Here is a 109947-nt window from a genome sequence, read left to right on the forward strand (position 1 = left end):
TACTGGACGCCGATGAACCAGGGATGGTCAGGATATTCGACCGTTTCCGGCAGCACGCCGTCGGGCGACATGCCGGCAAACACCAGGCCGCAATCCTCGAGCCGCTCCTTGTAGTCGACATTGACCTCGTAGCGGTGGCGGTGGCGCTCGGAAATCTGCGTATCGCCATAGATGGTGGCGATTTTCGAGCCCTTGGCCAGGTCAGCCTGATAGGCGCCGAGCCGCATCGTGCCGCCGAGATCGCCGGTTTCCCGGCGCTTCTCCAGCATGTTGCCCTTCAGCCATTCGGTCATCAGGCCAACGACCGGTTCCTTGGTCGGGCCAAACTCGGTCGACGAGGCATGTTCGACACCGGCCAGCGAACGCGCCGCCTCGATGCAGGCCATCTGCATGCCGAAGCAGATGCCGAAATACGGCACTTTTCGCTCACGGGCGAACTTGGCCGCCAGGATCTTGCCTTCCGAGCCACGCTCGCCAAAGCCGCCGGGGACCAGGATGCCATGGACCTTTTCCAGCCACGGCGTCGGATCTTCCTTTTCGAAAATCTCGCTCTCGATCCAGTCGAGCTTGACCTTGACGCGATTGGCCATGCCGCCATGCGACAGCGCCTCGATCAGCGATTTGTAGGCATCCTTGAGGCCGGTGTATTTGCCGACGACGGCAATCGTCACCTCGCCTTCCGGATTGTGGATGCGGTTGGACACCTTCTGCCAGGGCTCCATGCGCGGCTTCGGCGCCGGGTCGATGCCGAAGGCGGCCAGCACTTCCGAATCCAGCCCCTCATTGTGATAGGCCATTGGCACGTCATATATGTGCGGCACGTCGAGCGCCTGGATGACAGCACTTTCCCTGACGTTGCAGAACAACGACAGTTTTCTTCGCTCTTCCTTGGGGATGGCACGGTCGGCGCGGACCAGCAGTATGTCAGGCGCGATGCCGATGCCGCGCAGTTCCTTGACCGAATGCTGGGTCGGCTTGGTCTTCAATTCGCCAGCGGTCGGGATATAGGGCATCAGCGTCAGATGCACGTAGACAGCGTTGTTGCGCGGCAGGTCGTTGYYGAKCTGGCGGATCGCCTCSARGAAMGGCATCSCYTCGATRTCGCCGACCGTGCCGCCGATYTCGMMCAGCACGAAATCATAGTCGTCATTGCCGTTGAGGACGAAATTCTTGATCTCGTCGGTGACGTGCGGAATGACCTGCACGGTGGCGCCGAGATAGTCGCCGCGGCGCTCGCGCTCGATGATGTTCTTGTAGATGCGGCCGGTGGTGATGTTGTCCTGCTGGTTGGCAGAGCGGCCGGTGAAGCGTTCGTAGTGGCCGAGGTCGAGATCGGTCTCGGCTCCGTCATCGGTGACGAAGACTTCGCCATGCTGGTATGGCGACATCGTGCCAGGGTCGACATTGAGATAGGGATCGAGCTTTTTGATGCGTGCGCGATAACCTCGCGCCTGCAAGAGAGCCCCAAGGGCCGCTGCAGCGATGCCTTTTCCAAGTGAGGAAACCACGCCGCCTGTGATGAATACATATCGCGCCATGGGAGTCATCGCTTAACGCGGCCGAATTGATTCCGCCAGAGAAAAAACCGCCGCGAAGGCTTTTTCCAGAGAAGGCGCTCTGATCGTGTGCGAGGCAAAACAAAAGGGCCGGCTAGGCCGGCCCTTTCGGCAGAATGGATCAAGGCGTCAGATGATGACTACCTTGGTGCCCACTTTCACCCGGCTGTAGAGGTCCATGACGTGCTCGTTGATCATGCGGAAGCAGCCATTGGAGGCGCTGGTTCCGATCGACTGCGGCGCGATGGTGCCGTGGATGCGCAGATGGGTGTCTTTCTTGCCGTCGTAAAGGTAGATGGCGCGGGCGCCGAGCGGATTTTGACCGCCGCCGGGCATGCCGTCCTTGTACTGGCCATAGTGCTTCGGCTCGCGCTTCTGCATGTCGAGCGTCGGGATCCAGCGCGGCCATTCCTGCTTGTCGCCGACGGCGACCGTGCCCTTGAACTGCAGGCCTTCGCGGCCGACCGCGATGGCGTAGCGGCGTGCCGTGAAGGCCGATTCGACGAGGTAGAGGCGGCGGGCGCTGGTGTCGATGACGATGGTGCCGGCGCTATAGCCGGTGAATTCGACTTCCTGCGGCACGAACTCGGGCTTCACCTTAAACTGCTTCTTGGCTTGCCGCTTGGCGAGCGCCTGGTCGAGGGCACGCGTCTCAGGCAGCAAGGACATCGAGGAAGAAGACGTACCACCGAACAGGCCGGCGAAAAGCCCGCCGGTCTGCGGCTTTTGCCCAATCGGCTCGCTGCGCAATTCGCCATTGTTGCCGGTCAGCGCGACATTCATCGCCTCGGCCGGGATCGGCTCGGCCGACTGGATTGGCTCGATCGGTTCAACCGGCTCGATGATCTTGGTCTTCTTCGTGGCTGCCTTGGCGTCAGCCACCTGCGTTGCCGCGGACTGACCCTTCTTGGCAAGGAAGGCCTCGCGTACGGCGTCGGCCTTGGCTTTCGCCGCGTCGCGCATCGCCAGCTTGCGGGCCTCGAGCGCCTTGGCGCGGACGGCTTCCTTGTCGGCGACGATCTTGGCTTCGAGCTTGCTGATCTGGGCAAGGTCGTCCGACGTCGGATTTTTCTTCTTCTTGAGAAGCTTCAGCTGTGCCGCGTCGCTCTTGGCGGCGACGTTGACGATGTCGGTTGTTACTGCGGCCTTGTGAGCCGAATTGCCCGTTGGCATGGCCGCATAAGCGGGCGCACTCAGGCCGAGCACGGCACAAAGGCCGGCGAAAATGAAGCTGCGAAGCTGCATGGCGAAGATCCGATCGTTCAATGCTTGTTGCCCACGGCGTCGCCCGGCGTCCCCCAAGGACGCCGAAAGTGCCGCGCGCAATCTATAATCGAACTGAAGGAGCGGCCTCAAGCGTGGCGCATGGTCGAATCTTCGTGATCGTGTGGCATTTGCCGCGACTGTGTTGAAACAACAACAGATCGCGGCATCAGACCCGCCGATTACTGGTTCGGGACCTGCGGCGTGACCGGCAAGGTGACGCCATTGGCCGTCGGCGGTGTCGCCGAATCGGTAGCAGGCGGCGTGGCGGGAGCCGCTGCAGGAGCCGTTGCCGGAGGCGTCGCGGCGGCATCATTGCCCGACGGCGGCGTCGGCGCGGTGTTGCCGGACGGTGGCGCTGGTGGCGTGGTGCCGGGCAGCTGGTTGAGCACGCCACCCGAGGTGCCGGGGACGCGATCGAGGATGTCGATCGGCTTTTCGCCATAGCGGGCGACGATGGACAAGGTCAGCGACGTGACGAAGAAAGCCGCCGCCAGGATCGCCGTTGCTCGTGTCAGAGCGTTGGCCGCGCCGCGAGCGGTCATGAAACCGGAGCCGCCGCCAATGCCGAGGCCGCCGCCTTCGGAGCGCTGCAGCAGCACCACGCCGACAAGCGCGAGGACGACCATGAGGTGAACGACGATCAGTACGGTTTCCATAGATTATCCTGGCAAGGCCTTGCGCGGCCGCGATTGCGGCCGGTGATTTGGAGGCGGCTCAATACAATGCTTTGATGGCATTTCCAAGCCCGTGGCCGGAATATGGGAAGCAATGCGCCCTTTGCAACGATTTCGGCCCCGGCGCAGGCCTGCCCAACCGCCCTGACAGGCTGCGCCTACGCAATATTTAGATACGCTTCGGCGATGCCAAGAAAGTCCGCCGCCTTCAGGCTGGCGCCGCCAACCAGCGCGCCGTCGACATTCTTCACGCCAAGCAGTTCGACCGCATTGGACGGTTTGACCGAGCCGCCATAGAGGATGCGCATTTTGGCCGCCGCGGCCGTGCCGAGCAATTCCGCCAGTTTTTCGCGAATATGCGCGTGCGCCTCGGCGACGTCGTCGGCGGTCGGCGTCAACCCGGTGCCGATCGCCCAAACCGGCTCATAGGCAATGACGGTGTTGGCTGTCGTGGCGGTCGGCGGCACCGAGCCGGCGACCTGGCGCGAAAGCACGTCGAGCGTGGCGCCCACTTCACGCTCCTGCTTGGTCTCGCCAATACAGACGATGGCGATGAGGCCGGCTCGCCATGCAGCGGACGCCTTGGCCTGAACCGTCGCATCGTCTTCGTTGCTTTGCTCACGGCGCTCGGAATGGCCGACAATGACGTGGCTGGCGCCGGCGTCCTTCAGCATCTCGGCCGAGATACAGCCGGTGTAGGCGCCGCTTTCCTTGGCGTGGCAATCCTCGCCGCCGGCCCTGACCGGGGTGCGCGAGAGAATTTCCGCGGCGTGCGCCAGCAAGGTCGCGGGCACGCAGACCAGCGCTTCGGTCTCGGCGTCGAGCCCGCTCATGAAGCCGTTGCCGATCATCCTGAGCTCATTGAGCGAGGCGCTGGTGCCGTTCATTTTCCAGTTGCCGGCAACGAGCGGGCGAATTCCAGGCGTCATGGGGTTGTTTCTCCGGGCGACATTGGGCTCTATTAAGCTCTCGCCCTCACTACCAAAATCAAGCCACAAAGCAATCGACACTGGGCCGGAAGGGCGCTATTGCGCTTGTTTCAGACTCGGCGCACGCGAAAATGCGCAAAAATCGGAAGTAACCATGCTTGGTATTTTGAGAAACGCGGCGGGCACCTGGGTCGCGAAAGCACTGCTGTCCCTGCTGGTGTTGAGCTTTCTGGCCTGGGGCGCCACCACCAAGATGGTGGGCGGGGTGCTGGCCGGTCATCATTCGGTCATCACCGCTGGCGGCACGACCGTTTCGATCACTGAATATCGGCTGGCCTATGATCGCCAGATCAGCGTGATGTCGCAGCAGTTCGGCCAGCGCATTTCGCGCGAGCAGGCAACCGCGCTCGGCATCGACAACCAGGTGCTGGCGCAGCTCGTGTCGGGCGCCGTTCTCGACGAGCAGGCGCGCACGCTCGGGCTCGGCCTGTCCAAGGACCGGCTGGCCGAACTCACGCGCGAAGATCCGGCCTTCAGGGGTCCCAGTGGTCAGTTCGACCGCAAGACATTCGAATACATGCTGCAACAGGTTGGCATGCGGCCGGAAGACTATTTGAAGAATCGCGCCCAGGTGGCGGTGCGCCAGCAGATCGTCGAGGCGGTCTCGGACGGCCTCAAGGCTCCGGACACTTTCTTCAAGGCTGTCGCGCTCTACCGCGGCGAGGACCGCACCGTCGACTACCTGACCTTGCCGAAAAAACTGGTCGAGCCGATCGAGGCGCCCGCCGACAGCGCGCTCCAGACCTATTTCGATGCCAACAAGAAAACCTATGCGGCGCCCGAATACCGCAAATTCTCCTATGTCAGGCTCGAGCCGCAAGACATCATGGATGTCAGCGCGGTGACCGACCAACAGGTCAGCGACGACTACAACAAGAACAAGGGCCGCTACACGACGCCAGAGCTGCGCACCATCGAACAGCTGGTGTTCAAGACGCCCGATGCGGCGAAGGCAGCGCTTGATTCGCTGAAGACCGGCGCCACCTTTGACAAGATCGTCACCGCCGAGGGCAAGACGCCAGCCGACACGCTGCTTGGCACGCTGGCCATGGACAAGATCGCCGACAAGGCGGTGGCCGATGCGGCCTTCGCGCTCAATGTCAACGAAGTCAGCCCGGTCGTGCAGGGCGCCTTTGGTCCAGTGCTGCTGCGCGTCACCGAGATCAAGCCGCAAGTGGTGAAGCCGCTGGCCGAGGTGTCCGACGAGATCCGCAAGGACCTGGCATTGGGCGAGGCAAGCCGCATCCTGCTGGATGTGCACGACAATTACGAAGACACCCGGGCCTCGGGCAGCACGCTGGCCGAAACGGCCGCCAAGCTGAAGCTGAAGGACGTCACCATCGAGGCGATCGATCGCACCGGCCAGGCGCCGGACGGGACGATCATCAAGGATTTGCCGGTGTCGCCGGACCTGATCAAGGCGGTGTTCGCCGCCGAACCCAAGACCGAGAATGAGGCCCTGACCACGACCGACAACGGCTTCGTGTTCTACGAGGTCGAGGCGATCACGCCGGCGCGCGACCGCAAGCTGGATGAAGTTCGCCAGAAGGTGGTGGCCGACTGGACGGCAGCGGAAACGGCCAAGCGGCTGATCGCAAAGGCCGACGAGCTGGAAAAGCGTCTCAAGGCCGGTACCACGCTCGATGTGATCGCCGGCGAACTCAAGCTTGAGAAACAGACCAAGCGCGGCGTCAAGCGCGAAGCCGACGACGTCGATTTCGGTAAGGAAGGGGCGGCCGCGATGTTCGGTGTCGGCGAAGGCGGGACCGGACTGATCCCCTCGCCCACCGGCGACGGACAGATCCTGTTCAAGGTCGCGGAAGTGTTCGAGCCTGCCGGGGCCGATGCCAACTCGGTGCCGGCCGATGCGCAGAAATCCTTCACCTCCGGCATGTCCGACGATCTGCTCGACCAGTTGGTGGCGCAGTTGCAGACGCAGTACGACGTTCGCATCGACCAGGCCGCCGTTTCCCAAGCCCTGAACAGATGAGCGCGCTGAAGACCCATATCGCCAAGGTCGCCACCGGGGCCGCTCTCTCCTTCGAGGAAGCGCGTGAAGCTTTTGACATCATCATGTCGGGCGACGCGACACCCGGCCAGATCGGCGGCTTCCTGATGGCGCTGCGCGTGCGCGGCGAGACGGTGAGCGAGATTTCCGGCGCCGTCGCCACCATGCGCGCCAAGATGCTGCGCGTCGTCGCACCCGAAGGCGCCATCGACATTGTCGGCACCGGCGGCGACAATTCGCACTCGGTCAACATCTCGACGGCATCCGCCTTCGTCATCGCCGGCAGCGGCGTGCCTGTCGCCAAGCACGGCAATCGCGGGCTGTCGTCGCTGACCGGGGCGGCCGACGTGCTGACGGCGCTCGGCGTCAAGATCGACATTCCGCCGGAAACCATCGGCCGCTGCATCCATGAGGCCGGCGTCGGCTTCATGTTCGCGCCGGCGCATCATCCGGCGATGAAACATGTCGGCCCGACCCGCGTCGAGCTCGGCACCCGCACCATCTTCAACCTGCTCGGTCCGCTCTCCAATCCGGCGAGTGTCAGCCGGCAGATGGTCGGCGTGTTCCTCCCGGAATGGATCATGCCGGTGGCCGAGACATTGAAGGCACTGGGCACTGACCACGCCTGGGTCGTGCATGGCGACGGCTATGACGAGATCACCACCACCGGCGAGACCCAGGTGGCGGAGCTCGCCGGTGGCGAAATCCGCAGCTTTACACTGACCCCGGAAGCGGTCGGGCTGAAGCGCCACACCAAGGATGAGTTGCGCGGCGGCGACGCCGCCTACAACGCCAAGGCGATGCGCGACATGCTGGGCGGTGCCGCCGGCGCCTATCGCGACACGGTGCTGATGAATGCCGGCGCCGGACTGGTGGTGGCTGGCAAGGCGACGACGCTGTCCGACGGCATGGAAGCAGCCGCGCAAGCCATCGACAGCGGCCGGGCGCTGCAAGTGCTCGACAGGCTGGTCGAGATTTCGAACGGATAGTGCGATGGCCGACATCCTGCGCAAGATCGAAGCCTACAAGCGCGACGAGATCGCGGCGGCCAAGCAGCGCGTGCCACTGGCCGAAATCAAGGCGCGAGCCAGGGACGCCGACGCACCGCGCGGCTTTCTCGCGGCGCTTGAAGCGGAGCACAGATCGGGCAGCTTCGCCCTGATCGCGGAAATCAAGAAGGCGAGCCCGTCCAAGGGCCTGATCCGCGCCGATTTCGACCCGCCGGCACTGGCGCGAGCCTATGAGAAAGGCGGCGCCGCCTGTCTTTCGGTGCTGACAGATGCCCCGTCCTTCCAGGGCGCGCCGGAATTTCTCACCAACGCGCGCAAGGCCGTGTCCTTGCCTGCTCTGCGCAAGGATTTCCTGTTCGATCCTTACCAGGTCTACGAAGCACGAGCCTGGGGCGCCGATGCCATCCTGATCATCATGGCCAGCGTCGATGATGCCCTGGCGAGCGAATTGGAAGCGACGGCATTCGAACTCGGCATGGATGCGCTGGTGGAAGTCCATGACGAAGCCGAGACGGAGCGCGCGCTGAAGCTGTCGTCGCGGCTGATCGGCATCAACAACCGCAATTTGCGTACATTCGAAACCAGTCTCGAAACGTCCGAGCGGCTGGCGGCGATGGTGCCGGCCGACCGGCTTCTGGTCAGCGAGAGCGGTATCTTCACCCATGACGATTGCCTCCGGATGCAAAAGACCGGCATCGCCACCTTCCTCGTCGGCGAAAGCCTGATGCGGCAGCAGGACGTGGCGGCTGCAACGCGCCTGTTGTTGACGGGCAAGGCGCCCGCCGAGGCCATCTGACGATGACAGCCGCCCTCACCCATCTTGGCGCGCAAGGCGAGGCCAATATGGTCGATGTTGGCGACAAGGAAGAGACGACGCGCACGGCGATCGCCGAAGGCTTTGTTTCGATGCAGCCTGAGACGCTGAAGATGATCCTGGCGGGCAATGCCAAGAAGGGCGATGTGCTCGGCACCGCGCGCATCGCCGGCATCATGGCGGCCAAGAAGACGCATGATCTGATCCCGCTCTGTCATCCGCTGCTGCTGACCAAGGTCTCCGTAGACATCGAGCCCGACGCAGCGCTGCCAGGCCTCAGGGTGACGGCGCTCGCGCGCGTCACCGGCAAGACCGGCGTCGAGATGGAAGCGCTGACCGCTGCCTCGGTCGCTTGCCTGACCATATACGACATGGCCAAGGCGGTCGACCGCGCCATGGTAATCTCAGGCATCAGGCTCGTTGAAAAGACCGGCGGCAAGTCGGGCGATTACAAGGCAGGTCAATAATGGCACTGGTGCCGGTTGCAGAGGCGCTGGAGCGCCTGCTGGAGGGCGCGCAGCCGACGGGCAGCGAAAGCGTCGCGCTGCTGGACGCGGCCGACCGGGTGCTGGCGGAGCCGGTCGTTGCACTGCGCACACAGCCGCCCTTCAACGCTTCCGCGATGGACGGCTATGCCGCGCGGGCGGTGGATGTCGGTTCGGTTCCGGCGCGGCTTTCGGTGATCGGCGTTGCGCCCGCCGGGCGCGGCTTTGACGGCATTGTCGGCCCGAAGCAAGCGGTTCGTGTCTTCACCGGCGCGCCTTTGCCTGAAGGCGCCGACACCATCGTCATCCAGGAAAATGTCCGGGTTCTCGGTGACGGCAGCATCGAGGTGACCGAACCGACGGCGGCGGAACGCAACATTCGCCGGCTAGGCCTCGATTTTTCCAAGGGCGACATTTTGCTGGAAAAAGGCCGCCTGCTCGATCCGGCGGCGTTGTCGCTGGCAGCATCGGCCAACCATCCAACGGTCAGCGTGGTCAAACGGCCGCTGGTCGCCATCATCGCCACCGGCGACGAGTTGCTGCCGCCGGGCAGCGCGCTCGGCCCCGACCAGATCATTTCGTCCAATGCGTATGGCGTTGCCGCCGCCGCCCAGTCGGTCGGCGCCCGCGCGCTCGACCTCGGCATTGCGGCCGACCGCAAGGACGCCATCGCGGCGCTGGTGAAAAAGGCTGTCGCGGCGGGCGCAGACGTCATAGTTACGCTGGGTGGCGCCTCGGTCGGCGACCATGACCTCGTCCATGACGTGCTGACCGGCGAAGGCATGACGCTGGATTTCTGGAAGATCGCCATGCGCCCCGGCAAGCCGCTGATGTTCGGTCGGCTCGGCGATATCAGGTGCATCGGCCTGCCCGGTAATCCGGTGGCGAGCCTGGTCTGCTCGCAGCTGTTCCTGAAGCCGCTGCTGGCGCGGCTCGGCGGCCGCAGCCATCGCCAGGATATACGCGACGCAAAACTTGGCGCCGCGATGCCGGCCAACGATCTCAGGCAGGACTATGTGCGGGCCGTCGTCAGGGAAGACGCAGGTGCGCTGGTGGCGACGCCGTTCGGCATCCAGGATTCCTCGATGCTGCGAATGCTGGCCGACGCCAACGGGCTGATCGTGCGCGAACCGTTTGCACCTGCCGCCGCTGTGGGCGCCACCTGCAGCGTGCTGATGCTGCGCTGAGCTTCTCTACTCCGCGATCAAGGTCCGGGTCAGTGGATGGTCTGGATCGGCCAAACCGTCGATGATGTTGAAATGATGCCGGTCAGGCTCGACCACCGAGCTGGTCGCGGCACCTAGGCCGGTCCAGATATTGGCCAGTAGCGCACTCTGGCGCAGGAACTCGGCGCGCTCGCCACCGCCGACCCAACAGGTCAGGCGGGCCTTGTCCATCGGCCGCAGCAGCGCCGGGCTTTCCGTCAGCGCCTCGGCCTCTTCGATCGCCAGCGTCTGGTTCATGCCGGTGCGCATGATCGGGCGCAGATCGTGCACACCCGAGATCGACACGACATGGCGAATGCGCTTGGCCACTTCGGGCGCCAGGGGTGTGGTTGCCGTCACCATCCGGCTGACGAGATGGCCACCGGCCGAATGCCCCGTCAGCATCAGCGGCCCGTCGATCATCGCCGCTGCCTTGCCGATCGCCGCGCCGATTTCCCTGACGATGCCGGCGATGCGTATGTCCGGACAAAGCGTGTAGGACGGCATCGCCACGACATAACCGTGAGTGATCGGCCCGGCGGCAAGATGCGACCAGAAACTCTTGTCGAACGCCTTCCAGTAGCCACCATGGACGAACACCACGAGCCCCTTTGGCTGAGTGTCCGGGAGGAAAAGATCGAGCCGGTTGCGTGGCTTGTCGCCGTAGACAATATCGAGCTGCGCCCTGCCCTCGGCTAAAAGCGCGTCGCGAAAGGYTTGCGCCGGCTCATCCCATGCCGCCGGCCAGCGATCGCTGCCGGCGATGTTGGCGCCGTTCGCATAGGCGTTGTCCCAATCGGCGATGTGATGTTCGAGCACCCGGCGCCCTCCCCCTGGCGATATGGCTTTGCAGCGTAGCAATGAGCATGGCCGGCGGTGCCGTCAATGCTTCGAGACAAAAACCTTTAGGCTTGAAACAATTTTCGGCAAGTGCGATGCTGGGCCTGTCCAGGCTACGGATGCCATGGTCGTAAAGCAGGTGGGGACACAGCCGCGAAATGCTTGGACCGACAGCCCATACCGACACGTTTACCCGCGACAATCTTCCGCCGCAGGACCAATGGCCAGACTTCCTGCTCGATGGCTTTGCCTATCCCGATTTTCTCAATGCCGGGGTCGAATTGACCGACAGGCTGGTCGAAAAAGGCCTGGGCGACCATACAGCGCTGATCGGCAATGGCCGCCGCCGCACCTACAAGGAACTGTCCGACTGGACGAACCGGCTGGCGCATGCGCTGGTCGAGAATTTTGGCGTCAGGCCGGGCAACCGGGTGCTAATCCGCTCGGCCAACAATCCGGCCATGGTCGCCTGCTGGCTGGCCGCCACCAAGGCAGGTGCGGTCGTCGTCAACACCATGCCGATGCTGCGCGCCGGCGAACTGGCCAAGATCGTCGACAAGGCGGAGATCACCCTGGCGCTGTGCGATGTCAGGCTTATGGGCGAGATGGCGGCTTGCGCCAGGGACAGTCAATTCCTAACGCAGGTTGTGGGTTTCGACGGCACCGCCAACCATGATGCCGAACTCGATCGCGCGGCGCTCGACAAGCCGGTCATTTTTGCGGCGGTGAAGACCGGTCGCGACGATGTGGCCCTGCTCGGCTTCACCTCCGGCACCACCGGCGTGCCCAAGGCGACGATGCATTTCCACCGCGACCTGCTGATCATCGCCGACGCCTATGCGCGCGAGATTCTCCAGGTGACGCCCGACGACATCTTTGTCGGCTCGCCGCCGCTGGCCTTTACCTTCGGCCTTGGCGGGCTCGCCATCTTCCCGCTGCGCTTCGGCGCCGCCGCGACCTTGCTGGAGCAGGCGACGCCGCCCAACATGGTCAACATCATCGAGACCTACAAGGCGACCATTTCGTTTACCGCGCCGACCGCCTATCGGGCCATGCTGAAAGCGATGGACGAAGGCGCCGACCTGTCGTCGCTGCGTGTGGCCGTTTCGGCCGGCGAGACATTGCCGGCGCCGGTTTTCGAGGAGTGGATGCAAAAGACCGGCAAGCCGATCCTCGATGGCATCGGCGCCACCGAAATGCTGCATATTTTTATCTCGAACCGTTTTGACGACATGAAGCCGGCTTCAACCGGCAAGCCGGTGGGTGGCTACGAGGCGCGCATCGTCGACGACGAAATGCGCGAAGTGCCGCGCGGCACGGCAGGCAGGCTGGCGGTGCGCGGTCCCACAGGCTGCCGCTACATGGCCGATGCCAGGCAGAAGGAGTATGTCCGCGACGGCTGGAACCTCACCGGCGACACCTTTCTGCAGGACGAAGACGGCTTCTTCCACTTCGCCGCCCGCTCCGACGACATGATCGTCAGCGCCGGCTACAACATTGCCGGGCCGGAGGTCGAGGCGGCGCTGCTTTCGCACCAGGACGTGGCGGAATGCGCGGTGATCGGCGCCGAGGACATCGAGCGCGGCCAGATCGTCGAAGCCCATGTCGTGCTGGTGCAAGGCGTCGCGGAAAACCAGGAAACCGTCAAACGCCTGCAGGACCACGTCAAGGCGACGATCGCGCCCTACAAATACCCGCGGTCGGTAAAATTCGTTGACGCGCTGCCCAAGACGCAGACCGGCAAGATACAGCGTTTCCGGCTACGCGCGCCGAAGACCGTTTGATGAGGCCGGCGCTTCCGATCAAGTGACAGCCGTCTTGACGGCAAAGCGCGCGTCCTTCCAGGCGCCGCTGCGCAGGATGTCTTCGAGCACCTCGACCGCCTGCCAGACATCGGCATAACCGACATAGAGCGGGGTGAAGCCGAAGCGCATGGTCGAGGGCGCGCGGAAATCGCCGATCACGCCACGCTCGATCAGCGCCCGCATGATCTGGTAGCCATGCTCGTGCGCGAACGAAATCTGGCTGCCGCGTTTATTGCCGTCGCGGGTGCTTTCCAGCGTCAGCCCGTAAGCGCCGCACTTGGCCTCGACGAGTTCGATGAACAGGTCGGCCAGCGCAATGCTCTTGCTTCGCACCGCCGTCATGTCGACATCGCTCCAGACGTCGAGCGCGCCCTTCAGCGTGCGCATCGACAGCACCGGTTGCGTGCCGCACAGAAAGCGGCGGATGCCAATGCCGGCGGCATAGCCCGGCTCGAAGGCGAAGGGCCTTGCATGGCCCCACCAGCCGGTGAGCGGCTGCTGGATGTCGGCCAGATGGCGCTCGGCCGCATAGATGAAGGCAGGGGCGCCCGGGCCGCCATTCAGGTATTTGTAGGTGCAGCCGACAGCGAAGTCGGCGTTTGCCTTGTCCAGTTCGACTGGCATCGCACCGGCGGTGTGGCAGAGATCCCAGACGATCAGCGCACCGGCATCCTGAGCCTTGCGCGTCAGCGCCGGCATGTCGCGCAGCTCGCCCGACTTGTAGTTGACGTGGTTGACCAGCACCACGGAGGTGCGTTCGTCGATCAGCTCTTCGATATCAGGCGCGTCGAAACCCGAAAGGCGCAGCTGAGTGTTCTTTCGCGTCGAGACCACGCCTTCGGCCATGTAGAGGTCGGTCGGAAAACTGTCACCCTCGGCGACGATGACCGGCCGCTCCGGCCGCATGGCCATCGCGGCGTGCAGCAGCTTGTAAATGTTGACCGAGGTCGTGTCACAGACCACCGTCTGGCCGGCGGCGGCGCCGATCAGGCGCCCAAGCTGGTCACCGAGCTCGAGCGGCATGTCGAACCAGCCGGCCGTGTTCCAGGCGCGGATCAGGTCATGCGCCCATTCCTCGGTCGCCGCCTTGCGCAACTCGTCGCAAGCGGCATGCGAGGCAGCCCCCAGCGAATTGCCGTCGAGATAGATCACTCCTTGCGGCAGCACAAAGCGGTCGCGCATGGCGCGCAGCGGATCCGCGGCATCCATCGCCTCGATGGCCGCCAGATCGGGAATTCCTGTCATGGTTTGTCTACTCCCCCAACATTCGACGCAACGCCGGAACGACGGCATCCATCGGTCACCAGCGCTTTTCCACCACCTGGCATCGCGCGGCAAGGTTCCACCGATGACAAGCTGTCCGACCAGGTGCTGAAAATCAGGAGCCAAACCTGCCCAAGGTTGGCGTTTTGACTTCGTTTCGTTCACGGTGCATTAACCAAATCGCCCCGTCGATATGGCTGCAATTGCGCGCCATCTTTGCCGACTGACGGCCGATTCCAATGCCGCCTTTTGGGAACCCAGAGGCGGCAAACGGAAGCAGAATCAAGGCGATGAGGCGCGAACCGGTGAAAGCGCGGCGGTGCCGTTGGCGCGGCGGTATCGTTTCCAGAGCCCTAACATATTCATTAAACTTTAAACGGTTGCGGAACACAACTGGAACAGATAGTGTTTGTTCTGGGTTTGTTTTTCTGATTCTGGTTCGAAATCTCTGGTTCGAAACCCTTGGGGGCCGCCATGCTGACGCGCAAGCAACATGAACTTCTGATGTTCATCCATGAGCGACTGAAGGAGAGCGGCATTCCGCCGTCGTTCGACGAGATGAAGGAAGCGCTGGACCTTGCCTCCAAGTCAGGCATTCACCGGCTGATCACGGCGCTGGAAGAACGCGGCTTCATTCGCCGGCTACCCAACCGTGCCCGCGCCCTGGAAGTGCTGCGGCTGCCGGACTCGATCGCGCCCGGCCTCAACGCAGCGCGCAAATTCTCGCCGAGCGTTATCCAGGGCAGTCTTGGACAAGGCGGCCTCGGGCGGCAAATCAAGCCGGCGCCTTCGCGCATGCCTTCGGCCGGCAATGACGACGATGTGGTCGCCGCCGTGTCGATCCCGGTGATGGGACGCATTGCCGCCGGTGTGCCGATCGACGCCATCCAGCACCAGACGCATTCGATCTCGGTGCCACCGGACATGATCATGGGCGGCGAACACTATGCACTGGAGGTGAAGGGCGATTCGATGATCGAGGCCGGCATTTTCGACGGCGACACGGTCATCATCCGCAACGCCGATACCGCCAGCCCGGGCGAGATCATCGTGGCGCTGGTCGATGACGAGGAAGCGACGCTGAAGCGGTTCCGCCGCAAGGGCGCCTCGATCGCGCTTGAGGCCGCCAATCCGGCCTATGAGACCCGCATTTTCGGCCCGGACCGGGTCAAGGTGCAAGGCAAGTTGGTCGGGCTGATCCGCCGTTACTGAGCCGGCTTGACGGCTGATTTTTCGGGCTTCTTGTAGGGCGGTAGCCCCCTCGCTTCGCGAGAGAATTTTCGTTGGACGTGCCAGGGGCGGTATGGCTTGTCGACGGCAAAGTCGATCTCTGCCGGCCTGGTCGCCGATTGCGGATCGAAGAAGATGGCTGCGCTGCCCGAACGGGCAAGTTGTCGTTTGTTGACGACAAGGACCAGCGGATCGCGGCAAGGGTCATAGGCGGTGGCGTCGTCGATGACAATCAGGGTCGCGAAAGAGCAGGCTTTCCACGCGTTCTTGCGGTCTTCGACATAGGCGACGATCGCGCCGGAGGGATGCCGTGCAAGGCACAGCCCGGCTTTGCAATAGAAGGGCGAGCCTGGCGGCAATTCGGTCGGGTCGGCAATATCGAATTGTTCGCTGCTGTTGTCGAACGTCTCGGGCTCGACGATGGTTTCGGACTTTAGGGCGCGCTTCCAGTTGTCGGTCGTGAATTCGTTCGAACGCGCCCGGTTGAGGGCCAGCTCACCGCCGCCAATCGGCAGCGCAACCAGATGGGCGTCCTCGGAAATCAGCACGTCGGGCGTGCGTGTGTCGGAAATCGTCAGCAGGCCTGCGAGTGCAAATGGCAGTGCTGCCAGCCGAAGCCATGTCGTCGCCATGGTGGCGATGATCAGCGCGATGGTCGTCAGAAACACCGATTTGAGCGAGATCAACCCGACCGCATCGATCGGCGAGCGCTCCGAAATCCATGCCGACAGGGCGATCATCGCCGTCAGCCCCTTGCCCATCAAATACAGTGGTATTCCATCGGCGCCAAACGGCATCGCAAGGGCGCTGATCACGGCCAAAAGCATGACGACGGAGACGATCGGCATGATGGCCAGATTGGCGAACAGGCTGAGCGGCGACACACGCTGGAAATGCCATATGGCGAACAGCGCGGTGGCGCTGCCGGCGATGATCGAGGTCATGGCCAGACCGCCTGTCGCCAGCAGGAATTTTCGACTGAGGAAGGCTGGCAGTGAGCGCCGAGGCGGTGGTGACGTTGCCTTGCCCTCGCGGTAGTCGGACCAACCGGCATAGGCGCCGACCAGCGCCGCGGTGGCGGCGAAGGACATCTGGAAACTCGGGCCGACGACTTCGTGTGGCGACACCAGGATGACGGCGATGGCTGAGATCGCCAGATTGCGCATGGTGAGTGCTGCCCGATCGAACAGCACGGCGATCAGCATCACCGCCAGCATGATGAAGCTGCGTTCGGCTGCAACCACGACGCCTGAAATGACGAGATAGGCAGCGATGGAAATGAGCGCCGCAGCCGCGGCATGTTTCTTGACCGGTCGGTGTGAGGAGAAATCCGGGAACAGGGCAAAGGCGCCGCGCAGCAGCGCCATGATGGTGCCGGCGACCAGCGCCATGTGCAGGCCGGAAATGGAGATGATGTGATAGATGCCGGTGCGCCGCATCGCCTCGTTGATCTCTTCCGGAATGCCGGCGCGCACGCCGACGATGAGTGCCGCTGCGATTTCGCCTTCGGCGCCGCCGACTTGGCCCCTGATACGGTCTGCAATGTTCTCGCGCGCGTTTTCGATCGCGGAAGAAAGCCGTGCGGCAAGCCGCGGGGGGTCCACCGAGGCAATGGTTTTTGGGTTGCCGAGAAAGAAGCCGCTGGCGCCGATGCCGGAGTAATAGCTGTCGAAGGAGAAGTCATAGCTGTCCGGCCGCACCGGGCCGGTTGGCGCCATCAGCCTGGCATAACCGGTGATCAGGGAACCGGCGGTCATATCGGCGGGAACCGTGCGCGCCGAGAGCCTGACACGCTCCGGCGCGTAGCGCAGCTTGGGATAAGCGGTCGAGACCACGTCTAGCGTCAGCCTGACGCGGCCGCTTTCCATCTCCTCAAGGCTGACGACGCGCGCGGTCAGCCGTGTTTGAATCTCGGAACCGAGCATTTGCGTTCCGGCGCGCCAGGTCTCCAGCTTGGCGGCGACCACGCCGAGCGCGAACAGCATCGCAGCCATGCAGCACAGATGCGTCCTCGGCCACGACCGCGAGACAATGGAACAGGATGCCATCAGCATCACGAAGGCGATGGGTTGCAGAAAGCCCGGCTCGTTGGCCAGCGAGAAGTAGATGATCACGCCGGCGGCGAGGAAAACCGGCACCAGCAGGAAGGCGACGCCGCGGTCGAGTTCCGTGCCGGCGGCCACCGCGATGCCGCGGCGGATTGCGGGCAATGACGAACGGCGAAGCCTGCCGTGGAAGCGCAACACCGGACCGGTCGCGGGAGCTGGTACCGGCGTGGGACCATCGAGCGAAGAAGGGGGGATGCCCAGGTCTGGCACCGGCAGCAAAACCGGCGTTTGCTCGACAAGCGGAACGTCGGCAAACAGCGACCGTTCGCTGACGCTTGTGGTCGCGCCATCGCTGTCGTCCACGCTGCGGCCTCGTCCAGCCATCGGGTCTGCCCCTTGCGCCCTAGACCTCCTATGCTACATGAACGCGCAACGCGCGAAAGTCCGCGAAACCACACCCGCTTCCTACGTTCCCCGAGAGTTCCATGTCCGACAAGGTCGTCACCCGTTTTGCCCCCTCGCCCACCGGCTACCTGCACATCGGTGGCGCGCGCACGGCGCTGTTCAACTGGCTCTATGCCAAGCACACCGACGGCACTATGGTGCTGCGCATCGAGGACACGGATCGCGAGCGCTTCAACGAGGCGGCTACCCAGGCCATTCTGGATGGGCTGACCTGGCTTGGGCTTTCCTGGGACGGCGAGGCCATATCGCAGTTCGAGCGTGCACCGCGCCACCGCGAGGTGGCCGAGGAGCTGGTGCGCCTGGGCAAGGCCTATTACAGCTATGAAACGCCAGCCGAGCTCGAGGCGATGCGCGAGGCGGCACGCGCCAAGGGCCTGCCGCCGCGCTACAATGGCCAGTGGCGCGACCGCGACCCCTCAGAGGCGCCTGCAGGCGTCAAGGGCGCCATCCGCATCAAGGCGCCGACCGAGGGCGAGACCGTCGTGCACGACCGCGTGCAGGGCGAGGTGCGCTTTCCCAACAAGGATCTCGACGATTTCATCATCCTGCGCTCGGACGGCAATCCGACCTATATGCATGCCGTCGTCGTCGACGATCACGACATGGGCGTCACCCACATCATTCGCGGTGACGATCATCTGACCAACGCCGCGCGCCAGACCGTCATCTACAACGCCATGGGCTGGGACGTGCCGTCAATGTCGCACATCCCGCTGATCCACGGCGCCGACGGCGCAAAACTGTCGAAGCGGCACGGTGCGCTCGGCGTCGAGGCCTATCGTGCCATGGGCTACCTGCCCGAGGCATTGCTCAACTATCTGGCCCGGCTCGGCTGGAGCCATGGCGACGACGAGATCATGTCGATCAAGGACATGGTTGCCTGGTTCGACATCGGCGACGTCAACAAGGGTGCAGCGCGTTTTGACTTCGCCAAGCTGGAGTCGATCAACGGCGCGCATATGCGCAAGATGGACGACAAGGCGCTGTTCGATATCTTCGTCGCCACTCTGCCCTATCTCGAAGGCGGGCCGGCGCTTGCCGCACGTCTCGACGACAAGCGCAAGGCGCAATTGATTGCCGCCCTGCCCGGCCTGAAAGAGCGTGCCAAGACGCTCGTGGAGCTGGTCGACGGCGCCGCTTTCCTGTTCGTCGAGCGGCCGTTGCCGATCGACGAGAAGGCAGCGCTGGTGCTGAATGCCGATGCACGCACGGTTCTGCGCGGCGCCCGCGCGGCGCTCCAGACTGTTTCGGGCGACTGGACGGCCGCCAATGCGGAAGCCGCGATCCGCGACTACGCGCTGGCCGGTGGCCACAAGCTCGGCGCCGTGGCCCAGCCGCTGCGGGCAGCCCTGACCGGCAAGACCACGTCGCCCGGCGTTTTCGACGTGCTTGCCGTGCTTGGCCGCGAGGAAAGCCTGGCCCGCATCGCCGATCAAATCGATTAGGAGAGATCTGGCCCAAGAAGATTGGCATTGAAAGGTACGTTTCGCAGTGCAACATTAGGTCTTGGTCCAATCTGGCACGGAAATCCCCTGCGGGCGCCAGCGCGCAGTCCGATGCCTTCGACGTGTTGCGTTGCAGATATTTGCCTTTGCCGGCATGACGAAACAAAAGGAGCTTGCAATGACCGAAGCTGCGACAAAACTGGAATTTGGCGGCAAACCGCACACGTCGACGGCAACGCTGGAACTCGGCGGCCAAACGCACGAGTTCAAGGTGCGAAGCGGCTCGGTCGGGCCTGACGTCATCGATATCGGCTCGCTGTACAGCACCACCGGTGCCTTCACCTATGATCCCGGCTTCACCTCGACCGCGAGCTGCGAGTCCGAAATCACCTTCATCGACGGCGATGCCGGCATCCTGTTGCATCGCGGCTATCCGATCGACCAGTTGGCCGAGCATGGCGACTTCCTCGAAGTCTGCTACCTCCTGCTTTACGGCGAACTGCCGACCAAGGCGCAGAAGGACGATTTCGATTACCGCGTGACGCGCCACACCATGGTGCATGAGCAGATGTCGCGCTTCTTCACCGGTTTCCGCCGCGACGCGCACCCGATGGCGGTGATGTGCGGCGTGGTCGGCGCGCTGTCGGCCTTCTATCACGACTCCACCGACATCTCCGACCCCTACCAGCGCATGGTCGCCTCGATGCGGCTGATCGCCAAAATGCCGACGATCGCGGCGATGGCCTACAAGTACCACATCGGCCAGCCCTTCATTTACCCGAAGAACGAGCTGAACTTCGCCGCCAACTTCCTGCATATGTGCTTTGCGGTGCCGTGCGAGGAATACAAGATCAACCCGGTGCTGGCGCGTGCGATGGAGCGTATCTTCATCCTGCATGCCGATCACGAGCAGAACGCCTCGACCTCGACCGTTCGTCTTGCCGGCTCGTCGGGCGCCAACCCGTTCGCCTGCATTGCCGCCGGCATCGCCTGCCTGTGGGGTCCCGCCCATGGCGGCGCCAACGAGGCAGCGCTGAACATGCTGGGCGAAATCGGTCATGTCGACCACATCCCGGAATTCATCGCCCGCGCCAAGGACAAGAACGATCCATTCCGGCTGATGGGCTTTGGCCACCGCGTCTACAAGAACTACGATCCGCGCGCCAAGATCATGCAGAAGACCGCGCATGAGGTCTTGGGCGAGCTCGGCATCAAGGACGATCCGCTGCTCGACATCGCCATGGAGCTGGAAAAGATCGCGCTGACCGATTCCTATTTCATCGAGAAGAAGCTCTATCCGAACGTCGACTTCTACTCGGGCATCACCTTGAAGGCACTGGGTTTCCCTACCACCATGTTCACCGTGCTGTTCGCGGTCGCCCGCACCGTCGGCTGGATCGCGCAGTGGAAGGAGATGATCGAGGATCCGCACCAGAAGATCGGCCGCCCGCGCCAGCTCTATACGGGCGCGCCGGAACGCGACTACGTGCCGATCGCGAAGCGCTGAGCAGGCCAAGACCGAACCGTCAAAAGCGCCCGCAAGGGCGCTTTCTATTTGTGGTGACCAGGTTTGATGTGGCGAAGCACGACATCGGCGGCGATGTCCCCGGACGGCCTGTCGGTCGTCATGCGCCGTGCGATCTCGGCGAAACCGTCCTTTTGCCAGGCACGCATGCCGGTCTCGGCAAACAGGGCCTCCAGCTGATGGGCCAAATTGTCCGGCCTGACATACTGGTCGTAGAATTCCGCGATCAGCGCGCGGTCGGCGATCAAATTGGGCAACAGCGCCGACCAGACGTTGATCACATGCTGCGCGATCAGGCGCGCAATGGGGTCGAGCTTGTAGCAGGACACCATCGGAACACCGGACAGTGCCAGCTCCAGGGACACCGTTCCCGAGGCGATCAGCGCCGCATCGGCCTTGCCGAAAGCCTGCCATTTGCGTTCTGGGTCGAGGATGATCTCCGGCGTCTCGTCCCAGCGAGCCACCGAGGCCCTGACCAGGTCAGCGACATGCGGCACGGTTGGCAACAGCAGGCGCAAGCGGTGCCCCCGCGCGCGCAGTGCCGACACTGTCTTGCCAAAGGGCTCGATCAACCGGCGCACTTCGCCGCGGCGCGAACCGGGCAGCACGAGCAGCGTCTTCACACGGTCATTGGACAGGTCGCGTGGCAGGCCTTGTGCCCTGGCAGCACCTGCCAGGCCCGCGTCATGGGTGAGGCGATGCCCGACATAGGTGCCGGGCGGGCCGCCAAGGCGGGAGAGAGCCTTCACCTCGAATGGCAGAATGCACAGGATGTGGTCAACATAGGGCTTCATCGCTACCGCCCTGCCCGGCCGCCACGCCCAGACGCTCGGGCAGACATAGTGGATGATCGGGATTGCCGGATCCGCGGCACGCACCTTTTTTGCCACCCGCAGCGAGAAATCCGGGCTGTCGATGGTGATGAGACAGTCGGGTTTTTCAGTCGCGATCGCCTTTGCCGTCTGGCCGATCCGCCGGATCAGCCGCGGCAGGTCGCGCAGGATGGCGCTAAATCCCATCAGCGCGATTTCACTGCCGTCGAACAGGGAGTTAAGCCCGTGCGCCTGCAAATGGCGGCCGCCGATGCCGACCAGCTGGATGTCGCGGCCGGTCGCGCGCCTGAGCCCCTGGACGATGTCGGCTCCAAGCAGGTCGCCGGATTCTTCGCCGGCAACGATGGCGATCTTCAGCGGCTTGTCAGTGGCCATGCGCCAGCTCCGCCGCAGGCAGACCGACGATGAACAGGCCGAGCGCATCGGCATTGGCGATTGTGGCTGGGCCTTCAAGGACAAGCGAACGCCCGGCCTCGATGGCGATGCCGGCAAGCCCGGCGGCATGCGCTGCGGCGACGGTCTGCGGGCCGATGGATGGCAAGTCGGCACGCAGTTCCTGACCGGGCTTGGCGCATTTGACCAGGACACCGCGCGTCTTGCCGGCGAGCCTGCCATGACCACGCAATTGCGCCGTCCGCTCAAGCAGCCCGTTGGTGCCCTCGATGCCTTCCAGGGCAATCACCCGGCCACCGATCGCGACCGCGGCCTGGCCAATGTCCAGCGCGCCGATGGCTTTTGCCGCCGCGCGGGCAGCCTCGATGTCGCGCCAGTCGGATTTTCGCGGCTCGGCCCTGGTCAGCGAGCCCTCGGCCGCGGCCAATTCAGGAACGACCTCGTGAGCGCCGACAAGCTTGATGCCTCGCGCTTGCAGACCTCGCGCCACAACCTTCAACAGGCCGTCGTCACCGCGGGCCAGTGCCCTGATTACCATGGGAATCACGGCGATCAGGCTGAGACTTAGGCGCAGATTGGTCAGCCTTGGCCGGCGCCTGATCTCTCCTGCCAGCACCAGATGTGTAATTCGGCGTCGCTTCAGCAACGGCACAAGGGAGCCGATGTCTTCCAGAGCAAGGGTTTCCTGCTCGTACCCGGCAAGGTCCGGCATACGGTCGACTTCGCCTTCCATCAGGATGACAACAGGCGGATACCCCCGCTCCGCCAGTCCGACTGCCACTTCGACCGGCAGGCTGCCGCCGCCGGCGATGATGCCGACCCTGGAGCCTGGCGCGAGATCTAGCGTCGTTCCGCTGACCTCAGTCTTCGTCATCGGTATCGCCGTCACCACCCTTGAGCGACGGGACGGCGTAGTGCCGCTTGCCGCGACTGGCGATGAAATCGATGATTTTCATTGCGGTCGGCGACGCGGCGAATTCCGCCTTGGCGAATTCGATGTTCTCGCCGACGGTGCGGGAGCGATCGAAGATCGTCCGGTAAGCCTTGCGCAGCACATGGATTTCCGAGCGCGGCAGGCCGGAGCGCTTCAGGCCGATGATGTTGAGGCCGCGCAGGCTGGCGCGATTACCGACGGCAATGGCAAAGGGGATGACGTCACCCACGACAGCCGAGCAGCCGCCGAGAAAGGCGTTGTCACCGATGCGGACAAACTGGTGCACGGCGGTAAGGCCGCCGATATAGACATTGTCGCCGACCTCGCAATGGCCGCCCAACGTCGCGCCATTGGCGAAGGTGGCGTTCTTGCCGACGACGCAATCATGCGCAATGTGGGCGTAGGCAAGGAAATTGCCGTTGTTGCCGACCGTCGTCTCGCCGCGACTGGAATCGGTGCCGAGATGCATGGTGACGCCTTCGCGGATCGTGCAGTTCTCGCCGATAATCAGGGTGGTTCGGCCGCCCTTGTGCTTGGTGTTCTGCGGCGGCCCGCCCAGTGTCGCCATCGGATAGACCTTGGTCGAGGCGCCGATGGTGGTTGCGCCCAGCACCGAGACGTGGCTGACCAGCTCAACGCGATCGCCAATCACGGCGTCGGCACTGATGTGACAGAAAGGCCCGATACGGGCGCCTTCGCCGATTTGAGCGCCTTCCTCGATGACCGACGAAGGATGGATTGATGTCTGGATTTTCATGAGCATTCGATCGTCAGCCGCTGGTGACCATCATCGCCGAAATCTCGGCTTCAGCGGCCTTGGCGCCGTCGACCAGAGCTTCACAGGCGAATTTGAGCAGATTGCCACGTTTCTTGATTTTTTTGACATAGATTTTCAACTGGTCGCCAGGGACGACCGGCTTTCTGAATTTGGCGTTGTCGATGGTCAGGAAATAGACCAGGGATGGTTTTTCGGCGGCAAGGCTGCGGATGCAGATGGCGCCGGCGGTTTGCGCCATTGCCTCGACGATCAGCACACCCGGCATCACCGGCTGGTCCGGGAAATGACCTTGGAAATGCGGCTCGTTTATGGTGACGTTCTTGATGCCGACGGCGGAGTCATCGCCATCGATGTCGATGATGCGATCGATCATCAGGAACGGATAGCGATGCGGCAGGAGCTTCATCAGCCCCAGTATGTCAACCGCCTCCAGCGTCGTCGCCGCCGTCATATCAGCTATTCCCCCCGTCGCCCTGCTTGCGCGTCCTGGCCAGCTTGCGCAGCATGGCAATCTCGCGCATGGCTTCCGCCATCGGCTGGGCCGGATAGCCCCCCCAGATCTCGCCGGCAGGCACGTTGCTCATAAATCCACTTCTCGCAGCAAGCTTGGCCCCTGCCCCTATGGTCAAATGATCCGCAAGACCGACACCGCCGCCCATGGTGACGTTGTCGCCTACAGTTACGGAACCGGAAATACCCGAAAGCCCGGCTATAATGCAATTGCGGCCGATGCGAACGTTATGGGCGATCTGCACCAGATTGTCGATCTTGGTGCCCTGGCCGATGATGGTATCGGACATGGCGCCGCGATCGACCGTTGTGTTCGAGCCGATCTCGACATCGTCCTGGATGATGACACGGCCGATCTGCGGGACGCGCTCCGGCCCCTTGGCGCCGCCCACGAAACCAAAGCCATCCTGTCCGACGCGGGCGCCGCCATGGATGATGACGCGGTTGCCGATCAGCGCATACTGGATGCTGGTGCCCGGGCCGATGTAGCCGTCGCGGCCGATCTGGCAGGAAGGACCGATCACCGCATTGGGAGCAACGACGGTTCCGCAGCCGATGGACGCGCGAGGTCCGATGACAGCACCGGCCTCGATGATCGCACCGGCCTCGACATGCGCCGTCGGGTCAACATGGGCATGCGGCGAGACGCCAGTTTCGCTGGTCATCGGCCCCGGAGTGGCAGCTGCCGGGAAAAGCAGGCGTCCGACCATCGCGAAAGCCTGTTGCGGACGCGGATGGACCAGAACTGCAATGCCCGCCGGTGCCTTGGCGGCAAATTCGGCGGGACAGAGAACGGCCGCAGCCCTCAGGGACTGCATCAGCGCAAAGTTGCGCTTGCCGTCGACGAAGACGAGCGCACCCTCGCCGCCCTCGTTCGCCGGCGCCAGGGCCGCGATCGATATTTGAGATTGGCCGGAATCGACAAGCTGCGCGCCGGTCAGATTCGCGACTTCGCCAGCCGTATACCGGCGTGAGGGCGCGAAGAACACCGGATCGGTCATTCCAAAAGCTATATCCAGCTAGATCGGATCACTCTCTTCCGGGCCCCAACGGCCCGGAAGCATCGTTACCCGCTGATCAGAAACGGCTCGACATGCCGAAGTTGAATTCCTGCACGTCGTCGGAAGCCTGCTTCTTGACCGGGATCGCATAGTCGATGCGGATCGGGCCAAAAGGCGATGCCCACATCAAGCCCACGCCAACCGAGGCCCGCAACTCCATGCCCGTTGACGTCGGATCGACACCGGTCACCTTGTTGCCATAGAGCGTCGCCGCGTCGGCAAAGACCGCGCCGCGCAGGCCGAAGCTTTCCGGGATGACCGGCAGCGGGAACTGGGCTTCAGCCGAAGCATTGAAATAGGTGGTGCCGCCGAGATGGTCACCGCTGGTGCCCAAGGCCACCGGCCCGATACCGCCATAGGCAAAGCCACGGATCATGCGGTCACTGCTCTGGAAATGGTCGAAGACGCGCAAGTTGTCATCGCCGTAGCCATAGATATAGCCAGCGCCACCCGAGACAAGCCCGACAAGATCCAGCTGTTCCGACAGGGTCTGGTAGACACTTGTGCGGCCGGTGACCTTGACGAATTTCGCGTCGCCACCAAGGCCGGCTACTTCAGTGGTGATGTTGGCGAAGATACCCTCATGCGGGCTCTTCATGTCGTCGATGGTGTTGTAGGACAGACCAAGGCTGACCGACGACTTTATCCATGGGCTTTGGGCCACACCATCCAGGATCGCCGTGGAGATGGTGCATTTGCTTGGATCGTAGATACCACTGGTCAAGCAAGTGTCTGCGATCGAGTATTTTTCCTGCGCGATATTGTACGCCAGTTGGGTCGAGATGTTGTCGGTGATCGGCAGGCCAAAGCGAACCGTCGCCCCCAACGTCTCGCTATCGTAGTGGGCGTAATTCCGGGTCTGCTGGAAGATGTCGAAACCGGCGGCAATGCGCCGCCCAAGGAAATAGGGCTCGGTGAAGGACAGGCTGTAGTCGCGCGAATTCTTGCCGCCACCCGCCGAGAGCTTGATGAACTGGCCGCGGCCGAGGAAGTTGCGCTCGGTGATCGAGCCTTCGACGGACGGACCTGCCGTGTCGCCACCGGTCGAATAGCCGGCGCCGACCGAGAACTCGCCGGTCGACTTCTCGACCACGTCAACCACCAGCACTACTTGGTCGGGCTCGGATCCGGGCACGGTCGAGATGTCGACTTTCTCAAAGTAATTGAGCGCTTCCAGCCGCTTCTTCGCGCGCTGGATGAGAACCTGGTTGAAGGCGTCGCCTTCACTGACATCGAATTCGCGACGAATGACATAGTCACGCGTCCGGTCGTTGCCGCGGATCTCGATGCGCTCGATATAGGCCTTGGTGCCCTGGTCGACGGTGTAGACGACCGAAATGGTGTGGTTCTCGAAGTTGCGATCGCCACGCGGCGTCACCTGGGCAAAGGCATAGCCGGAACCCGCGACCTTCTCGGTCAGCGCGATGATGCTATCCTCGACATCCTTAGCGTTGTAGACGTCGCCCTTGTGAGTTTCGACCACCGACTCCAGTGATTTCGAGTCGACTTCGGGGATCGTGCTCTCGACGCTGACGTCACCGAAAGTGTAGCGGTCGCCTTCCTGCACGGTGATGGTGACCGTGTACTTGTTTGTCGTGTCGTCGAGTTCGCCGACCGCGGAAACAACCTGGAAATCGGCATAGCCGTGATTGTAGTAGAAGCGACGCAGCAATTCCTGGTCGGCGCGCAGCTTGTCCTCGTCATAGACGTCGTCACGCAGCACGAAGGACAGGAAAGTCGAGCGCTTGGTGGCGATGACATCGGACAAACGGCGGCTCGAATAGGCGCTGTTGCCGACGAAATTGATCGAAGCGATCTGAGTGCGACCGCCTTCATTGATGTTGAAGACCACGTTCACGCGATTGTCGCCGAGATCCATGATCTGAGTGGTGACAGCGGCGTCATCACGGCCGATTCGCTTGTAGGCGGCCTTGACCGCCTCGACGTCGGCATCGAGCGCCGCCTGCGAGAACGTGCCGCGCGGCTTCAGCTGGACCGCAGCCGCAAGGGCGGCATCCTTGAGCTTCTTGTTGCCCTGGAACAGGACCTGGTTGACGACCTGGTATTCCGAAACCTTGATGACCAGCGTTGAACCGACCTGGTTGATCTGGACGTCCGAGAACAGTCCGGTGCCGAACAGAGCCTTGACCGCATCATCGATATCGGAGCTGGAAAAGGCCTTGCCGGGCTTGATGGTGACATAGTTGCGGATGGTGTCGGCGTCGACACGCTGATTGCCGCTGACTTCCACTCTGCTGACAACAGCGGCCTCTGCCGCGGATGTGGCAACGAACTGCACTGCGAGCGCGCCTGGCACAACCAGAGCGGCGGACAAGGCCACCGCGGACGCGGCGCTCAGAAACTTGGATGCTGCCTTCATCGGGCTTTTGTACCTTTTCTCGAAGTCCCCACGGCGAGAAAACCGGACGTGCGGTAATTTCTCCTACCGTATTAACCGGATTTTCCCTACACGCAAGGCTTCTGGTTAATTTGTAATTACTTAACCCTGGTGCGTGGCTTTCGCGTCACTCATACCCCCCTGCATGGTAAACGGCGTCTCAACGTTGGTCGTGCCGAAGTCAAATTCCTTCATGATTTCAGCACCCAAACAGATCGTTCCAGAAAACGAACACCATGAAGCCGAGCACCAGAAGCAGGCCGCCCCTGTAGACCATTTCCATCATCCGTTCCGACACTGGCCGCCGGATGACAGCCTCCACGCCGTAGAACAGGAGATGGCCGCCGTCGAGGGGGGGAATCGGCAGAAGGTTGAGAAACCCTATCCCGACCGACAGCCCGGCAACGAGTTGCACCAGCCACAGGAAGCCCAGTTTTGCCGCCTGCCCCGACATCTTCGCGATCTTGATCGGGCCGCCCAGCTGGCATTTGTCTTCGCGGCCGACGACGAATCGCTGTAGGAACTGGCCGGTGCGCTGAATGAGGTGCCCCGTCTCCTCGACGGCCGCCCCTACCGCTCCGACGGGGCTGTAGGTGATCAGCCTGGGTTGGCCGACTTCATTGTTGTTGACGACGCCGATTACCGCCACCTTGCCCTTGTTGCCCAGCGCATCCGTCTGCTCCATCGGTTCCGGCGTCGCCGTTACGGTGACCTCCTTGCCGTCGCGCAGCATGATGAACGTGATGGCATCGCCGCCGCGGCCCGAAACCAGGCGCTGGACGTCGGCGAAGGTCTCGACCTTGCTGCCGTCGACAGCAACGAATCGGTCGCCGGGCAGAATGCCGGCCCTTTCCGCCGGACTGCCGGCAGTAACTTGAGCCACCATCGGCTCCATCACGGGGCGACCATAGGCGGAAAACAGCACGGCGAAGACGGCGATCGTCAGCAGGAAATTGAACAGCGGCCCGGCCACCACCGTGGCCGCGCGCTTCCAGATCGGCTGCGTGTGGAAGGCAATCTTGCGCTCCGCATCGGTCAGCGTTTCCAGATCTTCCGCGCTGGGCTGGCTCGACGTGGCGTTCATGTCGCCGACGAATTTGACATAGCCGCCAAGCGGTATGGCGCAGAGCTTCCAGCGCGTGCCATGACTGTCGTTGAAGCCGAAAAGTTCGGGGCCGAAGCCGATCGAAAAGGCTTTCACGCCGATGCCGCACCAGCGACCGACGAGGTAGTGACCCATTTCGTGGACGAACACGACCACGGTCAGCACGAACAGGAAAGGCACCAGCGTGCCGAGGACGAAGCCTTGCGTGCTGAAAACCGCGTGAAGAATCTCGTTCAATTCATGCCCTCAAATTCATCCGCAGCGCAGCTCGCGCCGCGACTGTGACATCAATCCGGGCGAATCCGTGGCGCACGCCATTCTTCGCCCTGAAAATGCTGCTCAAGCCGGAAACAACCCCTGCGCCGGATGATCGGCGGTCGCCGAAATCCAACCGATGACGTACAGGGCGAAGGCCGCCGCGACAAGCCCGTCGACCCTGTCCATGACACCGCCATGGCCCGGTATCAGCGCGCTGGAATCCTTGCGGCCGTGGCGGCGCTTGACCCATGATTCGAAAAGGTCGCCGGCCTGGGCGACGATCGACAGCACCAGCGCAACCAGGCCAAGGACACCAAGATTGCCGGCTCCTGCCGCAGCGGCCAATAGCACCCCCGCGACTACGCCGCCGACGGCGCCGCCGAGCGCACCGCTCTGCGTCTTGCCGGGTGAAATCGACGGCGCCAGCTTCGGGCCGCCGACAGCGCGGCCGACGAAATAGGCAAAAATGTCGGTCGCCCATACCACCGCGAACAGAAACAGGATCGCAATCAGGCCGGAATGGTCGCCGTCGCGCAACAGCGCCAGCGAAAGACCGGAAACAGCGGCATAGGCAAGGCCAGGAGCATCCCACCGGGTTGTTCCGCCAATCCGTGCGGCGACAGAAGTGACGACAACAAGGGCCACGACAAGAGGCAGCAACCAGGACGCCGGCAGGCCGGCGATCAAGGCACCAATGAAAACAAGAAGCAGCACTTCCGGCAGAAAGCCGAGGCCCGCAATGGCGGCCGGGCGCGACATGCGCGTCCATTCATAGAAGATCACCGCCGCCATGGCAGCGCAAAGCAAACGGAACGACAACCCGCCGAGCCAGGTCAAGCCAAGGGCAATCGCGGCCAGAACGACTGCCGAGACGACACGAAGCTGGAGATTGCTCATGCCGGCGCCGGTCACGATGCGACGTCTTGGGCGGCAAGTCCGCCAAAACGGCGCTCGCGGCCGGCGAAATCGCGCAATGCGTCAGCCAGATGCTCACGACTGAAGTCGGGCCAGTAGCAAGGCAGGAAGACAAGTTCGCTGTAGGCTGCCTGCCACAAAAGGAAGTTCGACAGCCGAAGCTCGCCGCTGGTGCGTATGACCAATTCCGGATCGGGAATGCCTTGCGTGTCGAGGGAGCCGGCAAAGGATTCGACTGATATCGCCTCGCTGGCGAGTTCGCCGCGCGCCACGGCCTCAGCGAGCTTGCGCGCCGCGCGCACGATCTCGTCGCGACCGCCATAATTGAACGCGATGACCAGGGTCAGCGACTCGTTGCCAGCGGTCAGCGATTCGGCCTCTTCGAGCAGGCCCCTGATGTCGGGCTGCAGCCCTGCCCTGTCACCGATGATCCGCACCCGCACGCCGCTCTGGTGCAGCTCGGCAAGGTCGCGGCGGATGAACAGCTTCAACAGACCCATCAGGTCGCTGACTTCGGCTTTCGGCCGCGACCAGTTTTCCGACGAGAAGGCATAGACGGTCAGGAAGGAGATGCCGAGACCGGGGGCTGCGCGCACCGTCTTGCGTAGCGCCTCGACGCCGGCGCGATGGCCGGCGAGCCGCGGCATGCCGCGCGCCTTGGCCCAGCGTCCGTTTCCGTCCATGATGATCGCGACATGCGCGGGCGTTGTCATGTTCTCGCTTTCGGGCCAGCCGAGGCCAGACCCTAAACCTGCATGATTTCAGCTTCCTTATCGGAAAGCAGGTGGTCGATGGTGCTGATCGTCTCGTCGGTCAGCTTCTGGACCTGATCGGAGCGCTTGCGCTGATCGTCCTCGCTGATATCGCCGTCCTTTTCCGCCTTCTTCAGGAAATCCATACCGTCGCGGCGGACATGGCGCACGGCGACGCGGGCATTCTCGGCATAGCCATGCGAAATCTTGACCAGCTCCTTGCGGCGCTGCTCGTTGAGCTCCGGCAGCGGAATTCTGAGATTGGTACCGTCGACGATCGGGTTGAAGCCGAGATTGGATTCGCGGATGGCACGGTCGACAGCGCCGACCATCGACTTGTCCCAGACCGAAACCGAGATCATGCGCGGCTCCGGCACCGACACATTCGCCACCTGGTTGATCGGCATGGTGGTGCCGTATGCCTGGACCTGGATGGCGTCGAGCAGGTTGCCGGAGGCGCGGCCGGTGCGCAGCGAAGCCAGGTCGTGCCTGAATGCGGCGATTGCGCCATCCATGCGCCGCTTGAGGTCGTCGAACTCACCACTCATCATTGTCTCCTCGACCCGTTTGCCCGGGTTCACTGCTTGTGTTCGAGCCTCGCTCCGAAAACCCCGGTTTTCGGGATCATGCTCCGGATCAATCGTCGGCAACGACCGTACAACGGCCGCCGCCCCTCAGAATGTCGCCAAAACCACCCTTTTCGTGGATCGAATAGACGATTATCGGAATGTTGTTTTCGCGCGCAAGTGCAATCGCGGCGGTATCCATGATCGAAAGGCCTTTGTTGATCACTTCGGCATGGCTGATGCGCTCGAAGCGCGTCGCGTGCGGATCCTTCTTGGGATCGGCCGAATAGACACCGTCGACCTGGGTGCCCTTGAACAGCGCGTCGGCGCCGATCTCAGCGGCGCGAAGCGCTGCGGCCGAATCGGTGGTGAAGAACGGATTGCCGGTGCCGCCGGCGAAAATGACGACCTTGCCCTGGTTCATGTAGGCGGTCGCCTGGCGTTGCGAAAAGCTCTCGCAAAGCTCCGGCATGGCGATTGCCGACAGCACCACGGCGTCGACGCCGATCTTGTTCAGCGACGTGCGCAGCGCCAGCGAGTTGATGACGGTGGCGAGCATGCCCATGTGGTCGCCGGTGACGCGGTCGCCGCCCTTGGAGGCTACGGCCACGCCGCGGAAGATGTTGCCGCCGCCGATGACGACGCCGACCTCGATGCCCAAAGCGCGGGCCTCGGCGATGTCGGCGGCGATGCGATCGACCACCGACACGTCGATGCCGAAATGCTGCTCACCCATCAACGCTTCGCCTGACGCTTTCAGCAAGACACGTCGAAAGAGAGGCTTGGCCGTCATCTGGTTCCTCGAAAATCTCGGCGCGGGAATTCGGGAGGCAAAACCGACCCCGCTTCGCCCGGCGGTGCTGTCACGATGCGTTGACCCGATACACGAAGGGCGCGGCGATGTCACGCCGCGCCCTGTCGCAAATTCCCAGCCGTTTCGCGTGCAGCCGATCAGTTGCTGCTGATGCTGACCGCTTCCCCTTCGACAACCACCGGCGGTGCATAGCCGGAAGGCTTATCGCCGGTCGCAGTGCCGCCGGTAACCCTGGCCTGTATCTCGGAACCGAAATACGAATGGGGAAACGGTGCCGGAACGCGGCTGACTGCATCCAGCCGATCGCGAAGGTCGGGAGGAAGCGAGAAGTCCAGCGCCGCGAGATTGTCCTGCAACTGAGCAAGCTTCGTGGCTCCGAGGATGACGGAGGCGATGCCCGGCTGCGTCGCCACCCAGTTGAGTGCGACCTGGGGCATGCTGCGGCCGAGTTCAGCGGCGATTTTTTCGAGTTCGGCCACGATCGCCCAGTTGCGCTGCGTGAATTTCCGGAACCCCGGATGGGTGGTGTTGCGGAAACCATCGAGACGGCCAACGTTTCCGCTCTGGGTCGGCCGGTATTTGCCGCTGAGCAGGCCGCTGGCCAGCGGGCTCCACACCATGATGCCGGCGCCATGGCGCGTGCCGAAGGGCACGAATTCATGCTCGATGGTGCGTTCGGCGAGCGAATATTCGAGCTGCAAAGCCGAGACCGGCTCATAGCCGCGCAGTTCGGCGATCGCCTGCGCCCGACCGGCATACCAGGCCGGCACGTCGGACAGGCCGATATGGCGCACCTTGCCCATGCGGACGAGGTCGTCCAGCGTGCGCATGACCTCTTCGGCCGGCGTCAACCTGTCCCAGACATGCAGGAGATAGAGGTCGATATAGTCGGTGCCCAGCCGCTTCAGTGAGGCGTCCACGGCGCGCAAGATGTTCTTGCGGCCGTTGCCGCCGCCATTCGGATTGCCAGGCTCCGCATTGAAGGTGAACTTGGTGGCGATTACCGCGTTGTCGCGCAGTCCGCGTTCGGCGATGAACTCACCCAGCCAGATCTCGCTGGTGCCGCCGGTGTAGAGATCAGCAGTGTCGAAGAAATTGCCGCCGGCCTCGACATAGGCGTCGAACATGGCGCGAGCGGTTTCTCTATCCGCGCCCCAGCCCCATTCCGTGCCGAAGGTCATCGTGCCCAGCGCCAGCTGGCTGACCCTGAGACCGCTGTTGCCAAGGGTGTAGTAGGTCATGCTCATGATGTCGTTCCGATCCTGATCCGATGTTCAGCGCCGATCCTGCCCGGGGTTGTCTTGACCCAGGGGTTGCCACGCTCATGCGTCATGCGGAAGGTGAAGCCATCCACCTTCCAGCCTGCGCCGGAACGGGTCAGATGGTGTTCGTATGTGCCCCAGACTTCCCACAGCGGGTCGCCATTGCCTTCCATCCTGTTCCAGGCATAGGCGTTGGAAAAGACGGTCGCAGCCTCGGCGGCGAAGACGACCTGATGGTTGGTGCGTAGGTGCAGGCTGGTCTTGCTGCCCCTGAGATTCGCTGCCCAGGCTGCGATCAGGTCGTCCGAGGCGATGGTGGCCGCAGGCTGCCCGCTCAGGCTGCTGAAGTCGACGGCGACGCGGTCGGCGAAAAAGCTGCGGGCGAGCCGCCAATCCTGGGCATCGACGGCGCGATCGATCGCATCGGCGATGCGGATGACGGCACGCTCGTCGGCGAGCGATTCCCGAGGCGGTTCGGCCCCGCCGGCATCGAACGGCGCCAGCGCAAGGTTCGCCGCGAAGGTAATTTGCTTCAACGCATTCATCTCTTTTCTCCTTTGCGCATCGGCCCGCTGCCGATGTGTTGGCGGCAATGTGGAGCAGTTCGCTGGCATCTATAAGATTGCATTGTTCGCAAGCACTATGCGATATCGTTCATGAATGGATCGGGACCTGCTCAGCCATCTGCCCGTCATCGTCGCCGTTGCCCGGCGCGGCGGCTTCGCGCTTGCCGCGGCCGAACTCGGCATGAGCCCGTCTGCGGTCAGCCATGCGGTGCGCCTTGTCGAGGAGCGGATCGGCCAGCCATTGTTCGCGCGCACGACGCGCAACGTCTCATTGACCGAAGCCGGCAAGGCACTGGTGGAGACGGCGGCCCCTGCCCTTCAGGACATTACCGAGCGAATGGACCGGATCCGTGCCATCAAGGGCCGCCCCTCGGGCCTGCTCAGGCTCAACGTTCCCAACATCGCTGTTCCGCTGGCGGTGACGCCGGTGATCGCGGCGATGGCGGAGCGCTATCCGGATGTGACAGTTGAATTGCTCACCGACCAGGGGCTGGTCGACATTGTCGGCGAGGGTTTCGACGCCGGCATCCGGCTGGGCGAAATGATCGCGCAGGACATGGTCACGGTCCGGCTTACGCCGCCGTTTCACGCTGTCATCGTTGCCTCTCCCGCCTATATCGGACGGCATGGCCGTCCACGCAGCGTGGCCGATCTCGCCAACCACAATTGCATCGGCTACCGGCTTGTCCGCTCCGGTGCGCTCTACCGCTGGGACCTGACCGAGGACGGCAAGGATGTCGTTGTGGAGGCGAAAGGTACGGTCATCGTCACGGATTCGCTGGCCGCGATCGATCTGGCGCTTGCCGGAGTCGGTCTAGCCTATGCCTTCGAACCTTTGGCGCGCGCGGATCTTGCCGCAGGCCGGCTGGTGCAGATTCTGCCGCAGACGGCGATCGAGGAGCCCGGCTTGTTTCTCTACTTCCCGCGCCGGGCGGCGATGGCGCCGAAGCTGCGGGCTTTCATCGATACCGCACAAGAGATCGGCCGGACATCCTTGCGGACACCCGGCCGAGTTGCCTGAGCTGAGAAGCCCCTCTTCAGGGCTGTTTCCAAAGGATTATTTCTTCACCGCAGCCGCGACTTCCGCCGCGAAATCGGTCTCTTCCTTCTCGATGCCCTCGCCCAGCGCAAAGCGCAGATAGGCGGTGATCTTGGCCGGAGCGCCGATCTCCTTCTCGGCATCCTTCAGCGCCTTCTCGACGGTGATGTCGGGATTGAGCACGAAAGCCTGCTTCAACAGCACAACCTCTTCGTAGAACTTGCGCATACGGCCCTCGACCATCTTTTCGATGATCGCTTCCGGCTTGCCGGACTGGCGCGCCTGGTCGGAGAAGATCGCCTTCTCGCGCTCGACCGCTGCCGGATCGATCTGCTCTGCGGTCAGCGCCAGCGGGTTGGTGGCGGCGACGTGCATGGCGACCTGGCGCCCAAAGGCGTTGGCGGCATGCTCATTACCCGTGGTCTCGATCGCGACCAGAACGCCGAGCTTGCCAAGACCGTCAGCAACCGCGTTGTGGACGTAGGTGGCAACTGCGCCGTGCGGAACGGTCAGCTTGGCCGAGCGGCGGAAGCCCATGTTTTCGCCAATGGTACCGACGGCGTCCTTGATGGTGTCGGCAACCGACTTGTCCGAACCCGGATACTTTGCGGCAGCCACGGCCTCGGTCGTGCCATAGGCCAGCGCCACCTTGGCAACATTGGCGACGATTTCCTGGAAAGCGGCGTTGCGGGCGACGAAGTCGGTCTCGGAATTGACCTCGACGACAGCAGCCTCGCGGACACCATTGTCGACGCCGATCAGGCCCTCAGCCGCGGTGCGGCCAGCCTTCTTGTCCGCCTTGGAAATGCCCTTCTTGCGCAGCCAGTCGACCGCCTCTTCCATATTGCCGTTGGTCTCGGTCAACGCCGCCTTGCAGTCCATCATGCCCGCGCCGGTCAAGTCGCGGAGTTCTTTGACCTGTGCAGCCGAAATGCTCATTGTCGCCTCTTTGGTTTAAAATGCGCCGACGCACCACCGACTCTCGATGATGCGTCCAACGCCAGCGCTTAGCGCGCCAAAATATGAGAAATATGAAGGCCGGAACCGGCCTTCGATTATCAGGCTTCCGGGGTCTCGGCGGCCGGGGCCGGATCGAGCGCAGGCTCGACCGGAGCTTCGACCGAAGCGCCGATGTCGACGCCGAGCGCGCCCTGCTGGCGGGCGATGCCGTCAAGCGCTGCCTTGGCGATCAGGTCGCAATAGAGCTGGATGGCGCGAGCCGCGTCGTCATTGCCCGGGATCGGGAAGTCGATCTTGTCCGGATCGCAGTTGGAATCGATGATGGCGACAACCGGGATGCCGAGACGCTTGGCCTCGAGGATGGCAATCGCTTCCTTGTTGGTGTCGATGACGAACATCAGATCGGGCGTCGAGCCCATGTCCTTGATGCCGCCGAGCGCCTTGTTGAGCTTCTCGCGCTCGCGATCGAGGTTGAGGCGCTCCTTCTTGGTCAGGCCCTGGGCCTCGCCGGCCAGCATCTCGTCGAGCTTGCGCAAGCGCTGGATCGAGTTCGAGATCGTCTTCCAGTTGGTCAGCATGCCGCCGAGCCAACGCGAGTTGACATAATACTGGGCCGAACGCTGTGCGGCGTCGGCGACGATGTCGGACGCCTGGCGCTTGGTGCCGACGAACAGCACGCGGCCGCCCTTGGCGACGGTGTCGGAAACCTGCTTCAGCGCCTGGTGCAGCAAAGGCACCGTCTGCGAGAGGTCGATGATGTGGATGTTGTTGCGGGCGCCGTAGATGTAAGGCGCCATCTTCGGGTTCCAGCGGTGGGTCTGGTGGCCGAAGTGAATGCCAGCTTCCAAAAGCTGGCGCATGCTGAAATCAGGCAGTGCCATTCATAGTTCCTTTCCGGTTAGCCTCCACGGACACAGGCATTTTTGGACTTTGTCCTCGAACGCCACCGGAGGTTTCAGCCGGATTTCTCCCGGGCAGACACCAAAGTCCGTGTGTGGAATGAGCGCGCATATAGAGGGGATGCGCGACAAAGGCAAGCGCTGTGGCGCCTCGCGGTTCAGCGTGCGGCGATCAGCGCACCGGTGCCGATCATGGCGCCGCCGGCAAACCTGTTCATCAGCCGCATGCGCCGCGGCGTCCTGAACCAGCCCGAGGCCCGGCCTGCAAGTGCCGCATAGGCGCCCATGGTGACAATGTTGACGCTGATCACCACCGCAATCACCAGCAGCCCGTCAGCGAAGGTCATGGTGTCGAGATCGAGGATCAGCGGCATGATGGAGGCGTGGAACAGGATGGCCTTGGGATTGCCAAGCGCGATCGAGGCGCCGAGGAAAAACGATCGCGACAGCCTTGCCTGTTCTGCCTGCAACCCATCCGATTGCGCGGCGGCCGACCGCCACATCCTGATACCGAGAAAAACCAGATAGGCGGCGCCGGCATATTTCAGGGCGAGAAACACCCATTCGAAGGTCTGGGCCAGCGCCACCAGGCCCAGCAGGGCCAAAGTGACCAGCACCGCGTCTCCGGCGGCGACGCCGAGGCCGGCCATGAAAGCCCTGACAAAGCCGCGCGACACGCCGTTGGTGATGACGGCAAACATCGCCGGGCCTGGTGTGGCGGCGGCGAGCGTGATGGCGACGCAATAGGCCACAAAAGCCGTCAATGTCATGACCTTATCTTCCCTTTCGGTACCCGCACGCGCCGGAAGATCGCGACGATCTCCTCGCGGCTGCATTCAATCGCGCCGAGCCGTACCGCGCGGTCGCGTTCAAAGCCGGTTATGTCATAGTGCGGCGCCGATGTCTTCGGCGGCCCCTGGTAGGACGAGCGCTTGATGCCAAGCTCAGCCGCGAAACGATGCAGTTCGTCGGTGTCGTCGGCCATCAGATGGCACCAGCGATGACCTACCCATTTCCAAATCGCCGCGTCGACATAGACCGCCATGACGGCTTGGCGGCGCTATTTCGCCGGACAGGGCTTCGACTGATCGAACAGCGACAGATTGACCAGCTTGCCGGTCATCGAGAAGTCGCCATAGTCCATGACGAGGTCGCGTGTGATGCCGTTCTCGTGCAGCTTGAAGCTGATCCGGTATTCCGGCACCTCTTCGCCTGACTTGTCGGTTGCGTCGAAATAGGCGATGTCGACCGGCCAGTATTTGTCGGTAGCGAGCTTGGCCAGCGCCGGCGCTTCCGGATCGGCCTTGTCGGCATCCGTCTTCTTGCCGACGACGACAGTGGTGGTCATCACCTTGTTGGCGTCTTCGGAACCGTCGAACAGGTTGGTTTCGTAGAAGCTTTCGCCCTTTTCGGCCTTGCCGATCAATTCGACCAGATGCTGAGTCGGAAACTGGGTGGCCGCCAATTCGAGGCTGCTCTTCTCGGGCTTGTCGATATCGACCTTGAGCCCCTTGGTCTCTTTCGTGGCGATGCCCTTGACCTCCTTGTCGAGGTTCTGGTCGACGAAGGATTTTGTCACGAACGAGAAGGTCTTGCCTTCGGCATCCTCGAAGGTGGTCGTCTGCTGGTCGGTCAGCCTCGTGTTGTCGCTGGTCGCGATCTGGGTGACGAAGCGGAATTTCACCGTATAGCCTTCACAAGGCGAACCGTTGAACTCATAGACCATGCGGCCGGAAATGCCTGTAATGCCGGAGCGATCGGACGCCTTGTCGAGGGTGAGATCGTAGACGGCGCGATGCGCCTGCAGCGCCGGCACGGCGAAGGCGGGAGCCATCGAGAAAACCGCCGGCAGCAGAACGGCGTGAAATGCGAGGCGCGTTGCGCGCATTGAGGTGCTCCGATCGTCGCGGCTGATGGCAGGCCGCAGGGAAAGATGGTCCAGCTTAAAAAAAGTCGTGGCGGAAGCGAGGCAAAAATAGCAATTTCGGCCCCGCCTGAGCGGCGTCATCAAGCAATAGGGAAATACCATGAGTGAAACAATCGAAAAGCGGCTAAGCGATCTCGGCGTGACGCTTCCGGTCGCCGCCGCGCCCGCCGCCAACTATGTGCCCTATTGCCGGACCGGCAATCTGCTGTTCACCGCCGGACAGCTGCCGCTGAAGGACGGCAAGCTGCAGGCGAGCGGGCTGCTCGGCCGCGACGTCGACACGGCGGGCGGCAAGGAAGCGGCAAAATACTGCGCGATCAACATCTTGGCGCAGGCCAAGGCGGCGCTTGGCGATCTGGAAAAGATCCGCCGGCTGGTAAAGATCACCGTCTTCGTCGCCTCGGCGACTGATTTCGTCGAGCAGCACCTGGTTGCCAACGGCGCCTCCGATTTTCTGGTCGCCGCGCTCGGCGATCGCGGCAAGCATGCCCGCTCCGCCGTCGGTACCGCCTCGCTGCCGCTTAATGCCGCAGTGGAAATCGAAGCGATCTTCGAAGTCGAATGAGCCTGACATGACTGATCTTTCCTGGCTCACCGCCCGCCCCGTCGCCCATCGCGGCTTTCACGACATGAACAAGACACGCTGGGAGAACACGCTTTCGGCCTTTGCCGCGGCTGCCGAACGCGGCTACGCGATCGAATGCGATGTGCACCTGTCGTCGGATGGCATTCCGGTCATCATCCACGATGGCGATCTCAAGCGGCTGACCGGCCAGGACGGCTTCGTCTGGCAGCGCACGGCAGCGGAGATGACGGCGCTCAAGATCGGCGCCACATCGGACCATCTGCCGACGCTGCAGGAGGCGCTCGATCTGGTCGATGGCCGCGTGCCGATGGTGGTCGAGCTGAAAGGGGTTGCCGGCCACGACGAAGGTCTGGTGGCGAGCGTCGGCAGGCTGCTCAAGCGCTACAAGGGCAAGGCGGCGATCATGTCGTTCGACCATTGGCTGATCCGCGATTTCCCCAAATACGCGCCTGGCATCCCCGGCGGCCTGACCGCCTATGGCAAGGACGTCAAGCTGATCGAGGCGCATTTCGCCATGCTGGCAAACGAGATTGCCTTCACCTCCTATGCCGCGGGCGACCTGCCGAACCAGTTCGTCTCGTTCGTGCGCGAGAAGCTCAAGATGCCGGTGATCACCTGGACCGTGCACGACCAGCCGGCGGTGGACCTGACCTTCAAATATGCCGACCAGATGACGTTCGAAGGCTTCGAACCCGATCACGTCAAAGTTGCCTGAAGCCGGGCTTGTACGGACCCGCGCGGAGCTTAAATAAGCCTCATGGATCAAGGTGATGAAGGCGACGGGCAAGCGGTGGATGCAGAGTATTCGATCCGCGTCGCCGCCGGTATCGGCGCCTTCACCTGCGATGAATGGAACGGTTTTGGCGGCACCACGCGCGGCGACACACAAAATGGCTACAACCCTCTCGTTTCATTCGCTTTTCTGAGTGCGCTTGAGGATTCCGGCTGCGCCGTGCGACGCACCGGCTGGCAAGGCCATCACCTCAGGCTGGAGACGGCGCAAGGCAAGCTGCTCGGCGCCGTGCCGTGCTATCTGAAATCGCACAGCCAGGGCGAATATGTGTTCGACCATGGCTGGTCGGATGCATTCGAGCGCGCCGGCGGGCGCTATTATCCAAAGCTGCAATGCGCCGTGCCGTTCACGCCGGTTACCGGCCCACGCCTGCTGGTCAGCAGGGGCGAAGACAGCCGCACCGTCAAAGCCGGCCTGGCGGCAGGCCTGAAGGCGGTGACGGAAAAGCTCGGCGTGTCCTCCGCGCATGTCACCTTCGCGCCGCAGGACGATGTCGAAGCCCTGGTGGGGGCGGGATTCCTGCATCGCACCGACCAGCAGTTCCACTTCTTCAACGAAAGCTTTTCGAGCTATGACGACTTTCTCGCCACGCTGGCTTCGCGCAAGCGCAAGGCGATGAAGAAAGAGCGGCGCGAAGCGCTCGCCGACGGCATCTCGATCGACTGGCTGACCGGCAAGGACCTAACCGAAAAGGCCTGGGACGATTTCTTTGCCTTCTACATGGATACCGGCAGCCGCAAATGGGGGCGGCCCTATCTCACCCGCGAATTCTTCTCGCTGATCGGCGAACGCATGGCCGAAGACATACTGCTGGTGATGGCCAAGCGCAACGGGCGCTACATTGCCGGTGCCATCAACTTCGTCGGCTCGGACGCGCTCTATGGGCGCAACTGGGGCTGCATCGAGGACCACCCGTTCCTGCATTTCGAGGTCTGCTACCATCAGGCGATCGACTTCGCCATCGAGCGCAAGCTGAAAGTGGTCGAGGCCGGCGCGCAAGGCGAGCACAAGCTGGCGCGCGGCTATCGGCCGGTGACCATGCACTCGGCGCATTACCTGGCGCATCCCGGCTTGCGCAATGCCGTCGCCGACTATCTGAAGCGCGAACGGCGCGAAGTCGAGCGGATGAGCGAATATCTGGAAGAGCACACCCCGTTCCGCAAGGATCTGGCGGAATAGGCGGGTTAAGGTCTCGCCTGATTTTCTTGCTGGTCCGCGGTGGCTTCGCTACACGAGGCGGGACACTACAATCCGGAGCGCCTGCCATGGCTGAAGCCGCCTACGACGCCAGCAACATCTTCGCGAAAATCCTACGGGGTGAGATTCCCTCGCATCGCGTCTACGAAGACGATGCGGTTGTGGCCTTCATGGACGTGATGCCGCAAGGGCCGGGCCATACGCTGGTGGTGCCGAAGGCGCCGTCGCGCAACCTGCTGGATGCCGATCCGGCAACGCTCGGTCCGCTCTTTGTCATCGTGCGGAAGGTGGCGCTGGCGGTCAAAAAAGCTTTTGGCGCCGACGGCGTCACCATCCTGCAGTTCAACGAGCCGGCTTCGGGGCAGACCGTCTACCATCTCCATGTGCATGTGATTCCACGCTTCGAGGGCGTCCCGCTGAAGCCGCATACCGGCGCGATGGAGAAGCCGGAGGTGCTGGCTGCAAATGCCGAACAAATAAGGACACTGCTCGCGGCAAGCCGTTAGGATTTCTTAACCGCAAGTCCGTTTTTGGCGCATGTCGGTCAGTCCATCGCTCTTTCATTAACGATCTTGCAAGCCTCGCCAGTCAATTTTCTGCGCGAGGGGCGCGATGCACAGATCTGCGGGACACTTGCTGAATCCGGCTGGAGTGGCCGACGAAAATGGCCTGCCTGCCATGATCGTGGCGTCGTTCTTTAGACACCGCGCGATCCACACCATAGCCCTCTTCACCCTTGCATTGGGATTTGTCGTCGGCAGCCATACCGGCAACATTCCGGACTTCGGACTGCTTCGAGAATACAGCTTCTACATGTCCGCCTATCTGTGGATCGGGGGATGTGGCTACGCCGCATTCCGTTTGGCCTGGCTGGCCTTCGTCGACAAGTCTCCCTCACCGGGGCATGAATTGCTGGGCTCCATCCGCCAGCTGCTGGCTGACCCAAATCGCCTCGCCAATACAATAAACGGTCTCGCTGCAATCATCGCTTTCCTCTCGGGTTTTGCTGTTCTCAAAGGGGCAATCGCGGTGATCGCACCTTTCTCCTGGGATGAGACGTTGGCACAGTTCAGCCGAAACCTGCACTTCGGCAAAGCTCCGTTCGAATGGCTTTGGTGGCTCGTGAAAAACCCACTTGTCATCCATGTGCTCAACTTCTTTTACAATTTTTGGTTTTTTGTTTTGGTCGCGGCGCTTTTTACGAGCATCGCTGCACGACACGACTCGGTACTGCGCCATCAATTTTTATTGAGTTTCATGCTGGTCTGGCTGGTTGGCGGCTTCTTCATTGCCACGGCGTTTTCGTCAGCAGGCCCATGTTACTATGCCCGACTGGGACTTGGTGACTACTACCAGCCACTGATGGACGCACTGCATTCCGCAAACCGCCAGCACTCGATATGGGCGTTGTCGACACAGGACAGGTTGTGGAGCGGCTATATTGGCACGGCTTCAGGAAGCATGGGCATATCCGCTTTCCCTTCGATGCACGTGGCCACGTCGGTGCTTCTTGCGCTGTACGCCATGCGGCTGTCCAGGTGGCTTGGCGCGATCTCGTGGCTGTTCGCCGCGACGATAATGGTTGGCTCGGTGGTGCTGGGTTGGCACTATGGGATCGACGGCTACGCGGGCGGTTTGATTTCCTTGATTGCCTGGAAAGCAACCGGCTGGTTCTTGTCTTTGCCAAACGCCTGGCCTGCGCGCGAGAACGGAATATCGCCCCAGCTTGCGCGTTCAGATCTTGGCAACAATGGCACGCATCAACCATCCGAAATCATCGCCAGCGTCTGAAATCCCATGGGCTCCGAAGCCGCTGCCGGATCTTATCCGGGGCACCGCTTTGCGAGCGACAGTTGTGAATTCGAATCATCTGCTTAGGAAAGTATCAAACCCTCTCGTTGTAGGGTGCTGACAGGCGACGGGCTTGGGTCTTCGAAATCATGGACAGTTCGGCTGCGGCATCGAGACCGTTGGCGAGGGCAACTGACGGACGTGCTTTCCTTCGCGCGCTGACAGATGCCTATCAGCGGCACCGGCTGTTGCACGCGATGGCCATCGCCGCCCTGCTTCTGGCAACCGCCGCCGGTATGCATACTGGAAAGATGCCGGATTTCGGCGCCTTGAAGGAATACGCGTACTATCTGTTCATCGCTTTCTGGATGTGCGGCTGTGCCTTCGCCGTCGGCAGCTTTTTTCACCTTGCAGTGGTCAAGCGTGATCGCCAGCCACTCGGCACCTTTCTTCGCTCGCTGGGCAGCTTCTTCGGCGACGCCGAGCGGGCGGCCAACAGCCTGAATGGTCTGGCTGCGGTCATTGTCTTCATATCGGCCGTCGGCGTGCTCAAGGGCGCCATTGCCATCCTGTCCCCTTTTGCATGGGATCAGGCTTTGGCTCATGCCGATCGGGCTCTCCACTTCGGTCGCGCGCCCGATGAATGGCTGTGGTTTGTCGTGCAGTCGCCGTTCGCGGTGAGGATGCTCAACATCGCGTATAATTTCTGGTTTGTGGTGCTCGTCGCCACCGTCTTCACCGCCTGTATCACGCGCGAAGACACAAGGCTGCGGCATCAATTCCTGATGAGCTTCATGCTGGCGTGGATATTAGGGGGCTTCTTCCTGGCGATGGGCCTGTCATCGGCAGGTCCATGCTTTTATGAGCGGCTGGGGCTCGGAAGCGACTTTCATCCCTTGATGCAAGCGCTCGCTGCCGCCGATCGCGTCAATCCGATCTGGGCGCTCAGGACACAAAACCTTTTGTGGAGCGGCTATATCGGCGAGACCAGCGGCAGTATCGGGATATCCGCGTTCCCATCCCTGCACGTGGCTATGGCGGTGCTTTTTGCTCTTTACGCAACACGCCGTTCGCGGCTGGCCGGCGTTCTGATGTGGGCGTTCGCCGTTGTCATCATGGTCGGTTCGGTGGTTCTGGGCTGGCACTATGCCCTGGATGGTTATGCGGGCGCGCTGGTATCGCTTACGATCTGGAAGGCGTGCGGATACTTCCTGGCCCGCTTTGCGCCGGGGGAGGGTCTGCTTGCCCCGGCGGCGATCGCTCCCGTCTGCGAACCGCAAGCCCCATAAAAAAGGCCCCGGAACCGGGGCCTTTTTTGACTGGCGAACTGATCAGTTCTTGCGGGGCAGTTGCGGCACCAGGCTGCGCTTGCCGCCATCTTTGCCCTTGGGCTCCGGCTTCTGCGCCACCAGCTTCTTTACCGCCGGCTTTTTCGCCACGGCCTTCTTCAGCTTGGGCGCGTCTTCCGGCTCTTCCTTCTTCGGCTTGACCGGCGCTTCGTCGGCGAGCGATTCGAGCTTCAGGCCGGTTTCTCCGGTCTCCTTCTTCTCGACGGTGACGCGCACCGTGCCGCCCTTCTTCAGCTTGCCGAACAGAACCTCGTCGGCGAGCGGCTTCTTGATGTGCTCCTGGATGACACGGCCAAGAGGCCGGGCACCCATGCGCTCGTCATAGCCCTTGTCGGCCAGCCAGGCGATCGCGTCCGGCGACAGGTCGAAGGTGACGCCGCGTTCGGAAAGCTGGGCCTCGAGCTGCATGACGAACTTCTGCACCACCTGATGGATGACCGGCACCGGCAGCGAGCCGAACGGGATGATCGCATCGAGACGGTTGCGGAACTCCGGCGTGAACAGCCGGTTGATCGCCTCGACATCGTCGCCTTCGCGCTTGGTCGACCCAAAGCCGATCGCCGCGCGCTGCGCATCGGATGCGCCCGCATTGGTGGTCATGATCAGGATGACATTGCGGAAGTCGATCTGCTTGCCGTTGTGGTCGGTCAGCTTGCCGTGGTCCATGACCTGCAACAGGATGTTGAACAGATCCGGATGCGCCTTCTCGACTTCGTCCAGCAACAGCACGCAGTGCGGATGCTGGTCGACGCCGTCGGTCAACAGGCCGCCCTGGTCGAAGCCTACATAGCCGGGAGGCGCGCCGATCAGCCGCGAGACGGTGTGGCGTTCCATGTACTCCGACATGTCGAAGCGGATCAGTTCGACGCCGAGCGAGGCGGCGAGCTGCTTGGCCACTTCGGTCTTGCCGACGCCGGTCGGGCCAGAGAACAAATACGAGCCGATCGGCTTTTCCGGTTCACGCAGGCCGGCACGCGCCAGCTTGATCGCCGATGTCAGCGCGCTGATGGCGGTGTCCTGACCATAGACGACGCGCTTCAACTCGATATCGAGGCCTTGCAGCACCTTCTCGTCGTCGGCCGAAACCGTCTTCGGCGGAATGCGGGCCATGGTGGCGATCGTCGCTTCGATCTCCTTGATGCCGATGGTCTTCTTGCGCTTGGCTTCCGGCACCAGCATCTGCGAGGCGCCGGTCTCGTCGATCACGTCGATCGCCTTGTCCGGCAGCTTGCGGTCGTTGATGTAGCGCGCCGACAGCTCCACCGAGGCCTTGATCGCCTCGTTGGTGAACTTCACCTTGTGGAATTCCTCATAATAGGGCTTGAGGCCCTTCATGATCTCGATGGCGTCCTCGATGGTCGGCTCGTTGACGTCGATCTTCTGGAAGCGCCGCACCAGTGCGCGGTCCTTTTCGAAGAACTGGCGGAACTCCTTGTAGGTGGTCGAGCCGATGCAGCGGATGGCGCCTGACGACAGTGCCGGCTTCAACAGGTTCGACGCGTCCATGGCGCCGCCCGATGTCGCCCCTGCCCCGATCACGGTGTGGATCTCGTCGATGAACAGCACCGCGCCCGGATAATCCTCGAGCTCCTTGACGACCTGCTTCAGCCGTTCTTCGAAATCGCCGCGATAGCGGGTGCCGGCCAAAAGCGTGCCCATGTCGAGCGCGAAGATGGTGGCGTTGTGCAGCACTTCGGGAACGTCGCCCTCGACGATGCGCTTGGCGAGGCCTTCGGCGATCGCCGTCTTGCCGACGCCGGGATCACCGACATAGAGCGGGTTGTTCTTGGAGCGGCGGCACAGCACCTGGATGGTGCGGTTGATCTCGGACTCGCGGCCGATCAGCGGATCGATCTTGCCAGCCTTGGCCTTGTTGTTGAGGTTGACGCAATAGGCGGTCAGCGCGTCCTGCTGCTGCTTCTTCTTGCCGCCTTCCTCTTGCGGCTCGGCGCCGTTCTGGCCGTTGCCCTGCTCATCATCGGCGCCGCGCGGCGAGCGCGTTTCCGAGGCGCCGGGACGCTTGGCGATGCCATGCGAGATATAGTTGACCGCGTCGTAGCGGGTCATCTGCTGTTCCTGCAGGAAATAGGCGGCATGGCTCTCGCGCTCGGCGAAGATGGCGACGAGCACGTTGGCGCCGGACACTTCCTCGCGGCCGGACGACTGCACATGGATTACCGCGCGCTGGATGACGCGCTGGAAGCCGGCCGTCGGCTTGGAGTCCTCGTCGTAGCCGGTGACGAGATTGTCGAGTTCGGTATCGATATAGGTGAGAACCGTGTGCTTGAGTTCATCGAGATCGACATTGCAGGCGCGCATGACGGCGGCCGCCTCGGTGTCGTCGATGAGCGCGAGCAGCAGATGTTCAAGGGTTGCGTATTCATGGTGCCGCTCATTGGCGAGCGTCAGCGCCTGGTGGAGCGCCTTTTCCAGGCCTTGGGAGAAAGCCGGCATGTTACCTCACTTCTTCTCCATCACGCATTGCAGCGGATGCTGATTCTGTCGGGCGAAATCCATGACCTGGGACACTTTGGTCTCGGCCACCTCGAATGTATAGACCCCGCACTCGCCGACCCCATGATTGTGAACATGAAGCATAATGCGTGTGGCGGCTTCGCGGTCCTTCTGGAAAAAGCGCTCCAGCACATGAACCACGAACTCCATGGGCGTGTAGTCGTCGTTGAGGATGAGGACCCGATAAAGGCTGGGCTTCTTGGTCTTGGTTTTTGTGCGCGTGATGACGGCCGTACCGCGACCGGCCTCATTGCCGTCGCCGTCGCCACTTTGCATCCGCGCCACTCGTCTCGTGGCAGTCAAACCGATCGTCACGTATTCCTGCCTCTTTCRAATCCCCATGCGAGTTCGACATGTAGGTGTTCGATGGACGATTTTAAGCCCTTTAGGTTAGCTGACAATATGGCTAGGTGGCCAAACGTGGCTGATTTTCAAAATCGTGAAGGTGAGAAGCCCGCAATTTGGACCCGGCATGAAAAAACCCGGCCGCGTGTTCGCGACCGGGTCTGATTCACAGGCGCGAAAGGCCGTTTTCGCACTGACTGGCGAAATTACTTCGCCTTGGCGACGATCGATTCGAACGGCTTGTAGGCTTCCTTGGCGAGTTCGGCGTAGAGATCGCCAAACTTGGTGGCCTCGGCGACGAAGCTCTCATAGGACTGCTTGGCGTAGTCGGACTGGATCTCGATCGCCTTTTCCAGCGACTTGGCCGAAATGATCTTCTCGACCGCGGCGCTGCCGGCTTCGAAGCTCTTCTTGGTGTATTCGCCTGCCTCGGTGGCAATCGCCTGGGCGCCCTTCGAGAGCGAGGCGAAGCTCTTCAATCCGGTGTCGGCAAGGTCTTTGCCGTATTTGCTGAAGTCCTCATAGGTCTGGGTCATTTCACGCTTCCCTTGGGTTGAGGCGCCCTTGCCTGAGCGCTTTTGTGCAATGCACGTGAATATATTGTGCGCTGCACAAAAAGTCAACATTTCTCCGGCTGCGAGGCCTCGGCTGCGCCGGCAATGGCTAAAATTCAAATAAAGAGAGGTTCAAGCCCGAAGAAAATGGTGAACGCGGCGGTTACCATAAACGGATTGGTAACGCTGGCCACGGTAGTTTGACAGGAAGTGAGGCAGGACCCTTTGCAGCCTCCAACGCAACGAAAATTCAAGGGAAGTATCAGTGCGTAAGGCGTTGTCGGGCTTCGTTTCCAAATCCGCGTTCTCTCTCAAAACGATCATGATCGCCGCTTTGGCGATGTCATTCGTCGTCGTGGACGTTGCTTCATCGATGGCAGCCAAATCGGCGGCCATCGTCGTCGATGCGAAAACCGGCAGAGTGCTTTATTCGTCCGATGCCAACGGCCGGCGCTACCCCGCCTCGCTCACCAAGATGATGACGCTTTACCTGACCTTCGAAGCGCTGGCGAAGGGCAGGATCAGCAAGAACACGCCGGTGCCGTTTTCGGCCAATGCCGCCGCGGAGCCGCCGACCAAGCTCGGCGTCAAGGCGGGCGGCTCGGTCAGCGTCGAGACGGCGATCCTGTCGATGGTGACCAAGTCGGCCAATGATTCAGCGACAGCGCTGGGCGAAATGCTCGGCGGCAGTGAAGCCAGCTTCGCCAAGATGATGACTGCCAAGGCGCGGCAGCTTGGCATGAACGGAACGGTTTTCCGCAACGCCAACGGCCTGCCCAACCCCGGCCAGTTCACCACCGCCCATGACATGGCGATGCTCGGCATCGCGTTGCGAGAGCATTTTCCGCAGTATTACGGCTATTTCTCGCAGCGTTCGTTCCTTTACGGACGCCAGCGCATCAACGGTCACAACCGGCTGCTCGGCCGCATCAAGGGCGTCGACGGCATCAAGACCGGTTACACCCGCGCCTCCGGCTTCAACCTCGTCTCGTCGGTTTCCGATGGCAACCGCCGCCTCGTTGCCGTCGTCATGGGCGGCACCTCGGGCCGCAGCCGCGACAACCAGATGGCCGGGCTGATCAACGCCTACATGCCGCGCGCATCGACCCGCGGCGGCGGCGCATTGATCGCCAAGGCCGGCGGCGACAATCCAATCAAGGCGCTGGCCAAGGTCTTGCTGCCCAACCACGACGCGCCGGCGCCAGACGACAAGCCGGTGGTGGAAGACGATGCCGTGGCGTCCAACGACGATCCGACAGCTACGGTTGCCGAAGCTACGGTTGCCGACGACGCGACGGTTGCCGAGGACGACAGCGACGCCGCGGTTGAGGAGACCACGCCCGTCGTCAAGACCAGGAAGGTCAAGACCGTCATCGTGAAGGCGCCCCAGGTTGAAACGGCGCAGGTGGTGGCGGCCTACGCCGAACCCACTCCGGCGGTCGACCCGGTCAAGACCGCGTCCGTGCCGTCCGGCTGGGCGGTGCAGGTGGCGTCTTCGCCCAAACAGTCCGAAGCGCAGGCCTTCCTCGACAAGACGGCCAAGCAGGCGCCGAAGATCCTGGCGGCTGCCTCGGGCTTCACCGTCGCTTTCGACAAAGATGGCGAGACCTACTATCGCGCCCGCTTCGGCGGTTTCGGTTCGAAGGATGCCGCCTGGAATGCCTGCACCGCTTTGAAGAAGAAGAAAATCGCCTGCTACGCCGTCCAGCAATAGGGCGGTGTGGAAGATATCTCCCGGAATTTTTTTGCGTCGAAGGAGACTAGTTGTGATTGGAGAGCAAGACGTCCTTGGCTTCGTTAATTCGCGCCGCCAGGAAAGACGTGCCACCGATATCGGGGTGCAGGCGCTGCATCAGGCGGCGGTGCGCCTTGCGGACATCCGCCGCGGCGGCCCCCGCTTCAAGACCAAGGACCTTGTAGGCCTCCTCCTTAGTCATGGCGCCCGAACCTGGCGCAACACCCAGCCCTTCGCCACCGTTCGTCTCAGCGTCTTTGCGCCAGACGGGAAATCTGCCGTCAAGATACGTCTCTAGCAGCTGACGGCTCTCCGGGTCACCGGGGAGTTCGCGGTAGAGCTGCTGCAGTTCGGCCAGGCCCATCGCGCCCAGCATCTTGCCCTCATGGCGGCCGGCCAGCACAAGGCCCTCCAGACCGCCAGTATCGTGATCAAGCTCCATTTCCAGCGCCGCGGTGCGCACCGTCGAGCGCTTGCCCGGCGCCGGCTTTGCCGTCTGCCGTTTCGTCCGCAGCGAACCATACCAGGCAAAGGCCGCGGCCAGGATGACGCCGGCGATGGCTTCGCGGCCGACAACAAGCACGGCGACGCCGACCAGCGCCAGAAGAACCGGCCCAAGCGTGCGCATGCCGCTCGCCAGTTTTTGCGGGTCGGCGCGCAGGAAGATGGTCACCGCGCCCAGAAGCACCAACAGAAATGCAACGAATGAGATAATTGCGCCCATCAGTTCCCGCCGCCCCTGAGATGCTCGATCATCAGCCGGTCTTCTGGTCTGCCCCTGGCTTCGAGCGCCTTCAACCCGCCGGTCGCGAACACCGCAACCGCCGAAAGCAGTCCCGCCAAGGTCGCGGCAGCCCGCCGATCAAATCGGAACCAAGCCCCTTTGGACAACCGCGCGATCTCCTTGAACGCCTTTTCTGCGCCGGAATCATGACCTTCCTGAAAGACGAAGACAGGAACGCCATGCAGGCCGAGACTGCCGGCCTTTTCGGCGAGGTCGTCGATATCCTCCTCCATCGCATCGCCGATATAGACCAGCGCATTGACCTTGGCCGTGGCCGTCTGTTTCAGCGCATGCGCCAGCACCTTGCCGATCTGGGTATGGCCGCTGCGGCATTCGATCCGCGTCATCAGCTGCTTCAAGGCATTGGTGTCGGTGACGAAAGCCGACGAACGGCACTCGCCAAGGCCGCGAAAATAGACCAGCTGGACGCTGAGCTTCCCGGCCTTGCCGACGGCGTCGAACATCTGACCCTGCAGCTCACAAGCGAGATCCCAGGTCGGCTGCCGGCTCATCGTCGCGTCGAGCGAAAGGATCAGCCGACCCGAACCCGTAGCCGACACAGCAAGCGACCTTGCCTGACGAAGAAAGGCTTCGATCTCGCCGGCATTGGATTGAGGTTTGACCGGCGCCGGATTGGCACGTGCGGGCACGGGCTGCTTCTTGTCGCTCATGAAAACAAGATGTGGCGTTGTTCGACCGCTTGCAAGCCCTGCCCAGGGCAACATTGGGGGCCAGAGGCTTGGATACGCGGGGATCAGAGCAGGCCGAGATCGGCAAGCTCGCGCCGCAGTTTTGGCGGCATCTCGATCAGCCCGGACTTGACCATACCAAGATCGACGGGCGCATCGGAGGGTTTGAGGTAACGCCAGCCCTGGAAGGCACGGCGCGGCTGCCAGTCGGTGCGCACGACCTCCGGGTCGAGCATCAGATGGCAGCGGCCGATGCCTTCGTCGTCGGTAAAGGGACGGATTTCGGTGATCAGCTGGCGGCACTGGACATTGCCCTTGATCACCCAATAGAGCGAACCGCCGTCGGTAACCTCGGCGCCACGCGTCGGCACCATGCGGGTTGTGTGCCAGTGTTCGGCCGGCTCACCGGCACGGCGCCGCTCGTCGAGGCGGAAGGCAATCCACTCTTCGAGATCCTCGACGCTGTCGCAGCCGACGCAGAGTTTTAGGAGATTGAGAGACATCGCTTAAGGTTTAGTCCGGCGCGCGGAGGCGTCAACGGCCCTGCCCGACTTCTCCACAGTACCAGTGTGGGCCAGAGCCCTCAGCACTCCACCACATTAACGGCCAGCCCACCGAGGCTGGTTTCCTTGTACTTCTCGTTCATGTCGAGGCCAGTCTGGCGCATGGTCTCGATCGCGGCGTCGAGCGGCACGAAATGGACGCCGTCGCCCTTGATGGCAAGCGAAGCGGCGGTCACCGCCTTGACGGCGCCGAGCGCGTTGCGCTCGATGCAAGGCACCTGCACCAGCCCGCCGACCGGATCGCAGGTCATGCCGAGATGATGTTCGAGCGCGATCTCGGCGGCGTTCTCGACCTGCTCTGGCGTGCCGCCCATGACGGCACAGAGGCCTGCCGCGGCCATCGCCGAGGCCGAACCGACCTCGCCCTGACAGCCGACTTCAGCGCCGGAGATCGAAGCATTGGTCTTGATGATGCCGCCGACGGCCGCCGCCGTCAGCAGGAAATCGCGGATGCTGGGCTGGTCGGCCTCGGGATGGAAATGCAGCCAGTAGCGCAGCACAGCAGGCAGCGTGCCGGCAGCACCATTGGTCGGCGCGGTGACGACGCGGCCGCCGGCGGCGTTCTCTTCATTGACCGCCATGGCGTAAATGGACAGCCAGTCATTGGCGAGCAACGGGTTTGGCTTGTTCTGCTGCCACTGCTCCTGCAGCTTGTCGTGCAGCATGCGCGCGCGCCGGCGCACTTTTAGCCCGCCCGGCATGATGCCGTCCTGCGACAGGCCGCGATCGATGCAGCCTTTCATGGCGCTCCAGATGCCGTCGAGCCCGGCGTCTAGCGCCTCGCGCGTCATCTGCGTCTCCTCGTTGACGCGCTTCATCTCGGCAATGGAAAGCCCGCTCTTGGCCGCCATCTTCAACATCTCGACGGCGTTCTTGAAGGGATAAGGCACTTTCTTGCCTTCTGTCGTCACCGACCCTTTCACCTTCATCCGCTGCAGCTCTTCTTCCGAAACGACGAAGCCGCCGCCGATCGAATAATAGATGCGCTTGAGCAGCAGGCGGTCGCCGGCATCATAGGCGTAGAACGCCATGCCGTTGGCGTGGCCGGTGAGCGGCGTTTTCCTGTCGAGCACCAGGTCCGTCGCCGGATCGAAGCGATAGGAAGGATGACCGGGCGGCGAAATCCGCTTGTCGGCGGCGATGCGTGTGGCGATGCCGTCGGCCTGATCAGGGTCGACCGTCTGCGGCGTCAGGCCGGCAAGACCAAGCACGACAGCGCGATCCGAGCCATGGCCGATACCCGTGTAGGCGAGCGAGCCGTGCAGGCTGGCGCCGATGCGATCGACCTTGACGCCGGCCGGACGCGGCCAGTCATCACCCAGGATCTCGTCGAGAAACCGGGCCGCCGCCGTCATCGGTCCCATCGTGTGCGAACTCGACGGTCCGATGCCGATCTTGAACAGGTCGAAAACCGAAAGGAACACGCTGCGCTGTCTCCGGGAGTGCGATCAAGGACTCCATATAGGAATTCTCATAATGTTTCCGCTCTTTTGAGGAGCGCGGCGCAGCACCAGCCGACCTTGTTTGCTCCGGCAGCGACACGGTCGCGATCGACCATCGAAGCAGCCCCGCTGCTTGTGGTAAAAGCAACGCATGGGCGATTCCTTCCACCTGTCGACGGCCGATCTCGCGGCGCTGGCTTTCTTTCTTGTCGTGTGGGTGCTGCATACGCTCGCCTCCGACGGAAAGCTGGTCAGCCGCGTGTCGCTGACGACAGCGATGAATGCGCAGCGCGAGGCCTGGATGCGGACCATGGCCGAGCGCGAGATCCGTATCGTCGACACCGCCATCATGAGCGGCCTGCAGCAAGGCACCGCTTTCTTCGCCTCCAGCGCACTGATCGCGCTTGGCGGCTGTTTTGCGCTGCTTGGCGCCTCCGACCAGGTTCTGTCGGTGCTGAGCGACCTGCCGCTAGGCGGGGCACCATCACGCGCGGCTTTTCAGGTGAAAGTGTTCGGACTGGTGCTGATCCTCGCCTTTTCCTTCTTCAAGTTCGGCTGGGCGTACCGGCTGTTCAACTATTGCTCGATCCTCATCGGCGCGGTGCCGATCCCGCATGGCGAAGCTGCGCTAAATCCGGTTACGCAAACGGCGGTGTGGCGTGCGACGCGCATGAATATGCTGGCCGGCAAGCATTTCAATTCCGGCCTGCGCGGCGTGTTCTTCTCGATCGCCTATCTCGGCTGGTTCGTCGATCCGATGGTGTTCGTGCTGTCGACGCTGCTGCTACTGGCAGTGCTGGTGCGCCGCCAGTTCTTCTCGGCGGCACGCCAGGCCGTGATCGGTCAGCCGCCGGGGCCTGGAAAAGGTTGATCGATGCGGCCCGAAAGCCAATAGGCGAAGAGGCCGATCCACTCACGGATCGCCATGGTCGTGACCTGCAGGGAGTCGGCGGGATTGTCGCGAAACAGACCGATGCCTTCCCGCCCCGAGGTGCGATAGTCGACCGGCCAGGGAACCGTCGCAAAGCCGGCTTTGTCGAACAGCGCCTTGGCGCGCGGCATGTGGAAGGCCGAGGTCACCAGCAGCCAGGTTTCGCCGGGCTTCGGCGTCACCAAACCCTTGGTGAAGACAGCATTCTCATAGGTGTTGCGCGATTTGTTCTCGAGGATCAGTCGGTCTGCGGTCACGCCAAGGGCGGTCAGCAGGCGTGGTGCGGTGGTGGCATCGCCCTCGCCATCGAGAAACAATTCGCCGGTGCCGCCGGAGACAACCACCTTGGCCTCGGGAAAACGCCGGGCAAGGATCGCCGTCTCGACCATGCGGTCGCCGCCGGAGTTCAGCTCATAACCACCGCGCACCAGATTGATGGCGCCCTCGAAACCGCCGCCGAGGACGACGATGCCGTCGACCTTTTGCGGCAGCGGCGGGCGCGGAAAACGCTCCTCCAGCGGAGTGAGCATCATGGCGCCAAGCGAGGTCCAGGCCGAAAGCGCCAGGATCAGGAAGGCCAGCACGCTGCCGGTGGCAAACAGCCTCCTGCGCCCAAGCAAGGCGGCAAGCAGCCCGGCCAGCAGCAGAAAAATGGCCAGGTTGAGCGGCTGGATGAAGAACCAGAAGATCTTGGAGAGATAGAAGAACATATTACCCGCCTATCACCAGCCTGAATTTTTGACGGCCGATGAAGTCCTGAATCGCACTCGCCACATCCTCCGCCTCCGGACGGCTCAATTCCCTGCCGAAATCAAGCGAGCCATTCGCGTTGGTCAAGCGCATGACTTCCGACAGTCCGGCTTCATCCGTCGGGTAGGTATGGTCGAGGATTTCGACCTTAAGGTGCCCTTTCAAGGGCAATGACGAACGATTTTGCAAAGAACCCCTGACCTCGCGCACGGCTGCGGTGTTGGTCAGCCGCAGGGTTTCCTTGCCGAACACCAGCCAGATGAAATCCTTGCCGAGGAAATAGGTGAAGAGGGCAATGACCGCCACGAACGACAGCAGGCCAAGCGTGCCGCTGCTGACCGTCGCAGGCGACGTGTCTCTCAATCCCATGTAGCCGGTGTAGGCTACGATCGCGGCCCCTATCAGGACAAAGCCTGTCCTGAAATCGGAGGTGCGTGGCGGGTTGGTGATCAGCAGTTCGTCTCTCGTCTCGACGATGGAAATACGAGACCAGGGCGGCATCCTACCACCACTTCTCCGGCTGAAATGTGCCGGCCGCCTGCTCGATGACGGCAGCGGTCTGGAACAGGGTTTCCTCGTCGAAGGGCCGGCCGATCAACTGCAGGCCGAGCGGTAGGCCCTTGGCGTCGAGGCCGGCGGGCACAGCTATGCCCGGCAGGCCGGCCATATTCACGGTCACCGTAAAAATGTCGTTGAGGTACATTTTCACCGGATCGGCGGCCATGTCCTCGTCGGCGATGCCGAAGGCGGCCGACGGCGTTGCCGGCGTCAGGATGACGTCGACGCCTGCTGCAAAGACGTTTTCAAAATCGCGCTTGATCAGGTTGCGCACCTTCTGCGCCTGCAAATAGTAGGCATCGTAATAGCCGGCCGATAGCACATAGGTGCCGATCATGATGCGGCGCTTGACCTCACGGCCGAAACCGGCGGCGCGGGTTTTTTCATACATGTCGACGATGTCCTTGCCCGGCACGCGCAGGCCGTAGCGGACGCCGTCATAGCGGGCGAGGTTGGACGAGGCTTCGGCGGGCGCGACGATGTAATAGGCCGGCAGGGCGTATTTCGTATGCGGCAGCGAGATGTCGACGATTTCGGCGCCGGCGTCCTTCAGCCAGGCAATGCCCTTCTGCCACAGCGCCTCGATCTCTTCCGGCATGCCGTCGACGCGGTACTCCCTGGGGATGCCGACCTTCATGCCCTTCATCGGCTTGCCGATCGCCGCCTCGTAGTCCGGCACCGGCCGGTCGACCGAAGTGGTGTCCTTTGGATCGACAGAAGCCATCGACTTCAACAGTATCGCGGCATCGCGCACATCGCGAGCAATCGGCCCGGCCTGGTCSAGCGASGAGGCGAAGGCRACGATGCCCCAGCGSGARCARCGGCCATAGGTCGGCTTGATGCCKACMRTGCCGGTRAAGGCMGCGGGCTGGCGRATCGAGCCGCCGGTGTCGGTCGCGGTGGCGCCGGCGCACAGAAAGGCCGAGACGGCGGAAGCCGATCCGCCGGACGAACCGCCGGGCACCAGCTGGGCGTTATCGAGCGTGCGGGCGGTCCTGGTGCCGCCGGCGGAAACAAAGCCGCCATCGCCCTGATGCGTGGTCGGCATCACCACCGTGTCGAGGCGCGAACGCCGCCACGGGTTGACGACCGGGCCGTAGTAAGAGGTCTCGTTGGACGAGCCCATGGCGAACTCGTCCATGTTGAGCTTGCCCAGCATGACGGCGCCATCGGCCCATAAATTGGCGGTGACGGTCGATTCGTAGCGTGGCCTGAAGCCGTCCAGCACATGGCTGCAGGCCTGGGTATGGACGCCCTCGGTGCCGAACAGATCCTTGATGCCGAGCGGGATGCCTTCCAGCGAACCGCCCTCACCTTTTGCCAGTTTGGCGTCGGAGGCCTTGGCCATGTCGCGCGCCTTGTCGCCGGTGACGACGATATAAGCATTGAGCGACGGGTTGGCGCGCTCGATCGCCGAGAGATAGGCCTCGGTGATCTCGGCGGCGGTGATTTCCTTGGCGCGCAGCTTGGCGCGGGCCTGCGAAATCGTCAGCTGGGTCAGGTCGCTCATCAAAGGCTCTTTTCGTAAAATACCGACCACTCGGAATCGGGATAATCCAACACCGGGCCGCAGCGCGAGAAGCCGGCACGTTCGTAGACGGTCCACGCCGCCGGATGGCGGTCGCCGGTTTCCAGCACCAGACGCTTCAGACCTTCGTCGCGGGCCAGCGCTTCGACACGCTCGACGATCCTGGCGCCGATCTTGCGGCCGCGATGCGAAGGCCGCGTGTACATGCGCTTGACCTCGCCGACGGTCCTGTCGTGGCGCTTCAGCGCGCCGCAGCCTATGGCCAGGCCATTGTCGCGGGCGATGAAGACGGTGGTGTCCTCACCGGCCATCTGCTCGACGGTCAAATGATAGCAATGCTCGGGCGGCGTCAGTTCGAGCAGCGTCGCGTTGAGCTCCTCGACCAGCCCGCGCACATCGTCCTGCAGCGGCGTCTCAATGGCGATCTCGATTGCCATTGCGGCTACTCCACGACCTTCGGTACCAGGAAGAAATTCTCTTCGGTGGCCGGCGCGTTGGCGACGATGTCGGCGGCCTTGCTGCCATCGGTGACGACATCCTGGCGCTTCTTCATCTCCATCGGCGTCACCGAGGTCATCGGCTCGACGCCGGAAACATCGACCTCGTTCAACTGCTCGACAAAGCCGAGGATGGCGTTGAGCTCGCCGGTCATGCGCTCGGCATCCTCCTCGCTCACCGCAATGCGGGCGAGACGCGCAACGCGCTTCACTGTCTGAAGATCAACGGACATATTTGTCGCCTTTGGGAAAACCAGATCGCGCTATAGCGGCGCGGCGCAGCCTACGCAACTGCATCGTGTCGGGGTTCAGGTCGCGATACCGACGCGGTTCTTCGGCATGCGCAGCGGGATGGGCAATTCAAAAAGGCGTTTCTCGGCTGAACACATGCCGCAGGCCGCCTCGTCTTCCAGCGCTGCGAAGGCCTTCAACGCCGCCCGCGAGCAGCCGGGCGCAAGCGGTTTGTAGGCAAGATAGGGATCCCATTTCTCGGAAAGGCGATATTTCGCCTTCTGCATCGGCAGATAGGCCAGCGGCGCACATTTCCAGATGCTGCCGTTGTAGAGCTGTTTGCAATGGCGGGCCGGACAGACCTCCCAGCTGGCGCGCGTGTCACCATCGTCAAAGGGCAGCATGGTGTCGCCAAAGCCTTCGTAGCGCCGGGTCCAGTTCTTGCTCGACGGGTTGATTATGGCGGCCACGCCATGGTCTCGCCGCCACATCTCCAGCAAGGCGAAGACCGGTTTCAGTTTCTCGCTGTATTCAGGCGAATCATGATGGATGGAGATGACCAAGTGCGCACGGGGATCGGCGGCGAGGATGGCCGGCAATGTCGGATGGCGGTGCAGAAAGAAACCGTTGCTGATGATTTCGATGCGCGCCCGCGGCCAGTGCCGTCGCACCAGGCCGACAAAACGCGGCAGTTCCGGATGGATCGTCGGCTCGCCGCCGAGCAGCTTGAACAGCGTCACCGATACGCGCCGGCTCCAAAAACCCATCCAGCGATCGGCCTCCTCCAACGAGACCGTGCCGGCATGGGCATGGTTGGAATAATGCGAGCAGCTTTCGCACGTCAGATTGCAACCATGCGCAACGTGCAGTTCCAGCGTCTGGAAGACGGGGCGCTCCAGACCGAGAACCGACCGCGCCCGTTTCAGGATGCCCATCGGGTCACGCTATCACGCCGCATGCGTTGTATCGTCCTCTCCCAGAGCATTCATCCTATGGCAAAGCCACACCGTCGCAGAGGAAATAGCTGCCACCATTGCCGCTCTGCTCACCTTCGTCGGCAACCGGGCGAACCGAAACCAGGTCGATCTGGCTCGCGTTCATTTGGGTAACAGACAAAACATCGGGAAAGACATTGTCCGGCTCCTGGCAGATGGCGGTCACCGCCCAGCTCGGCGCGCTTGTCGCCTTGGTGATCTGCAGGAACTCGCAATTGTATTCGACGCTGTCCAGGCCGCGCGCCGACAGCACAACGTTGCCTGCATCGATCACGGTCTGCAAAGTATCCTTCTTGGCCTGCGCGCAAAGCTCCTTGGACTGCAGATAGACGCCCTCGATGAAATCTTCCGCGGCGGCCGCGGGAGAGGCCGCAACCAACATCGAGATGCAAAGAGATTGTCTCAAAGCCATGGTTTTATTCCATTTTTTCGATAAACTGTGTCTCACTCTACAACGTGATGGTCTGGCCTATTTTCGGCAAGGCAACCTCGACACCCGATCCTTCCAGCCCGGCCACGAACTTTTCAGCCGTCTGGTCGATGATCGGGAACGTGCCGAAGTGACAGGGTACCACCGTATCGAAGCCGAAGAAACGCCGGCAGGCAAGGGCTGCCACGGCACCGCCCATGGTGAAGCGGTCGCCGATCGGCACAATGCCGATCTTCGGCTCGTGCAGTTCGTTGATCAGCGCCATGTCGGAGAAAATGTCGGTGTCGCCCATATGGTAGAGCGTCTTGTCCTCGGGGAAATGCAGGACGAGCCCGCCCGGATTGCCGAGATAGATGTTCTGGCCGCCGTCGACGCCAAACGACGAGGAATGCAGCGCCTGGACGAAGGTCGTGGTGAAGGCGCCGCAATCGACGGTGCCGCCGATGTTGCCGGGATTGATCTTATTGCCGCTGACGCCTTTGCCGACCAGGTACATGCAGATCTCGTAATTGGCGACCAACTGGGCGCCGCTCTTCTTCAGCACCTCCACCGCGCCGCTAACATGATCGTTGTGACCATGGGTCAACAGCACATGCGTGACGCCTTCCGCAGGACCTTCCCAGCCACCTGTCCATGACGGATTACCAATCAGATAGGGGTCGATAAGGATAGTCGCCCCTTCGGTCTCGACGCGAAAGGCCGAATGTCCGTACCAGGTCAATTTCATCAATGCATTCCTCGATTTTTGCCGTGCCAAAGGATAGAACGCCGACGGCCCTGAGATCAAAGGGTTACTGTGTCCGTTGCGCGTTTGACAAAACACGTGGTGGTGAAGGGCGAAGGAAGACCATTGGGCATCATCCGCATCGAGGAATTGCCAACCCGGCTCGCTGGCGGCAAGACGCTGGCGGGGCTCGATCTCGGCGACAAGACGATCGGCGTCGCCGTTTCCGACCGTGGCTTTTCCTTCGCTCACCCGCGCCCGGTCATCATGCGCAAGAAGTTCTCGCTGGATGCAGCGGCGCTGCTTGCCCTGCTGCAGAAGGACAATGTCGGCGCTTTCGTGCTCGGCCTGCCGGTCAACATGGATGGGTCGGAAGGTCCGCGGGCGCAGAAATCGCGCGCCTTCGTCCGCAACATGGCAGGCATGACCGATCTGCCCTTCGTGCTTTGGGACGAGAGGCTGTCGACGGTCGCGGCCGAGCGGACGCTGATCGAAATGGATTTCTCGCGCAAGAAGCGCGCCGGCAAGATCGATTCGGCGGCAGCCGCCTTTATTCTGCAGGGAGTCCTTGACCGTCTTCAGTCGCTCGCGGCAAGCGCTCGGACGCAACCGGATCCATCCACTGGGTCCTGATCCAGGCGGCAATATTGCGGCGGCGGCGGAACGCCCACAGGGCCATCAGCAAGAACCCGTCGAAAACACAAGCTCTTGCGACCATGCCGGGAATGATTGCCGGATCGATGCCCAGCATCTGACCATACAGCTGAAACACGAGGTCATGCAGTTGCCGGCTGAGCATGACATAACCGAAATTGATGTCATTGAGCGAAAGGTAGAACCAGCCCCAGAACAAAGCCATGGGGGCCGCCCAGAGCGCGAACAAAGTGCGCATCAGCGGCCATCCTCCAAGTTGGTGTTCGATCGACTGGAAATGCGCGACAGCAACGAGCCGTGCGCCGCGCCCCTGGCCATGACATGTGCCGCGGCACGGATTTCGCCGTCGGCAGCAACCGCGGTCGCAAATGCCGCGCGCCGCTCGGCAAGCATGGCGACATAGGACGCCAGAAGGGCTGCCAATTGCACGGCGACAACCATGAACAGCCCTTTGATGCCTTGCGCGGCGCCGCCGATCAGGATCAGCGACAGCACGCCTGAGGCGGAAATGAAGGCGATGCGCACAACGCTGTCGGCGGCATCTGGATTGGCCGCGACGTTAACCAAGGTCTCGACAAAGGCCCAGCAGAACAGCACCGCCACGACCAGCAGCGCGACGGCCAGCGGCGCCACGACGGCAGCGTTTTCGAGATCAGCGAAACGTGTGTCCTGGACGGCGACGCCCAGCACGCCGAGAGCAGCCGCAACACCGCGGTTTCCATCGATGCAGATGAACGCCAGCAGGGCGAAAACGGCTGCCCAGTGCAATGCCAGAAAGGAGGTCAGAATATGCCGCATGGAGTCCCTGCCTTGGTAGCAAAGACAGTGGGCTTTGCCGCTCGCCGCCGCAATGGAAACCATTTGTTAAGGTTAACGGCCGTCCACAGGTGCGCGAACTTTTTGGCGTCTTCGTGCGCCCCTTGGGTCCTGCCTAGTTCACCGGCGGATAGAGCGTGTCGATGATCATGCGCGCATCATGGCGTGAATCGAGCATGCCGTAGGTGTTGCGCCACTGGCCTGCGAGCCGCGTTTCGACGAAGGCATCGGCGATCCGCCCTGCCCCCAGCCTGCGAAGCTCAGCAGCCGCAGCCGACAGCGCCAGTTGCTCGGTCAAAAGACGGGCCGAACCTTCATCGGTCGCGGCGACCTGCATTGCCGCCTTGAGCACGCTGATTGTGCCGCGTCCGCCGGCGCCGAGATCGCGGTCGATGCCGGCCAGCACGTCCTCGAACAGGCCCGGCGCGCGGCCAAGCACGCGCAGCACATCGAGCGCCATGACATTGCCGGAGCCTTCCCAGATGGCGTTGACCGGGGCTTCGCGATAGTAGCGGGCGAGCGGCGCTTCCTCGACATAGCCATTGCCGCCGAGGCATTCCATCGCCTCGTAGAGCAGCGGCGGCGCGATCTTGCAGACCCAGTATTTGACGACCGGCGTCATGGCGCGGGCAAACGCCGCCTCGCCGCGATCGCTGGCCGCCTCGTCGAAAGAACGAGCCAGCCGGAACGACAGCGCGGTGGCGGCGGCGACATCGAGCGCCATGTCGGCAAGCACGCGCTGCATCAGCGGCTGCTCGATCAGCGGCGAACCGAACACCTGGCGATGACGGGTGTGATGAACAGCCTCGGCCAGCCCTGCCCGCATGATCGCCGACGAGGCGACGGCGCAGTCGAGCCTGGTCAGTGTGACCATGTCCATGATCGTCTTGACGCCCGCCCCCGGCTCCCCGACCATCTCGCCGATGGCGTTGACGAACTCGACCTCCGAGGACGCGTTGGAGCGGTTGCCGAGCTTGTCCTTCAGCCGCTGAAAGCGGAAGCCGTTGCCCGATCCGTCACCCAGGATGCGCGGAACGAGAAAACACGAGAGACCTTCCGGCGCTTGCCCGAGCACAAGAAACGCATCCGACATCGGCGCCGACATGAACCATTTGTGGCCGGTCAGGCGATAAAATCCGCTGCCGGCACGCTCGGCTCGGGTGACGTTGGCGCGCACATCGGTGCCGCCCTGCTTTTCGGTCATGCCCATGCCGAGCGTCAGCCCGGTCTTTTCGACCGGCGGCTTCTGGCTCTGGTCGTATTTGCGCGTCGTCACCCTGGGCGCCCATTCGCGAAACAGTTTTGGGCTGGCCATCAATGCGGCAAGCGAAGCGCTGGTCATTGTGATCGGGCACAGATGCCCGGTCTCGAGCCCGGCGGTCAGGTAGAAGCGGGCGGCGCGCACCTGATGGCGGCGACCGATCTCGGCATCGCCATTTTCCCAGATCGAGGAATGCAGGCCGTTGGCGACCGAGCGGCGCATCAGCGCATGATAGGCTGGATGGAACTCGACCTGGTCGATGCGGCGGCCCTGGCGGTCATGGGTCCTGAGCTTCGGCGTCTCGGCGTTGGCGAGGCGGGCGAGTTCCTGCGCCTCATGCGTCAGCACGAAACGGCCGAGGCCGTCGAGATCCTTGCGTACCGGATCGGAAAAGCGCTCGGCGAGCTGGATCAGCAACGGATCGCCGCGCCAGGCGTTGCCGCCTGCCAGCGGCGGCGGCTGGTTGGTCACGTCGTCGGTCACGCCCAATCCTTCTATCGGCAGAAAGGCCCTTATCGTCAGAAGGCCACGAATCCGAAGCCATCGGCTAGATATAGCCGAAGCCAGGCGGTGCGCGCGACGAAAATACCGGGGAGAAAGGCTTCAATCCAAAGCAGGTGCTTGCAGCCGGTAAATCTCCACCCTATAGCAGCGCCTTGAGATGACCGACGCTTCGTCCCTGCCACTCTATCCCCACCGCCATCTTCTGGGCATCCGCGATCTTTCCCCCGCCGACATCGAGCTGTTGCTCGACCGCGCGGACCGGGCGGTCGCGATCTCTCGGCAGTCCGAGAAAAAAACCTCGACGCTGCGCGGGCGCACGCAGATCAACCTCTTCTATGAAGCCTCGACGCGCACGCAGTCGTCGTTCGAGTTGGCGGGAAAGCGGCTCGGCGCCGATGTCATGAACATGTCGGTGGCGAGCTCTTCGGTGAAGAAGGGCGAGACGCTGATCGACACGGCGATGACGCTGAACGCCATGCGCCCAGACATATTGATCATTCGCCACCAGTCGGCGGGGGCGGCAGCATTGCTGGCGCAAAAGGTCGGCTGTTCGGTGGTCAATGCCGGCGACGGCGCGCATGAACACCCGACACAGGCGCTGCTCGACGCGCTGACCATCCGCCGCGCCAAAGGACCGCTGTCGAAGCTAATCGTGGCGATCTGCGGCGACATCCTGCATTCGCGCGTGGCGCGCTCCAACATCATGCTGCTCAACGCGCTTGGCGCACAAGTGCGTGTCGTCGCGCCTTCGACGCTGCTGCCCACCGGCATCGAAAAAATGGGCGTCATCGTCACCCGCTCGATGGCCGAAGGCCTCAAGGGCGCCGATGTGGTGATGATGCTGCGCCTGCAGCGCGAGCGCATGGAAGGCGCCTTCGTGCCATCGGTGCGCGAGTATTTCCGCTATTTCGGCCTCGATGCCGAAAAACTGAAGGCGGCCAAGGATGGCGCGCTGGTCATGCATCCCGGCCCGATGAACCGGGGCGTCGAGATCGCCTCGGAAATCGCTGACGGTCCGCAGAGCGTCATCCAGGAACAGGTGGAGATGGGCGTTGCCGTGCGCATGGCGGTGATGGAAGCGCTGCTTGATCCGCGCCGCAACCATGAGGGCCGCGGCGCATGAGCATAACGGTCTTCAACCGGGCCAGGATCGTCGACCCGTCGCGCGGCATTGACGAGACCGGCACGGTCATTGTCGACGGGAAAAAGATCGTTGCCGCCGGCAAGGCCGCCCTGAACCAGGGGGCGCCCGAAGGTGCAACCGTTATCAACTGTGCCGGCAAGGCGATCATTCCCGGCCTGATCGATGCTCGCGTCTTCATCGGCGAACCGGGCGGCGAGCACCGCGAAACCATTGCTTCGGCGAGCGTTGCGGCTGCTGCCGGCGGTGTCACCTCGATCGTCATGATGCCGGACACCGACCCGGTGATCGACAATGTCGCGCTGGTCGAATTCGTGCTGCGCACCGCCAGGGACACGGCCATCGTCAACATCTTCCCGGCGGCGGCGATCACCAAGGGGCTCGCCGGCCGCGAGATGACTGAGTTCGGCCTGCTGCGTGAGGCCGGCGCCGTCGCCTTCACCGACGGGCGCCACACCATATCCAGCGCGCTGGTGATGCGCCGGGCGCTGACCTATGCCCGCGATTTCGGCGGCGTGATCGCGCATGAGATCCAGGACGCCGATCTCGGCGCAGCCGGGGTGATGAACGAAGGCCTCTATGCGAGCTGGCTCGGCCTTGCCGGCATTCCGCGCGAGGCCGAATCCATCCCGCTGGAGCGCGACCTGGCGCTGGCGCGGCTGACGCGTGGCGCCTACCACGCGGCCAAGATTTCGACGGCGATGGCGGCGCAAGCGGTGACGCGGGCGAAAGCCGACGGCGCCACTGTCACGTCGGGGGTGGCCATTCACAATCTGTCGCTCAACGAGAACGACGTCGGGGAATACCGCACCTTCTTCCGGCTGACACCGCCGCTGCGCGCCGAAGAGGACCGGCTGGCGATGATCGAAGCGGTCAGGGACGGCACGATCGACATCATCGTCTCCTCGCATGATCCACAGGACGTCGACACCAAGCGCCTGCCCTTCGCCGACGCGGCAGCCGGCGCCATCGGTCTGGAAACGCTGCTGGGGGCGGCGCTGCGGCTCTATCACAATGACGACGTAACGCTGCTCAGGCTGATCGAGACCCTGTCCACTGCGCCGGCAAAACTGTTTGGCCTGCCGGGCGGCACGCTGAAGCCGGGGGCTGCCGCGGATCTGGCGCTTGTCGATCTCGACGAGCCGTGGATCGTCAGCGAAAGCGGCATTCGCTCGCGCTCGAAAAACACCTGTTTCGAAGGCGCGCGCCTGCAAGGCAAGGTCTTGCAAACGCTGGTTGCGGGACGCACAGTGTTTTCGGCATAGGTCGGCTGCGCCGATCCGCAGGACCACGAAATACGGGGGGAAACAATGGGTTACGTCCTGGCGCTGGTGTTCGGCTATCTGCTCGGCTCGATCCCGTTCGGGCTGTTGATCACCCGTGCTGCCGGCCTCGGCGATGTGCGCAAGATCGGCTCCGGCAATATCGGCGCCACCAATGTGCTGAGAACCGGCAGCAGGGGGCTGGCCGCCGCGACGCTGCTGCTCGATGCGCTGAAAGGCACGGCGGCCGTGCTGATCGCAGGTCATTTTGCGCCTGAGCTTGGGCTCTGGGCCGGTCTCGGCGCCTTTTTCGGCCATCTCTTTCCGGTCTGGCTCGGCTTCAAGGGCGGCAAGGGCGTGGCCACCTATCTCGGCGTGCTGATCGGCCTTGCCTGGCAGGTGGCGCTGATCTTCGCCGTCGTCTGGCTGGCGATTGCGTTCCTGTTCCGCTACTCCTCGCTGGCGGCGCTGACGGCGGCGGTCATCGTGCCGATCGCGCTTTACTTCCTGGGCACGCCGCAGACTGCAGGGCTGTTCCTGGTGATGAGCCTGATCGTCATATTCAAGCACCGGGAAAACATCTCAAGGCTTCTCGCCGGCAGCGAGGGCAGGATCGGAGCCAAGGGGTGAGCAAGCCTGCCGCCGGGCCGCGCCTCAGCGACCGGCAGCGGCTGAGCTGGCTGCGCCTGATCCGCACGCAAAATGTCGGCCCCGCCTCGTTTCGCGGCCTGATCAACCGCTTCGGCTCGGCAGAGGCGGCGTTGGAGATGCTGCCCGAACTGATGATTTCCGGCGGCGCCAAAAAGATCGTCCGCATTCCTTCCCTTGCCGAGGCCGAGGCGGAACTGGAGGCGGCAGGCCAGGCCGGCGCCCGCTTCGTCGGGATCGGTGAAGCCGACTATCCGCCGCTCCTAAAAAACATGGACAATCCGCCGCCGCTGCTGGCGGTCAAAGGCGAAGGCGCGGTGTTCCGTCTGCCGGCGATTGCCATTGTCGGCGCCCGCAACGCCTCGCTGGCCGGCATCAAGATGGCGCGGATGCTGGCGGCCGATCTCGGCCGCGACGGCTACAGCATTATCTCCGGCCTCGCACGCGGCATCGACACGGCTGCGCATCAAGGCAGTCTTTCGACCGGCACGGTGGGTGTGCTGGCCGGCGGTCTCGACCTGCCCTACCCGCCTGAGAACATCGGACTGTGCAATGAGATCGCCGAGCGCGGCGGCGCCATCGTTTCGGAAATGCCGTTCGGCTGGCAGCCAAGGGCGCAGGATTTCCCGCGGCGCAACCGCCTCGTTGCCGGCATGGCACTGGGACTGGTGGTGGTCGAGGCGGCACAGCGCTCGGGATCGCTGATCAGCGCCAGGCTGGCCGGCGAGATGGGCCGGCTGGTCTTTGCCGTCCCCGGCTCGCCGCTCGATCCACGCTGCGCCGGTACCAACGGCCTGCTCAAGGACGGCGCGACGCTGGTCACCGAGGCATCTGATGTTTCCGGCGCCATCGCGCCACTGGCCGGTTCGCGGGCGCCAAGGACAGCGCCGCTGGAAGAGCCACCCGACTTCTCGGCAACGCCACCGGCGGGCGAGGACGAGCGGGCCGGTGTGCTCGAAGTGCTCGGGCCAACGCCGGTGGCGGTGGACGAGATCATCAGGCATACCGGCCTGCATGCCGCCCAGGTTTCCATGGTGCTTCTGGAACTCGACCTTGCCGGCCGACTCGAGCGCCACGCCGGCGGGAATGTCTCGCTGGTTTTCCAAGGCTCTTGATATCCGTCAGCCGATCGCCAGGCAGCCTTAGCGGAACAGATACTTCGACACTTCCGGATTGCCACGACGCCACATGACGTTGTCGAGGAAGTAGTGGTGCACATTGATGAATATCAACACGATGAAGAAGAACAGCGATGAGCCGAGGACTTGCCTGTCGTAGGGGACCAGATTGGTCAGCGTCAGCGGGATCAACCAGAAACCGAGATATCCAAGTGCTGCGCCCGCGACGATGAATCCCAGGACCCGAAACCTGTAGAGAGGGCCAAGGAAGGACAGGATTTTCAGCGGCGGATCTGCGACAGCGTCCGGACCATCGCGCTCAAAATTGGTCTGGTAGCGCCAGACCACCGCCAGGTACTGCAGCGAGTGGAGCGCGGGCACCACAAGCAGCCAGAGCGGGTTTATTCTCACGATCAGGATCCACAGATAGAGCGACGCGACATAGGCCACGACGCCGTTGTACGGCAGCTTGCCGCCGTTCTTCCGCCAGCGATTGGCCAGCATCAAAACCGTAACCGCCGTGGACGCTATGGCCGCCAGCAGGGCAATGTTGGAGATCCAGGAAGGGGCAGCGAATGTGTAGTAGTCCAGGTCGTAGTATTTCCCCTGGGTGACAGCCGTGTTCGTCTGGAGCCATGCGAAAATCCATACGGCATAGCTGTTGAAGAGCAGCACCTTCTTGTCCCGGTCGTCGAAGAATTTGCGCTTCAGGACGGCATCCACCATCAACATGCCGTAGCCCTGCTTGACGTAGTGCCAGCCGACAAAAAAGAACATCGCGTTGGCTGCATAACCGAGCAGGCGCGTGTTCGCTGCCGCAGCGCTGTAGGCGAAGAAACCGGCCATGATCAAGGGAACGACGATGCCCGCGAATATGTAGCGGATCTGCAGGCTCCTGTCGTAGCCGTCGCCGCTCACCTTGCGCCCGAAATTGCGGTAGAAAAGTTGGTAGGAGTGGGCGAAGTGAGGGTAGTTCACGAGATAGGCCACAAACACCATCGTTGCGGCCAAGGCACCTTCGTACTCAAGCGGCACGAGAAACAGAACCGGCAGAATGAGAAACGCGCTGCCGCCAAGCATGAGGAAGTCGGCGACCGGACCGAAGAGATATTTGTCGGGTGCTGCCGCCTTAGGAGCTACAGCGTCCGCCGAAAGCTGAAGTGCCATGTTCGAACCCTCCCCTGGGAAGGTGAGTTTAGCCATCGACCAGTCTGGCGACAAGGTTAGGGCTGCCTCTGTGCACCAACGCAGGCCCTCTTCAAGCGCCGGCCAGACAGTTGGTTCGTGGGGCACGGGCAAACAAGCCAAGCGGGCTAGCCCTTCACTAGTGAGGATGGTCCAGCAGCCTGGTAACGGTGACATCACGCCGATATTCGGAATTCGCGCGATCTATGCCCTCGACAGTGATCGCAATGGTTCCGTTTTCGATCCTCGAAATCCAGCCTTTCGCCTTCATATACCAGATATGAAACTCCAGATGTTCACGAGGGCAGCCTGACAATCGTTCGATTTCCACGTCGCCAATGCCCGGATCGTTGACATCCTTTCGACGTTTTACATACAGCAACGAGAGAACTTTAGCCTGAATGACGCTATCTCGTTCAAGGCCTTTACTGTCGGTGGCTTCCTGGGTCAGCTCGCGATGTATATTCAGCTGCTCATTGTAGTGAATGTCGTATTGCGCCCGCTTGACTGGATCTTTGAGCGTATCATGTGCCTGCACGATTTCGCTGAAGCGCGCTTCGTCCCCGGTATTCTGGTTGTCGGGATGATAGCGCATGGCAAAATAGCGAAACACGCGTTCTATCGTTTCTGAGTTAGCGTTTCGACTGACTTCCAAAAGCTCGTAGTAGTCAACGAACATAATCGGCTCCCTCTCGGCGCAATTGTATATGCGAATTCGCCGAAAAAGGAACGCGCAAGGGACATCTTTTGGTCGTGAGGCGCTACGCCCCCTTAGGTGAACGATGGCCTCACAGGTAAGAAAGAGTCCAGATGGCGCTCGGCCATGAGCGCAATGGGATTTGAACCTTCAATCTGCTGATCGGAAAGCCGCTGCGTCCAGGCAAAGCGGCCAAACATCCCCGGCCAATGTGGCGCGCCATCCGCGGGCTTCAAAAAAACTCAAAACCCCGATTTACGACTAACATGTTAGTGTGGTATCACTACGTAGGAACTGATTTTCGGAGACCTCCCGGTGACATCACGCTTTGGCCTTTCGGCCGCTCTCGCTACGCCTTTTGATGCCTCCGGGCAGATCGCCATCACCCCAATGATCGCTCAGGCGAAGAGTTGCCTGGCGCAGGGTTGCGGCAGCGTGACGCTTTTCGGCACCACTGGCGAAGGTGCGTCGGTGGGCGCGATGGAGCGGCGATCGGTGACTGAAGCCATGTTGGCTGCCGGGATCTTGCCGCATCAGCTCGTTGCCGGCGTGCTGGTCGACGCTGCCGAAGACGCCGCCGAACAGGCACGGCAAGCCTTGCAGAGTGGCGCCCGCAACATTCTCCTGGCCCCGCCGAGCTACTTCAAGAATGTCGGCGAGGAAGGCCTTTTCGGCTGGTTTTCCGCCGTCTTTGCCGCGCTCGGCCCCCTCGCCCGTGGCGTGCTGCTCTACAACATCCCTTCGGTTACCATGGTGCAGCTTTCGCTTGGCCTGATCGGCCGGTTGCGCACCGCTTTTCCTGACGTGGTCGTCGGGGTCAAGGATTCAGGCGGGAACTGGAGCTACAGCGAGGCCCTGCTTGCCGCCCTTGGCGATCTGGTGATCCTGATCGGCGACGAGCGGCATCTGGCACGGGCTGTGCGGCTGGGCGCCCAAGGCGCCATCTCGGGCATGGCCAATTTCGTTCCGGCCGAAATCCGCGCCATGGCCGAGGACGGGCGCGACGATCCCCGCGTCGAGAATTTCGTGCTCGAATTGCTCAAATATCCGGTCATACCGGCGGTGAAGGTCATGGTGGCGCGCAAGACCGGCGACGAGCGCTGGTTGGCAGTCCGTCCGCCGCTGGAGCCGATCGCTTTGCAGGAGCAGCAGCAGCTTGCCGCCGCCTATGACAGCCTGTTCGCGACCGAACTGGCCTGACCGGCAAAAGGAAACGCGTTGAAATGGGCAACGGCAGCGAACTGACAAACCTTCGGGAGCAGGCCTATGCCAGCTTCACGAAGCATTTGCTGGCCCGCGACCTGCGGCCAGGCCAGTTCGTATCGCAACGCGAACTGGTTGCCTTCACCGGACTGCCGCTTGGCGCCATTCGCGAGATTGTGCCGCGCCTCGAGGCGGAAGGACTTTTGACGACGATCCCGCAGCGCGGCATGCAGATCGCCCATATCGACATCAGCCTGATCCGCGAGGCTTTTCAGTTCCGCCTGTTCATGGAGCGCGAAGCGGTGGCGCTGTTTACGGTCAGCGCCTCCGACGCCGAGTTTGCACGCTTGCGGCGCGAACATGAGGACATGCTTGCCCAGGCGCTGGCGCAGACCCCGACGCCGGAAGTGGAGGCCAAGGCGCAGACCATCGACTGGGCCATGCACGACACTTTCATCAATGCGCTGGGCAACGAGATCATCGCCAAGGCCTATCTGGTCAATTCTGTGAAGATCCGCCTGATCCACCAGGAACGGTTCCGTATCGACGGGCGCGTCGTGCCGGTCATGCGCGAACACCTGGCGGTGATCGAAGCGATGGAGAGCCGCGATCCGCAGAAGGCGGTCGAGGCAATCAGCCTGCACATCGACAAGGCGCGCCGGCTGGCGCTGCAAATCTGAGGAAGCACAAGCCGCGCCGCGATCGCTGCGGCGCAATCGACAACGACAACAACCGGGAGGAAGAAAATGTCGTCCAATCTGTTCAACCCAACCAGGAGGCAACTCCTCCAGGGAACCGCCGCCCTTGCCGCCGCCGGCTTTGCCGGCATTCGCCCGAGCTTTGCCGCCGGCGTCGACTGGAAGCGCTTTGCCGGCACCACGCTCGACGTCAATCTGGTGAAAAGCCCGCGCAGCGACACGCTGACAAAATATCTCGCCGAGTTCGAGGAACTGACCGGCATCAAGGTCAATGCCGAAGCGACGCCGGAACAGCAGCAGCGCCAGAAGACGGTGATCGAGTTGAGCTCCGGCAAGCCGAGCTTCGACGTCGTGCATCTGAGCTACCACGTGCAGAAGCGGCAGTTCGAAAAGGGCGGCTGGCTGGCCGACATATCAGGCTATCTCGCGGATCCCACGCTGACCGACCCCGGGCTGGTCGAAACCGATTTCGCCGATGCCGGCATGCTGTTTGCCAAGGACGGCCAGGGCGTGCTGCGCTCGCTGCCATTCTCGGTCGACTACTGGATCGTCTACTGGAACAAGGAATTGTTCGAGGCCAAGGGCCTCAAATACCCCGAGACGTTCGAGCAATTGGTGGCCGCCGCCGAAGCGCTGACCGATCCGTCGACCAACACATTCGGTTTCGTCGCTCGCGGCCTCAAGAACGCCAACACGCCGGTGTGGACGTCGCTGATGCTCGGCTACGATATGACGCCGCTCGACGACAAGGGCAAGCTGCGCACGACCTCTCCTGAGGCGGTCGAGGCTGCCAGCCTCTACCAGCGGCTGATGACCAAATCCGCACCTCCAGGCGTCACCGGCTTCAACTGGGCCGAAGCGCAATCCGCCTTCTTGCAGGGCAAGATCGGCATGTGGTTCGACGGCGTCGGCTTTGCCCCGCCGATGGAAAATCCGGAAAAGTCGCGAGTGGTCGGCAAGGTCGGCTATGGCGTCATGCCCAAGGGGCCCAAGGCGCATGCCGCGGGAACGTTTGGCGATGGCCTCGGCGTGACGGCCGCCAGCGAGAAGAAGGAAGCCGCCTATCTGTTCTGTCAGTGGGCGATCTCGCCTGCCATGGGCGCGCGCCTGCTGCAGGCGGGTGCCGGCGTGCCGTTCCGCAAGTCGGTGCTGGAAGACCCCAAGGTGCGCGAAGGCGTCACCATGCCGGCGAGCTGGCTCGATGCCGTGGTCGGCTCGGGCAATGTCAGCCGGCTGTCGCTTCCGGTCATCATCCCGGTCACCGAGTTCCGCGACATCTATGGCGTGGCGCTGACCAATCTGATCGCCGGCGCCGATCCGGCAGAGGAGCTGAAGAAGGCCACCGAGCAGTTCCAGCCGGTGCTCGACCGGAGCGAGCAAGGCTGATGTCCGCCACCACCCCAGAACGCATCGGGGTGACGACGCAAGCCATCGAAGGGAGCCAGGCCGTGAGGCTGGCTCCCAACTACTGGCCTTTCGTCGTCCCGGCGCTCGTCGTCGTCGGCGCCGTGATCGTCTTTCCCTGGGCTTTCACGCTGTGGATGAGCGTCAACCGCTGGACGCTCGGCCAGGCGCGAAGCTTTGCCGGGTTGGAAAATTATCTGCGGCTGGCGGTCGACCAACGCTTCTGGGAATCGCTTTTCCATACGCTGACCTACACCGCCCTCTCGGTTGCGGCGCCGATGTTCCTCGGCACCGTCGCGGCGCTGATCTTCGACGCCAAATTTCCGCTGCGCGGTCTGTTGCGCGGCGTCTTCGTGATGCCGATGATGGCAACCCCGGTCGCCGTGGCGCTGGTCTGGACGATGATGTTCCATCCCCAGCTCGGCGTGCTCAACTACCTTTTGTCGCTGGTCGGTATCCCCGCGCAGGAATGGATTTTCAACGCCAGGACGGTCATCCCCTCACTGGTTGCGGTGGAGACCTGGCAGTGGACGCCGCTGGTGATGCTGATCGTGCTGGGCGGCCTGGCCTCCGTGCCGCGCGAGCCCTTCGAGAGTGCCGAGATTGACGGCGCCAACGCCTGGCAACAGTTCCGCTACCTCACACTGCCGATGATCGCGCCGTTCCTGATGATTGCGATGATCATCCGCACCATCGATGCGCTGAAGAGTTTTGACATCATCTACGCCATGACCCAGGGCGGGCCGGGCACGGCCTCGGAAACCATCAACATCTATCTCTACAACACCGCCTTCTCCTACTATGACATCGGCTATGGCTCGGCCATGGCCGTGGTGTTCTTCATCGTCATCGTCGCCCTGTCCTTCATCCTCCTGATGCTGCGCCAGCGCTCGCAATGGATCGGCGTGGAGGGCAAATAGATGAGTTCACGGCTGCTCAACCAGATCGGGCTGTTTTTCGCCGCCCTGGTCTTCGTCTCGCCGGCGATCCTGTTCTTCCTCTGGATGATCTCGCTGTCGCTGAAATTCGAGATCGACAACGGCGCCTATCCGCCGATCCTGATCCCCGAACATCTCGCCTGGTCGAACTATGTGAAGGTGTTCGAGGAGAACAATTTCCTGCTCTATTTCTGGAATTCGGTTCTAGTGACGGGCACGGCAACGCTGCTGGCGCTGCTCATCGGCGTGCCGGCCGGCTATGGCATCGCGCGGCTCAAGGCGGAACGGTCGGCGGTGGTCATCATGATCGCCCGCATGACGCCGGGGCTTTCCTACCTCATCCCGCTGTTCCTGCTGTTCCAGTGGGTCGGCATCCTCGGCACGCTATGGCCGCAGATCATCATCCATCTGGTGGTGACGGTGCCGATCGTGGTCTGGGTGATGATCGGTTATTTCGAGACCACGCCGATGGAATTGGAAGAAGCGGCCAATATTGACGGCGCCAGCTCCTGGCAGGTGTTCCGGCTGGTGGCTTTGCCCATCGCCAAGCCGGGCATCGTCGTCGCCTTCATCCTGTCCATCATCTTCTCGTGGAACAATTTCGTCTTCGGCATAGTGCTCGCCAGTCGCGAGACGCGCACGCTGCCGGTCGCCGTCTACAACATGCTTTCCTACGAGCAGGTAAGCTGGGGTCCGCTCGCCGCCGCGGCACTTGTGGTGACGCTGCCGGTGCTGGTGCTGACCATGTTCGCACAAAGGCAGATCGTCGCCGGGCTGACCGCCGGCGCCGTCAAGGGCGGCTGAGGCGTGGCCCGACATCACTCATTTCCGGGAGAAATCCAATGGCATCGGTAACAATCAACAACGTGCAGAAGGCCTTCGGGTCGGCCAAGATCATCCACGATGTCAGCGTCGACATCGCCGATGGCGAGTTCGTCATTCTGGTCGGACCGTCGGGCTGCGGAAAGTCGACGCTGCTGCGCATGATCGCCGGACTGGAGACGATCTCGGGCGGCAAGATCGCCATTGGCGATCGCGTCGTCAACAACCTGCGGGCGCGCGACCGCAACATCGCCATGGTGTTCCAGAACTACGCGCTCTATCCGCATATGACGGTGGCCGACAATATGGGCTTTGCCCTGAAGATCAAGAAAGCCGATCCGGCCGACACCGCCGGCCGCGTCGGCAGGGCCGCCAGCATTCTCGGCCTGGACAAGCTGCTCGACCGCTATCCGCGCCAGCTTTCCGGCGGCCAGCGCCAACGCGTCGCCATGGGCCGCGCCATTGTGCGCGACCCGCAGGTTTTTCTGTTCGATGAGCCGCTGTCCAATCTCGACGCCAAGCTGCGCGTGCAGATGCGCGGCGAGATCAAGGCGCTGCACCAGCGGCTGGGCACCACCACGATCTATGTCACGCACGACCAGATCGAGGCCATGACCATGGCCGACAAGATCGTCGTTCTGCATGACGGCCTTGTCGAGCAGATTGGCGCGCCGCTCGATCTATACGACCGTCCGGCCAATCTGTTCGTTGCCGGCTTCATCGGCTCACCGGCGATGAACTTCATTGCCGGCCATGTCGAGGAAGGCGTTTTCCGCAGCACCAGCGGACTGACCTTGCCGCTGCCGGAAGGCATCGACATGGCAAACATTCCCGGCGGCGACCTCATCTACGGCATCCGCCCCGAACATATCCGTGCGACGACAACCCAGGGCATCGCCGGTACGATCGTGCTTCTGGAGGCAACGGGTTCGGAGATCTTTGCCAGGGTCGACTGCGCGGGCGAAGAAATCTCCTGCCTTTTCCGCGAGCGGCTGGCGCTGAAACAAGGCGAGCAGATGCGCGTCGAGATCGATCGCGCCTGTGCTCATCTGTTCGACGTCACGACCGGGCGGCGATTGTAGGGTGGCTGCCAAGGGCCTGGTATTTTTGGTGAGCGCGATGGGATTCGAACCCATGACCTACTGATTAAAAGTCAGTTGCTCTACCGGCTGAGCTACGCGCTCCCGCGGGCTCGAAAAGCTGCCCTCGAAATTGCGCGGAACATAGGGAGAGTGCCGCGACCGGTCAACCGGAAAAAGATGGCTTGCAAGCCGGGCTTTATTGCCGTCGCCTGAGATCTAGCGACCCGCTTCGGCGCAGGGGCTAAACGCCCAGTCCACCAGCAGTCGAAGGATGGCTTCCGTCCGAGATCGGATTGGAGAAACATTACAAATCAGTAACTTACCGTTTGCGCGGAACCATAGCATCGCCGAGCCGTTTCCTCCTCACAAGGGACGTCAACTACCCTTTCAAGGAGAAGATCATGAACAAGACCCTGTCGGGCTTGCTGGCGGCCACATTGTCAGTTTCGTTCGCGGCGACGGCTGTCATGCCTGCCGGCGCCGCCCAGATGTTCACGCCGCAGGCGCCTTCGGCGTCGTCCGATGTGCAGGCGGTCGATTACAAGCCGTGGATGAAGCATCGCAACTTCAACGGCAATCGAAATTTCTCTCGCAACAACAGTGACGTTTATTGGAACGGCCATCGCGGCTCGCGTGAATATCATCGCGGCTATCGTCGCCACGGCGATTTCTGGTTCCCGGCTGGTGCCTTCATCGCAGGTGCGCTGATCACCGGCGCGATCATCAACAACAACCAGAACCGCGTCCATCGAGGCGATGCGCATGTGGAGTGGTGCTATGACCACTACCGCTCCTACCGCGCATCGGACAACACCTTCCAGCCGAACTACGGTCCTCGGCAGGAGTGCAATTCGCCTTATTGAGTCTGGGCGGAGTTGAGCAGACGTTGATGAAGCCCGCGCCGGCGACGGCGCGGGCTTCATTGAGGCCGCGCGGCGCATGTCTCGACTGGTTGGAAACAATATCTCGGTTAGCTTGCCCAACTGATGCTCTTGAAAATCAGATATAGCGCTCCGCCTTCCCCTCGCGGGGAACGGTAGGCTCCAAGGGCGTTGCAGATTCGAACCATTGCCCCGGTCAAATCCCAGCCGAGCGCTTCCAGGTCATTGTCCATATCCGTCACATAAGCCTGAGCCAGTTCGTCAATGCCGTTCTCCTCGCCGTAGGATCGAACCAGCTTTGCGTCGCTAAGGAACTCGCCAGGCAAGTTTGAGTTTGCCCAGGCCCATAGCCAGTTGCTGGCCTTGGCGCTGGTTGAGCCTGCAATCTGGATCTCGGCGACGACCTTGACTACGCCTTCCTCTGAGAACAGGAGTTTTCCAGCCGTCAGGTCGTAGTCATAGCGGGGCCAACTGCCGAGGCGGAAATCCTTCTCAAGGCGCGAATTCTTGGTAGCCAGCTGTTCGACAGCCTCGTCCAGCCAATCAGGATACCAATCTGGCTTCATTCCCCTCACCCTAGCAATCACCTGATGGGTATTTGATAGCTATCTATTGCGTGCTCAGCGTTCTGCGCACCGCATCGCGCCAACCCGCCAGCTTGGTCGACCGGACAGCAGCATCCATGTCCGGCTTGAACCGCCGCTCGAGCGCCCAGTTCCTGGCGAAGTCCTTTGTCTTCGGCCATACACCGGCCTTCGAGCCAGCGAGCCACGCGGCGCCGAGCGCGGTCGTCTCCAAAATGGTCGGGCGGTCGACCGGCGCATCGAGGATGTCGGCCAGACGCTGCATGGTCCAGTCGGAAGCCACCATGCCGCCATCGACCCTCAGAACCGTCTTGGCCGAGGCGCCCTTCCAGTCCTTGCGCATGGCGTCGAGCAGGTCGCGGGTCTGATAGGCGACCGATTCAAGTGCGGCGCGGGCAAATTCGGCCGGGCCTGAATTGCGGGTCAGGCCAAAGATGGCGCCACGCGCGTCGGCGTCCCAGTGCGGTGCACCGAGCCCGACGAAGGCCGGCACCAGATAGACGTTTTGCGTCGGGTCGGCGGTCGCCGCCAGCACGCCGCTCTGCTCGGCCTTGCCGATGACCTTGATGCCGTCGCGCAGCCATTGCACCGCGGCGCCGGCGATGAAGATTGAGCCTTCCAGCGCATAGGTGGTCTTGCCGTTCAGCCGGTAGGCGATGGTGGTCAGCAGCCGGTTCTTCGAACGCACCAGATCGCTGCCGGTGTTGAGCAGGGCGAAGCAGCCGGTACCATAGGTCGATTTCATCATGCCCGGCTCAAAGCAGGCCTGGCCGATGGTCGCGGCATGCTGGTCGCCGGCGACGCCCAGAATCCTGATCTCGGCGCCGAACAGGCCTTTCTCCGTCACGCCATAGTCGTCGGCGCAGTCCTTCACCTCAGGCAGCATCTTTGCCGGGATGTTGAGGATAGCCAAAAGCTCGTCGTCCCAGACATTCCTTTCGATGTTGTAGACCAGCGTGCGCGAGGCGTTGGTGGCGTCGGTGGCGTGAACCTTACCGCCGGTCAGCCGCCAGATCAGAAAACTGTCGATGGTGCCGGCCAAAAGCTCGCCCTTCTCGGCGCGTCTTCTCGCACCCTTCACCTTGTCGAGCACCCAGGCGATCTTGGTGCCGGAGAAATAGGGATCGAGCAGCAGCCCGGTCTTTTTGGTGAATGTCTTTTCCAGCCCTTGCTTCTTCAGCTTCTGGCACAGCAGCGCGGTGCGCCGGTCTTGCCAGACGATGGCGTTGTGGATTGGCTTGCCGGTCGCCTTGTCCCAGATGACGACGGTTTCGCGCTGATTGGTGATGCCGATCGCCGCGACGTCCGAGGCTTCACAGCCGGCATTCTTCAGGGCGGCCTTGACCGTCGTCACGACGCTCGACCAGATCTCTTCCGGGTCATGCTCGACCCAGCCGGAGGCCGGATAGTGCTGGGTGAATTCCTTCTGCCCGCTGCCGACGACCTTCATCTTGTCGTCGAACAGGATCGCTCGGCTCGATGTCGTGCCCTGGTCGATGGCTAGGATGTATCCGGTCATTCTGCCTCCCACTTAAAGCGCGTCGCGTTGAAGCGGCAACGCGAGGCTCTTTAAGTCTTTGTTTTTGTGCATGTCGTTGTCCCAAAACCGCTGCGCACTTTTGGGCGACATGCATTCGTCTTTTACACAAACAGGGGAGACGGCAAGATGCCGCCTCCCCCCGATTGTTGCGATGCGGGCGCGAACGCCCGCATCAAATGGTCTTACTTCTGCCAGCTCTTCACCAGTTCGTCGTAGTTGATGGTGATCGGCTTTTCCTTCTCGTTCTCGATCTTGAGCTGAGGAGCGAGATTGCCCTTGGCGACCGCGTCGGCGTTCCAGAAAGCAAGATCATGCTCTTCGGCCATCTTCGGGCCGATATCGCCCTGGACGCCCGACTTCTCGATACGGCTCATGACCTTTTCCTGTTCGCCGCAGAGCGAGTCCATCGCCTCCTGCGCCGTCTTGGCGCCCGACGACGCATCGCCGATCGCCTGCCACCAAAGCTGTGCCAGCTTCGGATAGTCAGGCACGTTGGTGCCGGTCGGCGACCACTGGATACGGGCCGGCGAACGGTAGAACTCGATCAGGCCGCCGAGCTTCGGTGCACGCTCGGTGAAGCTCTTGTCGTCGATCGTGCTCTGCCGGATGAAGGTCAAGCCGACATGGCTCTTCTTCACGTCGACGGTCTTCGAGGTCACGAACTGCGCGTAGAGCCATGCGGCCTTGGCGCGGTCGGTCGGCGTCGACTTCATCAGCGTCCAGGAACCCACGTCCTGATAGCCGAGCTTCATGCCGTCCTTCCAGTAGACGCCATGCGGCGACGGGGCCATGCGCCACTTGGGCGTGCCGTCGTCGTTCAGCACTGCCTTGGCGCCGGCATCGACCATCGAAGCGGTGAAGGCGGTGTACCAGAAGATCTGCTGGGCAACCGCGCCCTGAGCCGGAACCGGTCCCGATTCAGAGAAGGTCATGCCCTGCGCTTCGGCCGGTGCGTAGGCCTTCAGCCAGTCGAGATATTTCTGGATCGAGTAGACGGCGGCCGGGCCGTTGGTGTCGCCACCGCGCGCGGTGCAGGAGCCGACGGGCCGCGAATTCTCGTCGACCTTGATGCCCCATTCGTCGACAGGCAGACCGTTCGGCAGGCCCTTGTCGCCATTGCCGGCCATGGACAGCCAGGCGTCGGTGAACCGCCAGCCGAGCGACGGATCCTTCTTGCCGTAGTCCATGTGGCCATAGACCTTCTTGCCGTCGATTTCGCGACCGGTGAAGAATTCGGCGATGTCCTCATAGGCCGACCAGTTGACCGGCACGCCGAGGTCGTAGCCGTACTTGGCCTTGAAGTCCGCCTTATTCTTCTCGTCGTTGAACCAGTCGTACCGGAACCAGTAGAGGTTGGCGAACTGCTGGTCGGGAAGCTGATAGAGCTTCTTGTCGGGCGCCGTGGTGAACGAGGTGCCGATGAAGTCCTTCAGGTCGAGGTTCGGGTTGGTGACATCCTTGCCCTCGCCGGCCATCCAGTCGGTCAGGTTGCGCACCTGCTGGTAGCGCCAGTGGGTGCCGATCAGGTCGGAATCGTTGACCCAGCCGTCATAGAGGTTCTGTCCGGTCTGCATCTGGGTCTGGATCTTCTCGACGACGTCGCCTTCCTGGATGACGTCATGCGTGACCTTGATGCCGGTGATGGCGGTAAAGGCCGGCGCCAGCACCTGCGATTCATACTGGTGGGTGGCGATGGTTTCGGACACGACCTTGATATCCATGCCGGCGAAGGGTTTCGCGGCATCGATGAACCATTGCATTTCGGCTTCCTGGCCGGCGCGGTCGAGCGTCGACAGCGGGCCGATCTCCTTGTCCAGGAAGGCTTTGGCCTCGTCCATTCCGGCGTAGGCATTGCCTACCCCGAGCAACAGGACAAGGGCAGTCGTTGATGTTAAAAATTGCCGTCGCATTTCGTTTCCTCCACTTTACAGGTTTCAAGTGCGATCTGGAGCGGCCGCCGGCACGCGGTCGCTCCAACAGTTTCCCCCTCTATACGTAGCGGAACACGCCAATTGCGTAGACCACGGAGAGAGCGAGAGCCCACCACAGGTTGGATCCGACAAGACCCAACCAAGCGAGATGGATAAAGGCGCTGCCAAGCAGCGAAAGGAAAAGGCGGTCGCCGCGCGTCGTTTCAAAGCGCAGCACGCCAACGCGTGGATTGCCGCCCGGCGAGGCATATTCCCAGACCGCCATGCCGCACAGCAGCAGAAAGATGGTGCCGAAAAAGGCCGCCGTCGGCCACGTCCATGCCATCCAGGAGAGGTCGAAGTTCATGGTCACACCCTCCCCAGGGCAAAGCCCTTGGCGATATAGTTGCGGACAAACCAGATGACGAGCGCGCCGGGGATCAGCGTCAGCACACCGGCGGCGGCGAGCAGGCCCCAATCCATGCCGGCGGCCGAAACCGTGCGGGTCATGGTGGCGGCGATCGGCTTGGCGTCGGTGGTGGTCAGCGTGCGGGCGATCAAAAGTTCGACCCATGAGAACATGAAGCAGAAGAAGCAGGCGACGCCGATGCCGCTGGCGATCAGCGGCATGAAGATCCTGACGAAGAAGCGCGGGAACGAATAGCCGTCGATATAGGCGGTCTCGTCGATTTCCTTCGGCACGCCCGACATGAAGCCTTCGAGGATCCACACCGCCAGCGGCACGTTGAACAGGCAATGCGCCAGTGCCACCGCAATGTGCGTGTCGATCAGGCCGAAGGCCGAGTAGAGCTGGAAGAACGGCAGCGCAAACACCGCCGGCGGCGCCATGCGGTTGGTCAAGAGCCAGAAGAACAAATGCTTGTCGCCGAGGAAGCGATAGCGTGAGAACGCGTAGGCCGCCGGCAGTGCTGCGGCCACCGAAATCACCATGTTCATCACCACATAGGTGATCGAGTTGATGTAGCCCGAATACCAGGACGCATCGGTGAAGATGGTGACGTAGTTGGCGATCGTCGGTGCGTGCGGATAGAGCGTCAGCGAGGAAACGATCTCGCCATTGGTCTTGAAGCTCATGTTGATGAGCCAGTAGATCGGCAGCAAGAGCACGATGATGTAGACCGTCGGCACGATCCACCACCAGCGCGATTCCTCGCCGCGCCGGCGCATCAGCCGCGCGATCTGGTCCTGCGACATGGCGCTGGCCAGTGCTTCCGAAGCCGTCGTTTCGCTCACTCTGTCCTGCCTCGTGGTTCTTTCATTGGCGCCGCTCATCTCAGCGCTCCGCGTCGTAGTTGGTCATCACTGTGTAAAACACCCATGACAGCAGAAGGACGATGAGGAAGTAGACCAGCGACATGGCGGCCGCCGGGCCGAGGTCGAACTGGCCGAGCGCCGTCTTGACGAGGTCGATCGACAGGAAGGTCGTCGAATTGCCGGGACCGCCGCCGGTGACGACGAAGGGCTCGGTGTAGATCATGAAACTGTCCATGAAGCGCAGCAGCACGGCGATCAAAAGCACGCGGTTCATCTTCGGCAGCTGAATGTAGCGGAACACCGCCCAGCGCGAGGCGCCGTCGATCTTGGCGGCCTGGTAGAAGGCATCCGGAATGGAAACCAGGCCGGCGTAGCAGAGCAGCACGACAAGGCTGGTCCAGTGCCAGACATCCATGACGATGACGGTGACCCAGGCGTCGAACGGATCCTGCACGTAGTTGTAGTCGATGCCGAGCGCATTGACGTAGTAGCCGAGCAGGCCTATGTCGTTGCGCCCGAACACCTGCCAGATGGTGCCGACGACATTCCACGGGATCAGCAGCGGCAGCGCCATCAGCACCAGGCAGACCGGCACGCCCCAGCCCTTTTTCGGCATGTTGAGCGCGATGAAGATGCCGAGCGGCACTTCGATGGCCAGGATGATGAAGGAGAAGATCAGGTTGCGGACCATCGCTTCCCAGAAGCGGCTGGACGAGAGCAGTTCCTCGAACCACTCGGTGCCGGCCCAGAAGAAGACGTTGTTGCCGAACGTGTCCTGCACCGAATAGTTGACGACCGTCATCAGCGGGATGACCGCCGAGAATGCCACCAGCACCAGCACCGGCAGCACAAGGAACCAAGCCTTGTTGTTCCAGGTCTTGTCCATCTATGCCCCCATCTCGACGCGCCAGGAATCGGCATAGATGTTGATGCCGGCCGGGTCGAAGCGCACTTTTGGATCGGCAGGCACGGTCTCGTCCTCGCCGATCACCGCCGCGATCTCGCGGCCTTCCAGATTGGCGCGGACCACCTTGTGGCGGCCGAGATCCTCGACCTTGCTGATCGAGACAGCCATGCCCTGGCTACCCAGCCGCACATATTCGGGGCGGATGCCGAGCTCGATGGCGCCGCTGCCGGTGCTCCCAGTAGAAGTCTTGGGCGCGCCCGGCAGGTCGATGCGCTGCGAGCCGAGTTTCGCCGTCTTGCCGTCGATGGCCACCGGCATGACGTTCATGCCCGGCGAGCCGATGAAATAGCCGACGAAGGTGTGGCGCGGGCGCTCGAACAATTCGGCTGGCGTACCGATCTGCACGATCTCGCCGTCATACATGACGACGACCCGGTCGGCGAAGGTCAGCGCCTCGGTCTGGTCGTGCGTGACATAGACCATGGTGTAACCGAAGCGGCGGTGCAGCTGCTTCAGCTGCGAGCGCAGCACCCACTTCATATGCGGATCGATGACGGTCAGCGGCTCATCGAACAGGATTGCGTTGACGTCCGCGCGCACCAGCCCGCGGCCGAGCGAAATCTTCTGCTTCTGGTCGGCGGTCAGACCGCGCGCCTTCTTCTTCGCCCATGAGGCGAGATCGATCATCTCCAGCGTCTCGCGCACCTTGCGGTCGACGTCGGCTTCCGGCACGCCGCGGTTGCGCAGCGGGAAGGCCAGATTGTCGTAGACGGTCATGGTGTCGTAGATGACCGGAAACTGGAACACCTGCGCGATGTTGCGTTCCTGCGTCGACAGGTTGGTCACATCCTTGCCGTTGAACAGCAACTGGCCGTGCGAGGGATGCAGCAATCCCGAGATGATGTTGAGAAGCGTGGTCTTGCCGCAGCCCGAGGGGCCGAGCAGCGCATAGGCGCCACCGTCCTCGAAAGTGTGATGCACTTCCTTGAGCGCAAAATCGGCATCCTTCTGCGGGTTCGGCAGGTAGGAATGACGGATGTGGTTGACGTCGATGCGCGCCATCGTTTCCTCCTAAGCCGCCAGCTTCGACGCGGTCACGGCGCGGCCGTGCTCGTCGAAAACCATGATGTGGCGCGGATCGATGAACACCTCGACCACCTCGTCGGGCTCGAAATGCCTGATGCCATGGGTCAGCATGACCCAGCGCGCATCGGCAAAGTCGAGATGGATGAAGCTTTCCGAACCGGTGATCTCGGTGATCGTGACCTTCGCCCGCACCGGCACGGCAGCCGCATTGGGCCGCTCGAGCGACAAATGATGCGGCTGAAAGCCGATCGTGTAGATGGCATCGGCAATGCCGGCGAGTTCGGCGGGCACCGGCAGGTTGACGCCACCCTCGAGCAGGAAATCGCGGCCCTTCTTGGCCAGCACGATGGTGTTGAGCGGCGGATCGGAAAAGGTCCTCGCCGTCACCAGATCGGCGGGCTTGCGGAACACTTCGATGGTCGGGCCGAACTGGGTGATCTTGCCCTGCGAAAGCGTCGCCGTGTTGCCGCCGAGCAGCAAGGCTTCATGTGGCTCGGTCGTGGCATAGACGAAGATGGTGCCGGCGGCGGCAAAAATCTTCGGCAGTTCGGCGCGCAGTTCCTCGCGCAGCTTGTAATCGAGATTGGCGAGCGGCTCGTCGAGCAGCACCAGGCTGGCGTTCTTGACGATGGCGCGGGCGAGCGCGGTGCGCTGCTGCTGGCCACCGGACAGGCTGAGCGGCGTGCGGTCGAGATAGGGCGTCAGCTTGAGCAGGTTTGCGGCATTGCGGACTTCCTTGTCGATCTTTGCCTGATCGGTGCCGGCCACGCGCAGCGGCGAGGCGATGTTCTCGTAGACCGTCATCGCCGGATAATTGATGAACTGCTGGTAGACCATGGCGATCTTGCGCTTCTGCACCGGCACGCCAGTGACATCCTGGCCATCGAACCAGATCGAGCCGGAGGTCGGCACGTCGAGGCCGGCCATCAGCCGCATCAGGCTGGTCTTGCCGGAAAGCGTCGGTCCCAGAAGAACGTTGAGCGAGCCGTGCTGAAGCGTCAGCGACACATCGCGGATATGCTCCGACGCGCCGACCGTCTTCGTCACGTTTCTCAGTTCCAGCATGATGCCTCCTCCCAGGCTTTCATCAGTCGGCCATCCCTATTCGGCAGCGGCGACATGGCGTCGGCTTATTCCACGCATGAATTCGTCAAGTGCTGCAGCCTGCTCACGGCCGAGATGCAGGCCGCGCTTGGTGCGGCGCCACAATACATCTTCGGCGATGACCGCCCATTCGTTTTGAACGAGGTAGCGCACCTCGGCTTCGTAAAGATCCGCGCCAAAGTTGCGGCCAAGATCGGCATTCGACTTGGCGAGGCCCAGCAGCATCCTGGCGCGGGTGCCGTAGAGCCGGGTCAGCCGGCGCGCGAGCCGCGCGTCAAGGAACGGATAGGCTGACTTCAGTTTGGCCACTTCGGCGTCGAAACCGGTGGCCGGAAAATCGCCGCCCGGCAGCGGCGCGTTGGCCGTCCACGGCTTGCCGCGCTTGCCGAGAAACCCTTCGATCTTTTCCAGCATCGATTCCGACAGCCGGCGATAGGTGGTGATCTTGCCGCCAAAGGCGTTGACGATGGGGGCGGCGCCCTCGCCGCCATCGGCCTTCAGCACATAGTCGCGGGTCGCTTCCTGCGCTTTCGAGGCGCCGTCATCATAGAGCGGGCGCACGGCTGAGTAGGTCCAGACGATGTCCGAACGCTTGACGGCTTGCGCGAAATATTCGCTCGCCGCAGCGCACAGATAATCGATTTCGGTGTCGCTGATTTTCACGTCATGCGGGTCGCCGGGATAGTCCCGGTCGGTGGTGCCGATCAGGGTGAACTCTTCCTCGTAAGGAATGGCGAAGATGATGCGCCCATCCTTGTTCTGGAAGAAATAGGCGCGCGGGTCGTCGAACTTCTTGGCGATGACGATGTGGCTGCCCTGGACGAGGCGAACATTGTGCACGTCGTTCAAACCGACGGTGGCGGACAGGACATGGTCGACCCACGGACCGGCGGCGTTGACCAGCAACCGGGCCTTGACCTCTTCGGCCTCGCCGGTCTGGACGTTCTCAAGCTTGATCGTCCACAGGTCACCCTCGCGGCGCGCGCCAACGACTTTCGTTCGGGTTCGGATTGTTGCGCCACGATCGGCGGCATCGCGGGCGTTCAACGCCACCAGCCGCGCGTCGTTGACCCAGCCATCCGAATATTCGAAAGCCTTTGTGAACAAGGGCTTCAACGGCTTGCCGGCCGGATCCTTGGCCATGTCCAGCGTCCTGGTCGCAGGCAGCAATTTGCGACCGCCAATGTGGTCGTAGAGGAAAAGACCGAGCCGGATCAGCCAGGCCGGACGCAGGCCCTTGGCGTAGGGCAGCACGAAACGCATCGGCCAGATGATGTGCGGCGCGTTCCGCCACAGAACCTCGCGCTCCATCAGCGCTTCGCGCACCAGGCGGAACTCGTAGAATTCGAGATAGCGCAGGCCGCCATGGATCAGCTTGGTCGAACCGGAAGAGGTTCCGCTGGCCAGATCGTTCATCTCGGCAAGGAAGACCGAAAAGCCGCGTCCGACGGCGTCGCGGGCAATGCCGCAGCCGTTGATACCGCCACCGATGACGAAAATGTCATGGATCGGGGATGCGTCCACAAAATCCTCCCGCGATTTCGCATTGCAGCATTTTTAGGTTTTTACGAAACCGTATCGGGATTATTTCGAAATAAGAACGAATGTCAAACGAAAAGTCACAGGCCCGTGATCGGAGTTCTCGGGGCCTCTAGCCAAGCGACGTCTCGATCAGCTGAACCTCCGCCTCCTCGCAGATTTTGCGCACCGACGGGATGTCGCAACGGTCGGTGATGAAGGTGTTGACCTGTGACAAATGGCCGATGCGAACCGGCGCCGTGCGTTCGAACTTGGTCTGGTCGGAAACCAGGATGACATGCCTGGCATTGGCGATGATGGCTTGCGCCACCTTGACCTCGCGAAAATCGAAATCGAGCAGCGCACCGTCATGATCGATCGCCGAGGCTCCGATCACTGCGTAATCGACCTTGAACTGTCGGATGAAATCGACCGCCGCCTCGCCGACCACACCGCCGTCGGAGCCACGGACGACACCGCCGGCGATCACCACTTCGATCGAAGGATATATGCGCATCCTATTGGCGACATTGATGTTATTGGTGATGACCATCAGGCCGCTGTGATCAAGCAGCGCCTTGCTGACTGACTCCGTCGTGGTGCCGATGTTGATGAACAGAGAGGCGTTGTCGGGGATCAGCCTGGCCGCCGCGCGGCCGATCGCCTCCTTCTCCTCGGCGGCGATCTTGCGTCTTGCCTCATACTCCATGTTCTCGATGCCGGACGGGAACAGCGCCCCGCCATGGATGCGCGAAAGCAGCCGCTGGTCGCACAGATCGTTGAGATCCTTGCGGATGGTCTGCGGCGTCACATTGAAATGCGTGGCCAGATCGTCGACCAGCACGCGGCCATGGTCCTTGGCCATCTGGATGATTTCGGCATGCCGTGGCGACAGATACATTGAGGAGCCTCCCGTTTTCGTTTTTCTTGTCTATAGCTTAAAACGAAAGCGATGAAAAGGCATAAGCCGGCTAATGAAAACCACATGATTGCAAAGGCAAACCCCGACGCAACTCAAAAAGGGTAGGATCAGGCCAGACCCCGCGCAATTTCGGTGACGACTTCGAAAGCCGCATCGACATCCGCCGCGGTCGTCTCGAATTGTCCGACCTGAAAGCGGATCGCCACCCGCCCGTCCACGCTGGTCTGCGTCAGGTAGATGCGGCCATCGTCATTGATGGCGTTGACCAGCCGAAGGTTGTGTTCGTCGGCATCGACACCCGTGGCGGCCCTGTGACGGAACGAAAACAGCGACAGCATCGGCTCGGATACGATCTCGAAATCCGCCTCCTTTGCCAGCCGCGCGGCAAGCCCTTCGCTCCAGGCGACATGGTTGCGGATCATCAGGCGCAAGCCTCCCAGCCCATGGGCGCGCAGCAGGAACCACAGCTTCAGGGCGCGGAAGCGCCGGCCGAGTGGCACCGTCCATTCGGAATAGTTGATGATGCCGTCATGGCCGTGGGTCTTCAAATAGTCCGGCTTGATGGCCAGCGTCCTGACGTGGCTCTCGGGATCGCGCAGGAACTGGATCGAGCAGTCGAACTGCGCCCCCAGCCATTTGTGCGGGTTGAAGACGACGGAATCGGCGTTTTCGACGCCGGTCCAGAAATGCCGGTATTCCGGGCAGATCATCGCCGACCCGGCCCAGGCGGCATCGACATGCAGATAGAGTCCATGCCGCTTCGCCACGTCGGCGACGGTAGCGATATCATCTGTGCCGCCGGTGCTGGTGCCGCCGACACAGGCGATGATACCGGCCGGCAGCATGCCGGCCTCCCGGTCGGCGACGATTGCCGCCTCGAGCGCTGCGGTATCCATGGCGCAGAAGCGGCCGGCAACCGGAATGCGGACGAGGTTCTCCTCGCCGATGCCGGACACCCAGATCGCCCGGTCGATCGAGGTATGAACCTGATCGGAGGAATAGATGCGCAGCCTCGCCTGCCCGCTCAGACCCTTCTTGTTGCCCTGCCAGTCGAGAGCGCGCTCGCGCATGGTCAGCACGGCGGCTAGCGTCGCCGACGACGCCGAATCCTGGATGACACCGGAGAATCCGTCGGGCAGGCCGAGCGCCTGGCGCATCCAGTCGACGGTGCGCGTTTCGAGTTCGGTCGCCGCAGGCGAGGTCTGCCACAGCATGCATTGCGCGGCCATCGCCGAGACCAGATATTCGGCCACCACCGAGATGGGTGCGGCATTGGCCGGGAAATAGGCGAAGAAGCGCGGATGCTGCCAGTGCGTCATTCCTGGCACAATTTTCTCCTCGAAATCGGCGAAGATCCGGTCCATCGGCTCGGCCGCCTCAGGTGGCGAAACCTCTATGCTTCTGAAGATGTCTCCCGGGTTGACGAATGGCCGCACCGGCCGTTCGCGCAGCGTGTTGCGGTAGTCTGCGCCCCAATCGGCGGCGCGCCGCGACCATTGCCGGAAATCATCATTGTTCATGGCATCCTCCCGGAATCCGACCGGACACAGCCGACCGAGGCGCAAGCGCCATCATTCATTTGCTTAGCATGAAATATGTTCGGGCCATCGGCTGTCGAACCGGGAAGCGGCCTATCCCGGAAAATCGGGCAGGCTGGCAAAGGCCGCTTTCAGTGCGTTCGACCAGCCATCCGAGATGGTGCGGTAATACTGATCGTCCTGGCCGATCCGCTTCTTCAGGCTGACCTTGAAGGCGTCCTTTTCGTAGAACAAAAGATCGAGCGGCAGGCCGACCGACAGGTTCGACTTCAGCGTCGAGTCGAACGACACCAGCAGCAGCTTAACCGTTTCGGCCAGGCTCATCGTCTTTTCATAGGCGCGGATGATGATCGGCTTGCCGTATTTGGTCTCGCCGATCTGGAAGAACGGCGTGTCGTCGGTCGATTCGATGAAATTGCCTTCGGGGTAGATCATGAACAGGCGCGGCGCGCTGCCCTTGATCTGGCCGCCAAGAATGAACGAGGCATTGAAGTAGGAATCCGCCTTCTCGCCCGCCGGCGACGAACTGGCGATGACTTCCTTGACGGTATCGCCGACCAACCGCACCGTCTGGTACATTGAGGGCGTTTCCAACAGCGTGGCATGGCGATCCGCCACTGCCTTGGTGCGCTCGTCAAGCAGGCTGACCACGGCTTGCGTCGTCGCCAGGTTGCCGGCCGACATCAGCACGATGACGCGCTCGCCCGGTTCCTCCCAGATATGCATCTTCTTGAAGGTGGAGATCGAATCCATGCCGGCATTGGTGCGCGTGTCCGACATGAACACGAGCCCGCGATCGATCTTCAGGCCGACACAATAGGTCATGGAATCTCTTTTGGCAGCAATCTTGCCGGAAACTACTGCTCTACCGTGACCGTGACCGCAAGCTGTTCTTCCGCCTGTCCCAGTCGAATTCCCGATACGGGCGTGGCATCTCGGTAATCGCGGCCCGTTGCCACCTTTACATAGCGTTCGTCAGGCGAGATGCCATTGGCGACATCGAAGGCGACCCAGCCGAGGCCGGAAACATGCGCCTCGCTCCAGGCATGGCTGGCCGCCTGCTGGACCGTCGCATCCATCATCAGATAGCCGCTGACATAGCGGGCCGGGAAACCCATGGCGCGCGCGGCGGCGGCGAAGATATGGCTGTGGTCCTGGCAGACGCCGGTCTTCAGCGCAAGGGCCTCCTCGGCCGGCGTCGCCGCATTGGTGGTGCCCGGCGTATAGGCGACGCGCTCGGAGATGATGGCCATCAGCCGGTGCAGTCTTTCGATATCGGTGCCCTTGCCGACCGATGCGGCAAGCTCGCGAATGCCGCTGCCGATCACCGTCAACGGTGTTTCATGACCATAGAGCCAGAGCGGCGTAAAACCCTGATGCGGCCCGGAGACGCCTGCCGTGTCGCGCGTCACCACCTCGCCCGATGCTTCGACGGTGATGAAGTCGCGCTCGCCTTCGACGCTCAACAGCCTTGTGTCATTGCCGAAATGATCGACGAAGCGCACCTCTTCGCGCGCACCTTCGGTCTTCAATGCCCAGGACAAAACCGTCTGCGTCGAGCCGCTGACCGGCAACAGCCGCAGCCGCTGCAGCAGATATTGCACCGGCGCATCGTAGCGGTATTCGGTCCGGTGGGTGATCTTCAGCCGCATAGCTTATCTTCCGTTTTGAGCATGACCTTGTCCGAAAACCGGTTCCCACTTTTAGGGGTCATGCTCAATTAAACCGGTAATCCTGTGCGATCTCGTCGCCGAGCCTGGTGTTTTCTTGAATGAACCTGGCCAGGAATTCGTGCAGCCCGGTGTCGAATATGTCCTTGATCGACCCTGCCCTCAGCATGGCCTGGGTCTTCTCCGCCGTCGCGTGGCAGGCATGGCGCTCGCCATAGTCGTCGCCGAGGAATTTTAGGTGCTCGGCCAGAAAACGATAGCAGAACATCAGCGAGCGCGGCATGCGCACATTGAGGATCAGATAGTCGGCGATGTTGGTCGGCTTGTAGTCCGCCTCGTAGACCCAGCGGTAGGACCGGTGCGCCGACACCGAACGCAGGATCGATTCCCACTGATAATTGTCGAGCGTCGAACCGACCCAGGAAATTGACGGCAACAGCACGTAGTATTTGACGTCGAGGATGCGCGCCGTGTTGTCGGCGCGCTCGACATAGGTGCCGAGCTGCGAGAAATCGAAGATCTCGTTGCGAAGCATGGTGCCGTAGAACGAGCCGCGGATCAGCGCCGTCTCGCGCTTGATGGCGTCGAGTACGGTGGGCAGGTCGCGTTCGTCGATCGGCTTGGCCAGCATCCGCTTCAGCGACATCCAGGCCTCGTTGATGCTTTCCCAGGTCTCGCGGGTCAGCGCTGTGCGCACCATGCGGGCATTGTTGCGGGCCGTCTCGATCGCCGCCATCGTGCTCGACGGGTTCGAGGTGTCGCGCAAAAGGAAATCGGCGACGTTGGCGGCGGTGTAATCCTGGTATTTTTGGGTGAAGGCGACGTCCGAGCCGGCACTGAGCAAAACCGAATTCCACTCTTCCGAGGCGCTTTGCGTGCGGGTCAACGCCATGCGCAAGCCGGCATCGACAAGCCGAGCCATGTTTTCTGCCCGCTCGATGTAGCGGTTCATCCAGTAAAGCCCGTTGGCGGTACGGCCTAAAAGCATCAAAAATCCTTCAGGTGAAAATCAGTCATCGAGCACCCACGTATCCTTCGTCCCGCCGCCCTGCGAGGAATTCACCACGAGCGAACCTTCCTTGAGGGCGACACGGGTCAGCCCGCCGGGCACGATCTGGATGCGGTCGGAAACCAGCACATAGGGCCTGAGATCGACGTGGCGCGGCGCCAGGCCCTTGTCGGTCAGGATCGGACAGGTAGACAGCGCCAGCGTCGGCTGGGCGATGTAGTTGGACGGTTTTGCCGCGAGTTTCTTGGCAAAATCCTCGCATTCCTTCTTGGTTGCCGCCGGGCCGACCAGCATGCCATAGCCGCCGGAGCCGTGGACTTCCTTGATCACCAGTTCGTCGATGTGTTCGAGCACATATTTCAGGCTGTCCGGTTCCGAACAGCGCCAGGTCGGGATGTTGCCGAGGATCGCCTTGCGGCCGGTGTAGAATTCGACGATCTCGGGCATGTAGGAATAGATCGCCTTGTCGTCGGCAATGCCGGTGCCCGGCGCATTGGCGATGGTGATGTTGCCGGCGCGATAGACATCCATGATGCCCGGCACGCCAAGGGCGGAGTCCGGGCGGAAGGTCAGCGGATCGAGGAACGAATCGTCGACGCGGCGGTAAAGCACGTCGATCTGCTTGTAGCCTTCGGTCGTGCGCATCGCGACATGGCCGTCGACGACGCGCAGATCCTGCCCTTCGACCAATTGCACGCCCATCTGGTCGGCAAGGAAGGCGTGTTCGAAATAGGCGGAGTTGAAGCTGCCGGGGGTCAGCACGGCAATCGTCGGCGTGCCCTTGGTGCTTTGTGGCCTGACCGCCGCCAGCGACTGGCGCAGCAACTGCGGATAGTTCTCCACCGGCCGCACCTTGATCTGCTGGAACAGCTCGGGGAAGAGCTGCATCATCGTCTCGCGGTTCTCCAGCATGTAGGAGACGCCGGACGGCGTGCGTGCATTGTCCTCCAGCACGTAGAATTCGTTCTCCGAGATGCGGACGATGTCGACGCCAATGATATGGGTGTAGACGCCGGCCGGCGGCCGCACGCCGATCATCTCGGGCAGGAACGCCTCGTTCTTGGCGATCAGTTCCTTCGGCACGCGGCCGGCGCGCAGGATTTCCTGGCGATGGTAGATGTCGTCGAGAAAGGCGTTCAGCGCCTGCACGCGTTGCTCGATGCCTTGCGTCAGCCGCCGCCATTCATTGCCTGAGATGATGCGGGGAACGATGTCGAAGGGAATCAGCCGCTCGGAGGCTTCCTGTTCGCCATAGACGGCAAAGGTAATGCCGGTCTTGCGGAAGACGCGCTCGGCATCCTGCATTTTTTCGGTAAGCCTGGCCGGATCCTGCTCCTTCAGCCAGCGGTCATAAGCCGTATACGGTTTTCTCAATCCGGAAACTTCCGGAAGCATTTCATCGAACGCTGCCAATCGCATACTCCCCTGTGACGCCATTTCACTGGCGTCGCCGGAGAAAATCAAGCGCAATCGGTAATTTGGAAGATGCCGGCGACCAGTATGTCACAACTGCCTAAAATTAAGGCAGCCGCAATATGCCTCTAGTCAGGCTTTGCCTCGTGCCCGGGCACGTGCTGGATGGGGGTTAGAACGCTCGGAAGGTGACGACGGTAAACGTGTCCTTGATCCCGGGTAGAATCTGCACCTTCTCGTTGACGAAGTGGCCGATGTCCTCTTCGTCGTCGACGTAGAATTTGGCGAGCAGATCGTAATTGCCGGCGGTCGAGTAGATTTCCGACGCGATCTCGGCGTCGGCCAAAGCGCTGGCAACGTCATAGGCTTTGCCCAGATCGCACTTTATCTGCACAAAAAACGCCTTCATTGACCGGCCCTGCTCAAGCTTCCACGTACAAGCGGCCCTTGTGGCAGACTGCCGCCCGGCTTTCAAGCATCAGGCCCGGCTTTCAAGCATCAGGGCTAGAGCTCAGGCGGCCCGCGCCCTGGCGACGGCCTGTTTCATTTCAGCCACCGGCATGCCGCGCCGGAACAGCCTGCCGCCGATGACCAGCGCCGGAGTGCCTTGCAACTTGAAGGCGCTCGCCTGGGCATCGGTGCGCGAGAGAGCCGCGTCGATGTCGGGTTCGCGGGCAGCGAGACCGGCGCGGATCATAGCGACATCGACGCCGACAGAAGCCAGGATGTCATTGGTGCGGCGTTCGGAAAGGCCGCGCTCATTGGTCATCAGAGCTTCCACCGCCGCGGCATAGCGGTCACCGGTCAAAAGCGCCATGCGCGCCGCGTCACGCGAGGTGTCGCCGAAGATCGGCCAATCCTTCATCACCAGCCTGATGCCGCTGTCCTGCTCCATCAATTTCTTCAGTTCGACAAAGACGAGTTTGCAGATCGGGCACTGATAGTCGACGAATTCGGCGATGGTGACATCGCCATCGGGATTGCCAAGGGCTGGAATGATCGGATCGAACGCCACTTCGGTGACAGTCGGCGCCGCGCTTGCCCAGGCCGGCAAGGGGGCCACAACGGCCAGGCTGGCGACGCCCGTCAGCAAAAGACGCCGGTCGATCGGCTGTCCAAACATTGTTCGTCCCTTGATTGCGCGAACAGGCCCCACCCGACTGACGATGCGCGCCTCGCCTTAAAGGGGGGTTAAGCGCAATTGTGTGGCATCTGCGTGGCGAATGTTGGCGCTCGCTGAAACCGTGAAGCACTGCCAAGCGTATGGTATGATGTGTCTTCGGACAGCGATTTTCTTGCAGCGATTCCTCTAGGGACAACGGAGGCTGGCCATGCGCCGCGCGCTATTTGCATTCGCAGTCGTTCCATTGCTTTTCCTGTCGTCCCTTTTGGTGTCCGGGGCATTTGCCGGCGATGCCGAAATCAAGGCGGCGCAGACGGTCATCGACGGCCAGCTGAAGGCCTTCATCGCCAATGACGGGGCTGCGGCCTACAGCTTTGCCGCACCGAATGTGAAGCGCATCTTTCCGACCGTAGAAACGTTCATGAGCATGGTGACCAACGGCTATCCGCCGGTGCGCAAGCCGCAAAACTATTCCTTCGGCAAGGTGCAGCAGACCGGCCCGACCTCAATTGTCCAGCAGGTGCTGATCGTCGGTCCGGACGGCAAGGACTATGAGGCCGTCTACACGCTCGAGCAGCAGCCCGACGGCAGTTTTCAGATCACCGGCTGCAGCCTGCGCGCGTCGAATTCGTTGAGCACCTGAGAGCTATACAACCGGAATATCGCCCCTCGCCCAACCCTCGGAAATCTCGGCTGTACGGGCTTCGAACGCGCCGGCTTCAATCGCGGCGCGAATGTCCTGCATCAGCTTCTGATAGTAGGACAGATTGTTCCAGGTCAGGAGCATCGCCCCCAGCGCCTCTTGCGAGCGCACCAGATGGTGCAGGTAAGCGCGCGAATAGTCCCGCGCCGCAGGGCAGTCGCTTTCCTCGTCCAGCGGACGCGGATCGTCAGCATGGCGGGCGTTGCGCAGATTGACCTTGCCGCGCCTGGTGTAGGCAAGGCCGTGGCGGCCGGCGCGGGTCGGCATGACGCAGTCGAACATGTCGATGCCGCGCGCCACCGACTTCACGATATCGTCCGGCGTGCCGACGCCCATGAGGTAGCGCGGCTTGTTATCAGGCAGTTCCGGGCAGGTGATTTCAAGCATGTCCAGCATCACCGCTTGCGGCTCGCCGACGGCCAGCCCGCCGATCGCATAGCCTTTCAGCTCCATCGCCTTCAGCGCCTGCGCCGAGCGCAGCCGTAGGTCCGGCACATCGCCGCCCTGGACGATGCCGAACATTGCTTTGCCGGGCTGGTCGCCGAAGGCCGTCTTGCAGCGCTCGGCCCAGCGCAGCGACAATTCCATGGCGCGCTCGATTTCCTTGCGTTCGGCCGGCAGCGCCGTGCACTCGTCGAGCTGCATCTGGATGTCGGAATCGAGCAGCCCCTGAATCTCGATCGAGCGCTCCGGCGACATCTCATAGGCGGCGCCGTCTATATGCGAACGGAAGGTGACGCCTTTTTCCGTGAGCTTCCGCAGCTTCGACAGCGACATCACCTGAAAGCCACCGCTGTCGGTCAGGATCGGGTGCGGCCAGCGGGCGAATTCGTGCAGGCCGCCGAGCCGCGCCACACGCTCGGCGCCGGGCCGCAGCATCAAATGATAGGTGTTGCCCAGGATGATGTCGGCGCCGACACCGCGCACCTGGTCCATATACATTGTTTTGACCGTGCCGCCGGTGCCTACCGGCATGAAGGCCGGCGTGCGGATTTCGCCGCGCGGCATGGTGATCGCGCCGCGACGCGCCTTGCCGTCGGTCGCCAAAACCTTGAAGGTAAACGCCTCAGCCATTGAATTCCTTGTCGAATATCGGCGCGCCCGGTGCCTGCTCGTCGAGCGACTGCCGGTAGCGGATGCAGCCGCGCATGAACTTTTCCCAGGGCGGCACGGCGATCGCCGGCTCGGTCTTTTCCGGCAACAGGTTCCACAGATCGGGATGATGCCAGCACAGATCGTGACCTGACGTGTCGCGGTGGCCGCGAATGCCGGCGCGCAGTCTCTTCACCTCCGCGATCAAGGCCTCGCGGTCCAGATTTTCGAGATCATCGTCCATCGTTCACCTCCCTGAACAGAAGACTGGCGTCGCCGTAGGAGTAGAATCTGTAGCTTTTGTCGATGGCATGCGCATAGGCCGCGCGCATCGTTTCCAGGCCGCTAAAGGCCGAAACCAGCATGAACAGCGTCGAGCGCGGCAGATGGAAATTGGTCATCAGCACGTCGGCAGTTTTGAAACGGTAGCCGGGCGTGATGAAAATGTCGGTCGGGCCGGACCATGCGGCGAGCGTGCCGTCGGCGCGCGCCGCACTTTCCAGCAGGCGCAGCGAGGTCGTGCCGACGGCGATGATGCGTCCGCCCCTTGCCTTTGCTGCGTTCAGCGCATCAGCGGTTTCCTGGGCGACCGAGCCGGTCTCGGCATGCATCTTGTGGTCGGCAGTGTCGTCGACCTTCACCGGCAGAAAGGTGCCGGCGCCGACATGCAAGGTGACGAAGCGGCGCTCGACGCCTTTGGCGTCAAGCGCAGCAAACAGCTCAGGCGTGAAATGCAGGCCGGCGGTCGGAGCGGCTACGGCGCCCTCTTCGCGGGCATAGATGGTCTGGTAGTCGCTGCGGTCGCGTTCGTCGTCGTCGCGTTTCGAGGCGATGTAGGGCGGCAGCGGGATGTGGCCGACGGCGTGCAGCGCCTCATCGAGGAAGGCGCCGGACAGATCGAAGCCGAGCAGCGCCTCGCCGCCCTCGCCTTTCTCTATCACCGTGGCATCGAGCTGGCCGAGGAAACAGGAATTGCCGTCATGGCCGAAATGGATGCGGTCGCCGGCGGCGATACGCTTGCCCGGCCGCATGAAGGCCAGCCAGCGGTCGGGCGCGATCCGCATATGCAGCGTGGCTTCGACCTGCGCTGCCGCTTCGCCGCGCCGCCTGATGCCTTTCAATTGCGCCGGAATAACCTTGGTGTCGTTGAAGACCAGCACGTCTCCGGCCCGCAGCAGAGACGGCAAATCGCCCACCGTGCGGTCCTCAAGCGCCTCGCCCGGCCTGACCACCAGCATCTTGGCGCTGTCGCGCGGCTCCGCCGGGCGCAGCGCAATGCGCTCGTCTGGCAGGTCAAAGTCGAAGAGATCGACGCGCATCAGGTGAGCCGGACGAGCAGCGCTCCGGCCAGCAGCAACACCGCACCGGCGACGCGGCCGAGCGAAATCTCGCGCACCGCCACGCCGAGGAAGCCGACGCGGTCGATGAGCATGCCGGCCAAAAGCTGGCCGGCGACCAGGAACGCCATCAGCGCCGCCGCACCAATGCGCGGCGTCAGGATGGTCGACAGCGTGACGTAGAAGCCGCCGAGCATGCCGCCGGCGACGAACAGCCAGGGCGCCGGCGCTTTCCAGTCGAGCGAGATGCCTTGCAGCTTGACCGCCGCGACGGAGATGATGCCGAGCACGATGGCGCCCGACAGGAAGGAGAACGCCGCGGCGGCGACCGGGAGCCCCAGGCCGCGCGCCAGCTGCGAGTTGATCGGCGCCTGAATGGCGATGAAGGCGCCGGACAGGATGCCGAGCAGCGACCAGACTACGCCCATCATCGTCGTTTTCGCCTTACTTGACGTCGGCCGCGACCTTCAGCGACACGATCTTGTCGGGATCCTGCACAGGCTCGCCGCGCTTGATCTTGTCGACATTGTCCATGCCTTCGATGACCTGGCCCCAGACCGTGTACTGGCGGTTGAGGAAGGCGGCATCGTCGAAGCAGATGAAGAACTGCGAGTTGGCCGAGTTCGGGTTCTGCGAGCGTGCCATCGAGCAGGTGCCGCGGCCATGATTGGCGTTGGAGAACTCGGCCTTCAGGTCCGGCTTGTCGGAACCGCCCATGCCCGCGCGGGAAGGCGCAAACGAAGGCTTCGAGGAATTGCCGAACTTCACGTCGCCGGTCTGCGCCATGAACCCTTCGATGACGCGGTGGAAGACCACGCCGTCATAAGCGCCTTCGCGCGCCAATTCCTTGATGCGGGCAACGTGGCCGGGGGCCAAATCGGGGAAAAGTTCGATGACGACCTTGCCCTTGGTCGTTTCCAGGATGAGCGCGTTCTCGCGGTCCTTGATCTCAGCCATGTCAGATATCCTTTTGATAATAGTGATTTATTTGTCGGCGGCGATGCGCACCTTGATCATCCGGTCGGGGTTGGCGACCGTCCCGTTGTCCGCCTCGTCACCCTTCTGGATGTGATCCACCAGCGGCATGCCGCTGACGACGTTGCCGACAATGGTGTACTGGCCGTCGAGCGGCGGCGCCGGCGCGAACATGATGAAAAATTGCGAGTTGGCGGAATCCGGATCCTGCGAGCGGGCCATGCCGACCACGCCGCGCTTGTAGTGCTCGGTCTGCGAAAACTCGGCCGGCAGGTCGGGAAGATCGGAGCCGCCGGTGCCGACAGCCTGGGGATTGAAGCCCTTTTCCATGTTGCCGAACTTCACGTCGCCGGTCTGCGCCATGAAACCGTCGATGACGCGGTGGAAGGCGACATTGTTGTAGGCGCCCTGGCGCACCAGCTTCTTGATCTGCGCGACATGCTTTGGCGCGAGGTCCGGCCTCAACGCGATGGTCACATCGCCGTCTTTCAGCGTGATGATCATCGTGTTCTCAGGATCGGCGGCGAAGGCCGAAACCGAAGCGGTCACAAGACCGGCAAGCACAATGAGGAACGAGGCGAGCTTCTTCAGCTGCATAAGTCTTTCTCCGAACACTCTATTTCGCGAATTTGGCGGTGAGCGCACTGGCCACGGCCGCTGGTACGAAGGGGCGGATGTCGCCTCCCATCGAAGCTATCTGGCGGACAAGTGTGGCGGTAATGGTTCGCACCGAGGGACTGGCGGGCAGGAAAACCGTCTGCAATTCCGGCGCCATGGTCTCGTTCATGCCGGCCATCTGCATCTCGTAGTCGAGGTCGGTGCCGTCGCGCAGGCCGCGGATCATGATCGAGGCGCCCTCTCTCCTGGCGGCGTCGATGACCAGCCCGTCGAAGGCGACAACCCTGATGCGGGCGCCGTCGCTACCGAATTCGGCCTTGGTCGCGATTTCGATCAACTTCACCCGTTCCTCGAAGGAAAACAACGGCTTCTTACCGGGATGAATGCCGATCGCCGCATAGACGACGTCGGCCACGGCCAGCGACGCCTTGAGCACGTCGAGATGGCCGTTGGTCAGCGGATCGAAGGAGCCGGCATAAAGAGCGATACGTTCGGTCATGGCAGGTGCTTCTAGCGAGCCTCTCGGGCAAACGCAAATGCGCAGGTGAACCTTTTGGCCGCCATGAACGACAGATGAACGGGCCGCTCACGAAGAATTCAACGGCGACCATGTAAGTGGTTTCACAGACGGTGAAACCAAATCGGACCAAAATCGTTGTTGAAGCAGGAGAACACGCACATGCTGATCTACATGCTCGCCGCCGCAATGACCGTCGTAATGCTGATTGCCACCGCATTCGGGCTGCATCAGGAAGCCGAGCGCGTCCGCGTCAAGACCAAGCGCTTCGAAGGCTTCGGCGTCCGCAAGCCCTTTCGCCACTACTGAATTCACTGGAATATTTGACCACGCCGGCCCATCGGGCCGGCGTTTCTATGTCAAAACCTATTCGGCGTTGTCCGGGATGGCGTCGCCAGCGCCCACATCCGGGCCGACCTCAACGTCGCCCTCGGCCTCTTCCTCATCCGATTGCGGTTCCGAAATCCGCTCCACCGAAACGACCTTCTCGCCTTCGGCCGTATTGAAGATGGTGACGCCCTTGGTGGCGCGGCTGGCGAAACGGATGCCGTTGACCGGCACGCGAATGACGGTGCCGCCATCCGAAACCAGCATAATCTGGTCGTCATTGCCGACCGGGAAGGTCGCCACAAGCCTACCGATCTCGGATGTTTTCGAGACGTCGGTGGCGCGGATGCCCTTGCCGCCACGCCCGGTCAGGCGGAAATCATAGGACGAAGAGCGCTTGCCGTAGCCATATTCCGTCACCGTCAGCACGAACTGCTCGTGCAACTTGAGGAACTCATAGCGCTCGTCGGAAAGCTCAGTCTCTTCGCCGACCTCCTCGTTGGTCAGCGCGATCTCTTCCTCTTCACCGGCCGCGATGCCGGCGGCGAGCCTGCGCTCAGCCACGACCCGCTTGAGATAGGCGGCACGCTCGGCCGGAGGCGCATCGACATGCTCGATCACCGACATCGAGATGATGCGGTCGGTCTCGGCCATGGTTATGCCGCGCACGCCAACGGAATTGCGGCTCTGGAAGACGCGCACGTCGCCTACGGAGAAGCGAATGCACTGGCCCGAACTTGCCGTCAAAAGCACGTCGTCATTGTCGGTGCAGGTCTCGACGCCGAGGATCTCGTCGCCCTCCTCCTCCAGCTTCATGGCGATCTTGCCGTTGCGGTTGACCTGGACGAAGTCGGAAAGCTTGTTGCGGCGCACGGTGCCGCGCGTGGTGGCGAACATCACGTCGAGCTCGCCCCAGCTGGTCTCGTCCTCGGGCAGCGGCATGATGGTGGTGATGCGCTCGCCCTGCTCCAGCGGCAGCATGTTGATCAGCGCCTTGCCGCGCGACTGCGGATTGCCGATCGGCAGCCGCCAGACCTTTTCCTTGTAGACGATGCCGCGCGAGGAGAAGAACAGCACCGGCGTGTGCGTGTTGGCGACGAACAGCCGGGTGACGAAATCCTCTTCCTTGGTCGACATGCCGGAGCGGCCCTTGCCGCCGCGGCGCTGCGCCCGGTAGAGCGACAGCGGCACGCGCTTGATGTAGCCGGAATGGCTGACGGTGACGACCATGTCCTCGCGCTGGATCAGGTCCTCGTCTTCCATGTCGGCCCCGCCCTCGGCGAGCTCGGTGCGACGTGGGGTGCCGAACTCGTCGCGAACCGCGGCCAGCTCGTCCTTGACTATCTGCTGGATGCGGGCGCGGGACGACAGGATGTCGAGGTAGTCCTTAATCTCGTCGCCAATCGTGTTCAATTCGTCGGCGATTTCATCGCGGCCAAGCGCGGTCAGGCGCTGCAGGCGCAGTTCGAGGATGGCGCGGGCCTGTTCCTCGGACAGGTTGTAGGTGCCGTCCTCGTTGATGCGATGACGCGGATCGTCGATCAACAGGATCAGCGACTCGACGTCGCCGGAGGGCCAGCGCCGCTCCATCAACTGTTCGCGCGCCGTCTGCGGATCGGACGCGGTGCGGATCAGCTTGATCACTTCGTCGATATTGGCGACGGCAATGGCCAGACCGACCAGCACATGGGCGCGGTCGCGCGCCTTGCGCAGCAGGAATTTGGTGCGCCGGCTGATCACCTCTTCGCGGAAGCCGACGAACGCCTTCAGCATGTCGGTCAGCGTCATCACTTCCGGCTTGCCGCCGTTCAGCGCCACCATGTTGGCGCCAAAGGAGGTCTGCAGCGGCGTGAAGCGGTAGAGCTGGTTGAGGATGACGTCGGCTACGGCGTCGCGCTTCAGTTCGATGACGACGCGGTAGCCCTGGCGATCGCTCTCGTCGCGGATGTCGGAAATGCCCTCGATGCGCTTGTCGCGCACCAGCTCGGCCATTTTCTCGATCATCGACGACTTGTTCACCTGGTAGGGAACCTCGGTGATGATGATCGATTCACGGTCGTTGCCGCGCTGTTCGACATTGACCTTGCCGCGCATGACGATGGAACCGCGGCCAGTCGAATAGGCGCTGTAAATGCCGGAGCGGCCGAGCACGATGCCGCCTGTGGGGAAATCCGGCCCCGGGATGATCTCCATCAGCGCCGGCAGGTCGATCGCCGGGTTGTCGATGATGGCGATGGCGCCGTTGCAGACTTCGGCGAGATTGTGCGGCGGAATGTTGGTGGCCATGCCGACGGCAATGCCGCCGGAACCGTTGACCAGAAGGTTGGGGAAGCGAGCCGGCAGCACCTTCGGCTCGGTGTCGGAGGCATCATACGTGTCCTGGAAATCGACGGTTTCCTTGTCGATGTCCTCCAGCAGCTCGTGCGCGACCTTGGTCAGTCGCGATTCGGTGTAGCGCATCGCCGCCGGCGGATCACCGTCGATGGAGCCGAAATTGCCCTGCCCGTCGATCAGCGGCACGCGCAGCGACCAGTCCTGCGCCATGCGCACCAAGGCGTCATAGATGGAGGCGTCGCCGTGCGGATGGTATTTACCCATCACGTCGGCAACCGGGCGGGCCGACTTCACATATTTGCGGTTCCAGTGGTAGCCGCTCTCATGGGCGGCGTAGAGAATGCGGCGATGCACCGGTTTCAGGCCGTCGCGCACGTCCGGCAGCGCACGGCTGACGATCACGCTCATGGCGTAATCGAGATAGGAGCGCTGCATCTCCTCGATGATGGATATCGGCTCGATGCCGGTGGGGCCGCCGTCGGCGCCGCGCGGTGTCTTCTGGTCGGTCAAATCTAGGTCACAATCTAATCAGGAATCACTTGCCGCTTATATAGGAAGCAGGATCGAAACTCCAACGTCTGCAGCACTTTTCCAGTGTCAATTTTGGTGGTAATTTCAAAAGGATACCACTGATTGCGACGATATGGCCAAAGCGCATTTCGCCGCCGCCAGGGCAAAAGCCTGCCATGGACCGTTTTCCTCGAGCGAAAGCCACGAGCGCGATGAATTGGACCCCGTGGCTGCCCTTGCGAGCGTTGAGCGGTTGGACGCTGAGAGATCTCAACGGCGATCTGGTCGCGGGCATTACGCTGGCCGCAATCGCCATCCCAGAACAGATGGCGACGGCTCGTCTCGGCGGTTTTGCGCCCGAAATCGGCTTTTTCGCCTTTGTCGCCGGCTCGGTGGCATTCGCGCTGTTCGGAGCCAACCGTCATTTGTCGGCCGGCGCGGATTCGACCATCACGCCTTTGTTTGCCGGCGGCCTCGCTTTACTCGCCACATCTGGTTCCACGCATTATCTGGCGCTGGCGGCCATGCTGGCGCTGATGGTTGGGCTGATCGTAACGCTCAGCGGCATCTTTCGCCTCGGCTGGGTTGCTGATCTTCTGTCGGTGCCGGTCACCACGGGTTTTCTGGCCGGCATAGCCGTCCATATCGTCGTTTCGCAACTGCCCGGACTGCTTGGTCTGCCGCCCGAGAGCGGTGAAACCTTGCGGCGCATCGGTGCGATCGCCGGCGATCTCCATCTCACCAATCCCTGGAGCCTGGCGCTCGGCCTCGGTGTGTTCGCGATCGTGTTCTGCGCCGAACGCATCAGCGCCCGTATACCGGGCGCCCTGATCGGCATGTTGCTGGCCACTGCGGCGGTTGCCGCCTTCGACCTAAAGGATCGTGGCGTCGAGGTGCTCGGCGCCTTGCCGAACGGCCTGCCGCGGGCGAGCGTGCCGCTGGTCAGCCTTGACGATGCGCAAACCGTGTTTCCGCTGGCGTTACTGATCGCCATCGTCGTCATGGTGCAGACGGCTGCCACGTCCCGCTCCTTCGTCGGTGAAGCCCCCGACATCAACCGCGATTTTGTCGGCGTCGGCGCCGGCAGCATCGCGTCGGGCCTGTTTGGCGCCTTTGCGGTCAATGCCAGCCCGCCGCGCACGGCCATCGTCGCTCAGACCGGCGGCCGCTCGCAGTTGTCGGGCCTGATTGCCGCGGCCATCGTGCTGGTGCTCGGCGCGTTTGGCGGCGGCCTGCTTGCCAACGTTCCGCAGGCGGCACTGGCCGGCGTTCTGATGTTCGTTGCCCAGCACATTCTGCGCTGGAAGGTTTTTGCTGCTGTCTACAGGCAGGCATCGATCGAATTCGCGCTGATCCTCATCACCATGGCTGCCATCGTCGTGCTGCCCATCCAGACCGGCGTCGCAATCGGCATCGGCCTGTCGCTGCTGCATGGCATCTGGAGCGCTACGCGCACGCAGCCGATCGAGCTGGAACAGGTTCCGGGTACTTCGGTGTGGTGGCCGCCGGGCACGCCAGGCGCGGGCGAGCAACTGTCCGGCGTGCTGGTCGCGGCGTTTCAGGCGCCGCTGTCCTTCATCAACGCCGACCGCTTCAAGCGCGGCCTCAACGATCTGATCGACGCCAGAAGCGAAAGCGTGAAGCTGGTCGTGCTGGAAGCCAGTAACATCGTCGAGATCGACTACACCGCCGCCCAGTCCTTGATCGAAACCATCACCCATTGCCGCAAGACGGGCGCGATCTTTGCCATAGCGCGACTGGAATCGCTGCGCGCCCAGTCGGCGCTGGCGCGGTTCGGCATTGCCGAACTCGTCGGCCCGCAGCGGATTTTTCACAGCGTCGATGACGCCATCAGGACGCTAGGTCCAGACAAGCAGCCGCAAGCAAAATGACCACTGAGGGCCTGTGCTGCGTCAACGGGCAGCAGCCCGGGCGCGATAGGTACCGGGCGCCTCACCCATCACCTTGCGGAAACGGCGGTTGAAGGTCGAGAGATCATTGAACCCGGCATCAAAGGCGATCGCCGAAATCGCCTCATTCGAGGTTCGCAACCCCACCGCTGCCCGGTGCAGCCGGGTTCTCAGCAAGAATTGATAGGGCGTCATCCCGGCCACCTGCCGGAACGTCCGCAGGAAATGATAGGGGCTGGTGGCCGTCTCGTGGGCAAGCCCGGCAAGCGAAATCGGCCCATCGACATCGAGTTCTATGCGCCGCACCGCTTCCGCGACCCGTTTCTGGTCGCGGCGGCTGGGCGCCCGGCCAGCTGGTGCAGCGCCGGAAGCAGCAGCCACAGCGGCGCCGGCAATGCGCAGACCAAGTTCCTCGAACGCTCCCAGATCGGCCGTTTCGCGCGCGGCTTCCGCCTCGGCCAGCAACGATGCCAACGCCGGCAAAGGCGGCAGGCGCGGCATCTCGAAGGCCAGCTTTTTCGCGCCCGACACGTCGGCTGCGACCTGTTCCAGATAGGTCGGAGAAAAATGGAAGGAGAGGCAGCGGTCGCCGGCGCCATGCTCGTGGCCGCATTCGTAGCAAGAGCCGAGGTTGCCGAGCAGAATGGCGCCCGGCGCCAGCATCGCGGTGCCCTGGCGCGTGCGGTAGCGAAACGTGCCACTGGTGACCGCGGCGACGCAGAAGGTCCGATGCTCTTCCTCGAACGGCCTGTCGGCGGCGCCGGCGGTGCAGACCACGTCCGCCACGTGCCAGTCTCGTCCCGATGCCAGGGTTTGCGTGCTCGATGTCATCGCCGAACTATAGCAATTTTTCCCAAGCCCAGAACCCTGCCCGGGCCTAACGTCTGCAGTCTCCTGACAGCACGAAGGCAGCAACTATGACAGATCCAACCTCCTTTGGCGAAGCCTTGCACAACGACGGACCCAACCCCAGCCTGGCTGAAAAGCTGGACCTTTACGGCCGGTTCGTCGGCGCCTGGACATTCGACGCCACGCGCCATCTCGACGACGGCACGGTACTCAGCGGGCGCGGCGAGGTGCATTTCGGCTGGGTTCTCGAAGGTCGGGCGATCCAGGATGTGTGGATCTTGCCGGCGCGGGATGCCGGTCCCTCGCCATCGCTCGGCAAATGGACTTTCTACGGCACAACCTTGCGCGTCTATGACCCCGGCGTCGATGCCTGGCACATCTTTTGGAGCGATCCGCGCAACCAGTATTACAGCCGCCAACTTGGCCGTGCCGAGGGCGATAGCATCGTCCAGCAAGGCGTCGACGGCCCCGGCTCTTCGGTGCGCTGGAGCTTTTCCCGGATTACCGAGAATTCCTTCCGTTGGCTGGGCGAACGGTCGCGAGACGACGGTGCGACATGGCGGCTCGAAGTCGAGTTTCTGGCGCGCCGCGCCACCTGAGATTGACAACCCAACCAATTGTAACAATGGAGAAAACGATGCTCGACCATGTCTCGATCGGTGTCCGCGACGCCAATGCCTCGAAGCGCTTCTACGACGCCGCGCTAAAACCACTCGGCTATGCCTGCCTCAGCCAGTCGCCGGGCTCATTGGGCTACGGCGCTGAAGCGGTAGCGCTCTGGGTGAACGAAGCCCCGCGTCCGGTTGCGGCCGAGATGGAGTCCGGCCTGCATTTCTGCTTTGCCGCACCTACGCGCAGCAGCGTCGATGCCTTCCATGCCGGCGCCTTACGTGAGGGTGGCCAGGACAATGGCGCACCCGGCCTGCGCGCCTCCTATGGCGACAACTACTACGCCGCCTTTGTCGTCGACCCCGATGGTTACCGCATCGAGGCCTATTGCGGCGCGGCTGGCTAGTCGGCCGAATTCCCTCGGTTCAAACGGTTTCCTCTGACCCTGCTTTGCTCTACCAATGCAAGGGTTCGGGCGTTGCCCGGCGGGAGGGGCCAGAAATGCCGAGCTTCGACAGCCTGTTCAATGCCTTCGTCACCATTCTGGTGACCATCGACCCGCCCGGCCTGGCACCGCTTTTCCTCGCCGTGACGCGCGGCATGAACCGGGAAGAACGTCAGCAGGTTTCGATCCGCGCCTCGATCATGGGTTTCCTTGTCATGGCGCTGTTTGCGGTGGCCGGCGCGTCGATCCTGTCGGTGTTCGGCATCACGCTGCCGGCCTTCCGCGTCGCCGGCGGCTTCCTGCTGTTCTTCATCGCCTTCGAAATGGTGTTCGAGCGCCGGCAGGACCGCAAGGAGAAGATCGGCGACGTCGCCATCACCAAGGACATGATCCACAACATCGCTGCCTTCCCGCTGGCGATCCCGCTGATTGCCGGGCCGGGTGCGATTTCAGCGACGGTCCTGCTCTCCGGCTCGTTTCAGGGTCTTGCCGCCCAGGCAGCCTTGGTCGGCATCATCTTTGTCTGCCTTGCCATCACCTATGTGGTGTTCGTGCTGTCGGAGCGCATCGACCGTATCCTCGGCCAGACCGGCCGCTCGATCCTGACGCGGCTGCTCGGCGTCATCCTGGCGGCGCTTGCCGTGCAGTTCGTGGCCGACGGCATCAAGGCGCTGATGGCAGGGTGAACGGCAGTCCCTACTGCCTACTGCCTACTGCCTACTGCCTACTGCCTACTGCCTACTGCCTTACTTCACCGCCGTATCAACGACCTCGAAGTCGTGGGTGATTTCGGCGGTCTTGGCCAGCATCGCCGAGGCCGAGCAGTATTTTTCGATCGACAGGTTGATCGCCCGTTTCACCTTGTCGTGCGAGAGCGCCCGGCCCTTGACGATAAAATGCAAGTGGATGCGGGTGAACACTTTTGGCTCGGTTTCCGCCCGGTCGGCATCGAGTTCGACGACGCAGTCCTCGATCGCCTCGCGGCCCTTTTCGAGGATGTGGACGACGTCATAGGCCGAGCAGCCGCCGGTGCCGATCAGCACCAGTTCCATCGGGCTCGGCCCCGGCGTGTTGCCTTCCGGTCCAAACGCGGTTCCTACCACCAGCTTGTGGCCGCTGCCGGACTCGCCGACGAAGGTGCGCTCCTCGACCCATTTGACCCGTGCCTTCACCTGATACGTCCTTTCCCTGCAATTCCTTGGCTGTCCTCGCAGCGGTCATGCGACAAAGCAAAGCCCGAAAATCCATGGAAGACTTTCGGGGCACTATGTGTGGCTTCACCACATGGCGTTCGCGTTCAGGACCGTGTTGTGCTCAGAACGGGATTTCGTCGTCCAGTTCACGCGACGAACCGCCGCCACCGCCGCTCTTGGCGCCGCCACCACGGCTAAAGCTCTCGCCCGGGCCGGACTGGCCGAAATCGGAACCGCGGGCAGCGCCGCCGCCGGCGCCGGAATAACCGCCGACCTGACCGCCCTCGCCTTGCCCACGCGCGTCGAGCATCTGCAGCTCGCCACGGAATTTCTGCAGCACGACTTCCGTCGTGTACTTATCGTTACCGGTCTGGTCCTGCCATTTGCGCGTCTGCAGCTGGCCCTCGACATAGACCTTCATACCCTTCTTCAAATACTGCTCAGCCACCTTGGCGAGCTGGTCGTTGAAGATGACGACGTTGTGCCACTCGGTCTTTTCCTTGCGCTCGCCGGAATTCTTGTCGCGCCAGCTTTCCGAGGTGGCGATGCGGATGTTGACGACCGGTTCGCCCGAATTCAAACGACGGATTTCAGGGTCCGCCCCGAGGTTGCCCACCAGAATGACCTTGTTGACGCTACCCGCCATGATACTTCTCCGCGCTCATCCGAAACCAAATTTTTGCCGCCGCACCTTACAGGCTACGGACAATCCCCGCCTGCTGTGGCTGCCTTTACCCACAAGGTTTTTGTTCTTTTTTTGTTCTATTCTTGTCGGCCCCGGCTGTCAAGAATGTCAGCAAGAGGTAGGGTGTGCGCATGAAATTGCGACTATGCCGGGATCGAAAGGCGGTGGCGAATGAAAGTCATTGCGCATCTGGATCAGCCGCGAGAGCAGTGGCGAGCGGGCGTGGAGACCCGCATGCAAGTTTCCGCCGGCAACGGAGCGAGCGAGCTTTGCCTGTTCGAACAATGGGTTCAGCCAGGCGTCGGGGCTCCGACACATCGGCATCCGGCCGAGGAAGTGCTCACCGTCATCGCCGGAACCGCCGACATGTGGATCGACGAAGACTGCGTGACGCTGACTGCCGGACAGTCACTCCTCATTCCCGCAGAGAGAAAACACGGCTTTAGAAACGTCGGAGCCAAGACGCTTCACATCCATGCCGTGCTGGCGTCACCGATCTTCGAGGCGACGTTCGAGGGATCGCCTGACACGGTGAGGCGCTGGCTTCCAGCGGCGCCGTAAATCACCGCTTGCCAAATCAATAAGTATCGACTTATGCTTTGGTCATGATCGAAGCAGAGATTTTTCGCGCGCTGGCCGACCCGACGCGACGCGCCGTCTACGAGCGGCTCACCGCCGGCGAGATGAGCGTATCGGAACTTCGCAGCGGCATGAGCGTGTCGCAGCCGGCGGTCTCCCAGCATCTGGCGGTGCTGCGCGGCGCCGGCCTGGTGGTCGAGCGGCGGGCCGGCCGCAACGCCTATTATCGCGCCGACCCGCAAGGGCTTGGCCCCCTGCTCGGCTGGATCGAACGCTATCGGGCGTTCTGGCCCGAGCGCATCGAAAAGCTCAAGGCGGTTTTGAAGGACATGGACCAGTGACGGACGAACAACACGCGGAAGCAGCAGACACGATCGCGTTCGAGTGCGAGCTTGCCGAACCGCCAGAAAAGGTGTGGCGGGCGTTGACGGTGCCGGAGCTGCTCGCGGCCTGGATGATGCCCAACGACATCAAGCCTGAAATCGGCAGCCGCTTCGCCTTTGCCGGGCCGGATGCGCCGATCGAGTGCGAAATCCTCGACGCTGAACCCGGGCGGCTGTTGCGCTATTCCTGGCGGGAACGAGCCGAGCCAGGCGATGCCGCGCGCCAGGACGCATTGGACAGCATCGTCACCTTCACGCTCGACCGTACGGTTTCCGGCGGTACGCATCTGCGCATCGTCCACGATGGGTTTGCCAGAACAGCAATGCCTGTGGTTGCCATGGCCGGCGGCAGTTGCCGGTTTTCGCTCAACACATACAAACCCAAACAACCTATCGCCGCGAACGCGACACGCCTTCGGCTGCGCGCGGCCTGAGCTGGAAAAAATAAACGGAGACAAAGAGATGAGCGGCCTTGCCAATCTGGTGCCGATGGTGATCGAGCAATCGAGCCGCGGCGAACGCGCCTTCGACATCTTTTCACGGCTGCTGCGCGAGCGCATCATCTTCATCAACGGGCCGATCGAAGATGGCATGTCGGCACTGGTCTGCGCGCAGCTTCTGTCATTGGAATCGGACAATCCCGACAAGGAGATTTCGCTCTACATCAACTCGCCCGGCGGCGTGGTGACCAGCGGCTTCGCCATCTACGACACGATGCAATATGTCAGTTGCCCGGTGTCGACCGTGTGCATGGGCTTTGCCGCGTCGATGGCATCGTTCCTGCTGATGGCGGGCACGCCGGGACGGCGCATCGCGCTGCCCAATGCCAGCATCCTGCTGCACCAGCCGCTGGGCGGTTTCCAGGGCCAGGCCTCCGATATCCAGCTTCATGCCGAAAACATCCTGCGAACCAAGCGGCGGATGGCCGGCCTCTACGCCAGCCATTGCGGCCGTCCCCTGGAAGAGGTCGAACGCACGCTCGACCGCGACCATTTCATGACCGCCGAGGAGGCCAAGGCATGGGGTATCGTCGACCATGTCTTTGATACCCGCAAACAGGCGGCATAGAGCGGCGGCACCTGCGAACGGAAATTCGGGCCGGCCGCCCCCCAGGGCAATTTTGGCGTCGCCGGTCTGGTCTCGCCTTCATCGCAGCACTATAGTCTTGCGATGCATTTCCGCCTGAACAGACTGATCATCGCCATTGCTGTCACTGCCGCGGCCTCCAGCGCGGCTCTCGCCGGGGACAGCACGACCTCGTCGTCGAAAGGCGCCCTGCCCGGCGTGACCAGCGACTATCGCATCGCCAAGCCTGCGCCGCTGCCCGAACCCGACGACGCACTGCCCGCCAGCGGTGACGGTACGTTCAAAATCGGCGATACCG

The 109947-nt window shown here is 62.5% G+C and carries 115 protein-coding genes and 1 tRNA gene (2 of these 116 running past the window's edge); 41 read left to right on the top strand and 75 right to left on the bottom strand.

Annotated features, from left to right (window positions below; all coding sequences use genetic code 11):
- The 4 genes from AC1DXN_RS06180 to tpiA all read right to left on the bottom strand — a co-directional run.
- Positions 1–1547, bottom strand: the 5' portion of a protein-coding gene (locus AC1DXN_RS06180) for a CTP synthase (protein ID WP_477421502.1). It extends 91 nt beyond the left edge of the window; the window shows 1547 of its 1638 coding nt (coding positions 1–1547); its start codon is at positions 1545–1547; the stop codon falls past the left edge of the window.
- Between the two features lie 138 nt (positions 1548–1685).
- The gene (locus AC1DXN_RS06185) at positions 1686–2801 is read right to left on the bottom strand and encodes a L,D-transpeptidase (RefSeq protein WP_477269688.1); all 1116 of its coding nucleotides are present in this window, start codon (positions 2799–2801) and stop codon (positions 1686–1688) included.
- 200 nt (positions 2802–3001) lie between these two features.
- Positions 3002–3478 carry a preprotein translocase subunit SecG gene (secG, locus tag AC1DXN_RS06190; RefSeq protein WP_477247071.1) on the bottom strand — a complete coding sequence of 159 codons (477 nt, stop codon included), beginning with the start codon at positions 3476–3478 and terminating at the stop codon, positions 3002–3004.
- Between the two features lie 176 nt (positions 3479–3654).
- Positions 3655–4425: a triose-phosphate isomerase gene (gene tpiA / locus AC1DXN_RS06195; protein ID WP_477269686.1), complete on the bottom strand. Its 771-nt coding sequence runs from the start codon at positions 4423–4425 to the stop codon at positions 3655–3657.
- Between the two features lie 154 nt (positions 4426–4579).
- On the opposite strand from tpiA, the gene AC1DXN_RS06200 reads away from it, so the two are divergent.
- Genes AC1DXN_RS06200 through AC1DXN_RS06220 form a run of 5 tightly spaced genes read left to right on the top strand, consistent with a single transcriptional unit; the run spans position 4580 to position 9989 of the window.
- Positions 4580–6475, top strand: coding sequence for a peptidyl-prolyl cis-trans isomerase (locus tag AC1DXN_RS06200; RefSeq protein WP_477269684.1), 1896 nt, complete (start codon positions 4580–4582; stop codon positions 6473–6475).
- Positions 6472–7482, top strand: a complete 1011-nt coding sequence (trpD, locus tag AC1DXN_RS06205; protein ID WP_477247077.1) for an anthranilate phosphoribosyltransferase — start codon at positions 6472–6474, stop codon at positions 7480–7482. Before AC1DXN_RS06200 ends, trpD begins: the two co-directional genes overlap by 4 nt.
- A gap of 4 nt (positions 7483–7486) precedes the next feature.
- Complete coding sequence (trpC, locus tag AC1DXN_RS06210) at positions 7487–8299, top strand: indole-3-glycerol phosphate synthase TrpC (protein WP_477269682.1); 813 nt, start codon at positions 7487–7489, stop codon at positions 8297–8299.
- 2 nt (positions 8300–8301) lie between these two features.
- A complete protein-coding gene (gene moaC / locus AC1DXN_RS06215) occupies positions 8302–8784 on the top strand; it encodes a cyclic pyranopterin monophosphate synthase MoaC (protein ID WP_477269680.1) in 483 nt (160 codons plus the stop codon).
- The gene (locus tag AC1DXN_RS06220; RefSeq protein WP_477269678.1) at positions 8784–9989 is read left to right on the top strand and encodes a molybdopterin molybdotransferase MoeA; all 1206 of its coding nucleotides are present in this window, start codon (positions 8784–8786) and stop codon (positions 9987–9989) included. The genes moaC and AC1DXN_RS06220 overlap by 1 nt, the downstream gene beginning before the upstream one ends.
- A 6-nt stretch (positions 9990–9995) precedes the next feature.
- Here the strand turns inward: AC1DXN_RS06220 and AC1DXN_RS06225 are convergent, their stop codons facing one another.
- Positions 9996–10826 (bottom strand): alpha/beta hydrolase, encoded by an 831-nt coding sequence (locus AC1DXN_RS06225; protein ID WP_477421504.1) that lies wholly within the window; start codon positions 10824–10826, stop codon positions 9996–9998.
- Between the two features lie 179 nt (positions 10827–11005).
- Between AC1DXN_RS06225 and AC1DXN_RS06230 the strand changes: the two genes are divergently transcribed.
- Complete coding sequence (locus AC1DXN_RS06230; RefSeq protein WP_477269674.1) at positions 11006–12631, top strand: AMP-binding protein; 1626 nt, start codon at positions 11006–11008, stop codon at positions 12629–12631.
- 18 nt (positions 12632–12649) lie between these two features.
- Here AC1DXN_RS06230 and kynU read toward each other — a convergent pair whose 3' ends face one another.
- Entirely contained in the window at positions 12650–13897 is a 1248-nt protein-coding gene (kynU, locus tag AC1DXN_RS06235; RefSeq protein ID WP_477269672.1) for a kynureninase, read from the bottom strand.
- Between the two features lie 492 nt (positions 13898–14389).
- Here kynU and lexA point away from each other — a divergent pair, with 492 nt between their 5' ends.
- Positions 14390–15127, top strand: a complete 738-nt coding sequence (gene lexA / locus AC1DXN_RS06240; RefSeq protein WP_258601763.1) for a transcriptional repressor LexA — start codon at positions 14390–14392, stop codon at positions 15125–15127.
- Here lexA and AC1DXN_RS06245 read toward each other — a convergent pair.
- The gene (locus AC1DXN_RS06245) at positions 15121–17577 is read right to left on the bottom strand and encodes a ComEC/Rec2 family competence protein (RefSeq protein WP_477269670.1); all 2457 of its coding nucleotides are present in this window, start codon (positions 17575–17577) and stop codon (positions 15121–15123) included. The two genes, lexA and AC1DXN_RS06245, sit on opposite strands and share 7 nt — an antisense overlap.
- A 101-nt stretch (positions 17578–17678) precedes the next feature.
- Here AC1DXN_RS06245 and gltX point away from each other — a divergent pair, with 101 nt between their 5' ends.
- Entirely contained in the window at positions 17679–19103 is a 1425-nt protein-coding gene (gene gltX, locus AC1DXN_RS06250) for a glutamate--tRNA ligase (protein WP_477269668.1), read from the top strand.
- A gap of 178 nt (positions 19104–19281) precedes the next feature.
- Positions 19282–20610, top strand: coding sequence for a citrate synthase (gene gltA, locus AC1DXN_RS06255; protein ID WP_477269667.1), 1329 nt, complete (start codon positions 19282–19284; stop codon positions 20608–20610).
- Positions 20611–20654: 44 nt separating this feature from the next.
- On the opposite strand, the gene lpxB is transcribed toward gltA, so the two are convergent.
- The 13 genes from lpxB to AC1DXN_RS06320 all read right to left on the bottom strand — a co-directional run bounded on the left by lpxB (position 20655) and on the right by AC1DXN_RS06320 (position 33752).
- A complete protein-coding gene (lpxB, locus tag AC1DXN_RS06260) occupies positions 20655–21836 on the bottom strand; it encodes a lipid-A-disaccharide synthase (protein ID WP_477269665.1) in 1182 nt (393 codons plus the stop codon).
- Positions 21826–22728 (bottom strand): LpxI family protein, encoded by a 903-nt coding sequence (locus tag AC1DXN_RS06265; protein ID WP_477269663.1) that lies wholly within the window; start codon positions 22726–22728, stop codon positions 21826–21828. Before AC1DXN_RS06265 ends, lpxB begins: the two co-directional genes overlap by 11 nt.
- Positions 22715–23545: an acyl-ACP--UDP-N-acetylglucosamine O-acyltransferase gene (lpxA, locus tag AC1DXN_RS06270; RefSeq protein ID WP_477247203.1), complete on the bottom strand. Its 831-nt coding sequence runs from the start codon at positions 23543–23545 to the stop codon at positions 22715–22717. The genes AC1DXN_RS06265 and lpxA overlap by 14 nt, the downstream gene beginning before the upstream one ends.
- Positions 23546–23558: 13 nt before the next feature.
- Positions 23559–24026, bottom strand: a complete 468-nt coding sequence (gene fabZ, locus AC1DXN_RS06275) for a 3-hydroxyacyl-ACP dehydratase FabZ (RefSeq protein ID WP_477247205.1) — start codon at positions 24024–24026, stop codon at positions 23559–23561.
- Positions 24019–25077, bottom strand: coding sequence for a UDP-3-O-(3-hydroxymyristoyl)glucosamine N-acyltransferase (gene lpxD, locus AC1DXN_RS06280; protein ID WP_477269661.1), 1059 nt, complete (start codon positions 25075–25077; stop codon positions 24019–24021). The genes fabZ and lpxD overlap by 8 nt, the downstream gene beginning before the upstream one ends.
- 76 nt (positions 25078–25153) lie before the next feature.
- Positions 25154–27517: an outer membrane protein assembly factor BamA gene (gene bamA, locus AC1DXN_RS06285; RefSeq protein ID WP_477269659.1), complete on the bottom strand. Its 2364-nt coding sequence runs from the start codon at positions 27515–27517 to the stop codon at positions 25154–25156.
- Between the two features lie 217 nt (positions 27518–27734).
- Positions 27735–28877: an RIP metalloprotease RseP gene (rseP, locus tag AC1DXN_RS06290; protein ID WP_477269656.1), complete on the bottom strand. Its 1143-nt coding sequence runs from the start codon at positions 28875–28877 to the stop codon at positions 27735–27737.
- A gap of 102 nt (positions 28878–28979) precedes the next feature.
- Positions 28980–29795 (bottom strand): phosphatidate cytidylyltransferase, encoded by an 816-nt coding sequence (locus AC1DXN_RS06295; protein ID WP_477269654.1) that lies wholly within the window; start codon positions 29793–29795, stop codon positions 28980–28982.
- 11 nt (positions 29796–29806) lie between these two features.
- On the bottom strand, positions 29807–30526 hold the full coding sequence (locus tag AC1DXN_RS06300; protein ID WP_477269652.1) for an isoprenyl transferase: 720 nt from the start codon (positions 30524–30526) through the stop codon (positions 29807–29809).
- 32 nt (positions 30527–30558) lie between these two features.
- Positions 30559–31113, bottom strand: a complete 555-nt coding sequence (frr, locus tag AC1DXN_RS06305; protein ID WP_477247111.1) for a ribosome recycling factor — start codon at positions 31111–31113, stop codon at positions 30559–30561.
- A gap of 88 nt (positions 31114–31201) precedes the next feature.
- Positions 31202–31924: a UMP kinase gene (pyrH, locus tag AC1DXN_RS06310; protein WP_477247113.1), complete on the bottom strand. Its 723-nt coding sequence runs from the start codon at positions 31922–31924 to the stop codon at positions 31202–31204.
- A gap of 158 nt (positions 31925–32082) precedes the next feature.
- Positions 32083–33192, bottom strand: coding sequence for an aldo/keto reductase (locus AC1DXN_RS06315; protein ID WP_477269650.1), 1110 nt, complete (start codon positions 33190–33192; stop codon positions 32083–32085).
- Positions 33189–33752, bottom strand: coding sequence for a nuclear transport factor 2 family protein (locus AC1DXN_RS06320; protein ID WP_477269648.1), 564 nt, complete (start codon positions 33750–33752; stop codon positions 33189–33191). Before AC1DXN_RS06320 ends, AC1DXN_RS06315 begins: the two co-directional genes overlap by 4 nt.
- Positions 33753–33867: 115 nt before the next feature.
- Between AC1DXN_RS06320 and AC1DXN_RS06325 the strand changes: the two genes are divergently transcribed.
- Positions 33868–34794, top strand: a complete 927-nt coding sequence (locus AC1DXN_RS06325; RefSeq protein WP_477269646.1) for a LysR family transcriptional regulator — start codon at positions 33868–33870, stop codon at positions 34792–34794.
- Positions 34795–34830: 36 nt separating this feature from the next.
- Here AC1DXN_RS06325 and tsf read toward each other — a convergent pair whose 3' ends face one another.
- The 5 genes from tsf to AC1DXN_RS06350 all read right to left on the bottom strand — a co-directional run bounded on the left by tsf (position 34831) and on the right by AC1DXN_RS06350 (position 38559).
- Positions 34831–35751 (bottom strand): translation elongation factor Ts, encoded by a 921-nt coding sequence (tsf, locus tag AC1DXN_RS06330; protein ID WP_477269644.1) that lies wholly within the window; start codon positions 35749–35751, stop codon positions 34831–34833.
- A gap of 119 nt (positions 35752–35870) precedes the next feature.
- A complete protein-coding gene (gene rpsB, locus AC1DXN_RS06335; protein WP_477247122.1) occupies positions 35871–36653 on the bottom strand; it encodes a 30S ribosomal protein S2 in 783 nt (260 codons plus the stop codon).
- Between the two features lie 176 nt (positions 36654–36829).
- A complete protein-coding gene (locus tag AC1DXN_RS06340; RefSeq protein WP_477269642.1) occupies positions 36830–37441 on the bottom strand; it encodes a LysE family translocator in 612 nt (203 codons plus the stop codon).
- A complete protein-coding gene (locus tag AC1DXN_RS06345) occupies positions 37438–37716 on the bottom strand; it encodes a DUF4031 domain-containing protein (protein WP_477269641.1) in 279 nt (92 codons plus the stop codon). Before AC1DXN_RS06345 ends, AC1DXN_RS06340 begins: the two co-directional genes overlap by 4 nt.
- Positions 37717–37731: 15 nt before the next feature.
- Positions 37732–38559 (bottom strand): cell envelope integrity EipB family protein, encoded by an 828-nt coding sequence (locus AC1DXN_RS06350; protein WP_477269639.1) that lies wholly within the window; start codon positions 38557–38559, stop codon positions 37732–37734.
- 139 nt (positions 38560–38698) lie between these two features.
- On the opposite strand from AC1DXN_RS06350, the gene AC1DXN_RS06355 reads away from it, so the two are divergent.
- The 6 genes from AC1DXN_RS06355 (at position 38699) to AC1DXN_RS06380 (ending at position 44254) form a co-directional block, all read left to right on the top strand.
- A complete protein-coding gene (locus AC1DXN_RS06355) occupies positions 38699–39163 on the top strand; it encodes a RidA family protein (RefSeq protein WP_477269637.1) in 465 nt (154 codons plus the stop codon).
- A gap of 7 nt (positions 39164–39170) precedes the next feature.
- Entirely contained in the window at positions 39171–39899 is a 729-nt protein-coding gene (locus AC1DXN_RS06360) for a glycerophosphodiester phosphodiesterase (protein WP_477269635.1), read from the top strand.
- Positions 39900–39941: 42 nt separating this feature from the next.
- Positions 39942–41156: a GNAT family N-acetyltransferase gene (locus tag AC1DXN_RS06365; protein WP_477269633.1), complete on the top strand. Its 1215-nt coding sequence runs from the start codon at positions 39942–39944 to the stop codon at positions 41154–41156.
- Between the two features lie 86 nt (positions 41157–41242).
- Complete coding sequence (locus AC1DXN_RS06370; RefSeq protein WP_477269631.1) at positions 41243–41680, top strand: HIT family protein; 438 nt, start codon at positions 41243–41245, stop codon at positions 41678–41680.
- 145 nt (positions 41681–41825) lie between these two features.
- Positions 41826–42965 (top strand): phosphatase PAP2 family protein, encoded by a 1140-nt coding sequence (locus tag AC1DXN_RS06375; RefSeq protein ID WP_477269629.1) that lies wholly within the window; start codon positions 41826–41828, stop codon positions 42963–42965.
- Between the two features lie 257 nt (positions 42966–43222).
- Complete coding sequence (locus AC1DXN_RS06380; RefSeq protein WP_477269627.1) at positions 43223–44254, top strand: phosphatase PAP2 family protein; 1032 nt, start codon at positions 43223–43225, stop codon at positions 44252–44254.
- 42 nt (positions 44255–44296) lie between these two features.
- Here the strand turns inward: AC1DXN_RS06380 and clpA are convergent, their stop codons facing one another.
- The 4 genes from clpA to AC1DXN_RS06400 all read right to left on the bottom strand — a co-directional run bounded on the left by clpA (position 44297) and on the right by AC1DXN_RS06400 (position 48123).
- A complete protein-coding gene (gene clpA / locus AC1DXN_RS06385) occupies positions 44297–46768 on the bottom strand; it encodes an ATP-dependent Clp protease ATP-binding subunit ClpA (RefSeq protein ID WP_477269625.1) in 2472 nt (823 codons plus the stop codon).
- A 6-nt stretch (positions 46769–46774) separates the two neighbouring features.
- Positions 46775–47104 carry an ATP-dependent Clp protease adapter ClpS gene (clpS, locus tag AC1DXN_RS06390; RefSeq protein ID WP_477247207.1) on the bottom strand — a complete coding sequence of 110 codons (330 nt, stop codon included), beginning with the start codon at positions 47102–47104 and terminating at the stop codon, positions 46775–46777.
- 275 nt (positions 47105–47379) lie between these two features.
- Positions 47380–47709 (bottom strand): phasin family protein, encoded by a 330-nt coding sequence (locus AC1DXN_RS06395; RefSeq protein ID WP_477247139.1) that lies wholly within the window; start codon positions 47707–47709, stop codon positions 47380–47382.
- A 150-nt stretch (positions 47710–47859) separates the two neighbouring features.
- Positions 47860–48123 (bottom strand): hypothetical protein, encoded by a 264-nt coding sequence (locus AC1DXN_RS06400; RefSeq protein WP_477270013.1) that lies wholly within the window; start codon positions 48121–48123, stop codon positions 47860–47862.
- Here AC1DXN_RS06400 and AC1DXN_RS06405 point away from each other — a divergent pair.
- A complete protein-coding gene (locus AC1DXN_RS06405) occupies positions 48050–49441 on the top strand; it encodes a D-alanyl-D-alanine carboxypeptidase (RefSeq protein WP_477270001.1) in 1392 nt (463 codons plus the stop codon). The two genes, AC1DXN_RS06400 and AC1DXN_RS06405, sit on opposite strands and share 74 nt — an antisense overlap.
- A gap of 46 nt (positions 49442–49487) precedes the next feature.
- Here AC1DXN_RS06405 and AC1DXN_RS06410 read toward each other — a convergent pair whose 3' ends face one another.
- From AC1DXN_RS06410 to AC1DXN_RS06425, 4 genes are all read right to left on the bottom strand, one after another.
- Positions 49488–50186, bottom strand: coding sequence for a DnaJ domain-containing protein (locus tag AC1DXN_RS06410; RefSeq protein ID WP_477269623.1), 699 nt, complete (start codon positions 50184–50186; stop codon positions 49488–49490).
- Positions 50186–50917 (bottom strand): vWA domain-containing protein, encoded by a 732-nt coding sequence (locus AC1DXN_RS06415; protein WP_477269621.1) that lies wholly within the window; start codon positions 50915–50917, stop codon positions 50186–50188. Before AC1DXN_RS06415 ends, AC1DXN_RS06410 begins: the two co-directional genes overlap by 1 nt.
- Positions 50918–51000: 83 nt before the next feature.
- Positions 51001–51438: a DUF1489 family protein gene (locus tag AC1DXN_RS06420; RefSeq protein ID WP_477269620.1), complete on the bottom strand. Its 438-nt coding sequence runs from the start codon at positions 51436–51438 to the stop codon at positions 51001–51003.
- A gap of 80 nt (positions 51439–51518) precedes the next feature.
- A complete protein-coding gene (locus AC1DXN_RS06425; protein ID WP_477269618.1) occupies positions 51519–52922 on the bottom strand; it encodes an L-serine ammonia-lyase in 1404 nt (467 codons plus the stop codon).
- Positions 52923–53091: 169 nt separating this feature from the next.
- Between AC1DXN_RS06425 and AC1DXN_RS06430 the strand changes: the two genes are divergently transcribed.
- Positions 53092–53811 carry a DUF599 domain-containing protein gene (locus tag AC1DXN_RS06430; protein WP_477269616.1) on the top strand — a complete coding sequence of 240 codons (720 nt, stop codon included), beginning with the start codon at positions 53092–53094 and terminating at the stop codon, positions 53809–53811.
- Here the strand turns inward: AC1DXN_RS06430 and AC1DXN_RS06435 are convergent.
- The 8 genes from AC1DXN_RS06435 to AC1DXN_RS06470 all read right to left on the bottom strand — a co-directional run bounded on the left by AC1DXN_RS06435 (position 53784) and on the right by AC1DXN_RS06470 (position 59587).
- Positions 53784–54581, bottom strand: a complete 798-nt coding sequence (locus tag AC1DXN_RS06435; protein WP_477269614.1) for a YdcF family protein — start codon at positions 54579–54581, stop codon at positions 53784–53786. The genes AC1DXN_RS06430 and AC1DXN_RS06435 overlap by 28 nt on opposite strands.
- 1 nt (position 54582) lies before the next feature.
- Positions 54583–55122: a hypothetical protein gene (locus tag AC1DXN_RS06440; RefSeq protein ID WP_477269612.1), complete on the bottom strand. Its 540-nt coding sequence runs from the start codon at positions 55120–55122 to the stop codon at positions 54583–54585.
- Between the two features lies 1 nt (position 55123).
- Positions 55124–56689 carry an amidase gene (locus AC1DXN_RS06445; protein ID WP_477421506.1) on the bottom strand — a complete coding sequence of 522 codons (1566 nt, stop codon included), beginning with the start codon at positions 56687–56689 and terminating at the stop codon, positions 55124–55126.
- Positions 56689–57144, bottom strand: a complete 456-nt coding sequence (locus tag AC1DXN_RS06450; RefSeq protein ID WP_477269609.1) for a GNAT family N-acetyltransferase — start codon at positions 57142–57144, stop codon at positions 56689–56691. Before AC1DXN_RS06450 ends, AC1DXN_RS06445 begins: the two co-directional genes overlap by 1 nt.
- Positions 57145–57149: 5 nt before the next feature.
- Positions 57150–57437, bottom strand: coding sequence for an Asp-tRNA(Asn)/Glu-tRNA(Gln) amidotransferase subunit GatC (gene gatC, locus AC1DXN_RS06455; RefSeq protein ID WP_095793007.1), 288 nt, complete (start codon positions 57435–57437; stop codon positions 57150–57152).
- Between the two features lie 75 nt (positions 57438–57512).
- Positions 57513–58370, bottom strand: a complete 858-nt coding sequence (locus AC1DXN_RS06460) for a radical SAM protein (RefSeq protein ID WP_477269607.1) — start codon at positions 58368–58370, stop codon at positions 57513–57515.
- 55 nt (positions 58371–58425) lie between these two features.
- Positions 58426–58842, bottom strand: a complete 417-nt coding sequence (locus AC1DXN_RS06465) for a hypothetical protein (RefSeq protein WP_477269605.1) — start codon at positions 58840–58842, stop codon at positions 58426–58428.
- 37 nt (positions 58843–58879) lie between these two features.
- A complete protein-coding gene (locus AC1DXN_RS06470; RefSeq protein WP_477247162.1) occupies positions 58880–59587 on the bottom strand; it encodes a metal-dependent hydrolase in 708 nt (235 codons plus the stop codon).
- A 123-nt stretch (positions 59588–59710) separates the two neighbouring features.
- Here AC1DXN_RS06470 and ruvX point away from each other — a divergent pair, with 123 nt between their 5' ends.
- Entirely contained in the window at positions 59711–60217 is a 507-nt protein-coding gene (gene ruvX / locus AC1DXN_RS06475; protein WP_477269603.1) for a Holliday junction resolvase RuvX, read from the top strand.
- Here ruvX and AC1DXN_RS06480 read toward each other — a convergent pair.
- From AC1DXN_RS06480 to AC1DXN_RS06490, 3 genes are all read right to left on the bottom strand, one after another.
- The gene (locus tag AC1DXN_RS06480; RefSeq protein ID WP_477269601.1) at positions 60135–60476 is read right to left on the bottom strand and encodes a DUF6105 family protein; all 342 of its coding nucleotides are present in this window, start codon (positions 60474–60476) and stop codon (positions 60135–60137) included. The two genes, ruvX and AC1DXN_RS06480, sit on opposite strands and share 83 nt — an antisense overlap.
- On the bottom strand, positions 60476–61036 hold the full coding sequence (locus AC1DXN_RS06485) for a hypothetical protein (RefSeq protein WP_477269599.1): 561 nt from the start codon (positions 61034–61036) through the stop codon (positions 60476–60478). Before AC1DXN_RS06485 ends, AC1DXN_RS06480 begins: the two co-directional genes overlap by 1 nt.
- 133 nt (positions 61037–61169) lie before the next feature.
- On the bottom strand, positions 61170–62798 hold the full coding sequence (locus AC1DXN_RS06490; RefSeq protein WP_477269597.1) for a DNA alkylation response protein: 1629 nt from the start codon (positions 62796–62798) through the stop codon (positions 61170–61172).
- Positions 62799–62976: 178 nt separating this feature from the next.
- Here AC1DXN_RS06490 and AC1DXN_RS06495 point away from each other — a divergent pair, with 178 nt between their 5' ends.
- From AC1DXN_RS06495 to dprA, 4 genes are read left to right on the top strand one after another with little or no spacing between them, the layout of a single operon-like run.
- On the top strand, positions 62977–63942 hold the full coding sequence (locus AC1DXN_RS06495) for an aspartate carbamoyltransferase catalytic subunit (protein WP_477247172.1): 966 nt from the start codon (positions 62977–62979) through the stop codon (positions 63940–63942).
- On the top strand, positions 63939–65225 hold the full coding sequence (locus AC1DXN_RS06500; protein ID WP_477269595.1) for a dihydroorotase: 1287 nt from the start codon (positions 63939–63941) through the stop codon (positions 65223–65225). Before AC1DXN_RS06495 ends, AC1DXN_RS06500 begins: the two co-directional genes overlap by 4 nt.
- A gap of 45 nt (positions 65226–65270) precedes the next feature.
- Positions 65271–65852: a glycerol-3-phosphate 1-O-acyltransferase PlsY gene (plsY, locus tag AC1DXN_RS06505; protein WP_477269593.1), complete on the top strand. Its 582-nt coding sequence runs from the start codon at positions 65271–65273 to the stop codon at positions 65850–65852.
- Entirely contained in the window at positions 65849–66985 is a 1137-nt protein-coding gene (gene dprA / locus AC1DXN_RS06510) for a DNA-processing protein DprA (protein ID WP_477269591.1), read from the top strand. The genes plsY and dprA overlap by 4 nt, the downstream gene beginning before the upstream one ends.
- Positions 66986–67012: 27 nt before the next feature.
- Here dprA and AC1DXN_RS06515 read toward each other — a convergent pair whose 3' ends face one another.
- The gene (locus AC1DXN_RS06515; RefSeq protein WP_477269589.1) at positions 67013–68191 is read right to left on the bottom strand and encodes a hypothetical protein; all 1179 of its coding nucleotides are present in this window, start codon (positions 68189–68191) and stop codon (positions 67013–67015) included.
- A gap of 121 nt (positions 68192–68312) precedes the next feature.
- Positions 68313–68852 carry a DnaJ domain-containing protein gene (locus AC1DXN_RS06520; RefSeq protein WP_477269587.1) on the bottom strand — a complete coding sequence of 180 codons (540 nt, stop codon included), beginning with the start codon at positions 68850–68852 and terminating at the stop codon, positions 68313–68315.
- Positions 68853–69185: 333 nt separating this feature from the next.
- Here AC1DXN_RS06520 and AC1DXN_RS06525 point away from each other — a divergent pair, with 333 nt between their 5' ends.
- From AC1DXN_RS06525 to AC1DXN_RS06550, 6 genes are all read left to right on the top strand, one after another.
- Entirely contained in the window at positions 69186–70070 is an 885-nt protein-coding gene (locus tag AC1DXN_RS06525; RefSeq protein WP_477269585.1) for a dihydrodipicolinate synthase family protein, read from the top strand.
- 23 nt (positions 70071–70093) lie between these two features.
- A complete protein-coding gene (locus AC1DXN_RS06530) occupies positions 70094–70753 on the top strand; it encodes a GntR family transcriptional regulator (protein ID WP_477269583.1) in 660 nt (219 codons plus the stop codon).
- 66 nt (positions 70754–70819) lie between these two features.
- Positions 70820–72157 (top strand): ABC transporter substrate-binding protein, encoded by a 1338-nt coding sequence (locus AC1DXN_RS06535; protein ID WP_477269581.1) that lies wholly within the window; start codon positions 70820–70822, stop codon positions 72155–72157.
- A complete protein-coding gene (locus tag AC1DXN_RS06540) occupies positions 72157–73095 on the top strand; it encodes a carbohydrate ABC transporter permease (RefSeq protein ID WP_477269579.1) in 939 nt (312 codons plus the stop codon). The genes AC1DXN_RS06535 and AC1DXN_RS06540 overlap by 1 nt, the downstream gene beginning before the upstream one ends.
- Positions 73096–73917 (top strand): carbohydrate ABC transporter permease, encoded by an 822-nt coding sequence (locus tag AC1DXN_RS06545; RefSeq protein WP_477269576.1) that lies wholly within the window; start codon positions 73096–73098, stop codon positions 73915–73917.
- Between the two features lie 38 nt (positions 73918–73955).
- Positions 73956–75017 carry an ABC transporter ATP-binding protein gene (locus tag AC1DXN_RS06550; RefSeq protein ID WP_477269574.1) on the top strand — a complete coding sequence of 354 codons (1062 nt, stop codon included), beginning with the start codon at positions 73956–73958 and terminating at the stop codon, positions 75015–75017.
- A gap of 26 nt (positions 75018–75043) precedes the next feature.
- On the opposite strand, the gene AC1DXN_RS06555 is transcribed toward AC1DXN_RS06550, so the two are convergent.
- Positions 75044–75119 (bottom strand) — tRNA-Lys (locus AC1DXN_RS06555).
- Between the two features lie 299 nt (positions 75120–75418).
- Here AC1DXN_RS06555 and AC1DXN_RS06560 point away from each other — a divergent pair.
- On the top strand, positions 75419–75880 hold the full coding sequence (locus AC1DXN_RS06560; RefSeq protein ID WP_477243126.1) for a BA14K family protein: 462 nt from the start codon (positions 75419–75421) through the stop codon (positions 75878–75880).
- A 107-nt stretch (positions 75881–75987) separates the two neighbouring features.
- Here the strand turns inward: AC1DXN_RS06560 and AC1DXN_RS06565 are convergent, their stop codons facing one another.
- From AC1DXN_RS06565 to AC1DXN_RS06645, 17 genes are all read right to left on the bottom strand, one after another.
- Positions 75988–76464 (bottom strand): DUF6882 domain-containing protein, encoded by a 477-nt coding sequence (locus tag AC1DXN_RS06565; protein ID WP_477269572.1) that lies wholly within the window; start codon positions 76462–76464, stop codon positions 75988–75990.
- Positions 76465–76507: 43 nt separating this feature from the next.
- Positions 76508–78001: a glycerol kinase GlpK gene (glpK, locus tag AC1DXN_RS06570; protein WP_477269570.1), complete on the bottom strand. Its 1494-nt coding sequence runs from the start codon at positions 77999–78001 to the stop codon at positions 76508–76510.
- Between the two features lie 203 nt (positions 78002–78204).
- Positions 78205–79932 carry an ABC transporter substrate-binding protein gene (locus AC1DXN_RS06575; protein ID WP_477269568.1) on the bottom strand — a complete coding sequence of 576 codons (1728 nt, stop codon included), beginning with the start codon at positions 79930–79932 and terminating at the stop codon, positions 78205–78207.
- Between the two features lie 79 nt (positions 79933–80011).
- On the bottom strand, positions 80012–80299 hold the full coding sequence (locus AC1DXN_RS06580; RefSeq protein ID WP_477243072.1) for a DUF2160 domain-containing protein: 288 nt from the start codon (positions 80297–80299) through the stop codon (positions 80012–80014).
- Positions 80300–80301: 2 nt separating this feature from the next.
- Positions 80302–81225 (bottom strand): carbohydrate ABC transporter permease, encoded by a 924-nt coding sequence (locus AC1DXN_RS06585; RefSeq protein ID WP_477243071.1) that lies wholly within the window; start codon positions 81223–81225, stop codon positions 80302–80304.
- Position 81226: 1 nt separating this feature from the next.
- A complete protein-coding gene (locus AC1DXN_RS06590) occupies positions 81227–82093 on the bottom strand; it encodes a carbohydrate ABC transporter permease (protein WP_477243070.1) in 867 nt (288 codons plus the stop codon).
- The gene (locus AC1DXN_RS06595) at positions 82094–83176 is read right to left on the bottom strand and encodes an ABC transporter ATP-binding protein (RefSeq protein WP_477243069.1); all 1083 of its coding nucleotides are present in this window, start codon (positions 83174–83176) and stop codon (positions 82094–82096) included.
- A gap of 9 nt (positions 83177–83185) precedes the next feature.
- Complete coding sequence (locus tag AC1DXN_RS06600) at positions 83186–84265, bottom strand: ABC transporter ATP-binding protein (protein WP_477243068.1); 1080 nt, start codon at positions 84263–84265, stop codon at positions 83186–83188.
- Positions 84266–84301: 36 nt separating this feature from the next.
- On the bottom strand, positions 84302–85828 hold the full coding sequence (gene glpD / locus AC1DXN_RS06605; RefSeq protein WP_477269566.1) for a glycerol-3-phosphate dehydrogenase: 1527 nt from the start codon (positions 85826–85828) through the stop codon (positions 84302–84304).
- Positions 85829–85955: 127 nt separating this feature from the next.
- Positions 85956–86723 (bottom strand): DeoR/GlpR family DNA-binding transcription regulator, encoded by a 768-nt coding sequence (locus tag AC1DXN_RS06610; RefSeq protein WP_477243066.1) that lies wholly within the window; start codon positions 86721–86723, stop codon positions 85956–85958.
- Positions 86724–86851: 128 nt separating this feature from the next.
- Positions 86852–88264, bottom strand: a complete 1413-nt coding sequence (locus AC1DXN_RS06615) for a pyridoxal phosphate-dependent decarboxylase family protein (RefSeq protein ID WP_477269564.1) — start codon at positions 88262–88264, stop codon at positions 86852–86854.
- 111 nt (positions 88265–88375) lie between these two features.
- Positions 88376–89107: a proteasome-type protease gene (locus AC1DXN_RS06620; protein WP_477269562.1), complete on the bottom strand. Its 732-nt coding sequence runs from the start codon at positions 89105–89107 to the stop codon at positions 88376–88378.
- Between the two features lie 32 nt (positions 89108–89139).
- On the bottom strand, positions 89140–89934 hold the full coding sequence (locus AC1DXN_RS06625) for a transglutaminase family protein (protein ID WP_477243063.1): 795 nt from the start codon (positions 89932–89934) through the stop codon (positions 89140–89142).
- Between the two features lie 64 nt (positions 89935–89998).
- Entirely contained in the window at positions 89999–90940 is a 942-nt protein-coding gene (locus tag AC1DXN_RS06630; protein WP_477269560.1) for an alpha-E domain-containing protein, read from the bottom strand.
- A gap of 21 nt (positions 90941–90961) precedes the next feature.
- Complete coding sequence (locus AC1DXN_RS06635; protein ID WP_477269558.1) at positions 90962–92374, bottom strand: circularly permuted type 2 ATP-grasp protein; 1413 nt, start codon at positions 92372–92374, stop codon at positions 90962–90964.
- A 172-nt stretch (positions 92375–92546) separates the two neighbouring features.
- Complete coding sequence (locus tag AC1DXN_RS06640) at positions 92547–92783, bottom strand: Lrp/AsnC ligand binding domain-containing protein (protein ID WP_023674883.1); 237 nt, start codon at positions 92781–92783, stop codon at positions 92547–92549.
- Positions 92784–92885: 102 nt separating this feature from the next.
- The gene (locus AC1DXN_RS06645) at positions 92886–93497 is read right to left on the bottom strand and encodes a DsbA family protein (RefSeq protein WP_477269556.1); all 612 of its coding nucleotides are present in this window, start codon (positions 93495–93497) and stop codon (positions 92886–92888) included.
- Positions 93498–93705: 208 nt separating this feature from the next.
- On the opposite strand from AC1DXN_RS06645, the gene AC1DXN_RS06650 reads away from it, so the two are divergent.
- A complete protein-coding gene (locus AC1DXN_RS06650) occupies positions 93706–94140 on the top strand; it encodes a DUF4864 domain-containing protein (RefSeq protein WP_477243059.1) in 435 nt (144 codons plus the stop codon).
- Between the two features lie 3 nt (positions 94141–94143).
- Here AC1DXN_RS06650 and tgt read toward each other — a convergent pair whose 3' ends face one another.
- The 7 genes from tgt to coaD all read right to left on the bottom strand — a co-directional run bounded on the left by tgt (position 94144) and on the right by coaD (position 98721).
- Positions 94144–95274, bottom strand: coding sequence for a tRNA guanosine(34) transglycosylase Tgt (tgt, locus tag AC1DXN_RS06655; RefSeq protein ID WP_477269554.1), 1131 nt, complete (start codon positions 95272–95274; stop codon positions 94144–94146).
- A complete protein-coding gene (locus AC1DXN_RS06660) occupies positions 95267–95536 on the bottom strand; it encodes a hypothetical protein (RefSeq protein WP_477269552.1) in 270 nt (89 codons plus the stop codon). Before AC1DXN_RS06660 ends, tgt begins: the two co-directional genes overlap by 8 nt.
- Positions 95526–96611, bottom strand: coding sequence for a tRNA preQ1(34) S-adenosylmethionine ribosyltransferase-isomerase QueA (queA, locus tag AC1DXN_RS06665; RefSeq protein WP_477269550.1), 1086 nt, complete (start codon positions 96609–96611; stop codon positions 95526–95528). Before queA ends, AC1DXN_RS06660 begins: the two co-directional genes overlap by 11 nt.
- On the bottom strand, positions 96611–97060 hold the full coding sequence (locus AC1DXN_RS06670; RefSeq protein ID WP_477269548.1) for a DMT family transporter: 450 nt from the start codon (positions 97058–97060) through the stop codon (positions 96611–96613). Before AC1DXN_RS06670 ends, queA begins: the two co-directional genes overlap by 1 nt.
- Before the next feature lie 13 nt (positions 97061–97073).
- Positions 97074–97586 (bottom strand): peptidylprolyl isomerase, encoded by a 513-nt coding sequence (locus AC1DXN_RS06675; protein WP_477243054.1) that lies wholly within the window; start codon positions 97584–97586, stop codon positions 97074–97076.
- A 27-nt stretch (positions 97587–97613) separates the two neighbouring features.
- Positions 97614–98108, bottom strand: a complete 495-nt coding sequence (locus AC1DXN_RS06680) for a peptidylprolyl isomerase (protein ID WP_477243124.1) — start codon at positions 98106–98108, stop codon at positions 97614–97616.
- 112 nt (positions 98109–98220) lie between these two features.
- Positions 98221–98721, bottom strand: a complete 501-nt coding sequence (coaD, locus tag AC1DXN_RS06685) for a pantetheine-phosphate adenylyltransferase (protein ID WP_477269546.1) — start codon at positions 98719–98721, stop codon at positions 98221–98223.
- Between the two features lie 180 nt (positions 98722–98901).
- Here coaD and AC1DXN_RS06690 point away from each other — a divergent pair, with 180 nt between their 5' ends.
- Complete coding sequence (locus AC1DXN_RS06690) at positions 98902–99048, top strand: hypothetical protein (protein WP_477269544.1); 147 nt, start codon at positions 98902–98904, stop codon at positions 99046–99048.
- A 57-nt stretch (positions 99049–99105) separates the two neighbouring features.
- Here AC1DXN_RS06690 and gyrA read toward each other — a convergent pair whose 3' ends face one another.
- A complete protein-coding gene (gyrA, locus tag AC1DXN_RS06695) occupies positions 99106–101910 on the bottom strand; it encodes a DNA gyrase subunit A (RefSeq protein ID WP_477269542.1) in 2805 nt (934 codons plus the stop codon).
- 212 nt (positions 101911–102122) lie between these two features.
- Between gyrA and AC1DXN_RS06700 the strand changes: the two genes are divergently transcribed.
- On the top strand, positions 102123–103802 hold the full coding sequence (locus tag AC1DXN_RS06700; protein ID WP_477269540.1) for a SulP family inorganic anion transporter: 1680 nt from the start codon (positions 102123–102125) through the stop codon (positions 103800–103802).
- Positions 103803–103823: 21 nt separating this feature from the next.
- Here the strand turns inward: AC1DXN_RS06700 and AC1DXN_RS06705 are convergent, their stop codons facing one another.
- The gene (locus AC1DXN_RS06705; protein ID WP_477269538.1) at positions 103824–104651 is read right to left on the bottom strand and encodes a helix-turn-helix transcriptional regulator; all 828 of its coding nucleotides are present in this window, start codon (positions 104649–104651) and stop codon (positions 103824–103826) included.
- A gap of 86 nt (positions 104652–104737) precedes the next feature.
- On the opposite strand from AC1DXN_RS06705, the gene AC1DXN_RS06710 reads away from it, so the two are divergent.
- The 3 genes from AC1DXN_RS06710 (at position 104738) to AC1DXN_RS06720 (ending at position 106409) form a co-directional block, all read left to right on the top strand.
- On the top strand, positions 104738–105268 hold the full coding sequence (locus AC1DXN_RS06710; RefSeq protein ID WP_477269536.1) for a hypothetical protein: 531 nt from the start codon (positions 104738–104740) through the stop codon (positions 105266–105268).
- Positions 105269–105306: 38 nt separating this feature from the next.
- Complete coding sequence (locus tag AC1DXN_RS06715; RefSeq protein WP_477269534.1) at positions 105307–105684, top strand: VOC family protein; 378 nt, start codon at positions 105307–105309, stop codon at positions 105682–105684.
- A 95-nt stretch (positions 105685–105779) separates the two neighbouring features.
- On the top strand, positions 105780–106409 hold the full coding sequence (locus AC1DXN_RS06720; protein ID WP_477269532.1) for a MarC family protein: 630 nt from the start codon (positions 105780–105782) through the stop codon (positions 106407–106409).
- Between the two features lie 60 nt (positions 106410–106469).
- Here the strand turns inward: AC1DXN_RS06720 and AC1DXN_RS06725 are convergent, their stop codons facing one another.
- The gene (locus AC1DXN_RS06725) at positions 106470–106895 is read right to left on the bottom strand and encodes an OsmC family protein (protein ID WP_477269530.1); all 426 of its coding nucleotides are present in this window, start codon (positions 106893–106895) and stop codon (positions 106470–106472) included.
- Between the two features lie 142 nt (positions 106896–107037).
- Complete coding sequence (locus AC1DXN_RS06730) at positions 107038–107562, bottom strand: single-stranded DNA-binding protein (protein WP_477269528.1); 525 nt, start codon at positions 107560–107562, stop codon at positions 107038–107040.
- Positions 107563–107772: 210 nt separating this feature from the next.
- Between AC1DXN_RS06730 and AC1DXN_RS06735 the strand changes: the two genes are divergently transcribed.
- The 5 genes from AC1DXN_RS06735 to AC1DXN_RS06755 form a co-directional block, all read left to right on the top strand.
- Entirely contained in the window at positions 107773–108162 is a 390-nt protein-coding gene (locus AC1DXN_RS06735; RefSeq protein ID WP_477269526.1) for a cupin domain-containing protein, read from the top strand.
- Positions 108163–108206: 44 nt separating this feature from the next.
- Positions 108207–108521, top strand: a complete 315-nt coding sequence (locus tag AC1DXN_RS06740) for an ArsR/SmtB family transcription factor (RefSeq protein ID WP_477269524.1) — start codon at positions 108207–108209, stop codon at positions 108519–108521.
- Positions 108518–108997, top strand: a complete 480-nt coding sequence (locus AC1DXN_RS06745) for an SRPBCC family protein (RefSeq protein WP_477269522.1) — start codon at positions 108518–108520, stop codon at positions 108995–108997. Before AC1DXN_RS06740 ends, AC1DXN_RS06745 begins: the two co-directional genes overlap by 4 nt.
- 28 nt (positions 108998–109025) lie before the next feature.
- On the top strand, positions 109026–109631 hold the full coding sequence (locus tag AC1DXN_RS06750; protein WP_477243040.1) for an ATP-dependent Clp protease proteolytic subunit: 606 nt from the start codon (positions 109026–109028) through the stop codon (positions 109629–109631).
- A 102-nt stretch (positions 109632–109733) separates the two neighbouring features.
- Positions 109734–109947, top strand: partial view of a hypothetical protein gene (locus tag AC1DXN_RS06755; protein WP_477269520.1) — the 5' portion only. The gene runs 68 nt beyond the window's last position; the window shows 214 of its 282 coding nt (coding positions 1–214); it begins with the start codon at positions 109734–109736; the stop codon falls past the right edge of the window.

It is taken from the genome of Mesorhizobium sp. P2_H9 (assembly GCF_056403215.1).

What these genes read in the sequence shown, in the direction of transcription:
- AC1DXN_RS06185 (WP_477269688.1), bottom strand. Translation starts at nt 2,801, where the DNA reads ATGCAGCTTCGCAGCTTCATTTTCGCCGGCCTTTGTGCCGTGCTCGGC.
- secG (WP_477247071.1), bottom strand. Translation starts at nt 3,478, where the DNA reads ATGGAAACCGTACTGATCGTCGTTCACCTCATGGTCGTCCTCGCGCTT.
- tpiA (WP_477269686.1), bottom strand. Translation starts at nt 4,425, where the DNA reads ATGACGCCTGGAATTCGCCCGCTCGTTGCCGGCAACTGGAAAATGAAC.
- AC1DXN_RS06200 (WP_477269684.1), top strand. Translation starts at nt 4,580, where the DNA reads ATGCTTGGTATTTTGAGAAACGCGGCGGGCACCTGGGTCGCGAAAGCA.
- trpD (WP_477247077.1), top strand. Translation starts at nt 6,472, where the DNA reads ATGAGCGCGCTGAAGACCCATATCGCCAAGGTCGCCACCGGGGCCGCT.
- trpC (WP_477269682.1), top strand. Translation starts at nt 7,487, where the DNA reads ATGGCCGACATCCTGCGCAAGATCGAAGCCTACAAGCGCGACGAGATC.
- moaC (WP_477269680.1), top strand. Translation starts at nt 8,302, where the DNA reads ATGACAGCCGCCCTCACCCATCTTGGCGCGCAAGGCGAGGCCAATATG.
- AC1DXN_RS06220 (WP_477269678.1), top strand. Translation starts at nt 8,784, where the DNA reads ATGGCACTGGTGCCGGTTGCAGAGGCGCTGGAGCGCCTGCTGGAGGGC.
- AC1DXN_RS06230 (WP_477269674.1), top strand. Translation starts at nt 11,006, where the DNA reads ATGCTTGGACCGACAGCCCATACCGACACGTTTACCCGCGACAATCTT.
- kynU (WP_477269672.1), bottom strand. Translation starts at nt 13,897, where the DNA reads ATGACAGGAATTCCCGATCTGGCGGCCATCGAGGCGATGGATGCCGCG.
- lexA (WP_258601763.1), top strand. Translation starts at nt 14,390, where the DNA reads ATGCTGACGCGCAAGCAACATGAACTTCTGATGTTCATCCATGAGCGA.
- AC1DXN_RS06245 (WP_477269670.1), bottom strand. Translation starts at nt 17,577, where the DNA reads ATGGCTGGACGAGGCCGCAGCGTGGACGACAGCGATGGCGCGACCACA.
- gltX (WP_477269668.1), top strand. Translation starts at nt 17,679, where the DNA reads ATGTCCGACAAGGTCGTCACCCGTTTTGCCCCCTCGCCCACCGGCTAC.
- gltA (WP_477269667.1), top strand. Translation starts at nt 19,282, where the DNA reads ATGACCGAAGCTGCGACAAAACTGGAATTTGGCGGCAAACCGCACACG.
- lpxB (WP_477269665.1), bottom strand. Translation starts at nt 21,836, where the DNA reads ATGGCCACTGACAAGCCGCTGAAGATCGCCATCGTTGCCGGCGAAGAA.
- AC1DXN_RS06265 (WP_477269663.1), bottom strand. Translation starts at nt 22,728, where the DNA reads ATGACGAAGACTGAGGTCAGCGGAACGACGCTAGATCTCGCGCCAGGC.
- lpxA (WP_477247203.1), bottom strand. Translation starts at nt 23,545, where the DNA reads ATGAAAATCCAGACATCAATCCATCCTTCGTCGGTCATCGAGGAAGGC.
- lpxD (WP_477269661.1), bottom strand. Translation starts at nt 25,077, where the DNA reads ATGACCGATCCGGTGTTCTTCGCGCCCTCACGCCGGTATACGGCTGGC.
- bamA (WP_477269659.1), bottom strand. Translation starts at nt 27,517, where the DNA reads ATGAAGGCAGCATCCAAGTTTCTGAGCGCCGCGTCCGCGGTGGCCTTG.
- AC1DXN_RS06295 (WP_477269654.1), bottom strand. Translation starts at nt 29,795, where the DNA reads ATGAGCAATCTCCAGCTTCGTGTCGTCTCGGCAGTCGTTCTGGCCGCG.
- AC1DXN_RS06300 (WP_477269652.1), bottom strand. Translation starts at nt 30,526, where the DNA reads ATGACAACGCCCGCGCATGTCGCGATCATCATGGACGGAAACGGACGC.
- frr (WP_477247111.1), bottom strand. Translation starts at nt 31,113, where the DNA reads ATGAGTGGTGAGTTCGACGACCTCAAGCGGCGCATGGATGGCGCAATC.
- pyrH (WP_477247113.1), bottom strand. Translation starts at nt 31,924, where the DNA reads ATGACGGCCAAGCCTCTCTTTCGACGTGTCTTGCTGAAAGCGTCAGGC.
- AC1DXN_RS06315 (WP_477269650.1), bottom strand. Translation starts at nt 33,192, where the DNA reads ATGAGCATGACCTACTACACCCTTGGCAACAGCGGTCTCAGGGTCAGC.
- AC1DXN_RS06320 (WP_477269648.1), bottom strand. Translation starts at nt 33,752, where the DNA reads ATGAATGCGTTGAAGCAAATTACCTTCGCGGCGAACCTTGCGCTGGCG.
- AC1DXN_RS06325 (WP_477269646.1), top strand. Translation starts at nt 33,868, where the DNA reads ATGGATCGGGACCTGCTCAGCCATCTGCCCGTCATCGTCGCCGTTGCC.
- tsf (WP_477269644.1), bottom strand. Translation starts at nt 35,751, where the DNA reads ATGAGCATTTCGGCTGCACAGGTCAAAGAACTCCGCGACTTGACCGGC.
- rpsB (WP_477247122.1), bottom strand. Translation starts at nt 36,653, where the DNA reads ATGGCACTGCCTGATTTCAGCATGCGCCAGCTTTTGGAAGCTGGCATT.
- AC1DXN_RS06340 (WP_477269642.1), bottom strand. Translation starts at nt 37,441, where the DNA reads ATGACATTGACGGCTTTTGTGGCCTATTGCGTCGCCATCACGCTCGCC.
- AC1DXN_RS06345 (WP_477269641.1), bottom strand. Translation starts at nt 37,716, where the DNA reads ATGGCGGTCTATGTCGACGCGGCGATTTGGAAATGGGTAGGTCATCGC.
- AC1DXN_RS06350 (WP_477269639.1), bottom strand. Translation starts at nt 38,559, where the DNA reads ATGCGCGCAACGCGCCTCGCATTTCACGCCGTTCTGCTGCCGGCGGTT.
- AC1DXN_RS06355 (WP_477269637.1), top strand. Translation starts at nt 38,699, where the DNA reads ATGAGTGAAACAATCGAAAAGCGGCTAAGCGATCTCGGCGTGACGCTT.
- AC1DXN_RS06360 (WP_477269635.1), top strand. Translation starts at nt 39,171, where the DNA reads ATGACTGATCTTTCCTGGCTCACCGCCCGCCCCGTCGCCCATCGCGGC.
- AC1DXN_RS06365 (WP_477269633.1), top strand. Translation starts at nt 39,942, where the DNA reads ATGGATCAAGGTGATGAAGGCGACGGGCAAGCGGTGGATGCAGAGTAT.
- AC1DXN_RS06370 (WP_477269631.1), top strand. Translation starts at nt 41,243, where the DNA reads ATGGCTGAAGCCGCCTACGACGCCAGCAACATCTTCGCGAAAATCCTA.
- AC1DXN_RS06380 (WP_477269627.1), top strand. Translation starts at nt 43,223, where the DNA reads ATGGCCATCGCCGCCCTGCTTCTGGCAACCGCCGCCGGTATGCATACT.
- clpA (WP_477269625.1), bottom strand. Translation starts at nt 46,768, where the DNA reads ATGCCGGCTTTCTCCCAAGGCCTGGAAAAGGCGCTCCACCAGGCGCTG.
- clpS (WP_477247207.1), bottom strand. Translation starts at nt 47,104, where the DNA reads ATGCAAAGTGGCGACGGCGACGGCAATGAGGCCGGTCGCGGTACGGCC.
- AC1DXN_RS06395 (WP_477247139.1), bottom strand. Translation starts at nt 47,709, where the DNA reads ATGACCCAGACCTATGAGGACTTCAGCAAATACGGCAAAGACCTTGCC.
- AC1DXN_RS06405 (WP_477270001.1), top strand. Translation starts at nt 48,050, where the DNA reads ATGATCGCCGCTTTGGCGATGTCATTCGTCGTCGTGGACGTTGCTTCA.
- AC1DXN_RS06400 (WP_477270013.1), bottom strand. Translation starts at nt 48,123, where the DNA reads ATGGCCGCCGATTTGGCTGCCATCGATGAAGCAACGTCCACGACGACG.
- AC1DXN_RS06410 (WP_477269623.1), bottom strand. Translation starts at nt 50,186, where the DNA reads ATGGGCGCAATTATCTCATTCGTTGCATTTCTGTTGGTGCTTCTGGGC.
- AC1DXN_RS06415 (WP_477269621.1), bottom strand. Translation starts at nt 50,917, where the DNA reads ATGAGCGACAAGAAGCAGCCCGTGCCCGCACGTGCCAATCCGGCGCCG.
- AC1DXN_RS06420 (WP_477269620.1), bottom strand. Translation starts at nt 51,438, where the DNA reads ATGTCTCTCAATCTCCTAAAACTCTGCGTCGGCTGCGACAGCGTCGAG.
- AC1DXN_RS06430 (WP_477269616.1), top strand. Translation starts at nt 53,092, where the DNA reads ATGGGCGATTCCTTCCACCTGTCGACGGCCGATCTCGCGGCGCTGGCT.
- AC1DXN_RS06435 (WP_477269614.1), bottom strand. Translation starts at nt 54,581, where the DNA reads ATGTTCTTCTATCTCTCCAAGATCTTCTGGTTCTTCATCCAGCCGCTC.
- AC1DXN_RS06440 (WP_477269612.1), bottom strand. Translation starts at nt 55,122, where the DNA reads ATGCCGCCCTGGTCTCGTATTTCCATCGTCGAGACGAGAGACGAACTG.
- AC1DXN_RS06450 (WP_477269609.1), bottom strand. Translation starts at nt 57,144, where the DNA reads ATGGCAATCGAGATCGCCATTGAGACGCCGCTGCAGGACGATGTGCGC.
- gatC (WP_095793007.1), bottom strand. Translation starts at nt 57,437, where the DNA reads ATGTCCGTTGATCTTCAGACAGTGAAGCGCGTTGCGCGTCTCGCCCGC.
- AC1DXN_RS06460 (WP_477269607.1), bottom strand. Translation starts at nt 58,370, where the DNA reads ATGGGCATCCTGAAACGGGCGCGGTCGGTTCTCGGTCTGGAGCGCCCC.
- AC1DXN_RS06465 (WP_477269605.1), bottom strand. Translation starts at nt 58,842, where the DNA reads ATGGCTTTGAGACAATCTCTTTGCATCTCGATGTTGGTTGCGGCCTCT.
- AC1DXN_RS06470 (WP_477247162.1), bottom strand. Translation starts at nt 59,587, where the DNA reads ATGAAATTGACCTGGTACGGACATTCGGCCTTTCGCGTCGAGACCGAA.
- AC1DXN_RS06480 (WP_477269601.1), bottom strand. Translation starts at nt 60,476, where the DNA reads ATGCGCACTTTGTTCGCGCTCTGGGCGGCCCCCATGGCTTTGTTCTGG.
- AC1DXN_RS06485 (WP_477269599.1), bottom strand. Translation starts at nt 61,036, where the DNA reads ATGCGGCATATTCTGACCTCCTTTCTGGCATTGCACTGGGCAGCCGTT.
- AC1DXN_RS06495 (WP_477247172.1), top strand. Translation starts at nt 62,977, where the DNA reads ATGACCGACGCTTCGTCCCTGCCACTCTATCCCCACCGCCATCTTCTG.
- AC1DXN_RS06500 (WP_477269595.1), top strand. Translation starts at nt 63,939, where the DNA reads ATGAGCATAACGGTCTTCAACCGGGCCAGGATCGTCGACCCGTCGCGC.
- plsY (WP_477269593.1), top strand. Translation starts at nt 65,271, where the DNA reads ATGGGTTACGTCCTGGCGCTGGTGTTCGGCTATCTGCTCGGCTCGATC.
- AC1DXN_RS06515 (WP_477269589.1), bottom strand. Translation starts at nt 68,191, where the DNA reads ATGGCTAAACTCACCTTCCCAGGGGAGGGTTCGAACATGGCACTTCAG.
- AC1DXN_RS06520 (WP_477269587.1), bottom strand. Translation starts at nt 68,852, where the DNA reads ATGTTCGTTGACTACTACGAGCTTTTGGAAGTCAGTCGAAACGCTAAC.
- AC1DXN_RS06530 (WP_477269583.1), top strand. Translation starts at nt 70,094, where the DNA reads ATGGGCAACGGCAGCGAACTGACAAACCTTCGGGAGCAGGCCTATGCC.
- AC1DXN_RS06535 (WP_477269581.1), top strand. Translation starts at nt 70,820, where the DNA reads ATGTCGTCCAATCTGTTCAACCCAACCAGGAGGCAACTCCTCCAGGGA.
- AC1DXN_RS06540 (WP_477269579.1), top strand. Translation starts at nt 72,157, where the DNA reads ATGTCCGCCACCACCCCAGAACGCATCGGGGTGACGACGCAAGCCATC.
- AC1DXN_RS06545 (WP_477269576.1), top strand. Translation starts at nt 73,096, where the DNA reads ATGAGTTCACGGCTGCTCAACCAGATCGGGCTGTTTTTCGCCGCCCTG.
- AC1DXN_RS06550 (WP_477269574.1), top strand. Translation starts at nt 73,956, where the DNA reads ATGGCATCGGTAACAATCAACAACGTGCAGAAGGCCTTCGGGTCGGCC.
- AC1DXN_RS06560 (WP_477243126.1), top strand. Translation starts at nt 75,419, where the DNA reads ATGAACAAGACCCTGTCGGGCTTGCTGGCGGCCACATTGTCAGTTTCG.
- AC1DXN_RS06565 (WP_477269572.1), bottom strand. Translation starts at nt 76,464, where the DNA reads ATGAAGCCAGATTGGTATCCTGATTGGCTGGACGAGGCTGTCGAACAG.
- glpK (WP_477269570.1), bottom strand. Translation starts at nt 78,001, where the DNA reads ATGACCGGATACATCCTAGCCATCGACCAGGGCACGACATCGAGCCGA.
- AC1DXN_RS06575 (WP_477269568.1), bottom strand. Translation starts at nt 79,932, where the DNA reads ATGCGACGGCAATTTTTAACATCAACGACTGCCCTTGTCCTGTTGCTC.
- AC1DXN_RS06580 (WP_477243072.1), bottom strand. Translation starts at nt 80,299, where the DNA reads ATGAACTTCGACCTCTCCTGGATGGCATGGACGTGGCCGACGGCGGCC.
- AC1DXN_RS06585 (WP_477243071.1), bottom strand. Translation starts at nt 81,225, where the DNA reads ATGAGCGGCGCCAATGAAAGAACCACGAGGCAGGACAGAGTGAGCGAA.
- AC1DXN_RS06590 (WP_477243070.1), bottom strand. Translation starts at nt 82,093, where the DNA reads ATGGACAAGACCTGGAACAACAAGGCTTGGTTCCTTGTGCTGCCGGTG.
- AC1DXN_RS06595 (WP_477243069.1), bottom strand. Translation starts at nt 83,176, where the DNA reads ATGGCGCGCATCGACGTCAACCACATCCGTCATTCCTACCTGCCGAAC.
- AC1DXN_RS06600 (WP_477243068.1), bottom strand. Translation starts at nt 84,265, where the DNA reads ATGCTGGAACTGAGAAACGTGACGAAGACGGTCGGCGCGTCGGAGCAT.
- AC1DXN_RS06610 (WP_477243066.1), bottom strand. Translation starts at nt 86,723, where the DNA reads ATGTATCTGTCGCCACGGCATGCCGAAATCATCCAGATGGCCAAGGAC.
- AC1DXN_RS06615 (WP_477269564.1), bottom strand. Translation starts at nt 88,264, where the DNA reads ATGAACAATGATGATTTCCGGCAATGGTCGCGGCGCGCCGCCGATTGG.
- AC1DXN_RS06620 (WP_477269562.1), bottom strand. Translation starts at nt 89,107, where the DNA reads ATGACCTATTGTGTCGGCCTGAAGATCGATCGCGGGCTCGTGTTCATG.
- AC1DXN_RS06625 (WP_477243063.1), bottom strand. Translation starts at nt 89,934, where the DNA reads ATGCGGCTGAAGATCACCCACCGGACCGAATACCGCTACGATGCGCCG.
- AC1DXN_RS06630 (WP_477269560.1), bottom strand. Translation starts at nt 90,940, where the DNA reads ATGCTTTTAGGCCGTACCGCCAACGGGCTTTACTGGATGAACCGCTAC.
- AC1DXN_RS06640 (WP_023674883.1), bottom strand. Translation starts at nt 92,783, where the DNA reads ATGAAGGCGTTTTTTGTGCAGATAAAGTGCGATCTGGGCAAAGCCTAT.
- AC1DXN_RS06645 (WP_477269556.1), bottom strand. Translation starts at nt 93,497, where the DNA reads ATGTTTGGACAGCCGATCGACCGGCGTCTTTTGCTGACGGGCGTCGCC.
- AC1DXN_RS06650 (WP_477243059.1), top strand. Translation starts at nt 93,706, where the DNA reads ATGCGCCGCGCGCTATTTGCATTCGCAGTCGTTCCATTGCTTTTCCTG.
- tgt (WP_477269554.1), bottom strand. Translation starts at nt 95,274, where the DNA reads ATGGCTGAGGCGTTTACCTTCAAGGTTTTGGCGACCGACGGCAAGGCG.
- AC1DXN_RS06660 (WP_477269552.1), bottom strand. Translation starts at nt 95,536, where the DNA reads ATGGACGATGATCTCGAAAATCTGGACCGCGAGGCCTTGATCGCGGAG.
- queA (WP_477269550.1), bottom strand. Translation starts at nt 96,611, where the DNA reads ATGCGCGTCGATCTCTTCGACTTTGACCTGCCAGACGAGCGCATTGCG.
- AC1DXN_RS06670 (WP_477269548.1), bottom strand. Translation starts at nt 97,060, where the DNA reads ATGATGGGCGTAGTCTGGTCGCTGCTCGGCATCCTGTCCGGCGCCTTC.
- AC1DXN_RS06675 (WP_477243054.1), bottom strand. Translation starts at nt 97,586, where the DNA reads ATGGCTGAGATCAAGGACCGCGAGAACGCGCTCATCCTGGAAACGACC.
- AC1DXN_RS06680 (WP_477243124.1), bottom strand. Translation starts at nt 98,108, where the DNA reads ATGATCATCACGCTGAAAGACGGCGATGTGACCATCGCGTTGAGGCCG.
- coaD (WP_477269546.1), bottom strand. Translation starts at nt 98,721, where the DNA reads ATGACCGAACGTATCGCTCTTTATGCCGGCTCCTTCGATCCGCTGACC.
- AC1DXN_RS06690 (WP_477269544.1), top strand. Translation starts at nt 98,902, where the DNA reads ATGCTGATCTACATGCTCGCCGCCGCAATGACCGTCGTAATGCTGATT.
- AC1DXN_RS06700 (WP_477269540.1), top strand. Translation starts at nt 102,123, where the DNA reads ATGAATTGGACCCCGTGGCTGCCCTTGCGAGCGTTGAGCGGTTGGACG.
- AC1DXN_RS06705 (WP_477269538.1), bottom strand. Translation starts at nt 104,651, where the DNA reads ATGACATCGAGCACGCAAACCCTGGCATCGGGACGAGACTGGCACGTG.
- AC1DXN_RS06710 (WP_477269536.1), top strand. Translation starts at nt 104,738, where the DNA reads ATGACAGATCCAACCTCCTTTGGCGAAGCCTTGCACAACGACGGACCC.
- AC1DXN_RS06715 (WP_477269534.1), top strand. Translation starts at nt 105,307, where the DNA reads ATGCTCGACCATGTCTCGATCGGTGTCCGCGACGCCAATGCCTCGAAG.
- AC1DXN_RS06720 (WP_477269532.1), top strand. Translation starts at nt 105,780, where the DNA reads ATGCCGAGCTTCGACAGCCTGTTCAATGCCTTCGTCACCATTCTGGTG.
- AC1DXN_RS06730 (WP_477269528.1), bottom strand. Translation starts at nt 107,562, where the DNA reads ATGGCGGGTAGCGTCAACAAGGTCATTCTGGTGGGCAACCTCGGGGCG.
- AC1DXN_RS06735 (WP_477269526.1), top strand. Translation starts at nt 107,773, where the DNA reads ATGAAAGTCATTGCGCATCTGGATCAGCCGCGAGAGCAGTGGCGAGCG.
- AC1DXN_RS06740 (WP_477269524.1), top strand. Translation starts at nt 108,207, where the DNA reads ATGATCGAAGCAGAGATTTTTCGCGCGCTGGCCGACCCGACGCGACGC.
- AC1DXN_RS06750 (WP_477243040.1), top strand. Translation starts at nt 109,026, where the DNA reads ATGAGCGGCCTTGCCAATCTGGTGCCGATGGTGATCGAGCAATCGAGC.